Here is a 115343-nt window from a genome sequence, read left to right as displayed (position 1 = left end):
GCAAGAACGCCGACGCAGTGCTGCTGGGAGCAGTGGGTGGCCCGAAATGGGAACCCTTGGCGCACGCGATCCGGCCGGAACGCGGCTTGCTGGGCATCCGCTCGGAGCTGAACCTGTTTTCCAACTTGCGGCCGGCGATTTTGTACCCGCAACTGGTGCACGCCTCGACGCTGAAACCGGAAGTGGTTTCCGGCCTGGATCTGATGATTGTTCGCGAATTGACCGGAGGCATCTACTTCGGCCAACCGCGCGGCATCCATATTGCCGAATCCGGGGAAAAGGTCGGCGCCAATACCGAAATTTACAGCGAATCCGAAATTCGCCGTATTGCCCATTCCGCATTCCGTATCGCTCAAAAACGCCATAAAAGGCTGTGCTCGGTCGACAAAGCCAACGTGCTGGAAGTCACCGAATTGTGGCGCAACGTGATGACCGAAGTCGGCAAGGACTATCCCGACATCGAGCTGAGCCACATGTACGTCGACAATGCGGCAATGCAGTTGGTGCGGGCACCGAAACAGTTCGATGTCATCGTTACGACCAATATGTTCGGCGATATCTTATCCGACGTTGCGGCGATGCTGACCGGTTCGATCGGCATGCTGCCGTCGGCTTCGCTGGACGCCAATGCCAAGGGCATGTACGAACCGATCCACGGTTCGGCGCCGGACATCGCCGGCCAAGGCATCGCCAATCCGCTGGCGACGATTTTGTCGGTGGCGATGATGCTCAGATACACCTTCAACCAACCCGAAGCGGCCGAACGCATCGAAGCGGCGGTCAATGCGGCGCTGGATTCCAACGTGCGCACCGCCGATATTTACTCCGACGGCATGACCCAAGTCACTACGTCCGGCATGGGCGACGCCGTTCTCAAAGCTTTACAAGGATAATCCACGATGTCTAAAACCTACGATGTAGCGGTCGCCGGCGCCACCGGCGCGGTCGGCGAAACCATGATTTCCATTCTGGAAGAGCGCAATTTCCCGGTCGGCAAAGTGTATGCGCTGGCCAGCGAACGTTCGGCGGGCAAACGCATTCCATTTAAAGACGGCTCGCTGGTCGTTGAAGATTTGGCTACATTCGATTTTTCCAAAGTCCAGATCGGCCTGTTCTCGCCCGGTGCCTCGGTATCGGCCGAATACGCGCCGAAAGCCGCGGCGGCCGGCTGCGTCGTGATCGACAACACCTCGCAATTTCGCTACGACGACGACATCCCGCTGGTGGTGCCGGAAGTCAATCCGGAAAAAGTCGCCGACTACAAGAACCGCGGCATCATCGCCAACCCGAATTGCTCCACCATTCAGATGCTGGTGGCCTTGAAACCGATTTACGATGCAGTCGGCATCAGCCGCATCAACGTCGCCACTTATCAGGCCGTATCCGGCACCGGCAAGGAAGCGATCGAAGAACTGGCGACGCAAACCGCCAATTTGTTAAATGCGAAACCGGTTTCGCCCAGCGTTTATCCGAAACAGATCGCCTTCAACGTATTGCCGCAAATCGACGTGTTCATGGACAACGGCTACACCAAGGAAGAAATGAAAATGGTCTGGGAAACTCGAAAAATCCTGGGCGATGCCGATATCCTGGTTAATCCTACCGCAGTGCGGGTGCCGGTATTTTTCGGCCACTCCGAAGCAGTGCATATCGAAACCAAGCAGAAAATATCCGCGGCACGCGTGCGCGAATTGCTGAGCCATGCGCCGGGCGTCACCTTGCTGGACAAACGAGAAAACGGCGGCTATCCGACTGCAGTAACGGAGTCCTCCGGCCACGACGACGTCTTCGTCGGCAGGATCCGCGAAGATATCTCGCATCCAAGCGGAATCGATCTGTGGGTAGTCAGCGATAACGTCAGAAAGGGTGCCGCGCTTAACAGTGTGCAGATTGCCGAACTGCTGGTAAAAAGCCACATCTAGTCTAAGCTTAGCTCTGTTTTTTGTGAGGTCGTCGCACCGAGGTGTCACCAGTGAAGGAAAGCAATGTGAGCAATTTAACTAAAGCTTTAGCGGTTGTCTCGCTACTGGCACCGGTTAACGCCCTGCCGCTCGGCATCGGCGAAATACAATTGCATTCCGCGCTGAATCAACACCTCAATGCCGAAATTAAACTGACCGTCGATCCGAGCGAAAATCCGTCCGACGTGTCGGTTCGCTTGGCGCCGCCGGAGAAGTTCGACCAAGCGGGCGTAGTCTGGAATTATTTTCTGTCGAAAATCAGGTTCGAGCCTGTCGTACAGGCCAATGGCTCCATCCTTGTCAAAATCACTTCGCGGGAAGTGTTGACCGAGCCGTTTCTGGACTTCCTGTTGGAAGTCACCTGGCCGCAAGGCAGCATGACCCGCGAATTCACGCTGCTGATAGACCCGCCCACCGCCTACAACAAAGCCACGATCCCGGTCGTCCAAAGTCCGAGTTATTCCGAGGAACCGCTTGAAGTACCCCCCCGCCCTGCCCGGAAAACCCGCACCGCACCGCGGCGAGCGGTCGCAGCGGAGCCGGGTGATAGCGCCAATCAGCAAATTGCTACCGACGGCGAATACGGTCCCATACAAAAAACAGACACGTTATGGAGTGTCGCCGCTCGACTAGGCCAAGAACGGAATGTGCCGACGTATCAAATGCTGAATGCATTGCATAGAGCCAATCCCGAGGCATTCAATAACGGCAACATCAACTCGCTGAAAGAAGGCGCCCTGTTAAAAATCCCGAACCTGGAGCCGGGCCAACAACCGCTACGGGCAGAGTCCAAACCAGCGGCCAAACAAGCAAAGACCGAACCGGCAGCGGCAGAAAAAGTCGCCAAACCTTTGGAGCTGATCGCCCCGTCGGAAGCCAAACTTGGCACCAATACCGCTATTGGCGAGAAAGCCAAATCCGGCTCGCATTCGACGGCCCCGCATGCCGGCGCGGAAAGCGCGGCAGAAACCTCCGGTGACGGCAAAGATCTCGAACTGCAAGCCCGCATCGAAAAGCTGGAACAACAGCTGAACATGATGCAGCAGTTGCTGGCATTAAAAGACCAGCAACTCGCGTCGCTACAAAACAATAAACAAGCACCGGCGCTAGCCGAAACCGTGCCGTCGCCAGCTCCCGCTCAGACGGCGCCTGCGGTAACGCCACCAGAGAAAGCGGAACCCAGCCAGACGCAAGCGCCAACCCCAGCTCCAGCACCAACAGCGGAACAACCTGCGCCACAGCCGGCTCCGCCACCAGCGCCGAGACCGGTAATAAAAGTGGCGCCGCCGGCTCCGGCTCCGGCTGCCGAAGAGGAAGGGCTATTTTCGTCCGATGCTTACTATTGGATCATCGGCGGCCTGGGCAGCGGCGTGCTCGGATTACTGGGCTGGTTACTCTGGCGCAAGCGGAACATAGACGAACGCATCAACACCGAAAGCATGTTTGCTTCGGCCAGCCAAATCCAAATGCCGGATTCTGAAAGCAGTCTCTCGGTGCCGATCATGGACATCAGCAACACGTCAGAATATGACGTCGGTACTGTCGGGGAAAGTTCGTTTATCAGCGATTTCACGCCGAGCGATTTCGACGCGTTCGACACCGACCAAAACGAAGTCGACCCAATCTCGGAAGCCGACGTTTATCTGGCATACGGCCGCTACCAACAAGCTGAAGAACTGATCCGGCATGCGATTCAGGAACAGCCGAACCGCGACGAATGCAAACTGAAACTACTGGAAATCTTTTACGCCAGCGAAAATAAAGACGCTTTCTGCGCTTACGCCAGAGAGCTGGCCGACGCCGGCAAAAAAGCCGACAAGCCGTTCTGGAAAAAAATCGCGGACATGGCCAAAGAAATTGCGGCGGACTCGCCCCTATTCGCTGCCGAAGCCGACCATTCCAGCGCAGCTGTTGCGGCAGTTGCGGTCAACGAATCATTCGAGCCCACCTTCGTTACAGCCCCCTCGACCGAAGCCGAAACGGCCACTCTGGAAGATGACTCGGTGTTCGCGCTACTGGATAACGAATTGGCGGATCTGGACCTGGATCTCGATAAAAACCTGGAACTGGACGATAACGGCCTGGATTTCGATTTAGGCGAATTCGACAGCGGCGCGAAATCCAAAACGCCGGACCTGAAAAGCGTATCCCTTGACCACGCTGCCCCTGCGGATCGGGACGAACCGACTGTCGACGATAAACATATCGAATCCTTTGATTTCAATTTAGATTTCGCCGCGCCGGGAGTGGACGAGAAACCCCAATCCGCCGCCGTCAGCGACGACCTTGCGCTGGAGACCATAGAATTCTCCAGCATTGCCGACGACGAGCCGCAAACCGCAGACAGCTCGTCCGCAGCAAACGCCAGCATCGATAGCTTCGATTTTAATTTCGAGCTGGAAGCGCCAAAAACAGCTAAGTCCGAGCAGGTTGCCGACAATGGACTGGCATCTGCCGAGGAATCGACGCTGGAGATTGAAGGTTTCGATTTCAGCGACGTGGTTACGGAAGTGACGCAAGCAGAATCAGCAGCAGAGCCGGTTGTAGCCGATATCGAAAGCTTCGATTTTAATTTCGATGCAGACCTAGCGGCTCCCGAGTTGGCAAGCACTGCCCACAAAGCCGATTCGCCGCTGAATCTGGAATCGGAATTAAAACTGGAAACATTCGACTTCTCCGACTTCGACAGTCTGAGTCCGAAACCGGCCGAAACCGGGGACACGACTAAATCCGACGCAATAGACGATTTTAATTTCGAATTCGATTTCGACGCGCCGATTATCAGCTCCGGCAGCGACGACAAATTCGAAGTCGGCGTATCCGATCTGACCGACATGGACGAGTACGAAACCAAAATCGACTTGGCAAAGGCCTATATCGACATGGGCGATTTGGACGCAGCAAAAACGATTGCCGAAGATGTGCTAGCCAAAGGTTCCAAGCAACAACAGCAGGTGGCGCAGGCCTTGTTGGACGAGTTGAAATAACCCGGAACTGTTTCGCCCGCTTATTCCGCCGCCAGAGCTGTAGCAGCCGCCGTTTAACCGGCGGCCAACGATTGCAATACCGCAGCCTGATTATTCAACAACCACACCGATTTTTGCTTCAACACCTCGAAATGCTGGTCGGCCTGTGCCAATTGGTTGGACAGCAAGGCCTGCTCCAGACTTTCGGTCACGGTCCGACAATCGGCAAAATCGAAAAAACAAAAGGTACCGTGCAATTTATGCACAATTTCCCACGCTTGCTGATTAGCCGATTCACCTAAAAGGCGTTCGATATCGGCCAATTGGACCGGCAATTCGGCAAATAACTTGCTGATCAACATTTGGCTGAGCGGCTTGTTATCACGGGTTTTGCCCAACAATTGCCGGGCGTAATAGTCCACACCAACGTCTTCCGCTTGCCACCGTTCCAAGATTTCCTGCAGCCGCGCCAAACGGATCGGCTTGACCAGATAATCGTCGAATCCGACCGCCAATGCCTGTATACGCTGACTTTCCTGCGCATGGGCAGTGACGGCAACGGCCGGCGTCTGGCAGTTCGGACCTGACTGGGAGCGCAACCGGCTGATTAAATCGAAGCCGCTCAGAAACGGCATATTCAAATCCAGAAATAGCAGGCTAAATCGGTGCTGCTCCAATAAACTCCACGCCTGGCGGCCGTCGCCGGCCAACATCACATCCTGAGTCCATTGCGACAATTGCTCGCAAAGCAGCCAAAGATTGGTTTCGTTGTCGTCGGCTATCAATATTTTACAGTCAGCAGCCATGGTTAAATCCGTTATTGCGCCGTCCGGCTCAAGTCGATTGGAAAGCTCAGTTTAATTTCGGCCGATCTGGAATTCAATTCGCCCGCGGACTGCAAACATAAAAAAACCCCGGTTCCTTACGGAGACCGGGGTTTCTGGCCAAAGCCGGGATGAATTACATCATGCCGCCCATGCCGCCCATGCCGCCCATATCAGGCATTGCCGGGCCTTTGTTGTCGCTTGGTGCGTCAGCGATCATCACTTCGGTGGTGATCATCAGACCGGCAACGGAAGCGGCGTTTTGCAGCGCTGAACGAGTCACTTTCGCCGGGTCCAGAATACCCATCGCGATCATGTCGCCGTATTCGCCGGTTGCGGCGTTGTAACCAAAGTTGCCACTGCCTTTTTTGACTTCGTTCAGAACGACCGAGGCTTCATCGCCGGCATTGCTGACGATTTGACGCAAAGGCTCTTCCATCGCGCGGCGCAGGATGCTGATACCGACGTCTTGGTCGTGGTTGATGCCTTTCAGGCCTTCCAGAGCAGACAGGGCACGGATCAGCGCAGTACCGCCGCCGGCAACCACACCTTCTTCAACCGCAGCGCGAGTTGAATGCAGGGCGTCTTCGACGCGGGCTTTTTTCTCTTTCATTTCCACTTCGGTTGCGGCGCCGACTTTGATGACCGCAACACCGCCAGCCAGTTTGGCCAGACGTTCTTGCAGTTTTTCACGGTCGTAATCGGAAGTCGCTTCGTCGGCTTGAGCGCGGATTTGCGCAACACGGCCTTTGATTTGGTCTTCGTTACCAGCGCCATCGATGATGGTGGTGTTTTCTTTGTTGATTTGGACGCGTTTTGCAGTACCCAATTGGCTGATGTCGGCTTTTTCCAGAGACAAACCGACTTCTTCAGAAATCACCACACCGCCGGTCAGCACAGCAATGTCTTCCAGCATGGCTTTACGACGATCGCCGAAGCCTGGGGCTTTAACCGCAGCCACTTTAACGATACCGCGCATGTTGTTGACCACCAGAGTAGCCAAAGCTTCGCCTTCGACGTCTTCAGCGATGATCAACAATGAGCGACCGGATTTGGCCACGCCTTCCAGAATCGGCAACATTTCGCGGATGTTGGAGATTTTTTTGTCGTACAGCAACACGAAAGGATCGTCCAATTCGACGCTCATGCTTTCTTGTTTGTTGATGAAGTATGGTGACAAATAGCCGCGGTCGAATTGCATACCTTCGACGACGTCCAAATCATTATCCAGACCGGTGCCTTCTTCAACGGTGATGACGCCTTCTTTACCGACTTTTTCCATCGCTTCGGCGATGATGTCGCCGACAGATGCATCGGAGTTAGCTGAAATAGTACCAACTTGAGCGATGGCTTTGCTGTCGCTGCACGGAATAGAGGCCTCTTCGATGGCTGCAACCGCTTTAGTTACCGCCAGATCGATACCGCGTTTCAGGTCCATCGGGTTCATGCCCGCTGCGACTGATTTCAGGCCTTCGTTGACGATGGCTTGCGCCAGCACGGTTGCAGTGGTGGTACCGTCACCGGCCACGTCTGAAGTTTTGGACGCCACTTCTTTAACCATTTGCGCGCCCATGTTTTCGAATTTGTCTTTCAATTCGATTTCTTTCGCAACAGACACACCGTCTTTGGTGATGGTCGGTGCGCCGAAACTTTTGTCCAGCACGGCGTTACGGCCTTTAGGGCCCAGGGTTACCTTAACCGCGTTCGCCAGAATGTTGACACCGGCTACCATCAAAGCACGGGCGTCGCCACCGAATTTCACGTCTTTTGCTGCCATTTTTTAATTCCTAAATATTTAAAGAGATTGAAAAAGATAAATGAGGTGAATAGGGCTTAGCCCAAGATGCCCATGATGTCTTCTTCGCGCATGACGATATATTGCTCGCCATCGACTTTAACTTCGGTGCCGGAATATTTACCGAACAATACTTTGTCACCGACTTTGACTGCCATAGGACGTACCTGGCCGTTGTCTAACGGTTTACCTGAGCCAACAGCCAGCACTTCACCTTCGCTCGGTTTTTCGGCGGCAGAACCCGGCAGCACGATACCGCCAGCGGTTTTGGTCTCTTCCTCAACACGTTTTACGACTACACGGTCATGTAACGGACGAATTTTCATCAATGTCTCCTCGATTAATAAAGTTAAAGGTTAAAACTGATAAGCTTTTTAAAAAGCCGGCCGCTCCAGAGCGGACAACGCGTTTTTTAAACAACTTGCAATTTATTAGCACTCTCCAATAACGAGTGCTAATAATATCCGGGTTTTGCACTCTGTCAAGCTCTTTGGCATCATCTGCGGCCCAGCCACCACTATCCGCGTTATGAACGACGAACAACTGCTCCGCTACAGCCGGCAGATCATGCTGCCGCAAATCGACATCACCGGTCAGCAAAAACTGCTGGACGCCAAAATCCTGATCGTCGGTGCCGGCGGCCTGGGTTCGCCGGCCTCGATGTATCTCGCCGCTGCCGGTGTCGGCAGTATTACCTTGTACGACGACGATCAAGTGGACCTGAGTAATTTGCAGCGGCAAATAGCCCACGACACAGCCGATATAGGGTTGGATAAAGTAATTTCAACCCGGCAGACGCTGGAAAAAATTAATCCGGAGGTGGCTGTGATGGCGCACAAGCAAAGGCTAGCCGGCGCCAAATTGCGGCACGAAGTCGAATTAGCCGACGTGGTGCTGGATTGCAGCGACAATTTCGCCACCCGTTTCGCCATCAACCAAGCCTGCGTAGAACAACGGACCCCGTTGGTATCCGGCGCCGCGATCCGTTTCGAGGGCCAAATCAGCGTGTTCACACCCGGCCGTAACCAAAGCCCGTGCTACAACTGCCTGTACCAAAGCGACGGCGAAGAGTTGCAAAATTGCGCCAGGAACGGCGTGGTCGCCCCGATCACCGGCATCGTTGGCAGCATGCAGGCGCTAGAGACGATAAAATTGCTGACCGGAATCGGCGATCCGTTGACCGGACGCTTATTGATGCTGGACGGCCTAAGTATGGAATGGCGCACCATGCGGTTAAAGAAAAACCCGAGTTGCCCAACCTGCGGCGATACGGCCGGCGGACACGCATAAAAAAGCCGGGATAACCCCGGCTTTTACCGATCACTTTGGCGGCTCAGCTTTTGCCAAGTTTGCCTTTGACCGCGTCAATCGCTTTGGCCACCGCGTTCAACACCGGCGATTCGCTGTCGCCGTGCGGCTCAATGTCGCCGAACGGCTCGCCGTTTTTCATCGTGTACATATAAATGAAATACCCTAACGGTGCGAACGCGAAGATGGCAATAATCAGCATCAAAACCACCAGTTCGATAACTCCGCCCATAACTACCTCCAACTATTTGTTTTTATTTTAATTTAGAATAAGGCCACAGGCCTCGGTTACGGACTATAACCCCATAACCAACAAGGAACAAGCAGAAGATGACGATTGTCAATCCGAAGCGCATGCCGGCCCGAATCGGCGCCGAAAAACCGCGCACAACCCCTCTGCCACAACCGTTTTTCTGAGACCATGAAGCAAAATCCGCAACCCCTTTGGCATAACCTGGCGCCGGAGCAGTTACTGTCGCAACTGGACGTGCAACTCGGCGCCGGCCTGTCCAGCCAAACCGCCCAGTCCAGACTGGAAGAAGCCAGCCCCAACCGCCTGACGCCGCCGCGCGGCAAAGGCCCGTTGCGCTTACTGCTCAGCCAATTCCACCAACCGCTGATTTACATCCTGCTGTTTTCAGCCGCCACCACCGCCTTCCTGGAAGAATGGGCCGACAGCAGCGTCATATTCGGCGTAGTGCTGGTCAACGCCATCATCGGCTTCATCCAGGAAGCCAACGCGCTGAAAGCGATCAATGCCCTCGCCCAAACCCTGAACGTCAGCGCCAATGTACTGCGCGACGGCCAACGTCGGACAATAGCGGCCGCCGACTTGGTGCCCGGCGATTTGGTCTATCTGCAATCCGGCGACAAAGTACCGGCCGATTTACGACTGCTGCAAACCCGTGAACTGAAAATAGACGAAGCGGCTTTGACCGGCGAGTCCGTCCCCGCCCAAAAACAGGCCCAGACCTTACCCGCCGCGACCTTACTGGCCGACCGTACCAATATGGCTTATTCGTCGACGCTGGTCAGTTACGGCAGTGCCTTGGCAGTAGTAGTCGGCACCGGCGACGACACCGAAATCGGCCGCATCAACCGTTTGATCGCGGCGGCCGAACCGCTGGAAACGCCATTGACCCGGAAAATGAGCCAATTCAGCCAATTGCTGCTGTGGGCCATCGTCGCGTGCGCGGCGCTGACATTTGCCGTCGGCGTCTGGCGCGGCGAAAGCGCACTGGATATGTTCATGGCCGCCGTGGCATTGGCGGTCGGCGCGATTCCGGAAGGCTTGCCGGCGGCGCTGACCATCACACTGGCGATTGGCGTCTCGCGCATGGCCAAGCGTAACGCGATCATCCGCAAACTGCCCGCAGTGGAAACCTTGGGCAGCACCACGGTGATTTGTTCGGACAAAACCGGCACGCTGACCCAAAACCAGATGACAGTGCAATTCGTCTATGCCGGCGGCGAACAGTTCGCCGTCAGCGGCAGCGGCTACACGCCGGACGGCGAATTTCACGCGGCCGGCCAACCGGTCGATGCCCAACAAAAACCGGCTCTGCTCGAATGTTTGAAAGCCGGGCTGCTGTGCAACGATGCCCGTTTGATCGCCGATGTCGACAGTTGGCGGATCGAAGGCGACCCGACCGAGGCGGCGTTGTTGGTCTCCGCCCACAAAGCCGGTTTGCACCACGCCAGCGTCAGCAACGGCCATCCACGGCTGGACGCCATTCCGTTCGAATCGCAATACCAGTTCATGGCCACGCTGCACCACAATCTGGCGCTGGACGAACGCCACGTTTACTTGAAAGGCTCGCTGGAAAGCTTGCTCGACCGCTGCGACCGCGCGTTTTCCGCCGATTTGCAACCGGTTCCGCTCGACAAAACCCAACTGCAACGCCAAGTCGAAATCCTGGCCGCGCAAGGACTGCGCGTGCTGGCCTTCGCCCGTACCGACCACGGCGACGATGCCGTCGACCACAACGAAGTCCGCAGCGGCCTTACATTTCTCGGCCTGCAAGCGATGATAGACCCGCCGCGGCCGGAAGCGGCCCGGGCGATAGCCGCCTGCTACCGGGCCGGCATCGCCGTAAAAATGATCACCGGTGACCACCCGGTCACGGCTTTGGCAATCGCCAAGCAACTCGGCATGCGCCACAGCGAAAAGGCCATTACCGGCAGCGAACTGGAAAATTACGCCGAAGCCGACTATCTGCAGCAGGTCGAACATTGCAGCGTTTACGCCCGCATCGCCCCGGAGCAAAAACTGCTTCTGGTCCGCGCCCTACAAGCCAAAGGCCACGTCGTGGCGATGACCGGCGACGGCGTCAACGACGCGCCGGCCTTGCGCCAGGCCAACATCGGCGTAGCGATGGGGCTGGGCGGCACCGAAGTCGCTAAGGAAGCGGCAGCCATGGTGCTGACCGACGACCATTTCGCGACGATAGAAGCCGCCGTCGAAGAAGGCCGCGGCGTGTTCGACAATCTGGTGAAGTTCATCGCCTGGACCCTGCCGACCAATCTCGGCGAAGGCCTGGTCATCACCGCAGCGGTATTCGCCAACGTGGCATTGCCGATCACGCCGCTGCAGATTTTGTGGATCAATATGACCACGGCCGTGCTATTGGGATTGATGCTGGCCTTCGAACCCAAGGAACCGGGCTTGATGCAGCGTCAGCCGCGCAATCCGGAGCAGCCGATCCTGACCCGGCACTTGCTGTTTCGGATCTGTCTGGTCGGCGTGCTGTTGCTGGCTGGCGCCTTCGGCTTGTTCGAATGGGAATTGACGCAGCAAGCAACCTTGGCCAAAGCCCGTACGGTCTCGGTAAACGTGTTCGTGTTCGGCGAATTGTTTTATTTGTTCAATTGCCGTTCTTTACGTTATTCGATGTTTAAAGTCGGCGTATTTTCCAATCCCTGGGTCTTGGTCGGCGTCAGCGCCATGATCGCCCTGCAGTTATTGTTCACTTACTGGCCGGTCATGCAGCAATTGTTCGGCAGCGCGGCGATCGGCCAGGACGAATGGCTATTGATTTTGGCGGTCAGCCTGGCGATTTACGCCATCGTCGGCCTGGAAAAGTTACTGCTGCGCCGCTTCGGCCGCCGCCGTTGACGTCGCCTGCAATGCCGACAACAGCAAGGCCAAACTATCCAACGACTGTTTGACCTCCGCGTCCCGGGCTTCGGTCTGGGCGCGGACGATAGCGCCGTCTATCGCGACCGCCGCCGCTTGCGCCAGCACATCGCTCTGAGGCGTATCAACCAGCAACTCCCGAATCACCATCGCCATGTCTTGCTTATGGCTATGGCAAATCTCGACGACATCCGGCAACGCGCCGCCCAGTTCGGCAACGCTATTGATAAATGCGCAGCCCCGGTAAATCGGCTTGCGGAACCATTCCGCCATCACCTCGACCAGCGGCAATAGCCCGCTTCCCGCAAAGCCGCCATGGCGCCGGATCGCGTCGGCAAACCATTCCATCCAGATCCGGTGCCGGTAATCCAGAAACGCCCTAATCAAATCGTTCTTGCTCGGAAAGTGGCGATAGAACGTGACTTTGGTAACGCCCGACTCGGCAATCACTTTATCGACGCCGGTGGCGCGAATACCTTCGCGGTAAAACAAGTCCTGCGCCGCCAGTAAAATTCGCTCGCGCGCGGGTAATTCGGAAGCGGTTTTCGAGGAATCCATAGCCATGGCCCGATTGTAGACAACTCTGTCTACCATTGCTACCATGACCATGTAGACAAGCCTGTCTACACAATCCTCATCTTTCGGGAGCGCACTATGGAAACCAAACCCCCCCTTCCCCCGTTCACCGCCGAAACCGCCGCGCAAAAAGTGCGGATGGCCGAAGACGCCTGGAACAGCCGCGACCCGGATCGGGTCGTGCAGGTCTATACCGAACACAGCCGCTGGCGCAACCGCGCCGAATTTCCGGTGGGCCGGCAACAGATCAAAGAATTTTTGCAACGCAAATGGGCCAAGGAACTGGACTACCGGTTAATCAAGGAATTATGGGCCTTCAGCGATAACCGCATCGCGGTTCGGTTTGCGTACGAATGGCACGACGACGCCGGCAACTGGTTCCGTAGTTACGGCAACGAAAATTGGGAGTTCAACGAATTTGGCCTGATGCAGCGTCGCTTTGCCAGCATCAACGATTTGCCGATCAAAGACAGCGAGCGCCTGTTTCACTGGCCGCTGGGCCGCCGTCCGGACGATCACGCCGGGTTGACCGATTTGGGTTTGTGAATTGTTGGTAGAGGCAACTCTATTCGCCTTTCCCAAACAAAAAGGGGCGGTTAACCCGCCCCTGCCGTTTTTCTAAGGCGAGAACGACTTAGTGGCTAACGTCGACCTTACCGCCTTTGGGCTGGCCGATCTCGGCCAGCATTTTGTTGAACCAGTCAGCATCGATATTGAACGGCTTGCCGCCTTTGATACGCGGGAATTCGATGGCCCGCAACACGTTGCCGTTGTCTTCGTCGTGGCCGATCACGCCGGATTCGCGGCGGAAGGCGCACTCGACCGCCAAGTCGGCGCAGGATTTGATCAAACGCATGTCGTCGACGTTGGATGCCGCAGCGCGGGCGAAGTAACCGGATTTTTGCACCAGGGTTTTTTCGGCGCCGACCATTTGCGAGAATTGCTCGCCGAACCATTTGCCGGGGTTGACCGCATCCAGTTTGATGTGGCCGAAGGCGTCGCGCGGCACTTCCTGGCCTTTGGCCTGCATTTCGGCGACGATGGACTCGACGCCGGCACCTTCGGACACGAAGATGTTGACGCAATCGACTTTGTCCATCACCTCGCGCAGGCGCTTGGCCTCGGCTTCCAGGTCGATCGCCATTTCCGGGACGAATACCGCGTGGACCTCGTAAGACTCACGGCTCAAGCCCAATTCCGGCAGCCAATCGGCTTTATCCAGCAATTTGCGGTATTCCTGGGCGGTGGCGGCGGTCAGCCAGCCGCAGTTGCGGCCCATGACTTCGTGAACGATCAGCATGCGCGGGTTGGCGTTGTTCTCGGCCACCACGTTCATGAAGTAGCGCGCGCCTTGCTCGGCGGCGGTCCAGGCACCCAGCGATTGCTTGATCGGGAACACGTCGTTATCGACGGTTTTCGGCAAACCGATCACGGTCAGACCATAGTTGTTCTTCGCCAAAAATGCCGCCAGATCGGCCGCGGCGGTATTGGTGTCGTCGCCGCCGATGGTGTGCAGAATATCGACGCCGTCTTTGATCAACTGGTCGGCCGCAACTTTTTGCGGGTCTTCGCCTTCTTTAACCAATCCGCGTTTGACGCAGTCTTTGACATTCGTCAGTTTGACCCGGCTATTGCCGATCACGGAACCGCCGAAACGTTGCAGTAAACCGGCTTTTTGACGCACTTCCGCGGTGACAGGGTATGAATCTCCCAGCAACAGGCCTTTGTAGCCGCCGCGGTAGCAGATGATTTCGATACTCGGATCAATTTCCGTGTAACGTTCAATCAAGCTGCCGATAGCAGAGTTCAGACATGGCGCCAAACCGCCAGCGGTAAGAATTGCGACTTTTTTTGGTTTACTCATGAGCGTTTCGAATAAATAGTTATGAAAAGGGATGGCTAGAGTTATGCGCCATCGGCATTGGAGCCGCCTCTGCGCCGGCGTTGCCCGCCTTTGGCGCGCAGTGTCAGCCGAATCGGCGCAAGCCGCGCGATTCTAACACAAGCTTTTCGTTTCTCGGCCACCGAACTGAAATCGCTTAACTCGCCCAATTTAAACGGTTGCGCCACAAACACCAGAGTCTGCCAATCCGGGGTCATGGCGGCCGGCACCAGCGCCGAGTAGGTAACGGGTTCCGGACCGACGGTAGTTATGCTGATTTTGGTAAAGTCGCCTTCGCTGCTAAACGACAGCGACAGATAATCGCTGAGCGCCGCTTCCGTTTGCGACGCGATAAAATCGTCCAGTGAAAGCGCCAGCCGGTGGTGTTTTCGGATTGGCGACTGCTGACAGGAATGGTTGGACATATAGGTACTCCGCAATGCTCTCGCTTCAAGGCTGAGCGGATGATAGCCGCTATCCGGGGAACGGCTAGTGTACCAAGGTTCTAAACCCTAAAAAATCAATCTGTTAGCGCTTGCAAGACAGCCAATCCTCCACCATCCGGCAGAATGTTTCCGGCGCTTCGACATACAGCCAGTGCCCGGTATCCGGGATTGTGCTGATCCTGGCAGCGGGAAATGCCTGGTACACGGCCTGCTCGTCGATGTATTTCGAGCGCTCGCCGCCGATAAACAAGGCCGGCCTGGCGAACGTGGTGGTATCGGCGTCGGGAAAACCGACGATATGGTGGGCGTTGCGCCGCATGATATCCAGGTCGATCCGCCAGTAGTACTGACCATCCTTTAGCAACAGGTTTTGCAGCAAGAACTGGCGGTAAGCCAAATCCGGAATCGCGTCGACCAGAGCTTCCTCCGCTTGTTTGCGGTTGCCGATACTCTCTACCGGCAAGCTGCCCAACGCATCGATCAACGCATCGAAGCTGTGCTGGTAACTGACCGGAGCAATGTCGGCAACGATCAGGTTGGCAACACGCTGAGGATGCTGCAAAGCCAACCACATCACCGCCTTGCCGCCCATGCTGTGACCGAGCAAATCGGCGGCGGCGATGCCGTGCCGATCCAGAAACGCAATCAAATCGCCGGCCATGCTCGGGTAGTCCAGATGCTCGGCCTGGGGCGAACCGCCATGGTTGCGCATATCCAGCACGTAAACATGACGCTTGACGGCCAGACGCTTGGCGACGGTGCGCCAATTTCGCGCCGCCGCCAAGAAGCCGTGGACGATGATCAGCGGAGTCCCGGCCGGTTCGCCGTGGCTTTCGTAAACCAATTCGACGCTGGTCATGCTCAGGCAAACCCGAACAACGCGCCCAGCAGGCCGCCGAATACTCCGCCCCAAACCACCAGCCAGCCCAGGTGCTTTTTGATGATGGATTGCACCATTTCTTTCACCAGCTGCGGCGTCAACTCGGCCAGACGTTTGTCGATCACCGCTTCGATTTTGCCGGTCAGGTCTTGGCCGATTTTGTGGGCGTTGAGGCCGTTTTGCAGCGCTGCCTTGAAAGTATCCGAATCGACCATCTCTCGCAGCGTGTGCTGCATTTTTTCGCAAAACGGTTCCTTCAGCGGCAGTAGGGCCTGCTCGCCGCCCATCATCAGCAACATCCCGCCGAACGACGAAGCCATGATCGAGCTGACCAGGCCTTCGTACACCTTGTCGTAGTCGACCGCCCCCAGCAGCGGTTCCACATTCAGAATGCTGCCGCCCTGCCGTTCTTCGGTTTCGATGAATTGCTCGATATTTTCCACGGTAAAAAATTGCTCCATCATCAAGGCCTTGATCGAGGCTTTAAACTCCTCGAACCGGGCCGGAATGATGCCGGAACCGTACAAAAACGGCACTTTCTCGAACAGCATGTGGATTGCCAGCCAGTTGGTAATCGCGCCGGAAAACGCAAAGAAGCCGATGGCCTTCAAGGTCTCCGCGTAATAAGGGCTGAGGTAGCCGGCAGCGATAATCAACAAAGAGATGAAATTGGTTAAGAAACTTTGATTCAGTAATTTTTTCATGACGATACAAACTGGGTTCGAATTGGGGACAAGTCCCGCTGGCATTTTATCAGGCCGGCATAGGCTCCGGCCCCCACTTAATGGCAGTCGATGCGGAATATTTCAAGCGGCAACCGCACCCGGTTACGGTTTATCGTGCCCGACAATCGATGTTATGCTCGCAACCCGCCCAGCTACAGACCAGTAAACCCGACCGAACATGCCCGATATCGTCATCACCACTCTGAACGCCCGTTACATCCACAGCGCGTTCGGCTTGCGCTACCTTTACGCCAATATGGGCGAATTGCAGGTACGCACGGCGCTACTCGAATTCGGCATTCAGCAACGCCCGCTGGAAATCGTCGAAAAATTGCTGGCGCAGCAGCCGCGAATTATCGGGTTTGGCGTCTATATCTGGAATGTGGCGGAAGTCGGCGCGATTGCGGCGATTTTGAAGCAGGTCGCACCGCAGATCGTTTTGGTAGTGGGCGGTCCGGAAGTCAGCCATCCGCCCGACTTACCGGCCTGGGCGGAGTTGGCGGATTACATCGTCACCGGCTACGGCGAAGTCAGTTTCCCGGACTTATGCCGCCAATTGCTGGCCGGCAACGAGCCGCCGGCCAAAATCATCGCCGGCCAAACCGTGGCCTTGCAAAACCTGGCATCGCCCTACCCTTATTACAGCGATACCGATATCCGCCAGCGCATCGTTTATGTCGAGGCCTCGCGCGGCTGCCCGTTCAAATGCGAGTTCTGCCTGTCCTCGCTCGACCTGACCGCGAAGCCGTTTGCGCTGGAAGCTTTTTTAACCAGCATGGCTGAATTGCATCGCCGCGGCGCCCGCAATTTTAAATTCATCGACCGCACTTTCAATTTGAAGACCGATACCAGCGTGGCGATTCTGGAGTTTTTTCTGGAACGGCTGAGCAGCGACCTTTATTTGCATTTCGAAGTCATCCCGGACAATCTACCGGAGCGCTTGCAGGCCACCATTGCCCGCTTTCCGCCAGGGGTGTTGCAATTCGAAATCGGCGTACAAAGTTTCGATCCGGCCGTGCAACAGTTAATCAGCCGCAGGCAGGATAACGAGAAAACCAAAGCCAATCTGGCTTGGCTCCGGCAGCATTCACACGCCCACATTCACGCCGATCTGATCGCCGGCCTGCCCGGCGACACGCTGGCAAATTTCGGTAACAGCTTCGATGCGTTGGTGGCCTTGCAGCCGCAGGAAATCCAGGTCGGCATTCTGAAACGGCTGCGCGGCGCGCCGATCAACCGCCACACCCAAGCGTTCGATTTACGTTACGATCCGAATCCGCCTTACGCCTTGCTCAGCAGTAGCACATTCAGTTTCGCCGAGATGCAAGGTGTCGGCCGCTTTGCCCGCTTCTGGGATTTGATCGGCAACTCCGGCCGCTTCGCTCACACCTTGCCGCTAATTTTAGGCGACCGGCCGTTTGCCCGGTTCATGCAATTCAGCGAACACCTTTATGCGCTGAGCGGCAGCACCTGGCAAATAGCGTTGAAGCGTTTGTTCGAACTGACCTACCAGGTGATGATTGGCCCTATGCAGCTAGATCGAACTAGCGCGCTGGCTTGCCTGCGCGAAGACTTCAGGCTCAGCGGCGAGAAGGGTGTACCCAACTTTCTCGCCACCGCAACAGTATCGCCGACGGCGAAAACCGTCACTGCCAACAAGCGACAAAGGCAATCGATTCAAGCGGAATACGGCGGCAAATAACCGTCCTTGTAACTCGGATAGAGCCAGCGATAGCCCAAGGCATTGAGCCGGGCATTATTGCAGCGCTTGTTTTGCGGCACGCCTGTCGCCGACGGCAAAGCCTGCGGCGGCGGATAGCCGAATTGCGCCGCGATCCAGGTCATGACGTCCCACAACGGCGCCGGATCGTTGTCGCTGGCCACATAACACGGGTCGAGTTTGGTTCCATCCAGCATTTTGCCAATCAGAAACAACAGCACCGCGACGCAATCGTCCTGATGGATGCGATTGGTGTAGCTGGGCGGATCGCGCTGGATCGCCTCTCCGGCGGCCGCCCGCCTCAACAGCCAGTCGCGACCGGGGCCGTATATGCCGGAAAATCTGACCACACAGTTACGCTCTCCGGCCTGCCACAAGCGCTGCTCGGCTTTTACCAACCACTCAGCAGTTGCGCTGGCCGGTTGCGTCGGACTGGCTTCGTCGACCCATTCCCCGCCGTTTTGGCCGTAAACGCTGGTGGAAGAAACCATAAGAAAGGAAGGCGTCGCACCGACATCGGCAAAATGATGCAAGACATTGTGAAGACCGGTTTCATAAAGCGCTTGATATTGCTCATGCTGCCGACTGTCCGCGGATACGACAAACACGACCAACTCATAGTCGGTAGGAATTGAGGCTGACGATAACGGCCGCGTAATATCGCTTAACCGTAGCGGAAATGGTGGCGGAACCGCCAAGGGCGTGCGTTTTAACCCAGTCACGGAATGACCGCTACAGCTCAATGCTGTAGCCAAACCAAAACCAATCTTACCGCATCCAACAATCAGAACCCTTGCCACCGACTCACCTACAGGAGAATAAAGCTCGGATTATCGCTGATATTGCGCGGTATAAATAAACACCGGGTTAATTAGATCAAAATGCCGGATCAAACAAGACTGTTTGATCCGGAGAAAAATCAAGCGACCAGATTAGATTTATTGCGTCCCACATACAGGAAACCCAGCAACGCACTGGTCATAAACCAGATTGAAGCAGGTAGAGGCACACCAGACACCGGATCTTGGTCAGCGGCCGGTTTGATATCGAAGCCATACAGCAGGCTTAGCGTATTGCTGATACCCGGTTTAGCAAAACTCAGCAAATAAGTGTTACCAGCTAGATTGGAATTAGCACTCTCGCTGACCCAGCCACTGACAGTCAGCAAACCCAATTTGAACGGGCTTGATGTGGCAAAGTTACCGACGCCCGAAAAAGTGTATAACGGTGCCGCACTCGACAAATCGGCAGTAGCCGAGAAGATGCCAAAAGTATCGCCAGTCGGAAACGGTGACGAAAATCCGACGGACAAGAAATTGATATCTCCATCCGTCGATTCCCAGATAATGCCGGCCGAGCTTGCAGTCGACACTGCAAACAGGCAAACGGCAAGCCAAAGCCTAAAATATGAAATCATTTTCATTGATTTTCTCCGTACATTTACGTTAACAAACGGCCGTCCTCGGCCAACTTACTCTAGCCCGCCTGTCTACAACATTGCCGAAGACAGGTGTTCAAAGAGTTCTTGCGCGGAGGCCGATCGGAATTTGGACACTTCCAAATTGTTGAACCGCCTCGCCAAACCTTTGCAGAGCCTAACGCTCAAATTAATCCGACAGGGAATGGTCATACGCCAGTTAGCACCCGTCGTTCTTGAACGTAAAGTACAACCAGACTGCAACGCATACATTGCCGCGAAGCCAACGCATGACTGCTGATCCGCTGAGCGGTGGCCACGACATTCACCCCACAAAAACCATGTAAAAGATTCTATCCCTTATTTCCGGACCATTGATTAGTAACAAATTAAGATTCGATTAAAGTTCATCAACTTACGAATTTCCCCACACTTGCTGTCTATAATTCTGTCCAGACAAAAAGGCCGACAGACGGGTAAAAACACCTGCGAACAACCGCACCAGGAAATGACGTTTACCCTTCGGAGCATGGGGGACAGGAAAGGGACGGCGCCTGTATGGGAGCGACTCGCCCGCCTCCTAACTTATCGATGTGGCAGATCGCACTTTGATGCTTGAACCAGACCCGCTGTTATGAGCGGCTGCACTTTTGTCTGATGCCGGCTAAAGAATGGTTCAGAGGCCTTGGCACAAATTTACTCTCGCGAGAATCGACTATGAAACAAAACAAAATAAGTTATCTTTTGACGGGCTGTCTGGCACTGACCGGCGCGGGCTATTTGCCTGAGGCGGCAGCGTCTACCCTACTTACACCGGCCGCTGCGACGGTGATCGACAATACCGTAGGTGTAGGTCCGTTCAGTAAAATCTACGACTTTGTGATTGACGATGTTTACGATGCCTACAATTTATCAGGGGCAGTAAGTTTTCAAAACGTCCAAACATTGGTTAGTCTGACGACCGATTTCAGCAACGCTACTGTAACCAGCACTAACGGTATCTCTAGCGCCAGCGTGGAATTGCTCGACGCCACTTCGGCAGTCATAGCCACCGGTTCGTTGACGTCGTTTTCGGTTGCATCGACTCCGACCTTGGTTAATTTGCCTTTCCCAAATGTTCCGCCGTTTTACCAGGAACTATTGACCACGTTTAACTTGATTTCGTTGAACAACATACCCGTTTTAGGGGCCGGCAATTACCAGCTTTCTATCAAAGGCTTGTCGAACGGGGGCACCTATACCGGCAGCTTAAGCGTATCGCCAATTATTCCGACCGTGGTACCGTTGCCAACAGCGACATGGCTGTTTCTCAGCGGCGTAGTAGGCGTCCTGGGTTGGAAGCGCAAAAACAGCCCATCCGCCTAACCAAACCTACCGCAAGAAACAAAAAAGCCGGCTGCTTGCCGGCTTTTTTATGTGTGCTCAAACCTGCGACTGACGCCGCGATTTCAATAAAATCAGGATCAGATTCATGGCGTCCCGGATACGATTCGAACGTACGACCTGTCCCTTAGGAGGGGATAAGGACCGGCACAAAATCAGCCATGTAATTGATTGATAAGTCAAAACAACCTAAGAAAGCACCCCCAGGAGTAACCCCTAAAGTTGGCCTTTTGTCCTTTTACTATATTTTTTAGGAGAACAAATGGCTACATTTCGAAAGCGTGAAAGCGGCTCTTGGCAGGCCCGGATACAACGGGTAGGCCACCCAGACTTAACCAAGTCTTTCCGTACCAAAACGGAGGCTAAAGTCTGGGCTCGGCAGATTGAGGCGGAGATTGATCGGGGGAGCTTCTCGGCACCCGCTCCAGTTGAAACCGATAGAGCTACCCTGGGTGAACTGATTGACCGGTACCAAGTTGAAGTCTCACCAACCAAAAAATGCCACCTATCAGAACTTAGGCGCTTAAAGCAGCTCAAGGGTGCTCTCGGTAATTTGGTACTGTCGGATATTCAGAGCCGACACATAGCCGCCTATCGGGATTCAAGACTTAAGGAAGGCAAAGCACCGGGTACGGTTATTCGAGAGCTCAATAATCTATCCCATATCTTCTCGATAATAATCAAGGAGTGGAATTACCCGCTTACCGTTAATCCTGTCCAGTTAATCCGCAAGCCTTCAGCAATGAAAGGGCGGGATCGGCGGCTTAAATCGGGTGAACTGGCCTTACTCCTGTCCAACCTCCAGGACACCCAAGAAGTTCGCCAGATAGTACAGCTTGCCGTCGAAACCGGCATGCGTCGATCTGAGCTCCTGGGTATGACCTGGGAGAACATCGACACCGCCAAGCGTGTTGTATTCCTCCCGGATACCAAGAACGGTGATTCTCGGGAGGTACCGTTATCCTCCAGAGCCTTGGAGGTGCTCAACAGTGTAGGCGTTAAAACTGAAGGGCCGGTATTCACCACCAAGCCCGACTCAGTGTCCCAAGCCTTCAGCCGTGCCTGTAAGCGGGCCAACCTCAAAGACCTACGGTTTCACGACTTACGCCATGAGGCCACCTCAAGATTATTTGAGAAGGGGCTCAACACAATGGAGGTCTCAGCCATTACCGGGCATAAGACCTTATCCATGCTCAAGCGATACACCCACCTTAAGGCCAGTGACTTGGCGCTAAGGCTTGGCTGAGGGGGCATTATGACAACATCTAGGCATTTTCTCGATGATGGTTGGCATTATCTGGGCACTGACTACCGTGACTCTGCCGACGCCAAACTTAAAGACATCCCTCCCCATGCGGCAGTAGTTTATACCGTTGAATGGCGGCGGGATGGTAAGGGGCTGGAGGCTTTCACCACGGTACTAACCAAAGACCTTGGCCCAACTGATACAACGCATTAATCAACTTTCAATATCTCACTAAAGGAAACCTAACTATGTATATCGAAATTACACGTAAATCTATCGCTTTTGGCTTTGGCGCAATCCCTTCGATCAACGACTCTGGGGAGGTGCCTCTTATGCTCGACACTACCACTAAGGTGCTGTTCCTGGGGAATCATGAGTTTTACCTTGAGGTTCACCCTAAGGGGACAGACCTACAGTTACAAAGAACAGTGCATGGCCCCCGAGAGGTTAGCTTCCATTGGCATCGGTTTTCTTTTCACTACACCGACATGGCCGCCCAACGTGCCAGACGGACTGATGTTGTTGGTGAGCTAGCCTAAGCCCCCACCTTGCCGACAATCAGCCCACCCTCTACTGAATTAAAGGTGATGCTCTGGAGTAAGCCCGGTTTGATCTGATCGGCAAGCCACTTCCTCAGGTTGCCCGCTGCAGCCTTCCGGCTCCGATAGGCCCACGCAATGAGGGACTCTTGGTTAACCACCAGAGCCTCCCTCGGGCCTCTCGGGGTATCTATCCATATTAAGGCCTTGTCCATCCCTGCCAATATTGAGTAATGGCTGGGAGGGGTACTGCCAAAAGCCTTGGCAATATCGCCGACCAATAGCCAAGCCTCTTGGCCTTGAAGTATCCCTCTGATCTGGGTACCGCCCAAGTTGAAGGTGAGAAGCTTCACGGTAGTGCGCTTACTCATGAGTGGCCCCGGTACCAGTCATAGGCGTTGATAACCGGGTAATTGTCGGCATGCTGGAGAACTACCCCGCTACCATCGGTGGAGCCTGTGGGCTGGATACCGACTAAGCCCCTATCGGCGGCCTCGCGATACTGGGCCATTATCTCCAGGAGTAATCTGGTTTTTTCATCGTTGGGGTTATTCTTGAAGTCCTGTAGTCGGTTGCTGAGTTCCGACCAGAACCACATCATTCTATCCGCTGGCCTTGTCATGGATTTAACTCAGGCGACTAAATCCGCAGACAAAACGGGGACCGCCAAGGGGTTGCCTAGGGTCGCGAGGGTTTGCTTGAGGGTTTGCTTGGTTTTTGAGGTGATCGGGCGGAAGCTATAGAGTTCACAGGTTGTGACCGTGCAGCCTTCCGTTTGTTGCCTCCAAGTACCGCCCGCTTTCGGGTCGTAAATACAACCCTTGCAATGGTTGGCGATGGCTTGGCGTGGTGAGATTGCCATTGATTGAACTGCTTGTGAGTGGATTAAATGCTGGAAAGAAAAGGGCGAACCCTGAGCCTTGGTGGGGCTCCTACGGGTTCACCCTGGTTTTTAGTTGCCTGAGTTAAATCCTCAGATTAGGCGCATCTTCTGGGCGACACTGGCGAGCGTCCAGGCACCGTTGATGTTGACCAATAGTTCACCATAGTCGTTAACGTGGGTTTGATAGCCAGCGGCTTTGAGGGAGCCCTCATCGGGGCCGAGCGAGTCCTTTGCATGCTGGATAAGCTGGCGGAGCATCCGGGTATCCCGGTTAAACGCCATGTCTCTTTGGGCTCTCTTCATGGCATCCCCTCGGTTAGTGTGCAGCCAGTTCCAGAGCTCTTGGGGTTCCTGTATGCCCATCGACTTGGCAATACTGTCCGCCTGAGCGGTAAAGGCCCCAATCACAGAGGCGGCCCGTTGTTGTACCTCAGCCGCAGACAGGCCGGTTAGGCTGGCGAGCTGGTCATAGTTCAAACTCTCGGGGCCGTGCTCCAGTACATGAACCACAGCCTCGCTAATCATGGGCTGAGGTATGCCGCTGATGGCCTGGGCCACTTGGGCCTCTACTTCAGGAGTGAACGGCTCGACACCTTCCGGCAACTTCTGCTGAGACTCTTCCCGTTGATCGGTCGGCGGCTCCTGGGTGTTCTGTGCTGGGCTTATCTGGGAGCTATCGGGATTTTTTTTAACTTCTGGGTGGCTGCCTGGGCCTATCCACTCGAAACCGTTGGCGGCTTGGCGGACCCAACCCATGTTCATGGCGTTTTCGATGGTTAATTCGGTACCCCCTGCCTTGATAACAGAATCAAGCCTTAAGTCGCCACCGGCAGGAAAGCCGTTATTGCGGGCGGTACTCAAGGGGCTGCCGGTATCCCGTGCAAAGTCAGAGGTATTGAACTGGCTCAAGCCTTGAGAGGAGAACCCTGGATTAGCGCCACCGAATTGGATGGAGTGAACTGTGTCAGTGACTTGAACGGCTGGGCTCGTCAAGGTGCCAGTCGGGGTGCTTTGGCCGTCTGCCATGCTACCGACTTGCACATGATGGACACCGCCGGAGAATCTAACGGAGATATTATCGGTTGATACGGCTGAATTATCGTTGCTCATTTACGTTGATCCTGGTTAGGCTTGGTGAAATTTCTTAGCGTTTAAGTTGCCGGGAGCATTAGCTCCTTGAATGAGTTGCACTAACAAGGCGTTGAACTCGGGATTATCTGCCATCTTCTTGGGCTGGCCGGCGGCATTGGTGAAGCCGATAGCGCCATCGTCATAGATCGTGATGGTTTTGGCGGCGATCAAGCCAGTGCCATTGGATGGGATACCACCGGCAGTAAAGCCGGCAAGTTGTACGGTGTATATTGGGTATGCCATTGGGTGAAATTATTGGGTTGGTGGAAGGGCGGATTTTTCAAGAAGGGTGACGGCTAAAGTGAGCGGTACTTGGTAGACTCGGGCTACTTCCTCTACCGGCATCGTATAGTGAACCTTTCGGTATTCCCTGAGCTGGTGGATGGTGGCTGCTTGCCAATCTAGGGGAATATCCGTCCCTTCTGGTGGGTATTCTGGGGCCGTCATGGGCTTATTTGCCGGCCTTTGCTTTGGCTCGAGCCAGTAGCGAACGAGCCATAGGGCCAGAAACGTTGTATCGAAATGCGACTTCAAAATCAGGCGGCCTATAACCCCCCCTGATGTTGTCCTTTAGTGCGTCAATAATTCCCTCTTGCCGGCTGATGGGTACCTCAGTACCTTCCGAATAGGTGGTTCCTTCTTGTGGGCATTCTCTCGTTGCCATAATTGTTTACTCCGGGTGATTGTGGATCATGATTAAGCGAGCGGCTGAGGCCTGGGAAATACCCCACCTTGAGGCGATTGCCCTGGGGGTGATAATTCCATCGCCGTGCCTTATCTCGATAATCAGTTGATTAAGGTCATTCTTTGTGAGGTCTTTGTGGTAGACCTTGGGTTTGGTACCTGGATGGGTACGCATCATTGCCTAAGCCTCCAGTCGGGGTCTGTGGTGAGTAGCTTGTTGATTCTCCGTTGGCCTGTCTCCTTCAGGTACTCACTGAGAGGCTTGCCGGGTTTCCTGGTGAAATCGGGCTGAGTTCTCCAGGGGATACCCTCTCCGGTTGCTGCGGCTTTCAGTTGGTACCCCTCCAGGCGTAACAACTCGGGATCGGGGAGGAGAGTTTCTAAGTAGCTCTGGTAGTGCGATAAGGCTCGACGGATCATCATGGAGCCCGAACAGGTGAACTCTGGATATTGGGCATTGATCCAGTCCATCTTGGCTTTGGTTAGCGGGTCTACCCTGAAGGTAATAGAGACCGCATTGGTACTATTTACTTTCACGTTTTCATGGGTGCAGTATTGGGTTGATGGAAGAAATTGAGGGCGCAAAGGCGCTCAAGAGGCATCTATCGGCGAAAAAACCATGTGCTGCCTCTTGTCGAAAAAACTCTAGGGGGATCAATAGGGGCAACTATGTGCTGCCTCTTGGGGTGAAACTAAGGTACATCAACAGATGGGGTGAAACCTGGGCCGATGGGAGCCCGCCTAAAAGTTCACTCACAGGCATGAAGGTGCATGAAACCCAGCCTATCCCATCCCGATAAATAACCCCATGAGTGAACTTTTAGGCGGGCTATTGGCAACCCCAAAAGGCTCTCAAGTAGCATACAGCCGATGTTTATCCTTAAAGGCTCCCCCGTCCCCCTCAAGGTTATTCCGTTGGTAAACATACGGTTGGCTTGAGTTGCTCCTATAGTGTCCCCGTATGAACTCCAACGGTGAATCTATAGCTATCATCATCAATAGTTATTACTAAGTTGATAATAATCTTTGGTACCGGCACGTCAGGGCACGTTATGTGATCCTGTGGGTGCTACTGTCGTATCCGCATAACGGGAACTGACGGTATATCCTTGGGCGTGGTCTCTCTCCCTGGAGGTGCCGATTCAGTTTATAGTTAAAATCGTATATCCTTGGCTCAATCGCTCAGTACCCTAGGCGATCCCATTGCCCAGAGTGATTCGCTCCAGGATTCGACCGAGAGAACTATATTCTCAATTCTCCCGTTTAATCCCTGCCTCTTTGGCAAGTCGGTACAGTGATGCACGGCTGAGGCCATGCCGCTTGGCAATCACGGCTGAAGACTCATTGCCAGCCTTGAAGGCTTCCAGAGCCGCTTGGGCAATCTCCGGTGTGATGGTTTCCTTCCTGCCGAACTTAACGCCTGCCGCTTTGGCTTTCTCTCGACCTTCTTGGGTGCGCTCAAGGATTAGGCTACGCTCAGTCTCAGCGACATAGCCGAACATGGTCATAACTAACTTACCTTCTTTGGTGGTGGTATCGATAAGCGGCTGATCGAGAACTTTAAGAGCCGCGCCTTTTTGCTCGATAGCTCTCACGGTTTCCCATAGGTCACTAATCGAACGGGCCAACCTGTCCAGCTTGGTAACAATCAGAACATCGCCCTCTCGGATGTAATCCAGTGCAGCCTGATATTGCTCCCGGTTGCTGGTGCTCTTACCGGATAACTTCTCCTGATAAATCTTGGTACAACCTGCCGCCTGGAGTGCTGCTAACTGTGTCTCCAGGCTTTGGCCTGTGGTGCTTACTCGGGCGTAACCGATCTTGATTGACATATAAACCACCGTCTCACTTGTTCTAAAGATTTGATGGAATCAATTATGAGACGACTTTTTAGACGAGTCAAGAGGCCGGATAGAATATGTCTTTTAAGTTGTAAGATATGAGATACCACTACCCATTTCTGGGTAATGTCAAACGCCAAAAATGGCGGTAGCTCAGAGCCCAGAAATCGGCTCTCAGTCAATCAGGTTGCTACCCCGGCTACCCCATTGCCTCCCACCTGTTCTCCTGAGTATTGAGCCCACTCGATTACAAACGGAGACCCATCGGCCACCCCCACGGGGGGTATCGGCCAGTCATCGTCAGTCAGAACAGGTAAGACATTTTTGTGACAAAAACAAAAGGGGTGCCATCTTACAATCGTTGTAAGACGCCGCCCACCACATGGCATCAATACGGGTGATGTCCTTATCGAGTTCGGTAATTATTACGGGACGTAGCTCAGCAAGCCACATGGTATCGAGGTTTACCTCCAAGGTAAGCCCCCATGCTTCTTTGCGATACTCTCAACGTGCTTCTTTGCGATCTCACTTCCCTCGCCTCCAGCCTTCGCCCGGTTGATTACCTTGGCGATTCGCTCGGCTGATCTTTGGTCTAACTCAATGGATGGGCGGGACTCTATGGTGAGGTCTTGGAGTTCCTCTGGGAGTTGCTGGACCTTGGCGTTCTCGTTGTACCAAGTACGGAGATGTGATGGGTCTGATTGGCTTTCTGGGAAGTCTACTGTCCCCGGCGAGGACAGTATCTGGGCTAACCACATTGCGTCAGCCCGCTCCCTCCTATCCATATCACCGAACCCCTTCTCCTTGATCCACTGGCCGAACAGTTTGTCACTCTTATGTAACCTCCTGCCCACTAGAAGAGCCTCCCCGATGTCCCTCCAGAGTTCCCTCTGTTCCTGTGCTGTTGCCTTGATCTTTCCCCAAGCACGTTGGCCTTTTAGGACCTTGGCGTCTTCGAGGGTTACTACTTGGTTGGTGTGTGCATTGCGGATAATGCACGATTTAGCGCATTAAAAAGGACAGCAAAAAAGATATGGTCAGGTGAGCGGTTTTTGGTGTACCCTGAGAACGGCAAGTAAGAAATTACTTGTCCTAATTTTGTCCTTTTTGAGAAGGACAGAGTGTCAACCTAAGGTTTTCTCTTAGGGTGTTATTTAGGCTAAACACCTGATTTATCTAAAAAAGAGTGGCGTCCCGGATACGATTCGAACGTACGACCTGTCCCTTAGGAGGGGACCGCTCTATCCTACTGAGCTACCGGGACTAAGTGATTAATCAGGCGCATTTTACCATAGCAAGCGGCTCAGGCTTTCTGTTTTCGAATCTCGACCCGTTCGAGCGATGTGATGAAATAGGATAGTTTCGATTGGCTTCTCGCGGAAAGCCCTTCGAAAATTCCGCCGATTTGCACTTTGGGAGACGTCGCGGAAACCGGCTTTACAAAGCGGACGGCAAATTCGAAATCCATCACGTAATCGTCGAAAGTAAGCTGGCAATTTTTGATCACATCGCCGCGCTGCACCCGCGCTCTGTTGACGGGTACGCTGACACCGGCCCCACCTCTCGAAAGATCGAACAGGTAACCGCCGATCGATATCCCGGTACGCTGAACCACACCGCTAAAAGGGATATCTATGGCGCTGATTTCCAGTCGCGGCGAACGTCGGCGTTGCGGATAAAACACTCGATCCGGCAGGGGTGCCTTGTAGTAGTTGATGCCTTTGGAATGGCCGACCTCGATATTGGCCAAATGGAAGGACAAATGTATCCCTTTGTGAAAGGTCGATAACTTCAGCGCCCGGGAACGCAGCAACAAATCGTTGCCGTGCTGGGGCATCAATTCGTCCAAAATGATGGCGTTTTTGTCCAACTTGATGCTCAAGACCGACGAGCTGAAATCTTCTGCAAAACCTTCTATTTGAATCGTACACAACGGCGAACTGCTTTCGATTTCTCCGAGCAGGCGGGCGATTTTATCGGGATCGGTAATGAAATTGGGATTTTCAAAAGCCAATAAATCGTCATCAACTTCAGGCGTGGATGCGCTGGCTTTGGAAAAAAGATGCTTCAACTTACTCAGCATGGCGAGCGGCCCGTAAAGTAATTCGGCGCTCAGTCTACACTGAAATTAAAGTATGCGAAAACAGCTCGTTACGGGTTACGCCATCCGGTCCGTAAGTGGCCGCAAGCGGCGATTTGCCGCGCAGTATTTGCAAAGAACGCTGGGTATGCCGGCTTAGCAACGCGATACTGGCACCGTTTTGCTCGTTCAGCGCTCGGCAATTTTCAGATAACTTGGCGAGATCGCCCCAACTGGTCCAAGTGCCATCGACATGGATACCGGCAGCGCCGGCTTTGGCCAGATATTTTTTGATGCCGTCACTACCGACGGTCAACTGCTCGGTTGCTAAAACTTGGCCCAACTGTTTGGTAAATTGCTCCAACTGCGCCACCAAGTCTCTTTTACCGGCCGCGATGGAGGCTATCGCTTCCGGATCGATTTTCTGCTTGAGTTTATCGGACTCGATGGTTAACAACTCAAACAAATTTTGGGCCGCTCTTAATCCGTTGGCGAGCAGTTTTTCAGTGATCGGGTATGTTTTCTCTATCATAAAGTCATGTACTGTCGGGTAACTGTTGATCGAACTGCAGCATCTTTTCCGCCACGCGCTCTGCGTTGACTTGGTAGCTGCCAGCCTGAATAGCCGCTTTAATCGCCGCTACGCGGTCTTCATTGACCAGTGGCGCCGAAACGCCGGCAGCAGCCGTTTTGATATCTTGGGCGGTGGCGGTGATCTCGACAGTGTCGGTAACGGCGCTGGTCTCGGTCCGTTGTTTAGGCTCGGCCGCATCTTTAACCCCGGCTTTTGCGGGTATTGAAGTGGTGACAGGCTTGCCGCTGATTGATTCGATAGCCATGGCGAAATTCCCAGGTGAGTTTTATCTAAAGCAGTTAGCGGCATCATAGTAAATTCCTTTAGCAACATTTTAAAAATTAACCGAAACCTGGCCGGCATTCACCACGACGGCTTGAATCACGCGATTGGAGGACAGGTTCCGCACGCTGATTTTCTGCCCTTTCGCGCCGTCGCCCAGCGCTGCTCCCATCGCGCTGATCACGACGCCCGCCTTACTGGACTCGATATTGACTCGTTCGCCGCGGCGAACCACTGTAGGGTCCGCTACATGCTGCCGATTCAAAACGCTACCGGCAGGGATGTTGCGGGCTGCCTGCTTATCCAATACATCGCTCATGTCGGCGAGGTATCCCTGCGGTAACATGCCGGCATCGCGGGTCTCCAAAGTCAAATGTTCCGCCCGAATAATGTCGTTTCGCTGCATAGACTTATTCAACACCAGCACGTCTTTAAATGACTTCAACAACACGGTGCTGTATATCGTCCAGCCCTTGTCGCCGTAGCAACGGACGCCGACGGTGTTACGCCCGGGTTTGATTTCGCCGGTTTGAGCAAACACTTGCAATGCTTGTTCGCAGACGGGCAATTGCAGACGCGGATCGAGTGGCGTCAGATTAATCTCGTATTTCCCCCCAGCTTCCAATGTCGACCTGACAAATTGGTTAATTGCATCCTGAATCTGTTGCCCGGACTGGGTCGAGCCTCCCCACGCAGTTGCGGACACCAACATCAAAACCAGGGCTAGCTTTAGCTTGTTCATATTAATCGCCATTTTTTTGACTTACCCGAAGCTTTCTGCATAAAACGTACCAGCAAATTTCAAGTAAACCGTAACAATGCCGCTATACTTAGGCGAACGTTATTCAGGGGGACATATGGCCGGAATCTTAGACGGAGTCGATCAACGAACCAAACTGGCTGGGCATAACCGATTCGAACTGCTTTTATTCAAACTGGTCAGCCGCCAGCGTTTTGGGATAAACGTGTTCAAAGTCCAGGAAGTCATTCAATGCCCCCCTTTGACCCAAATCCCAAACTCGCATTCGGTGATATGCGGCGTAGCCCATTTGCGCGGTAAAACCATACCGGTCTTGGATTTATCCATGGCCATCGGCATGCGCCCACTGCAGCGTGACGCGGGTTGCTACGTGATCGTTACTGAATACAACCGTTCCATCCAAGGCTTCTTGGTCGGCTCGGTAGACCGGATCATTAATATCGGCTGGGAACAAGTCAAAGCCCCACCCACCGGCACCGGCAAAGAAAGCTATCTAACGGCGGTCACCGAAGTCGAAGGCGAGCTGATCGAAGTCATCGACGTGGAAAAAGTCATGAAGGAAGTGATAGGCGGCCGGGAAGAAGCGTCGGCGGAGTCCATAGACCAGAACGTAATGAGCCAAAACGACCACATTCTGGTCGTCGACGATTCCTCGGTAGCCAGAAACCAGGTCAAACGGGTTTGCGAACAGATCGGCGTCGAATGCACCACACTCAAAGACGGGCAGGAAGCCTGGGAACACTTGTGCGCTCTGATTGCCGAAGGCACTAAAATCGAAGACCGATACTCCCTGATTATTTCCGACGTGGAAATGCCGCGAATGGATGGCTACACACTGGCAACCAAAATCAAAGCCGACCCGAACATGAAGCACATCTACGTGATCCTGCACACGTCGTTAAGCGGTGTATTCAATACTGCCATGGTCCAAAAAGTTGGAGCCAACGAGTTTCTAGCCAAGTTCGAGCCGGATTCGCTGATGCAAGCTATTCAAGCCCAACTAAGAGTCAGCCACGCCGAGCATTCCTGAGCAGGACAGCTCGGATTTTCACCCCACATGTTGACCTCGGCGGGCACCGAAAACTCACTGGACTTCGCCGGCAGTATATCGCCGGCCGACTACCAAACCATTCAACAGTTTCTCAGCCAAAACTGCGGTATCGAACTCGGCGACAACAAACAATATCTGGTCAAAAGCCGGTTGCAACCCTTGTTGGCCAAGTTCGAACTGTCCGGCTTCCCCGGCCTGGCGACGGCCCTGCAATCCAACGCATTCTCCGCCCAAAAACTGAGAAGCGCCGTAATCGATGCGATGACCACCAACGAAACCTTCTGGTTTCGCGACGAACGCCAATTCGCCGAATTGCGCGACACCGTACTGCCTCAACTCCTGGCACAAAAAAACGGCAGTATCCGCATCTGGTCGGCAGCCTGTTCGTCCGGCCAGGAACCCTATTCCATCAGCATCTGCGGCTTGGACGCATTGCGCGCAAGCGGCAAAAACCGGACGCTGCAAATTATCGGCACCGACATTTCCGAAGCGATTCTCGAAGACGCCAAGCGCGCCTGTTATTCCGACGCCGCACTGTCCCGGGGCATAGACGAAGCGGCTAAAGCCAGATATTTCCAGAAAAGTTACGACGGTTATCTGTTAAACGACGATGTAACCCGCCAAGTTCGGTTTCAGCAGTTCAATCTCTTGAAATCCTTCACCGCTCTAGGCCGGTTCGACATCATTTTTTGCCGCAACGTACTGATTTATTTTTCCGACACCATCAAGCGCGACATTTTGACGCGAATGGCCGACAGCCTGGAGCCGGGCGGCTATTTGTTTCTGAGCAGCACCGAAGCCATGCCGACCGGGATCGGCACATACGAATTGGTCCGTTCCGGACTTGCCACTTATTTCCGAAAACCGGACTGATACGGCGCCGACTTCTTGACGGCTCCGGCAACCGGCAAGTTTTTGCCGCCCGCAGCCCAACACTGGATTTTGACGCCAAAATAGCCCCTCATCGCCGCCACCCAACTGAAAATTAAATAATTTTTTTTTCAGGCACGCTTACTGCTATTTTATTAAAAAAACCAGCAAGGTGGCAATCATGGCAATCAACTTCAACAACGCTTTGGGTATACACCCGCAAGCCCTGATGCTTCGCGAGAAACGCGGAGAAATACTGGCGTCTAACCTGGCCAATGCCGATACGCCGGACTACAAGGCCCGCGACCTCGATTTCAAAGCCGTATTCCAACAAACGCTTAGCGACGGCGGTGGCGAGCTGAAGCGCAGCCACAGCGGCCATCTGGCCGGACAGCACAATGTCCTCGGCGCCGACCTGTTGTACCGCAACCCGCAGCATGCCTCGCTCGACGGCAATACCGTCGAAACCCATATCGAACAAGCCAAATATGCCGAAAACGCCGTGCAATACGAAGCCAGCCTGCGCTTCATCAACGACGATTTCCTGGGTTTGATGACCGCAATCAAAGGAGAATAGCCATGACTTCCTTACGCATATTCGACGTCGCCGGCAGCGGCATGAATGCCGAGAACCTGCGCCTGAATCTGGTAGCCAGCAACATGTCCAATGCCAACAGCGTCAGCAGCAGCATCGATCAGGTCTACAAATCGCGGCAGCCGGTGTTTGCCGCCGAATTAAAGAACATCATGGATAAAAACAACACCGCCAGCGGCGTCAATGTGTTGGGCGTCGTCGAAAACCAGGCCCCGCCGATCATGGAATACAACCCCAACCACCCCATGGCCGACGCCACCGGCTACATCTACAAACCCAACGTCAACACCGTCGAGGAAATGGCCAACATGATGTCCGCATCGCGCTCGTACCAAAACAACGTCGAGGTATTGAACACCGCGAAAAATCTGATTTTACAAACCCTGAAAATGGGCCGCTGAGGTGAACCATGAGCACAAGCGCTATCGACACATTTAACAACCTCGGCCTGGCCACGACCAACTCGTCCTCGTCGGCCAACAGCCAAAAACAAACGCTGGGCCAAGACCAGTTTCTGAAATTGCTGACCACACAGATGACACACCAGGATCCGTTGAAACCGATGGACAACGGCGAATTCCTGGGCCAGATGGCCCAGTTCAGCACCGTCTCCGGCATCCAGGACCTGCAGGCCTCTTTCAAGGAATTCGCCGGCTCGATCAGTTCCAATCAGGCCTTGCAAGCATCCGGACTGGTCGGCCGTTACGTGTCGGCACCAAGCGAAAGAGCCTTACTCGGCGCCGGCGGCAGCGTCTCCGGCGATTTCGAAATGCCGGCCAGTTCGCCGAATGTCGGCGTCAAAATCATCGACCCGGAAACCGGAGCAACCATCCGCGAAATCGATCTCGGCGCCGAATCCGCCGGCACAACCCGTTTCGAATGGGACGGGAAGGACAAGGCCGGAAATCTGGCCGACCCCGGCGTTTACAAGATTCAGGCATATGCCTACTTGGAGGGCAAAAACACCGTATTGCCAACCAACATCAAGTCCTTGGTGAAAAGCGTAACCATGGCCAACGGCAACACGGCCATGCAAGTCAACCTGGACGGCCTGGGCCCAGTTAAATTCAGCCAAATCAAACAGATACTGTAGGAGAAACGACATGCCATTTACCACAGCCCTCAGCGGCTTGAACGCCGCATCCAACAATCTGGCGGTGACCGGCAACAACATTGCCAACTCCAATACCGTCGGCTTCAAAAAGTCGCGTTCCGAATTCGCCGACGTCTACGCCGCCAGCTTGGGCGGCGTCAGCAGCATTACCCCCGGTGCCGGCGTCAAAGTCGCCAACGTCGCCCAGCAATTCAACCAGGGCAATTTACAATTCACCGACAACAACCTGGATTTGGCGATCAGCGGCGAGGGTTTCTTCACGCTGGCGAAAAGCCCGACCGAAACCAACGACCTGTCGTATACCCGCGCCGGCGAATTCAAATTGAACAAGGAAGGCTATCTGGTCAACAACCAAGGCAAGGCATTACTGGTTTATCGCCCCAATACCACTAAAGTCGAAGACGGTTTCAGTACCGGGGTCACCACGCCGGTACAAATCAATACTCTAACCGGCTTACCGTCAGCGACCGATAAGGTAGCCATCCAGTTAAATTTGGATGCGCAAGACGACTTCACGCCCAGCACACTGCCCTTCGACCCGGACGACAGCAACACCTATAACTCGCAAACCTCGACCACGGTCTACGACACGCTGGGTTCCCCACATATCTTGACCACCTACTTCGTCAAACTCGACCCGTCCACGGCGCCGACCACCGGTACTTCGGAATGGCTGGTCTATCACTACATGAGCGAACCCGCCACCCCAAATACCAAAACCGCGGTACCGGTAACATCTGGCCCGTTAGGCGGCACCACCCCGGAATCGGCTAAATTGACATTCGATTCCGGCGGCAAACTGATCACCCCGTTGGACGGCAAATTCGGCTTGTCCAGCTACGTGATCAATCCGCCAACCGGAGCCGCCGACATAAAAATCGACACTATGAACTTCTTCGGCACCACCCAGGTTCAGCAAAAGTTCAGCGTCAACGGCATGACGCAGAATGGTTTACCGGCGGGGCGTCTGACCGGTATCGACATCGACGACGAAGGCGTGATATTTGCCCGCTTCAGCAACGGCGGCTCGCAAACCATGGGTAAAGTCGCGTTGACGCGTTTCGCCAACAACAACGGGTTGGCGAAACTGGGCGACACCTCCTGGGGCCAAAGCGCCAATTCCGGCGAGCCGATTCCGGGCCAGGCCGGCGCCAACAACTTCGGATCGATTCAAGCCGGCGCCTTGGAAAGCTCCAACGTCGATTTGTCGGCGCAGCTGGTGAACCTGATCGTCGCGCAACAGGCCTACCAAGCCAACGCCCAGACCATCACCACCGAAAACAGCATCATGCAGACCATCTTGCAGATTCGATAATTAAAGGAGGCCACTCATGGACCGTAGCCTTTACATTGCGATGAACGGCGCCAAGCAAACCCTGATGGCGCAATCGGCCAACGCCAATAATCTGGCGAACGCACAAACCACCGGCTTCAAGTCGGACTTCGAGCAATTTCGGGCCATGCCCAGCTTCGGCCCGGGCTATCCGGCCCGGGTGTACTCGATGGCCGAACGCCCGGGCACGGATTTGTCGAACGGTTCGATCTACCATACCGGCCGCGAACTCGATGTCGCAGTGGAAGGCCAGGGCTGGATCGCCGTCACCGGCAAGGACGGCAAAGAAGCCTACACCCGGGCCGGCGACTTGCGGTTGACGCCGGAAGGCCTGCTGCAAACCGGCGCCGGCCTGTCGGTGCTCGGCGAAGCCGGGCAACCGATCGCGGTACCGCCGGCACAGAAGGTCGAGATCGGCAAGGACGGCACCATCAGCATCGTGCCGCAAGGCGTCAATGCCACCAATACCGTGCTGGTAGACCGGATCAAGCTGGTCAATACCGACCTGGCCAACCTGGAAAAACTGGAAGACGGCCTGATGCACCCGAAGCAAGGCGGCGTGCTGCCGGCCGACGCCAACGTCACCCTGGTCCAAGGCGCGCTGGAATCCAGCAACGTCAACGCCATGGCGGCGATGGTGGAGATGATCGAGCTGTCCAGAAGCTTCGACATGCAATCTAAGGTCATGAAAGATATAGACGAAAACGCCGCTGCCGCCGCCAAGTTAATGCAAGTGGCATAAATCCTGCTTTACTCCTGATAAGACAAAAAATCGTCAGATCAGGAGGCTGTCATGACAGAACGAGCACTATGGGTCGCAAAGTCCGGATTGGACGCCCAACAAACCCGCATGGCGGTTATTTCCAATAACCTGGCCAACGTCAACACCACCGGCTTCAAGAAAGCCAGACCGATATTCGCCGATCTGATGTACCAAAACGTACGTCAGGCCGGCGCCCAATCGACCCAGAACACCCAATTACCAACCGGCCTGCAACTCGGCACCGGGGTGCGCACCGTCGCTACCGAGAAAATCCATACCCAAGGCAATATCTTGCAGACCGGCAACTCGCTGGACATTGCCATCAGCGGCCGCGGCTTCATTCAGATTTTGCAACCGAACGGCGACATCAATTACACCCGCGACGGTTCGTTCAAGATGGACTCCACCGGCCAATTGGTGACCTCCAACGGCATGCTGCTGGAACCCGCCATCACCATCCCGCAGGACGCCCTCAGCATCACCATCGGCCAGGACGGCACGGTTTCGGTGACCCAACCCGGCGCCGCCGCGGCCAACCAGATCGGCCAGATCCAGATCGCCGATTTCGTCAATACCGCCGGCCTGGAACCGATCGGCGACAACCTGTTTCGCGAAACCGTCGCCAGCGGCGCACCGATCATCGGCAATCCCGGCGAGAACGAACTGGGCCAGATGATTCAGGGCTCACTGGAGACTTCCAACGTCAACGTGGTCGAAGAACTGGTCAATATGATCGAAACCCAGCGCGCTTACGAAATGAACTCGAAAGCCATTTCCACGACCGACCAGATGCTGTCCTTCGTCACGCAACAACTCTAATTCAGGACCAAGGCCATGAAAAACCGTAACCACATCCAGCGGCAAGCCGGCGGCAAATTTTTGCTGCTGGCGGCAATACTGTCGCTACTGGCCGGCTGCGACACGCTGCCGAAACGCGACCCGGACTTCGCCCCGGTGCAACCCGCCGATCTGCGGCCGCCGCAACAAAACAACGGCGCCATCTATCAGGCCGGTTACGACATGCGTTTGTTCGAAGACCATGCCGCGCGCCGAGTCGGCGATATCCTGACGGTAACCTTCGACGAAAATACCAACGCCACCAAGCAGGCCAATTCCAAAGCCAGCAAGAAAAGCGATATCAAAGCCAGCGGCAGCGCGCCGACCATCTTCGGCCTGGCCAGTTCCGCCCTGCTCGGGCACGATTTGGCAACGTCGCTGGATTACAGCATGGACCGGGCGTCGGAAGGCAAAGGCGACGCACGGCAAAGCAACCGTTTGACTGGCGACATCAGTGTCACTGTTGTCGACTTACTGCCCAACGGCAACCTGCGGGTCCGCGGCGAAAAACGCGTGACCCTGAACGACGGCAGCGAATACGTCCGCCTGTCCGGCATCGTCCGGCCGATCGATATCAACGTTGCCAACACCATTCCGTCCAGCAAAGTGGCCGACGCCACCATCATGTACACCGGCGACGGTGCGCTGGCCGACAGCAGCAAACCCGGCTGGATCACCCGAATTTTGTCCAGCCCGATCTTCCCGTTCTGATCCGGCCAGGAGAACATCATGAAACATTTAATTTTTCTGCTTCTGCTGCTCGGTGCCGGTCAGGCCCAGGCCGAACGCATCAAAGACATCGCCTCCATTGCCGGCGTCCGTACCAACCAGTTGGTGGGCTACGGCCTGGTGACCGGCCTGGACAAAACCGGCGACAAAACCAAGTTTACCGGCCAGAGCTTGCGCAGCATGATGGGCAAACTGGGCATGACCTTACCGCCGGATATCGACCCAAAATCGAAAAACGTGGCCTTGGTCAGCATCCACGCCGATTTGCCGGCCTTTGCCAAACCCGGCCAAAAAATCGACGTTACCGTATCGTCGATGGGCGACGCCAAAAGCCTGCGCGGCGGCTCGTTATTGATGAGTCCGTTACGCGGTGCCGACGGCAACGTCTATGCCATGGCGCAAGGCAATCTGGTCGTCGGCGGCCTCAGCGCCGGCGGCCAGGACGGTTCCAAAGTTACGGTCAACAATCCGCTGGTCGGCCGGATTCCAAGCGGGGCGACGGTGGAACGCATCGTCCCGACTTCGTTCGATCAAAGCCCGGATATGGTGTTCAACCTGAACACCTCCGACTTTACCACCGCCCAGCGCATGGCCGATTCGATCAACAAAACCCTGGGGGCCGATACCGCGCAAGCCATAGACGCTACCTCGATCAGCGTCCGCGCCCCGGTCAATCCGGCGCAACGGGTCGGCTTCGCCTCGGTCATCGAAAACATCGAACTGGCACCGGACGATGCGCCGGCCAAAGTGATCGTCAATTCGCGCACCGGCACCGTCATTATCAACAGCAAGGTGCGGGTGCAACCGGCAGCGGTATCGCACGGCAGCCTGACGGTGACGATCAGCGAGAATCCGCAAGTCAGCCAACCCAATCCGTTGTCGGGCGGCAGCACCGTGGTGACTCCGCAATCCAACGTCGAGGTCAAGGAAGATAAGAACCACATGTTCGTGTTCAATCCCGGCGTGTCTTTGGACGAAATCGTGCAGGCCGTCAACGGCGTCGGCGCCGGCCCCAGCGACTTGGTGGCGATCCTGGAAGCGCTGAAATCGGCCGGCGCGTTACGTGCCGAATTGATCGTGATTTAACGCTAACCGGCACGTTGTTTTAAACCGGTTTGGGGGGATTCCTTATGTTGAATGCAGACAGCGCCGCGGTATACACCGACTTTAACAGCCTGGCGAAATTGAAACAGAGCGCCCGCGAGCAATCGCCCGCCGCCGTCAAGGAAGTCGCCAAGCAATTCGAATCGCTATTTCTGAGCATGATGATGAAGAGCATGCGCGACGCCAAACTGGCCGACGGCATTCTCGACAGCCAGCAAAGCCAGTTTTACCGCGATATGTACGACCAGCAAATGGCCATGCATCTGGCCGGCAAACCGGGGGTAGGCTTCGCTGATTTGATCGCCAAACAACTGTCGCCGAAAGCTGCTGAGGAAGACGAAAAAGATCCGAAACTGGCCACGAACGAAGTGTTGAACCGGGCCGCAGGTACCGGCAGCGCTACGCAACCCGACCGCCCGCAAACGCTTTCCGGCGGCGGCACAAGCGACGGCGAACCCTTGGAAAGCTCCGGCCTGGATAGCTTGGAGCGCAGTCTGGCGATGCTCGAACGTAGCCAGAATGCGATGGCCGACCGCTGGCAACACCTGGAACAGGATTTGCGGGCCGTACAAACCGCCGGCAGCGACGCACTGTCCTCCAAAGACGAGTTTATCGGCCAATTGCGGCCGCACGCCCAGGAAGCCGCCAAAGCGCTGGGCGTCGACCCTAATCTGTTGCTGGCGCAAGCGGCACTGGAAACCGGCTGGGGCCAAGCCGTGATTAAAAACGGCCGCGGCGAGAACAGTTTCAACCTGTTCAACATCAAAGCCGACAAGTCCTGGCAGGGCAAGCAGACCAAAGCCTTGACGCTGGAATTCGATGGTGCCAGCGCCCGAAAAGAAATGGCCGGCTTCCGCGCCTACGGTTCTTACAAACAAAGTTTTGACGACTACGTGAACTTCATCAAAAGCAATCCGCGTTACAGCGAAGCGCTGAAAAAAGCCGGCAATGCCGGCCAATACATCCGCGAACTGCAACAGGCCGGCTATGCCACCGATCCGCGCTATGCGGAAAAAGTGATGAGCATTTACCACAACCAAAGCGCCGCCGGGGTGGCGGCTTTACCCGACGCGGGCTAGGAGGCGATTATGTCGATGGGCATCTTGGGTACGGCTCTTTCGGGTCTGACTGCGTTTCAACGCTCGCTGGAAACCACCAGCAACAACATCGCCAACGCCAATACCGACGGCTATAGCCGGCAGCGGGTGGAACTGGCCACCCGGCCGGAGCAATTCAACGGCGCCGGCTACATGGGTAACGGCGTGGACGTGGCCAATATCACCCGCAGCTACGACCAATTCATCACCAACCAAGTCCGGTCCAGCACGGCAACCTACCACGACCTGAACAGCTTTTACGGCCTGTCGGCGCAAGTCGACAATATCACGGCCGACAACAAGACCGGCTTGGCGCCGGCACTGAAAAGCTTTTTCGACGCGGTAGACGGCGTCGCCAACGATCCGACCTCGATTGCCGCGCGGCAGGTGATGCTGACCCAAACCCAGTCGTTGACGCAACAGTTCAATACCATGAGCGAGCGTTTCGGCAACCTACGTACGCAAGTCAACCAAAACCTGGCCAGTGCGATAGACGAAGTCAACGGTTACGCCAAAACCATTGCCGAGCTCAACGTCAAAATCGTTGCCGACATCGGCCGCTCCACCGGCAAACAACTGCCGAACGAGCTATTGGATCAGCGCGACCAATTGCTGACCAAAATGGCCGAAAAGGTCGACGTCAGTTACGTGCCTCAAGCCGACGGCTCGATCAACGTGTTTATCGGTAAGGGCCAATCGCTGGTATTGGGCAGTTACGCCGCAACCTTGTCCTTACAAGGCGACAGCATGGACGCCGACCACAAACAGCTGATCCTGAACGGCCAAGACATTTCCAAACAAATTTCCGGCGGCAGCATCTACGGCAATCTGCGGTTCCGCGACCAGGTGCTGGACCCGGCTCAGCAACAACTGGGCTTGTTGGCGACCGGCCTGGCCACCGAGTTTAACAACCTCCATCGCGCAGGTTACGATCTAAGCGGTCCACCGGCAGCCACCGGGGTGGATTTATTCGACCTCGGCTCGCCCAGCGTGCAAGTACAAGGGCCTCCGGGCAACAATGCCGGCGCCGTCGCCAGCTTCGTTGCGCCGACTTCCGCCGCCAACCTGGGTGCTTCCTACAAACTGGAAGTCACCAGCACCGCTCCCGATACGTTTACCCTGACCAATCTGAGCGACAACACGGTCTACACACCGCTCAGCGCATCGGATCTGAGCGATCCGGCGCCGGCGGTAGCAGCGGCCAACGGCTTTAACATCAGCTTCAGCGGCACATTGACCATCGGCGACTCCTTTACGATCAGCCCCAACTTCAATGCCGCCGCCAATTTGAAATTGAACAGCGCGATCACGAATCCGAAACAAATCGCCGCTGCCAGCGCTGCCGACTTACCGGGCGATAACAGTAATGCCTTGAAATTGGCCAATCTGGAAACCAAGACCAGCATGCTGAGCGGTAAAGCCAGCTTCGGCCAAGTCTACGGACAACTGGTGGCCGACGTCGGCTCGCAAACCCACGCCGCCTCGGTCGGTCGCGAAGCTCAGGATACCTTGTTGAAACAAGCCACCGGCGCCCAACAAAATATCTCCGGAGTCAATCTGGACGAGGAAGCCGCCAACTTGATCAAATTTCAGAACTCGTACCAAGCCGCTGCTAAAGCGGTATCGGTCGCCAATGCCATGTTCGACACCCTGATTGGGGCCTTTCGTTAGGAGATTAGCATGCGTATTTCAACTTCCTGGAATCATCAGCTCGGCTTGAGTGCGATGCTGGATCAACAATCGAAGCTCAACGAAACCCAGTTGAAACTGTCGTCCGGCAAAAAATATTTGAACCCGGCCGAAAACGCGGTGGCGGCGACCAGCATGCTCAGCCTGGAGCAAAACATAAAGGAAAACCAGCAATACCAAACCAACATCGGAGTGGCGCGGCAACGGCTGGACCTGCAAGAGTCGAATCTGGCAAACGCGACCGACGTCTTGCACCGGATCCGCGAGTTGACGGTACAGGCGCTGAACGACACCAATACTCAAACCAACCGCAAGCAAATCGCGATGGAAATCGACGAGTTGAACAAGCATTTGCTCAGCATCGCCAACACCAAAAACGCCAACGGCGAGTATTTGTTTTCCGGCTACGCCAGCGATAAGCCGGCCTTTACCGACACCCCGGATTACGCTTATCTGGGCGACGGCAACCAACGCCAAATCGGCATCGGCCCCAACCGGGTCGTCACCGACGGCGATCCCGGCGAAGCGGTGTTCGGCACGATCCAGTTGGCACCACTGAGCGCCGGGTCGATCGACAACGTATTGCAAGCGGTCGCGCAGTTATCCAGCGATTTGAAGGCCAACACGCCGAATAAAAGTTCGCTGGACGATATCGACCGGGCGCTGGTTCGTTTCGACAATATCCGCGCCTCGACCGGTGCCCGGCTGAATGCATTGGACGGTCAGGAAAACCTGAACGCCGACTATATTCTGGACAACAAAGCGACTGCATCCGACATCGGCGATTTGGACTACGCCGAAGCCCTGAGCAAATTCAATCAGCAACAGATCTCGCTACAAGCCGCGCAGCATGCGTTCACCAAGGTGCAAAACCTGTCGCTGTTCAACTACATATCCTGAGCCCTCGCCGGCCGGCGCGGCCGGGACTCAACTGAAGAATCCCAGCGCCTTCAGCTTGACGACCAGACGCCGGGTGAATTCGGCCTTGTCGCGCTGGTCCAGATGCGCGCCATCCGGCAACGCGAAATCAAATTCCGGATAATCCCAGCAATTAAAGGCAAGCGCCGGACTATGCCCCGCAAACACGTCCCAGCCTGCCTCTCGCGGAAAACGGTATTCCTCTATGGTTCTGACCAGAGCCGTCGACGGGAAATTGATAAAAGCCAGATTGCTGCCCTTGTTCTTGATTTGCCGGGCAAGGTCGTTGGTATAGGCGAATTGGTCCGCGGACAATTGCACCGCAGCCGACTGCCTTAGTTTGTCGCCGACGGCCTGCTCGAACTTCTGCTGTGTATCGATGCCGGCCATATTGATCGGCTGCCCCAAGCTGCGTAGCACCCGGTTGATGTAAAAACCGGGTTGTTCCACGAGCTCATAGTCGGCGTCGCGTTCGCGGTTGGCATCCGTTTTTAAATAAAGCGGCCTGACTTTACCCGGTGTGGTCAGCCGTTTGAACAATTCCAACGGCGGAATGCCGCCGCCGTATAACGCCAACTGCTGTTGAACCTGGCTTTTCAACAAGGTTTCCAATTTGGCCGACACCAGATCCTTGTATTTTCGGTGATAGAACTCCACCCATTCTTCGGCGCGGTCGCGCGGCCGATTTGCAGTCAGTTTCCAAACGTCGCCCGACACCAACAGTTTGCCGGTGATTGCGGGGTCGCGAGCCAGATCGGCCAATACCGGTAAAAACTCCGAGCCGTCTATCGCCAGTTGCACCGGCATCAGACCGGTCTCGGCCGCCAGCACGTCCAGATCCATGCCCAATTGCATCCGCGAGTCGCCCACCAAAACCAAAGCCCGCTTACCCAATAGCGCCGCCTTACCGCGTTGCGCCGCCCACAACTCTTTACTGTCCTGCACGGTCGGCTGAAAGCCGATTTGCCGCAGCCGGAGTTCGACCACGGCCAATAACAATACGGCCGCCAGCAAGCCGAGGCCAAATGCGCGCTTGACGGCGGGCTTGGGTAACCGATCGCTAGAATTGGAAATAAATGAAGGCACGACTGTCACCGTTGGAAAATATGACGACGGAAGTTGTTAAAACGGCGATCAGCGCGCCGCGAACCATCGGCGAAAACCGTTGGAAGATTTGTTCCAGCCGAATTTCGCGGGCGAGAATATGCCAGAGCAGCATGGCCGCGACGATGCCGGCCACCGCGATGCGGCTGGACTGAGCCAGGACGGCAGCGCCATCGCTCCGGACCAATGCGGCCGCCATCGCTGCCAGGTTTTCGAAGCCCTGAGCCCGAAACGGAATCCAGGTTAACGACACCAACAAAAATGTCGCCAACATCAGCGCCAGTTTCGCGGCAGAACTTTCAAGGCGAAACCCTGCGGCGTGTTTCAAGCCGTGTTCCACCGCCAAAAACGTGCCGTGAATCACGCCCCACAAAGCAAAGGTCCAGGCAGCGCCGTGCCACAAACCGCCCAGAACCATGACCAGCAGTAAGTTAAAACCGGTCCGCAACGGGCGGACGCGGTTACCGCCCAGACTGAAATAAAGGTAATCCCGCAGCCAGCTCGATAGCGAAATATGCCAGCGCCGCCAGAAATCGGAGAAGCCCAACGCGCCGTAAGGACAATGGAAATTATCGGGCAGGCTGAAGCCCAAGGTCATCGCCGCCCCGATCGCGCACAGTGAGTAGCCGGCAAAATCGAAAAAGATCTGCCCGGAAAAGGCCAGCACCGCCAACCAAGCATCCGCCGCACCGAAGGCTGCGGGATCGGCATAGACTTGGTCCACCACCGGCGCCAAGCCGACGTCGGCCAGTATGGCTTTGGCGAACACGCCGAACAAAAACAAGGTCAAACCCCAGACGAACTGGTCGGCACCGGTTTGCCGCGGCGTCTTGCATTGCGGTAAAAATTGCGGCGCCCTGACGATGGGGCCGGCCACCAATTGCGGAAAAAATGTCACGAACAAGGAAAAGTCGAGCAAGCTGGTTTCCGCAGCGATTTTGCGTTGATAGACGTCCAGGGTGTAGGACAGGCTTTGAAAGGTATAAAACGAAATGCCGATCGGCAGGACGATGCCTAAAGGTTGCGGCTGGTAGCCTATGCCGAACCAAGCCAAGATTTCGGCAGCGGTTTGATTCAGGAAATCGGCATATTTGAAAAACCCCAGAAACCCCAGATTGACCAGCAGGCTTACCGCCAATAATGCCTTACGCCGCGACTGATGCTGCGCCGCGCCGATCAGCTTGCCCAAACAAAAATCGACATTGGTCGAAATCCACAGCAACACGACAAACGGCGGGTTCCAGGCCGCGTAAAACAAGTAACTGGCGATCAACAGCATCAATTTGCGGCCGCGCCAATCCCGGATCGAGTAATACAAGGCCAGAACGACCAGCCAAAAAATCAGAAATAAAAACGAGTCGAATTGCATAAAGACGTTGCTGACCGAGGCCGGAACGGACGGCCGCCGAAAAAGTTTCGGCTAAGCGTAGTCCATAGCGGCAAATCCGGCAGCACGCGGGCCGAATAATCCGGCTTGCGCCGGTTATCTGCCCGGCAGATTAGGTCTTGCGCGCAGCGATGGCCTGGCTCAGTTGGTATACCGCCATCGCATAAAGCGGGCTGTGGTTGTAGCGGGTGATGACGTAGAAGTTATGCAATCCAAGCCACAAATCCTCGCCGGCCTGTTGCTGATAACTCAACAGTTTGACCTTTTCGGTACCGGCCAATTGCGGCGGTAACTCAACCTGCAACTGGCGTAGCTCGGCCACGCCGATATCGGGTTTGACGCCTTTGCTCAAGGCCTGCCGATAGGCTTCGCCCTTGGCGGAAACCGGATAGGCTACCGGTGCGCCCGGCTGCCACTGGTTGCGCACGAAATAATGGGCAACGCTGGCGATGGCGTCGGCCGGATTGGTCCAGATATCGCGCTTGCCGTCGCCGTCGAAATCCTTGGCAAAGCTGCGGAAACTGCTGGGCATGAATTGCGGGAATCCCATCGCTCCGGCATAGGAACCCATCGGTTGCAACGGATCCATGTGCTCTTCCCGCGCCAGCACCAGGAATTGCTCGAGTTCCTTCAGAAAGAACTCGCTACGCGGCGGATAGGCGAAACCGAGCGTGGCTAACGCGTCGATCACCCGGTATTTGCCGGTATGGGCACCGTACTTGGTTTCGACGCCGATGATGGCGACGATGATTTCGGCCGGCACGCCGTACTGGCGCTCCACCGCTTGCAAGGCCGCGGCATTGTCTTTCCAGAATTGCACACCGCCGGCGATGCGGGCTTCGGTCATGAAAATTTCCCGGTATTGAAACCAGGGCTTGCCTTCGGCCGGTTTGGACATCGCATCCAGAATCGGCTGCTGGATATTCACGGCTTTGAACAGCGTGCGCAATTCCGTTTCGTTGAACCGGTGCTGCTTGGCCATGTGTCTGACGAAGGCGTTAAACGAATCGGTCGGCGCGATTTCCGCGGCAACCGGGCCGATGCCGATTAACGACAGCAGCAGAACCGTAAATTTGGTTTTCATAGTCATGGCAAAGTTCTATAAAAATGGCCCGGCCGACGACCGGGCGTGCGTTATACCGGCAACAACTTCCGGTGGGTGTGGATGGACATCAAAATACCGAAACCGGCCATCAATGTCACCATCGACGTGCCGCCGTAACTGACCAGCGGCAGCGGCACGCCGACCACCGGCAATATGCCGATCACCATGCCGATATTGACGAACACATAGACAAAAAAGGTAAACGACAGGCTGCCGGCCAGCAATCGGCAATAGGTATCCTGAGCCTGCACCGCGATATAAAAGCAGCGACTGATCACCAGCAAGTACAACAGCAGCAGGCCGACGCAGCCGAACAAACCGAACTCTTCGGCGAAAACCGCGAAGATGAAATCGGTGGAACTCTCCGGCAGAAAATCCAATTCGGCCTGGGTACTGCCCAGCCAACCCTTGCCGTTGATGCCGCCCGAACCGATCGCGATTTTCGATTGAATGATATGGTAACCGGTGCCCATCGGATCGGCCTCCGGATTGAACAGCGTCAACACCCGGTTGCGCTGGTATTCGCGCATGAAGTGCCACAGAATCGGTGTCGACGCCGCCAGCCCGACCACCGCGCTCAACATGAACCACCAGGACAAGCCGGCAAAAAACAGCACCGCCGCCCCCGAGCTGGCCACCAACAACGCCGTCCCCAAATCCGGCTGTTTGGCGATCAACAGCACCGGCACCAGCAACAGGCCGGCCGCGATCATCACGTGTTTGGGTTTGGGCGGCAACGAGTGCTCGGCCAAATACCAAGCCACCATCATCGGCGCGCTGATTTTAGTGAACTCGGACGGCTGAAACCTAAAAAACCCCAAATCCAGCCAACGTTGAGCCCCCATACTGATCTGGCCGATGACCGCCACACCAACCAGCAACAGCACACATACCGAGAACAACACGACGGAAAAACTCTGAAACCGGCGCGGATTGATATGCGCCAACACCGTCATCAAACCGATCGCCAAGCCGGCGCGGCTGGCATGCCGCACCAGCATCGAAACTTGCTGGCCGCCGGCGCTGTACAAAATCACGCAACTCAATGCCAAGATCATCAGCAAACCGATGAATAGCGGTATGTCGATATGCAATTTACGCAGTAGGCTGCCAAGCAACGACGGCGCCTGGAATTGCTCGTTGCGCATTTCGTGTCTCATGGCGCGGCATCCTTGGGCTGATTAAGGTAAGCGTCGATAATTTCGGCCGCAATCGGCGCGGCAACCGAACCGCCGTGGCCGCCATGCTCGGCGATCACCGCAACGGCGATCTGCGGATCGTGCACCGGCGCCAAGGCGATAAACAAGGCATGGTCGCGCATTTTGAAATCGATCGCGTCCTCGTTGTACTTTTCCTCCTGCTTGACCGTGAACACCTGTGCCGTTCCGGTTTTGCCGGCAATCTGGTAATTGATGTTTTTTGCGATCAATTTCGCCGTGCCGCGCGGGCTGTGCACCACATTGGTCATGGCGCGGAGGATGTTGTCCACATTGGCCGGCTTCAACGGAATGTCGGGGACGATACGCAGTTCGGGCGGTGCAGCATAGTCGGGCGTGATAATTTCATGGGCCAGATGCGGGTTGACTACTTTGCCGTAATTGGCCAGCGTCGCGGTAGCGCGCGCCAACTGCAACGGCGTCACCTGGGTATAGCCCTGGCCAATCCCGGTAATCACCGTCTCGCCGGGAAACCAGGCTTGGTTGCGATACCGCCGTTTCCATTCCTTGGACGGCATCAGGCCGTCGACCTCTCCCACCAGATCGATACCGCTCTTTTCGCCGAAACCGAATTTGTTCATGAAACTGGACATTCTGTCGATGCCCAGGGCCATCGCCAAGTCGTAAAAATACACATCGCAGGATTCGGTGATCGCTTCGTTCATATCGACCATGCCGTGCCCCCATTTCTTCCAATCCCGGTATTTATGATCGACGTTGGGCAATTTGTAATAGCCGGGGCAAAACAAACGGTGGCCGTAATCGATCACGCCGTACTCCAGGCCGGCCAGCGCATAGAACGGTTTCATCGTCGATCCGGGCGGGTACAAGCCGCGCAAGGCCCGGTTGTATAGTGGCTGATCCTCGGAATCCTTCAAGGACTTGTAATCCTTGGCCGAGATGCCGGACACGAACGGATTCGGGTCGAAACCGGGCCGGCTGGCGAACACCAGCACCCCACCGGTCTTGATTTCGATTGCCACCGCGGCGCCGTTATATTCCTGTAGCGCGTTGTAAGCGATTCTTTGCAAATCGATATCCAGCGTCAAATAAATATTGGAGCCGGCCACCGGCTCCACGGTCGACACGGTGCGTAAGGCCCTAGACTGGGCGTTGGTTTCGATCTCTTCGTAGCCGGCGGTACCGAGCAAATGGCTTTCGTAATATTTTTCGATGCCGATTTTGCCGATCTGGTCGGTGCCGCGGTATTGCTCCAGCGGCAGCTTTTTCAGCTCATCCTCGCTGATCCGGCCCACGTAACCGACCACGTGCGCCGCCAAGTCGGCGTAGGGGTAATGCCGCACCAGCCGGGCATAAACATCGACGCCGGGGAAATACGGCCGCACCACGGCAAACTTGGCGACATCCTCGTCGGTCAGATTTTGCAGCAACGGCGTCGTGGTAAAGGATTTATTGCGCTTGCGCAGCTTATGGAAGGCGTCGATTTTTTCGTCGGAAATATTCAACAACTGCTGCAACCGCTTCAGGGTATCGTCCAGGTCGCCGATCTGTTCCGGGATCAATTCCAGGCTGTAAGTCGGCACGTTTTCCGCCAACATCCGGCCTTTGCGGTCGTAAATCACGCCCCGGGTCGGCGGCAGCGGCGAAATTTTGATGCGGTTGTCTTTGGAGAGCGTGGCGTAGTGCTCGTGACCGACCACCTGCAGATAAACCAGGCGCACCACCAGTCCGACTATCAGGAACAAGATCAAGATAAAAGCCGTAACGATACGGCTCAGAAACAGGCGGCTTTCCGCCAACGGGTCCTTGATCGCGAATTTTCTATCCATACCCGATCAGACGATGCGCGCCATGACCCGGATATAGCGCAACACCACAAACACCAGCGGCCAGGCCAAAGTTCCGCTCAGCACCGGATACCAGAACTCCAGCGGCAAACGGTTGCCGGCGCGCATGCTTTCCAATCCGAAAGTAACGCATTGCGATGCAAGCAGACAACACAACACCCACAGGCACTGTTGCACGATGGGGAATTGGCGCAGCCGGCGATGTTCGTTGATGCTGAAGTAACAGACCAGCGCATAGATCAATCCATACTGCCCCAATAACCGGCCGGTCAACACGTCGGTCAGCAGCCCCACGCTCCAAGCGGTAAACACTCCAAACCGTTCCGGCAAAGCAATCGACCAGTAAATCAACACCAAAACCACCCAATCCGGATTAAAGATGTCCATTGCCGGAAATAAGGACATCACCCTGAGCACCATCGCCGCAGCAACGGTAACCAGGAAATAGGTAGCCGCCAACAGGTCAAGGCGCGCCATTGGCACTCTCCCGTCCTTCCTGAACATCGGCCGGCGGCTTGCCCGGTTCGCCCAGCACCACCGGCGTCGAATGGCTCCAGACGATCAAGAACTCCCGGCTTTTTTCCAGATCGGCCTTGGGCGTGGCGTAAATATTGGCGAAAGACTTGTCCGGTCTGGCCTCGAACTTATCGACTACGGCGACCGGGTAACCCGCCGGAAACACACCGCCCAAGCCGGAGGTGACCAGCAAGTCGCCCGGCACGACATCGGCGTTATTTGCCAGGAACGGCAAGTGCAGACGGTTGGGTTGGCCGGTACCGAAGGCAATGGTACGCAATCCGTTGCGGTTGACTTGCACCGGAATGGCATGGTCGGGGTCGGTAATCAGCATCACCTCGGAACTGGACGGCAAGGCTCGGACCACCTGGCCGACGATGCCGTTGGCATCAAGCACCGGCTGTTCGGCGTGCACGCCAAAACGGGCGCCTTTATTGACCACCACGGTGTGCTCGTAAGGCGCCAGTTTCACCGAGACCAGCTCGGCTATCAATACCTGCTCGCCGAGTTGAAACGAGTTCTCCAGCAACATGCGCAGGCGGGTGTTTTCCTTTTCCAAGGCGGCCAGTTTCAACAATTTGGCGTCGTTGACGAATTGCTGCTCTTTCAAGCGGCGATTCTCTTTTTGCAACTCAACGAAGGAAATCACCGTGTCGGAGACGGAATGGGACAAGTCCACCGGCAAAGAAGCCAGAGCCTGCAAGGGGTAGGTCAGCACCGACAGCAAGGAACGCAAGCGGCTCAGCCGCTCGCTACGGTAATCGATCACCAGCATCGAAACGGAAACCAGCAACGCTACCAGCAACCGGGTATTTAGCGAAGGACCTTTGGCGAATAAAAGTTTGATGGCAAACCTCTAATGTCTAAACGCAACGTTCAAAATCGCCGCCAACGCGTGCGGAAGACGTCAAGCCCGGCTTGAAACAATACCGGGCCAGATACAAGTATGAATTAAGAAGGACGGGCTTTGGCCTCCGCACCAGCCCCGGCAGAAATGCTGTCGGATATTATTCCAAGGAAAACGCCGAAGCGCCTTTGGCGTCGAGCATTTCCAGCACCATACCGCCGCCGCGGGCGACGCAGGTCAAAGGGTCGTCGGCGATATAAACCGGCAAGCCGGTTTCCTCGGAGATCAAACGGTCGATATCTTTCAACAAAGCCCCACCGCCGGTCAACACAATACCGCGGCTGGCAACGTCGGCGCCGAGTTCCGGCGGAGTCTGCTCCAATGCCACCTTGACCGCGCTGACGATGCCGGACAACGGCTCCTGCAGCGCCTCCAGAATTTCGTTGCTGTTCAACGAAAAGCTGCGCGGCACGCCTTCGGCCAGATTACGGCCGGTGACCTGCATCTCCCGCACTTCGCTGCCGGGGTAGGCCGCGCCGATTTCGTGTTTGATTTTTTCCGCAGTGGCTTCGCCGATCAAGGTGCCGTAATTGCGCCGCACGTAGCTGATGATGGATTCGTCGAAGCGATCGCCGCCGATTCGTACCGAAGCCGAGTAAACGATACCGTTCAACGAGATCACCGCAACTTCGGACGTACCGCCGCCGATATCCAATACCATCGAACCGTGCGCGGCATCGACCGGCAGGCCGGCTCCGACCGCGGCCGACATCGGCTCTTCGATCAGGTAGACTTCGCGGGCGCCGGCCATCGCCGCCGACTCGCGAATCGCCCGCCGTTCGACCTGGGTCGAGCCGCAGGGCACGCAGATCAGGATGCGCGGGCTCGGCCGCAGCAATTTGTTTTCGTGTACTTTTTTGATAAAAAACCGCAGCATGCGCTCGGTGACGGCAAAGTCGGCGATCACGCCGTCTTTTAACGGCCGGATCGCGGTGATGTTACCGGGTGTGCGGCCCAGCATGTTTTTCGCGTCGGCGCCGATCGCGGCGATGGTTTTCTGGCCGCGAATTTTGTCTTCCTTGATTGCAACAACAGACGGTTCATTGAGTACGATGCCCTGGCCCGGAACATAAATCAGCGTATTTGCCGTTCCCAAATCGATTGACAAATCGTTGGAAAACAGGCCACGAATTCTTTTAAACATTTTGAGCAGTACCCTAAGCGCACACGGAAAATCCCGCTACTTTATCAATCAAGCGGGTATTTGAGCAAGATATAAAGTATCATAGTTTTACTAAGAAAACCTGGAGTTAGAAGAATGTCCTTAACGGCGAATGACGTTAAAAAAATCGCTCACCTGGCAAGGTTGGGCATTGCCGAACAAGACGTCGAGCACTATGCAAAAGACCTGTCCGGCATCTTGGATTTGATGACCAAAATGGGCCAACTCGATACCGCCGGCATCGCCCCGATGGCGCATCCCTTGGACCAAACCCAGCGCCTGCGCGCCGACCACGTCACCGAAACCAACCAGCGCGAGCATTTTCAAGCCATCGCCCCGCAAACCGAAGCCGGTCTTTATCTGGTTCCCAAAGTCATCGAGTAAGGACACCCCATGCACAACAAGACTTTAAGCGAGCTGGCGGCCGGCCTGCGCGCCAAACAATTTTCCAGCGTCGAACTAACCCACGCCTTTTTGGCACGGATCAAACAACACCCAGCGCTGAACGCCTTCATCACCATCAGCGAGGAACACGCGTTAGCCCAGGCCGCGGCCGCCGATCAACGCTTGGCCACCGGCGATGCAACCGATTTGACCGGAATTCCGATCGCCCACAAAGACATTTTCTGCACTCTGGGCATTAAAACCAGTTGCGGCTCGAAAATGCTGGACAACTTTGTCGCGCCTTACGATGCCAGCCTCGTCGATAAATTCAACCAGGCCGGGGCAGTGACGCTGGGCAAGTTGAACATGGACGAATTCGCGATGGGCTCGTCCAACGAAACCAGTTTCTACGGCCCGGCGCAAAACCCCTGGAACACCGATTGCGTCGCCGGCGGCTCGTCCGGCGGTTCGGCAGTCGCCGTCGCCGCGCGCTTGGCGCCGGCCGTGACCGGCACCGATACCGGCGGCTCGATTCGTCAGCCGGCGGCGTTTTGCGGCATCACCGGTTTGAAGCCGACTTACGGCCGGGTATCGCGCTACGGCATGATCGCCTACGCCTCCAGTCTGGACCAGGGCGGGCCGATGGCGCGTAGCGCCGAAGACGCCGCGCTATTGCTGCAAACCATGGCCGGTTTCGATAGCAAAGACTCCACCAGCGTCGACCAGTCGGTTCCGAATTACAGCGCCGGCCTGAACGACAGTCTGCAGGGCTTGAAAATCGGCCTGCCCAAACAGTTTTTCAGCAGCCAGCTCGATAACCAAATGGCGGCAACGATTCAGGCCGCGATTGCCGAATACCAAAAACTCGGCGCCACCGTGCAGGAAGTGGATATGCCAAACCTGGAACTGGCGATTCCAGCCTATTACGTGATCGCCTCGGCCGAATGCTCGTCCAACCTGTCGCGTTACGACGGCGTCCGTTTCGGTTACCGCTGCCAAAATCCGGCCGACCTGACCGACCTCTACACTCGCTCGCGCGGCGAAGCCTTCGGTGCCGAAGTCAAACGCCGCATTCTGATGGGCACTTATGCGTTGTCGGCCGGCTATTACGACGCGTATTACCTGAAGGCTCAGCAAGTACGTCGCCTGATTAGCGACGACTTCAAGCGCGCGTTAAGCGAAGTAGACGTGCTAATGGGGCCGGTCACGCCCGGCACCGCCTTCAAAATCGGCGCAAAAACCAGCGACCCGATCCAAATGTATTTGGAAGACATTTACACTATCGCCATCAACCTGGCGGGTTTACCGGCGATGTCGATTCCGGCCGGCTTCATCGGCGGACTGCCGGTCGGTTTACAGGTGATCGGCAATTATTTCAGCGAAGCCAAATTGCTGAACATCGGCCACCGTTACCAGCAAGCGACCGATTGGCATTTGCAAAGTCCCAAAGGCTTCGAATAACCCGGGAGGCTCCATGGCGCCTATCACGCAACTTTCGCAACTGGATTTGAACGGCACGTACAGCTATGCCGATTATATGACTTGGCGGCTGGAGGAAAGCGTCGAGTTGATCAAGGGTAAGATTATGGCGATGTCGCCGGCGCCGAGCAGGAAGCATCAGAGCGTGTCGCTAAATCTATCGGTCAGCTTAGGCAGCTACTTCAAACACAAGCAATGCAATGTCTACGTAGCACCCTTCGACGTCAAACTTTACGACCGGCGTAAATCCCTCCTTCAAGACCGCGACGTATTCAGCGTGGTGCAACCCGATCTGTGCGTGATCTGCGACCGGGAAAAACTGACCGAACAGGGCTGCGACGGCGCCCCGGACTGGATTATCGAAATTTTATCTCCGGGCAACAGCCAACGGGAGTTGCGCCTGAAATACCAGCTGTATCAAGAAAGCGGTGTCACTGAATACTGGATCGTACATCCGTACGAACAAACACTGTACCAGTTCGTCCTCGACGAGCAGGAAAAATACCAGCTGCATGCCATGCACCCCGGCGACGAAATCGCCACGCCGTATTTATTCCCCGACCTGCAAATCGACCTGAACGACGTTTTTGCCGAATAAGTTTTAAAAGGAAAGCACCATGAGCTCAAAATGGGAAGCCGTCATCGGCCTGGAAATCCACACCCAACTCTCTACAAAATCCAAAATCTTTTCCGGCGCCGCCACCGCGTATGGCGCCGAACCCAATACCCAGGCCTGCGCGGTCGATTTGGGTTTGCCCGGCGTTTTGCCGGTGCTGAATGAGGACGCGGTGCGCAAGGCGGTGACCTTCGGTTTGGCCATCGACGCCGAGATTGCCCCGCACTCGATATTCGCCCGCAAAAACTACTTTTATCCTGATTTGCCGAAAGGCTACCAGATCAGCCAGTTCGAACTGCCAATCGTCGGCAACGGCCATCTGGATATCGAAGTCGACGGCGAGACCAAACGCATCGGCATCACCCGCGCCCATTTGGAAGAAGACGCCGGCAAGTCGCTGCACGAAGACTTTCACGGCCTGACCGGCATCGATTTGAACCGCGCCGGCACGCCATTACTGGAAATCGTCTCCGAACCGGACATGCGCTCGGCCAAGGAAGCCGTGGCTTACATGCGCAAACTGCACGAACTGGTGCGCTACCTGGAAATCTGCGACGGCAACATGCAGGAAGGCTCGTTCCGCTGCGACGCCAACGTCTCGGTGCGCCCCAAAGGCCAGAAGGAATTCGGCACCCGCGCTGAAATCAAGAACATCAACTCCTTCCGTTTCGTCGAAAAAGCCATCAATTACGAAATCGAGCGCCATATCGACGTGCTGGAAGGCGGCGGCAAAATCGTGCAGGAAACCCGTCTGTACGACGCCAACAAAGACGAAACCCGTTCGATGCGCAGCAAGGAAGAAGCCAACGACTACCGTTACTTTCCCGATCCCGACTTATTGCCGGTCGTGATCGAAGAATCGTTGAAAGCTGACATTCGCGCCACCTTGCCGGAACTGCCCGACGCAAAAAAACAACGCTTCATTGCCCAATACGGCATGGACGCTGAAAGCGCTGCCACCTTGACCTCGTCGCGCGAACTGGCCGACTTTTACGAACAAGTCGTGGCCGAATCCGGCGAAGCCAAATTGGCGACCAACTGGCTGACCGGCGATGTGCTCGGCGCACTGAACAAGGCCGGCCTGGAAATCGGCGATTGTCCGGTTAGCGCCGAGCGTTTGGCCGGCCTGCTGAAACGTGTCGCCGACAACACCATTTCCGGCAAAACCGCGAAGCAGGTGTTCGACAAACTGTGGAACGGCAGCGAAACCGCCGATGACATCATCGAAAAAGAAGGCTTGAAGCAAATCACCGATACCGGCGCCATCGAAGCCATTGTCGACAGCGTCATCGCCGCCAATCCGGGCCCGGTAGAGCAATATTTGTCCGGCAAAGAAAAAGCGCTGATGGCTCTGGTCGGCCAAATCATGAAGCAGACCCAAGGCAAGGCCAACCCGGCCGAAGTCAACAAAATGTTGATCGCCAAGCTTAAAGGCTAAGCGTAGCGGCCCCCGTTAAGCATGGGGGCCGTAGCACAGTCTCCGCCCTCACTGACCGCTCGCCTAATCCGGCAGCGGTCAGCGGGCCAACCGCTTATTTCGGCGCTTTACCGTACAAGGCGTAGGCGCCGAACCGCATCTGGTGCGCCCTGCCCAGCTTCTCTTTGTTGAAGTCGATCGAGAACTGCTCGGTCAACTTGTCGCCGTCCCAACTATAAGCCTTGAAGTACTGCTCGTTGTCGGCGCCTTTCTTGTCCCAATTCGCCAGCAGCGACGAGGTGTAATACAGACGCTTGCCATCCCAGCTCGACGACACCATGTTGACCTGGGCGCCGATTTTTTGCTCGAACACTTGTTTGGGGTGGAACGGGTCGCTGATGTCGAAGCGGCGGGTCTTGCCGTCCATGAAAGTGTTGACCCACAAGGTCTTGTCGTCGCTGGAGATCGAAATATCCACCGGCAACGGCACCTTGGCCGGTTCGCCGATGTCGGCCACATCCTTGGCTTGCCATTCGCCTTTGTCATCCTGGTAAATCAGCCAGATTTTCGAGGTCAGCGCGGTGCTGGTGAAGCAGTAATTATGCGCTTCGTCCCAGGCGCAACGGATTTCCAGCGGAGCCCCCGGCACGTCGAACACTTTTTTCGGCTGGCGGCTGTGCAAGTCCCATTGCACCACGGTATTGCCGAAACGCTTCATCGCTTCCGGATCGTTCAACATCTTGCCGAAATCCATCATGTAGTTCGACCAGCCGGTAAATGAGGAGGTCAGCATCAAGTTCTTGCGCGGTAAAGCCCTTACGTCGTAGTTGTAGCCGTCGGCGTATTTGCCGGATTTGATCGCACCTTGCAGATTGTCGTCGGTCGGCAGCCAATAGGTGGCGATATAGTCGCCGGCATTGCTGTATTCCACAATCGCGGTGCGGCCGCCGTGGTCTTTGTTATTGGACAGGCCGGTAATGACCATTCGCCCCGGCAAGGCATACAAACTGTGCGGGCCGACCACGCCGCCGCTCTTGGCGACGAAGTCGGTGATGGTTTTGGTCAGCTTAGGCTTGGCAGGATCGGTGGCGACATCGAAGATGAAGATTTTGTTGGTATCCAAGCCGCCGGCCCACAGAAATTTACGGTCGTCGGTAAAGTCGGAATGGTGGGCTTCGTTGCGGCCGCCTACCGACAGACTGGCGACGACTTTGCCGTATTGTTTGGATTTTGGGTTGACGTCGACGGTGACCAGTTTGTCCTGCTCGTCGCCGACGCCTTCCGCACCCAGAGTCCAGATGTAAACGAAATCTTCCTGGCCGGTGATTTTCGCCATGTACGGCGAGGCGCAGGTTTCGTCGGCGCTGACCGACAGACTGGCGCTGCCGAGCAACAGCGCGGCGGTAAAGGTGCTGAGTTTAAAGTTCATGGTGTTCTCTCCCCCGAGAAGGTGTTGTGGTGATATAGGCCGGAATAAGCGTCAACGCTTCCGGCAGAATTTACCTGGGCTGCGCCGAAAGGTTTGCCGGAAACACCTGACGGCTTATTCCGGCCTACCGTTTGAGGCCGCAACATAGGCGATACGCAAGCTGATATCGTTCAATCGGCCGTGGTCGGATCGATCACGGTCTTGATTTCCTCGATCCGATTGGCCGGAAAACCGCCCTGCTCGGCGTGCTCGCGGATCGCCTGCTCGCTGTCGGCGATGTAAATGCAATACACCTTGTCCCCGGTGACATAGCTGTGCAGCCATTGAATGCGCGGCCCCATCTCGCGCAACACGCCGCAGGATTTTTGCGAAATGCCTTGCAGCTCGGCTTGCGTCAACTGGCCGGCGCCGGGAATGTCGCGTTCGATGATGTATTTGGGCATGATGACCTCCTAATAAATGACCGGTCGTCTAATTTGCCGGCGTTAAAAAATGCTGCCGGGTGGGCAGCGGTTGTTTCGATTCGTAGGCTGGGTTGAATGAAATGAAACCCAGCCTACTCACTGTTACATATCATTAAAAAGTTTCTCGGAGATAGTTTTAGCGGAGACACGCCACATTTCATCGATCAACTTCGGATTATCTTCGATCTCTTTTAGAGAAAAACTATTCGACGGATTTCCCAGAGACAACACTTGCTCTCGATCAAGCCATAAAACCTGTCCCGACGAATCGACCAAATTGCATTCAATCGCCAGTATTGGCACCAGCTCTGAACTAAACCCATGAGGCACACTAAAACCATACTGATAAATTCCAATATTTAAGGTTGCGTCATCATGGCTTGCAGTTTCGATAACTTCAAATTTGCCAACTTGCCGTGCAGCTTTAGAGACTTCTTCATAAACGATTTTGTCGATATAAATACCGTTATTTTCAGCAAACCCGAGTAATAAGTCTGCTTCTGATTTATTTGGATTGTTGGCGGCCAATACACCTATAACACCCAAAAAGCCAGCAGAAACCGCCATCTTTGGGCCAAGATAAAACATGTAAGGCGTCTTATTGATGGATTGGTTTACCTTTACTGACCGAATCTTCAGTCTATTTTCAGTTGTAATAGACTGGGTGGAGGCGCAACCAGCAATAACAAAAGTCAGTAGAATCGAAACAATGTAGCGAGACTGATTCATAAAAAATTCCTTTTAAAAAACTAAAAACAAATTGGATCCACCGACATGGCTGTTTTCGGTAAAACAATGTCACTCTCTTCCGCTCCACGCTATTTGAGATGCAGGAAATATTTCATAAAAAGCGCCGTCTTAGCTCCGCCATGACTTGTTCGCCATCCAGCAGCAGCGCCGAATTGGCGTCTATTTCCTTGCAACGCTTTTCAATTTCTTGCCGCCACTCCTCGGAAATCGGAAAGTCGTCTTCACAATCCAGGCTTTCGATCAATATCTCTGCAATATACGCTCTTGCTGCTGGAGCTAGTTTTAGAGTCTCTTCGGTTATCGTCTTCGCATCCATAAATCACTTTCAATTTAGCGCTAGCATGCGATAAGGTAGGAACTCAATCAAGCCCGAAAATAATCATCCAACAAATCCCGACAAACCGCCTGCAGAGGCTCCACCGATTGTTCGACCTTCATCCGCAGCAGCGCCCCCTGCCAGCCGTTCAGCATCAAATCCGCCATACTCTTGGCCGAGCGATCCAGCCGCACCGAACCTTGCTTTTGGCCGCGTTCCAAAGCCGATTGCTGTAAGGCACTGTAACGACCAACGGCATCCAGCAAGGCATCCCGGCACAATGGACTGGTATCGCCGATCTCGCCCATCAAATTACCCAGCAAACAACCGCCCTTGAAACCGGTTTGCGCCACTTCGGCGATCAATCCCAGGTAGTAAGCCTTCAAGGCCGCCAGGCCATCCGTTTCCGGGTTTTGCAAATGGCCGGATAAGCGCAGGATAAACGGCTCGATGTAATGATGTATCGCCTCGGCGGCGAATTGTTCCTTGCTGCCGAAATAGCTGTAAAACGAGCCTTTCGGAATCTGTACCGTGTCCAGGATCTCTTTTAGACCGGTGGCGTGATAGCCTTTTTCCAATAGCAGGCTGACGCCCTGATCGAGCAGCCTGTCTTTTTTGACTTGTTTGGGTGCTGTTTTCGCCATGGGCCGCATTATGCGACCGGTCGTCTAATTTGTAAATCAGTTTTTTCTAATTCTTTAATAAGCCTTATCAGCGCTATCGACTAACGACTCCCGACCAGCCAATTGGCGATTTTTCGGCTTCGTTTTATGTTATGTTGCAGCTTTGTTTCTGCTTACCGATAAACCAGCCACATGAGCATTAAATCAGACCAATGGATTCGCCGCATGTCCGAGCAACACGGCATGATCGAGCCGTTTCAGGCCGGCCAGATTCGCGAATCCGCCCATGGCCGCATTATTTCCTACGGCACCTCCAGCTACGGCTACGACGTCCGCTGCTCCAACGAATTCAAAATCTTCACCAACATCAACTCGACGATCGTCGACCCGAAGGATTTCGACGAAGCCAGCTTCGTTGACGTCAAATCCGACGTCTGCATCATTCCGCCCAATTCGTTCGCGTTGGCGCGCACCGTCGAATATTTCCGGATTCCACGCGACGTGCTGGTGGTGTGTTTGGGTAAATCCACCTATGCCCGCTGCGGCATCATCGTCAACGTGACGCCGCTGGAACCGGAATGGGAAGGCCACGTGACACTGGAATTCTCCAACACTACCCCACTGCCGGCCAAAATCTACGCCAACGAAGGCGTGGCGCAAATGCTGTTTTTCGGCGGCGACGAAATCTGCGAAACCTCGTACAAAGACCGGGGCGGTAAATACCAGGGCCAGACCGGAGTCACCCTACCCAAAGCCTGATCGGCGTCCCGCCGTTTTAACTTCACCTGGGATAACGACATGACGTCTACCAGCACATCTGAAACGCTCGACCGCTACTACCGCCAAGTCAACGACATCATTCTGCAGCGCCAGGACTGGATCAGCGGCCTGCTGCCGGCCAGCACCGCTGTCAATACCCACGGCAATTACACCGATGCCTGGGTCCGCGACAATGTCTATAGCATCCTGGCCGCCTGGGGTTTGGCTTTGGCCTACCGTAAACAGGAAGGCCAACAGGAGCGCACCTATCTGCTGGAACAGAGCGTGGTCAAACTGATGCGCGGCTTGCTGATTGCGATGATGCGTCAGGCGGCCAAGGTCGAAAAATTCAAACATAGCCAAGACCCGCTGGACGCGCTGCACGCCAAGTACAACACCCAAACCGGCGAAGTCGTGGTCGGCGACAGCGAATGGGGCCATCTGCAACTGGACGCCACCTCGCTGTTCTTGTTGATGCTGGCGCAAATGACCGCGTCCGGGCTGCGGATCGTGTTCACCACCGACGAAGTCAACTTCGTGCAGAATCTGGTGCACTACATCAGCCGCGCCTACCGCACGCCGGATTACGGCATTTGGGAGCGCGGCAACAAAATGAACCACGGCATCGCCGAACTCAACGCCAGCTCGATCGGCATGGCCAAAGCGGCGTTGGAGGCCATGTCCGGCTTCAATTTATTCGGCAAGGACGGCGGCCAGACCGCGGTGATCCATGTTATCAGCGACGATATCGCCCGCAGCCGGATCACGCTGGAATCCCTGCTGCCGCGGGAATCGATCTCCAAGGAAGTCGATTCGGCCGTTTTGAGCGTGACCGGTTTCCCCGCCTTTGCCGTCGACAACCCGGAGCTGCGCGCCCGCACCGAGCGCTTGATCGTCGAGAAACTGCAAGGCCGTTACGGCTGCAAACGCTTTCTGCTCGACGGCCACCAAACGGTGATCGAGGACCATCAGCGCCTGCATTACGAACCCAGTGAATTGAAGCAATTCATGGACATCGAATGCGAATGGCCGCTGTTTTTCTGCTACCTGCTACTGAACAAACTGTTTGCCGAAGACAGCGAAGGCGTCGGCGACTACCGGCGTAAACTGGACGATTTGCTGGTGGAACACAACGGCCAGTGGCTGTTGCCGGAGTTGTACATCGTGCCGGAGTCCGCCATCGCCGCCGAAAAACGCCACCCGCACAGCCAAACCCGGATCGCCAACGAGAACGTGCCGCTGGTCTGGGCGCAAAGCCTGTACATCCTCGGTGGCCTGTTGCAGGACGGCTTGATCGGCCTGGACGATATCGACCCGCTGGGCCGTTACAAGACCAACCGGCTGCACGCCGCCGCTACCGTACAGATCGCCTTGTTGGCCGAAGACGACGAGGTGCGCGACGAATTGCGCGCACTGGGCATTCCGGCGCAAACCCTGACCGAAATCGCACCGATTCAGGTCCGCGACGCCAGCGAATTGGCCGCGGCTTACCACCAGGTCGGCCGTAACGACCGGATCGGCCTGACCGGCCGCCCGTTGCGGCAATTGCGCACGCTATCCACCTCCAAATTGTATCTGCTGGCCGGCGAACCTTTGTTGTTCCTGCCGCAATTCATGAACCAGAAAGGGTTCTATCTGGCGATGGACAACCAACTGCTGATCCAGCGCCTGCGCATGGAGCTGACTTACCTAAGTAACCATTGCGACAGCGCCGCGCCGCCGTTGTTGGCGATCAACATTCGCCACAACATGCTGCAAAATGCGGACCGCGAGGTGCTACTGAACTTCATCGCGCAATTGCGCCAAGGCACCCTGGAAGGGGTACGCGCCTCGCTCGGTTTGCTGACCGACTTAGTCGCGTCGGCCGCCCGCGAGCGCATCGGTTACCTGCACGATTTCAAATTCTCCGAGGCCAGTTGGGAAGAAGGCGAGCGGCCGTTCGCCCAGCTCCTGCCCAGCGGCGATGCAACCACACTGCAGGCTGTCGATAACCTGCTGGTGACCGAATGGGAAATCGGCGGCGACGAGCAATTGGTCGATCTTTTGCAGACCAACCCCAACCTGTATGCCCAGTTGGAAGCGTTAAGCCTGTTATGCCAACGCCACGGCCTCGACTTCGACACTGGCCTACGCAATGGCGAAGGTACACCGTGCCGGGTGCGCGACTTGCTGGAGGAAGTCTACGCCCGCGCCGGCGATTGCCATGCCTGGTATCTGGTACGCCGCTGCGCCGGCTTGCTGGAAAAATACGACATCAACCTGGAACAGGCCGCCACCGAGATCCTGGTGCGCCAACACGGCCTGACCGTGGGCCGCGCCTACAGCGGTAAAGCCACCTTGCGGCGGCCGACCGATTCCTGGCAAATCCTGGAAACGATCCGCACCTTCAATCCCGGCGACAGCAGCCAGCAAATCATCATCCAGGAATTGATTCTCTACCTGGGCATGCTGATCAAGCTGAAGCCGGAACTGTTCGCCGACATGCACACCATCCGCGTCGGCCACATCCTGCAATTGATCATCGCCCGCTACAAGCGTTTGCACAGCTCTTCGCTGGATCAGGCCTTCAACGACATACTATCGCTACCGCCGCATCAGGTCGCAACGCTGGTCCGGGAAACGCTGGAAGACTATAACAACAGCGAGAATCAGCTCGGCCAAGTCGAGACCTTGAATTACGAAGGCCCGCAACGCGATCTGGCCGCGGCCCGCTTTCCGGAAGCCATGGACCCGAAAGACCGCGCCGGGGCCGAAGATTGGTATGCCTGGCGCGAACAGCAAGGCAGCGTCGGCCGCGAAAACGAAGCCTTTTTCAGCGGTTTGTGGACTTTGCTGCACCATTGCAAGGGCTTGATGGTCGGCGAGAAATACAACAGCAAGCGCCGTATCGACAGTGAAATGATGCTGGCGCAGATGACCGCCGGGGAACAAACCTTCCGCCTGCATATCAACCATATCCTGAACAAGATTCAGGCGCCGGTGTATCGGCAGTTGAGTGTGGAAGCGTTGCGCGCACTGGCCTCCATCGTCAAGGAGAATCCGGAGCTGTATATCGACGACACGCTGGTCACCGATATTCTGATCGGTCACGCGGTGCGAATCAGTTGGTTGCAACGGCATCCGCAATACCGCGACCACTACGAAGAATGCGTCTCGCTGGCCTGGCAGGCTTTCTACCAATTGCCGCCGCACGCGGTCGCCAACGCGATACTCGACGCCTTGATCCACCTGCTCAACAACGCCAACCCCACTGTGTGAGGACATTATGATTCTAGCCGGCGACATCGGCGGAACCAAAACGGTTCTGGCCTTAATCGAAACCCTGGGCGACGGCTCGTTGAACTGTCTGCGCGAACAAACCTTCGCCAGCGGCGAATTCGCCAGCTTCGACGAGATTCTGGATCTGTTTCTGAACGGTTCCGGCAAGGTGTCAGCCGCCTGTTTCGGCATCGCCGGCCCGGTGTTGAACCAGCGCTGCCAGACCACCAACCTGCCCTGGCTGTTGGACGGCGCCGAGTTGAAGCAACGCCTGGGAACCGAGCGGGTCAAATTGCTCAACGATCTGGAAGCGATGGCGATCGGCATGCTGCATTTGCAGACGCAAGACTTTATCGAACTGAATCCCAACGCCGAAGCCCAAACCGGCAATATCGCCGTGATCGCCGCCGGCACCGGCCTCGGCGAAGCCATTCTGCATTGGGACGGTAACAATTACCACCCGATTGCCACCGAAGGCGGCCATTGCGATTTCGCACCGCAAAACCCGCAACAAGATCGCTTGCTGGCCTATTTGCGGCAAAAGTATCCGGCCCATGTCAGTTGGGAACGGGTCCTGTCCGGTCTCGGCTTCAGCAATATTTACGACTTTCTGGTCGATAGCCGCTACGCCCCACCCTGCCCGGCGATTCCGGCCGCGGCCGATGCCGCCGGCGTCGACCGCAACGCCCTGATTTCGCGGCTGGGCGTGGACGGCGAAGACCCGGTCTGCCGGGAAACCGTGCGCCTATTCGCCGAACTTTACGGCACCGAGGCCGGCAATCTGGCACTGAAAGCCTTCGCCTCGGGCGGCGTGTTCATCGGCGGCGGCATCGGTCCGAAAATCCGCCCGATCCTGGAGTCAGGCGAGTTTCTGCAGGCCTTCGTCGCCAAAGGCCGGTTTCAAGCCATGTTATCCAAAGTGCCGGTCAAACTGGCGTTAAACCCACGCACACCGCTATTGGGAGCCATGCACTACTACGCCGCGGGCTAAGGCCATTGGCGGATGTGACCACTGGTTCCGGCCAAACCCGCCGGTTCGGCCAGGCTTAATCAATTCGTTCATGTTTCAGGTTCACCGGAATTTCGCGCCGCATCCATCCGCCGATATGCCTCCATCAGAGCAGGCCACAAGCCGGCTAATCCAATCGATTGCGGTTCTGCAAGCCGCGCTCGACTCCACAGCCGATGCCATCCTGGTTGTCGATGCCGCCGGGCAGGTCGCGGCGTTTAATCCGCAATTCAAGCGGATTTGGCGGATAGCCGACGACAGCTTGAACGTCGGCGACGCTGCGGAATCGCTGCGTTACATTTTCGGCCAGTTGAAACAAGCCGACGAATTCCTGCGCCGGGTCGACGACATTTACCGCAATTCGAAACAACAGCATTACCAAGAACTGGAACTGAAAGACGGTCGCGTCGTCGAGAGCTATTACCAGCCGCAAATTGCCGACGGCGAAATTCACGGTCGGATATGGAGTTTCCGCGACGTCACCGAGCAAAAAAACTCGCGGCGGCGTCTGGCCCAGCTCAGTTTCGGCATGGACCAGATGCAGGACAGCGCCTACTTGATCGCGGAAGACGCCCACTTTCTGTACGTCAACAACCAGTCTTGCAAAACCCTCGGTTACAGCCACCGCGAATTGTTGCAAATGCGCGTGTTCGACATCGACCCGTTGTTTCCGAAAGCGGTTTGGGGCGAACACTGGCAGGAACTGAAAAGCCGGCGCTCGGTAACGCTGGAGACCTTGCACCAGACCAAACAAGGCGAGATTTTACCGGTGGAAGTGGTCGCCAATTATTTCGAATACGGCAACGTCGGCTACAACCTGGCAATCGTCCGCGACATCCGCGAGCGCAAGCGGGTCGAAGAAGCCTTGCAACAAGCAGCGTTAATTTACCAACACAGCAGCGAGGCCATGCTGCTGGCCGACGCCGAAGACCGCATTCTGACCATCAATCCGGCGTTTTCCGCCATTACCGGCTACGAGTCGGACGAGGTGGTCGGCAAACACATCGGCCTGCTGAACCGCGGCGTTCACAGCGATGCGATGTGGCAAGCAATCCGCAGCGACGGCCATTGGCGCGGTGAATTGTGGGACCAACGCAAAAACGGCGAGACTTTCGCCAAAGCCTTGACCGTAAATACCATATTCGACGCCAACCGCCAGGTCCACCGGCGTATGGCCTTGTTCTCCGATATTACCGAAAAGAAACAGGCCGAAGGCTTGATCTGGCAGCAGGCCAACTTCGACCCACTGACGCAACTGCCCAATCGGCGTATGTTTCACGAGCGCCTGGGCCACGCCATCAAAAAGGCCACGCGTGAACACAGCCGGCTGGCAGTCTTGTTTATCGACCTGGATTTGTTCAAGGAAGTGAACGATACCTTGGGGCACGATATGGGCGACCGTTTGCTGCAAATCGCCGCCCAGCGCATTGTCGCCAGCGTGCGCGAAACCGACACGGTCGCCCGGCTGGGCGGCGACGAATTTACCGTCATCCTCGGCGAGGTCGGCGAACCAAGTAACGTGGAGCGCATCGCGCTGGGCCTGCTGGACCGGATGACCGAATGTTTCGAGCTGGGTAACGAAGTCGCCTACATCTCGACCAGCATAGGCATTGCGTTTTTCCCGGACGACGCCGGCGATCTCAACTCGCTGCTGAAGCATGCCGACCAAGCAATGTACGCGGCCAAACGCCAGGGTCGCAACCAGTACTGTTTTTTCATCCCGGCAATGCAGCAAGCCGCGCAATCCCGGCTGCGTCTGAGCAACGATTTGCGCCATGCCGTGGCCGAGGGCCAATTCTATTTGTGCTACCAACCTATCGTGGAACTCGCCAGCGGCCGGGTCAGCAAAGCGGAAGCCTTGATTCGCTGGCATCATCCGCAACGCGGCGTCGTCAGCCCGTCGGAGTTCATCCCGATTGCCGAGGAAACCGGACTCATCAGCCAAATCGGCAATTGGACCTTTCAACAGGCTGCCAAACAAATTCTCGCCTGGCGGGCTTCGATCGACTCGCGCTTTCAAATCAGCATCAATAAGTCGCCGGTGCAGTTCCGCAACGAGCGCGACAGCCACCGCGACTGGCGGGAACAGTTGCAAGCCTTGAATCTGGCAGGCAACAGCATCGTCGTCGAAATTACCGAGGGCTTGTTGCTGGAAGCCAGCGGCGCCGTCGCCGAACAACTATTAGCCTTTCGCGACGCCGGTATCCAGGTCTCGCTGGACGACTTCGGCACCGGTTATTCGTCCTTGTCGTATTTGAAAAAATTCGATATCGATTACATCAAGATCGACCAAAGCTTCGTTCGCAATCTGGCGGCCGGCTCCGACGATCTGGCGCTGTGCGAGGCCATCATCGTCATGGCCCATAAATTGGGGATCAAGGTGGTCGCGGAAGGTATCGAGACCAGCAACCAACGCGAATTGCTGACAGCCGCCGGTTGCGATTACGGCTAAGGCTATTTGTTTGCCAGACCGCTGCCGGCAGAAGATTTCGAACGTCTGTTAGCCGAGACGCTGGATTGAGAACGACAAATCAGGAGAGGCGTGCGGCAAAACAGCCGCAGCCGGGGATTACCGCCGAACAGACAAGCCCGGCGGCAAAGCGGCTGGCAGCTTAGTGGGCGGCCAGGTAGATTTTCAACATTTCTTTATACAGTTCCAGGGTAGCTTTCAACGATGCGGAACCGTTAGCGTCGCCTTTTTCGATTTCGTCGCGGGCGACTTTCAATTTGTCACCGGCTTTTTGGCGCAAACGCTCGGTTTGCTCGTAACGGAATTCTTTTTGCAACTGGCGCACTTCGCCCAGCGCTTTCAACACTTCGGCTTTGTCGGCGCCCTTGTCCAACAAACCGACCGCTTCCTCGACTTTGGCTACGGTGCCTTCGGCAGCGGCACGCACTTTAGCGTCGCCGGCGCTATTCGCATTGGCGGATGTGGAAACCAACGCAGCGGCAATCACCAAAAATGAAGCCAAGGTTTTTTTAACGATATTCATAAGATTCCTAATCAATTGGTATTTAAGGTGTTTCTAATTACCACACTAAAATTACAATATTATGACTGTATATTTTAATCCGGCTGCTTGTTCAAGCCCTCTCATACTATCATGAATTTTGCAAATATCGGCAAAATCGAAAAACCTTAATACCACAAATATAAAGCGGAATATATTACCCGTCCAATAAACCGCTAATATGTCTGATAAATCCGGTTTCGTTAACGAACGTGATCTCATACATCTTAGTCAAGCCTTGCGCCTGCTCGTCGCTAACGCCCAACACCAGCAACAGGAAGTTTTCCTTGGCAATCTCCAGCCGACGCCGCATCTTGACATATTTGTCGATGAAGGGCCGAAACTCGCCGGATTTGCACTCTATGAACAGCGCAATCCGGCTATTAATTAGAAAAAATATGTCCACTTCATATTTATCTTCATTGGCAAATTGAATATTGAAACTGCGCAGACAGGAAAATAGGCCTTTGCTTTCGTAACAATATTTAAGCAATTTCATAAAAGCGTACCATTCCAACCATTCGCCGTTAAAAAAACCGGCGATTGCCGGAACGGTCTGCAAGGTTAAATACGCCCGCTTTTCATTCTTGTTATAAAAATATTTGGCCAAAAACGAAAATTCGTACAGGTTTCGGCAAAACCCGGTAATGGTTTTAATATCGTTCTGGCTGTGGTTGCTTAAATTCAACACCACCGAGGTATAACTATTACGTTGAGCCTTGCGTATCTTGTCCAGCACCTGCTGTAAAACCGGAAAATTGTCGCCCAGCTCCACCGCAATCTCATCGAAAAACCCTTGGGTATCAAGCGCATCGTGATCGACTTCGACCTGGATATGCTTGCGTTCGAACCATTGGATCACCGGCTTGTACTGCATGCTGTTGGTCATTACCGCAGTGTTATGCAAATCCAGCTCTTCGTCTTTAGGCAAATATTTCGGAGCTTCCGCCGCAGGCGGTATATTCTGCGCCGCCTCCAATTCCCGGTATTTCGCCAATAAGGCGCCGTACTTATCGATTAATTTTTTGATGAATTCGACGCTCTCGTAAATAACCGCCGCCTGTTCGCACACCGGGCATTTCACCGTCTTACCCACGTGTTCCTGAGAAACTTCTCTGAGATAGCCGCAATGGTTGCAGCGCAGAATTGCCATAACTAAACCTTCCTGACGATTTCCATTTATTGCCGGGGCCAAACCGGCATCCAACTAACGCCGCAACTATAGCAACAATGTCGCGAATCGGCCCATTTTCAGAGCAATTGTCGCCTTAACCGCACCGTTTCGCCCAGTCCTGCCAAACCACAAAACCCATCTCATTGATATAAAAAGAAAAACATCGCAACCAAACCTATCAAGCCACCTGGACCGATATTTGCTGCAGTTTCACAAACGGCAGCAAAGCCGGGTTCGGCACATTCCATTACAGGTGATCTATGAGCAAAATCGGCATTTTTTTCGGCACCGACACCGGCAGCACCCGGCTGGTCGCTAAAAAGATATACAGCCTGTTAGGCGAAGAACTGGCGGACAAACCGAAAAACATCAACCGCGCCAGCCCCGAGGACTTGCTGAAATACGACGCGCTGATCCTCGGCACGCCCAGTTACGGCATCGGCGATTTGCCCGGCCTAGCTGCCGGCTGCCAGGAACGCAGCTGGCATGAATTCGTCGGCAATCTGGACGGTCACGGCTTTACCGGCAAACGCGTGGCCCTGTTCGGCCTGGGTCATCAGGAACGCTACGCCTCCCGCTTCGCCAGTTCCTTGATTCAACTGTACCGGGTGTTTTACGGCTACGGCGCCGACATCGTCGGCCGCTGGAGCACCGAAGGTTACCGTTTCGAGCATTCCGACTCCATCATCGACGGCGAGTTTGTCGGGCTGGTACTGGACCAGCGCACCCAAGCCCATTTGACCGACGACCGGCTGCGGCTCTGGCTGGCGCAAATTACACCGCAATTATTGCCGGTCATGGCCGAAGCGGCGTAACGATGGCGATGTACAGTACCGAAGCACAAGACCCGGATTTAACGCCGCTGGCCGACTGCAGCCGTTGCGAATACCGGGACACCTTACTGGCTGACGGCGGCTGCAAACCCGGCGACATCTGCATCCGCGCCCACAGCGGCCGCCAAATCGACCGCTTTCTGAAACGGCACCCCGGTCTGGCCGGCCAGTATATTACCGACGACTTCTGGGAACGCCGCGCCATTGCCGCCCGTTATCTGCCGACCAATATGTTGCGGCCATTATTGAACGATCCTGACGAGGCGGTCCGCCGAGTACTGGCCTACCGGGTACCTTTGGACTGGCTACTGGAGTTGCGCCAGGATAGTGACCGCGAAGTGCGGGTCACGGTCGCCGACCGGCTGCCGGAAACTCAATTGGAATTGATGGCCGACGATCCGGACTATCTGGTGCGGGTTTACGTAGCCAAGCGCTTGCCCAAAGGCCGCCTGTTCCGCTTGGTGGCCGACCCGGACACCGAAGTGCGACGCATCGTCGTCGAACGCATCCCCAGCGTCAGCCTGGGTCTGATGGCCGAAGACAAGGAAACCAACATCCGCCGTATCGTCGCCCAACGTATGGAAATCGAGGACTTGGCCTTGCTCAGCCGCGACCCGGATTGGACCGTCCGTTACGAAGTGGCGTTGCGCGCCGAAGACGACCTGCTCACGCGATTAACGGCAGACCCGGACCCGGAAGTCAGTGAAATCGCCAAAGAACGCATTGCCAGTCAACCCGAACGGCAGACATCCAATGAGCGCTGAATTTCTGGTTGGCCTGACTTACGCCGACCGGCTACGCTTGGCCAGCGAAGCCAGACACGCCGCACTGGGCCGGCTGTTCGAGTCGGACTTGGCGTCGTTGACCTCATTGATGGGACCGATGAGCGACGGCCCGGAATGGCCGGCCGGCGCCGCCTGGCTGGCAGCGCGGCATGGCGCCAATGCCTGCGTGATTTCCGACGGTCTGTCCGACCCGTGGGTGGAACGTTACCGGCCGGAAACCGGCCTGGGCTTGGAAGTCTTCGTCGAAAGCCCAGACTCCGGCATAGGCCACGACAAACCGCTCAACGCCTTGGCGGACAGTTGGCTTTTCCCGCTGACGGCCGAAGTCAGCCATACCCTGGCCGGCCATCCGGTACTTTGCGAAAAGCTGGTGTCCGGCGAACCGCTGTCGCTGGAATTCAATATCGACCATATCAAAGACGGCCGCGGCCGGATCGGTGCGCTGTTGAGTCAGGTTCCCACCGGCACCGCCATCTTGCCCGGCGGCCAAATCAGCTTGATTGCAATCACCTTGCTGACCGGCGCCGAACTGTCCTATTTACGCGGAAAAGGCGCCGCCGCCCGCCGGGAGCTAATGGCCGGCCTGATCGCCGCAGGCAGCGGCCACCTATCGCTGCTACATCGGCCGTCGTTAATCTGAACCGCGAGGTAGTAAAAGTGACTCCATTCGAACAATGGCTGGAACAACGCGGCTTTGCCCCATTTTCCGAGGTAACGGTCAACGGCCGCGGCGAACATGCCCTGATCTTAGCCGCGCGCGAAGGCCGCGGCAACGTGTTGATGCATCTAATCCGTGATCTCGGCGCAGATCTCGGCGTATGCGACGCCTACGGCAACAATGCCCTGTGGGCCGCATGTTTTGCAGAATCCGCCGAGTGCGTCGAGCTACTGCTACAAGCCGGCATCGACATCGACTACCAGAATCCCAGCGGTTCGACCGCGCTGATTTATGCCGCATCCGCCGGCAAACAGCGCATAGTCGCCCAACTGTTGGCTGCCGGCGCCAATTGGCGCTTGACCACCGAGGACGATTTCAGCGCGCTGGATCTGGCCGCCAATCGCCAGTGTTTGCAAATACTGCGCGATATCAGCCGCGGCGGCTTCTCGAACTGATCCGCCGACCGCAATACCCGCTGCAAGCCGGATTATCGAGCCCTCATATCGCGCGGTTCTGCCACCAACTGCAGCGCTCGCCCCCCCCTGCCGCGCTTGTCGTTCCGGCAAACTCGCCCCCTTCACCAGCGGCCGCTCCAATCAGCCTAACCCGGCCTAGAAGGATTTTCCCCAAGCCTTGGCCGGCACTATTTCGGCAAACTAAGGCATATCGCTCATTCTCAGTCAAATCCCACAACAACAGCCAATCGCAACCCAGGATACGTCCTTGCCTTTTATCAGGACAAACACACCAATAAACATAAAAATAATTAAAAATCATACACATAAAACAGACCATATCGGCATTGAGCGCGCCATAACCTAACGGCATAGCTAATGCATAAATTTTTCAGCTACCTGCCTAGGCCTTTAGCAAAGTTCACGCTCCGTTCCTTTATAACCTCTTCAAGAGTTAGCACTATGACTACGATTTTTGCATGTAAGCGGCCGCGAAACCGGGCTTGGCTGGTTTCTCTCAGCGCCTTGGCGGCGTTGACCACAACTTTCAACGCCCATGCTTTGAATGGCGATCTCGGCGGGACCGCCTATCTAAGTTATGACCAAGCAGTCTGGGCGACGCTGAAACCGCTGGAGAGCTTTAAAAATATGGCTTATCGCGAACTCTATGGCGGACAACGCATCCCGACCGCCGACATCGCCGGGCGGCGCTGGGCCTATCCGCAGTTATTTGTCGACAAGAGCGCCCCGGCGCCGTTGCAACCCTGGTGGCAGGCTACCGACGCCGCAATTGCCAACGGCACCTCCAATCCGGCGGCAGTGGCCGAATGGCGAGTACTGGATCCGGCCCAGCAAGTCCCAGCAGCCCAACCCTCCGGCGGCTGGGCCTTGGCGGTCGATTCGCTGGCGGATGGCCTGGACGCCGGTTGGGCGGCAGGGTATCGCCCCAGCGACTTCGACCTAGCCACCGGTACCGGCACCATTGCCCTCGGCGGTTCGTTACGGCTGCATAGCGACTTCAACTCGCCTTCCGGCGTGCTATGGATGCGGGGCCTGACGCTGGAACGTCGCAGCGAAACCGAAAGTTGGTACATCGGCAATAACGCAGGCCCCGCGGCCGGGACTTTTTTCGAGCTGATCGACCCGGTTATCGGCGTAAACCCCGATAACGGCCTGTTGAGCATCGATGCCGATTTCAAATTCGGCGACTCAATGTATTCGCGGATTTTCTTTCAATTAGAAGGCGACACTCGCGTCGTCGGGCATTTTTCGTTGAACCCCCGACTCGATCAAAATCCCGGCGCGCTGGTGCCGGTCCCGGGCGCCGTTTGGTTGTTCTTACCGACGTTGTTGACTCTGTTCGGCATCTCCCGCCGCCAACCCTTGCCTCCGAACGCTGCTTGAATCGCGAAAGCCAGCCTCCCCATACTCAACCATTTCCATCAGGACACCTCGTATGAAATTTTCTTCTGTTAAGCCTGTATTGGCGCTTTGCCTGCTGGCTGTAAGTAGCGGCCCGCAAACGGCCCGCGCGGCGGTCGTTGCCACGGCCACAATCTATTGGGATACCCTCGATGTCCAGCTTATCGATTTATCCGGCGGAATCGATACGCCTCGATTCAATTGGGTCTCGCAAGCCAGCGGCGTCAATACCAGCGCCTTCACCGAACCTGCGGACATCCGTTACGACGACCAATCCGCTACGGATTTCGCCACCCACTTAACCTCCGCCAGCGATAGCGCTAAGGCCAGTAGTCAAGCCGAGCGCACCGCCACGTATCTGCAAGCCCAGTCTCGCAGCGAAGCAATCGGCGGCAATAGCGCGCAAAGTTCCGCCTACGTCCAAGGTGACTTCGAAATGCGCGGCAAAGGTGTCGCAATGATCTCGCTGGATTGGAAAGTCGACATCAGCGGCGTGGATACGATTAATCCCTCGTCCGGCGGCGAGGCTATCATCAATCTGAACGGGTCTTATCTGTCCGACAACTACAACAGCTCAAACGCTACCAATGGCGGTGGTAGCAAGTACGCCACTATCAATGAATACGATGGCACGGGAAGCAAAACCGGGACGTTTCGTTTTACCGTCTCCGGCGACGGCCTGGGTTTGGTAACCGGTAATTTTTCAGCCACGGCATCCGCTCGCACTACGGTTATCAGTTCGGTACCGGTGCCTGCATCGGCATGGTTGTTTGGCAGCGCTTTAATGGCTTCGCTAAGCGCCGTTAAGCGCAAATCGCCGGGCTCGTCGGTGCTCGACGGCACAGCCAATGCTTAACGCCAACTCATCGGCTCGGACGGCCGTTTGCCAGAGGTTCACCCCCATCCGTATTCCAAGGAACAACACTATGAAATTTTTCAGTATCCCCATCATTGCGACGCTATTGTCTCTGAGTCTTGCCGCGACCCCGCATGGCGCGCATGCCGCGGTCGTCGCCAGTTCCACGATAGACTGGAGCAGCTTCAACATTCAGTTGATCGACTTGTCCGACGGCAGCAACGCGCCGGAGTTTCGCTGGACCGCCCAAAACGGTGCCGTCACGTCCTGGGCGTTTGCGTGGACCGATCCGCCTAGCGACGATTACCCGAAACAAAATTTTTCGGCCGCGGATTTTTCCAGCCAGCTCACGACCGATACCGTCACCACGCTCTCGCAAAGCCGCACCACCCGAACTGCCGGCTTGCTCGAAAGCCATTCGCAAAGCGCAACCGACAACTTTACCAACGGCTCCGCGAGCGCCGGTAACGACGGCAGTTTCGAATTGAACGGCAACGGATTGGCTATATTGACTCTGGACTGGCAGCAATCGGTCAGCGGCGGCGGCGAAGGCGATATTTACAACTGGGCGAACGCGACCACCAATATTTATGCCAGCTATAGCGATACGGACGGCGCGGGAGCCAACAAGACCGTCTTTGTGTCGACCAATACCTACGATGCGGTACCGCAAGACCGCAACGGCAGCTTCATCTTTGTCATTTCCGGCGACGGCGAGCATTTGGTCTCCGGCACATTCGGGGCAACCGCCTCCACCCGCACCATGATCAGCCGTCCCGGAGACTCCGGCCCGATCAACCCGGTCCCGCTGCCGGCTTCCGCGTGGCTATTCGGCAGCGCTCTGCTGGGTGGATTGCGCACCAGGCGCTGTCGGCCGGGGAATCGATAAGCGCACTTCGCCGCACATCCCCCTGATTCGGCCCGGTCTGGCCAAGGTTTACCCGACCGGGCTTTGCCAGGTGTCGCTCGCCTCGACGCTGTGCCCAACCCGAGGCGGCAAATCGGTTGCCGCGAACCCTGGTCATCCCAAACAGGTTAACGATTCAAATCAAGATCGGTCACCGAAAGTAGCCACGTTGGCGCATGCGCGACCCCGTGCCGCCCGGCTACGATTGCCTGGTCATTCATGCCGAGATTCCGGCGAAGCCGACCCACAGCGGACTGGCATAAAACTTTCAGGCCGCGCCGCAGTTTACAGCGCAGAAACTTGCGCGGCGCGCGTTCCGTGCCAGACTATCGCCATTGAGACAGCTTTCCGATGGCAGCCCGCTATGAATACGAGTCCCGCTAAGATTTTGATCGTCGACGACGAAGCCAACGTCCTTAAAGCCTTGGTGCGCTTACTCAAGGCCTACGACACGGTCACGGCCGAAACTGCCGATGAAGCGTTGCAGATTGCGCGGCAGCAGCATTTCGATCTGGTGATTTCCGATTACCGGATGCCCGGCGTCAACGGCATCGATTTCCTGATTTTGTTCAAACGTCTGCAGCCGGACGCCGTTAGGGTGGTCCTGACCGGTTTTGCCGATCTGGAAGGTGCACAACATGCCATCAACGAAGCGGAAGTGTTCCGTTTCATCAACAAGCCTTGGAGCAATGTGGAAATCGTCCATGTGGTCGAGAGCGGCTTGGCGCACAAACGCATGCAACTGGAGAACCGCGCGCTGGCGGACCAGGTGCGGGCTCAGCAAAAACTGTTGGACGAGAAGGATGCGCTGATTCGCGCGCTGGAAGCCGAGGAACCGGGGATTACCAAAGTCAACTGGGCTGCGGACGGTTCGATTATCCTGGACGACACCGATCTGGAGTGATCACGGCCGGATTCAGCGCTAGCCGCCCTGCCCCAGTCTAACCCGCAACACCAGATTCTTACCGTGCTTGCGCAGACCGAGGATGTCTTCGACATGTTTCTCGGTCAGGATTTGGTCTTTCAGATACAGCACGTCGTTGCAGAGCACTTCGGCCGCTTCCATGCCGGCTTGCAATTGGGTCCAGGAAATTTCGATGACCGGCCGCTCGTCGTGAGTACTGGTTTCGTCCAATAGCGCCAGAAAAGCGTCGACCACCTGCGGATCGTAATGGCTGCCTTTTTTCGATTGCAAGCGCTGTTTGACTTGGTCGGTGCTCATTGTGCTGCCGGTGATAGTGCCGTCAAGCATCGAGATGTATTCGCGAATCACCGTCAGAATCCGGCTGCCTAGCGGTATCGCCGCGCCGGACAGACCGGCCGGATATCCTGAACCGTCGTAATATTCGTACTGGTGACTGACCAGTTCCGCCGCCTGCTGCAACGGCTCGATGCCGGCCAACAAGTGAGAGCCTTCCAGAGCATGGTTCAAATAGCGTTTGCGCTGCTGGCTGTTCATCGCAAAATGCGACATCGTCAGCAGACTATCCGGCAAGCTCATTTTGCCGATTTGCAGCAGTAGCCCGGCAAACACCACGTTTCTGACCTCTGCCGGCGGCATGCCCAGGCGTTGGGCGACGTCTTTGGCGTGTTCGGCGATGTATTTGGCATGACCGCTCTTGATACCGGGGCGCATTTCGATGATCTTGGCAAACGCTTTAACCGACTCGTGGTATTGCCGTTTCAACGATTCGTTGGCCTGTTCGATCACCTGCAGCGATTTCTTCAGCTGCTCGGTCCGCTTCTCGACTTTTTCCTCCAGGCTGGCATTGAGATCCTTCAGCTCCCGGTTCTGGCGTTCGACGATCGCGAACAGGCGCAGGCGCTCCTCGCGCAAGCGCTTTTGCTCCAAGGCGTTGTTCACCAGGATTTTCAGTTCGTTGTCTTCCCACGGCTTGCTGCAATAGCTATAAATCCTGCCGTTGTTGACCGCAGCGATGGTCGATTCGATATCGGCATAACCGGTCAGCAGAATCCGCACCGTGTCCGGATAGCTTGCGGCGGCCCGGCTCAAAAATTCGGCGCCGTCCATTTGCGGCATGCGCATATCGGAAATGATCAAATCGATCGGCTGCGACTGCAGAGTCTCCAGGCCGGCAGCACCGCTTTCGGCCAAGTGCACGCTGTATTCCGCCGAGCGGAACAACCGCTTCAAGGCTTTCAGCACATTCGGCTCGTCGTCGACGAACAATAGTTGCGCGGCTGTAGCTGGGCTTGTCTCGTTCATGGCAATTTAGGCGCTAAGGTGGCGGGTTGCAGCGGCAGGAAAATCCGGAAAACCGTGCCTTGGCCCTGAACCGAATCGACCTGGATTTCGCCCTGGTGGTCTTTGATAATTTTATAGGACAGCGATAAGCCGAGACCGGTACCTTTCCCGACCGGCTTGGTGGTAAAAAACGGATCGAAGATTTTGGCTTTGACTTCGTCACTCATGCCGCTGCCGGTATCGGCGATTTCGACGAACACCCAATCGGCATCGCGATAACCGGTGCGAATGGTGATTTTGCCGAAATCCGCAATGGCCTGAGCGGCGTTGACCAGCAGATTCATAAACACTTGGTTAAGCTGAGCGCCGACACAGAGAAACGGTTTGACCCCGCCGTAATCTTTAACCACGGCCGCTTTGTATTTCAGTTCGTTGTTGACGATATTCAAGGTAGCGTCCAAACCGGCCTCCAGGTCGAATATGGCCTGATTCTGCCGGTCGATCCGGGAGAAATCGCGTAAATCCTGGACGATGTTTTTAGCACGGGTCGCGCCCTCCAACGATTCTTTAACCAAATCGCCGGCATCGGTTTTGATGAAATCCAGATCGACCCGGCTTTTAAAGGCGCGAAATTCGGCCGCGACCGGATGGTTCTCGGGCAGATTGCCGGCCAAGCGCTCGGCCAGAGTGGCCGCAGACGCCAACTCGTCGATGTAATTTTTCAACGTATTCAGGTTGGAATAAATATAGCCGAGCGGATTGTTGATTTCGTGCGCGACGCCGGCTGCCAATTGGCCTATCGATGCCATTTTTTCGGCTTGGACCAAATGCGACTGCGCTTCCTGCAATTGCAGGTTGAGCTGGATCAGCCGGTTCTTATCCTGCTCCAGGGTTTGGTTGGCGACGGTCAGTTCCAGGGTCCGCTCGGCGACTTGCTCCTCCAGTTGGTGGTTGAGTTTGGCCAGCGCGGCTTCGGCTTTTTTGCGCAGGGTGATATCCATACCGCAACCCATCAAACCGGCAAACTCGCCGTTACGGCGCACGCGGGGGGCGGTAGTCTCCAAAATCCAGCTCACTTTGCCGCCATCACCCAGCAAACGGTATTCGATCTTGAGCTTGGTTTTTTCGCCTGCCGCCTTGCTGTACGCCGCCATGACCTGCTCCCGATCTTCGGGGTGGATCACGTTCATCCATTGTTGTTTCTCTAGCCTGCCGCTGTGCAAACCGAAGGTTTTGAACCAGAAGCGGTTGCAAAATATCGGCATGTGTTTGGCGTTGGTAATCCAAATCAGAGCCGGCAAATTATCGGCCAAATCCTTGAAGCGCTCCTCGCTCTCGCGCAGGGCCGAATACAGATTACTGTGCAGCACGCCGAGATGTTCGTGGCGGTCGATTTCGATCCGGGCGGCATCGACGCCTTTGCTCAAACTGATACCCATCAGTTTATCGGTCTTCAAAATATGATGGCAGAGCCAATCGACCAAAAAGTCCAACAAATCCCCGGAAATCGCCGACCGGTCGCGCTCCGCGTCCAGCTGTACACTCCGGATTTTGTCGACGAACTCGCGATGCTCCTCGCTGTGTTTGGCAAACAGCTCCGGGTTGAAATTGGCGGCCGCCATCAGTTCTTCTTCATGGCGGAAATGATAGGCCGTGTAATCCGCCAGATCGCCGACCGTGGCGACTAAAACATCGCTATCGCCGCCTACCGCCACCAGTTCGTCCAGTTTGTTGATCAACTCCACCAGCTTCTGATGTTGGCGGTCGACGCTGTCCAGGCCGACGAGTAACTGATCGTTCCAAGTCAAAATGCTCATGTGCGCGAGTCCGCATTCGGATAACAGACTCGGATATTACTCGCGCCTATGCTATGGCACAATGCCGCTGCGTAGGAATGTTTAGGGCAATCGCAAAAACCATGAAAATCGAAGCGTTTGAAGGGCTGCAAGCCCTGCTGCAATCGGCTTTTCCGAAACGCTGTCCGAACTGCGGCCGCGTTTTTAGCGGGCCTGAACAATTTTTCCGCGAAACCGGCGACATGCCCGGCGGCCGCTCATCGTTAAAGTCGTTCGTCGACGATCAAGGCATGGCGATAGTAGAAGTTTTTCGCAATTGCCGCTGCGGTTCCACCCTAATGGACGAATTCAGTTGCCGGCGCGATATGTCCGCACCAGGCCACCGCAGCCGCGAGCAATTCCAGTGTTTATTGCAGACTTTAGTCGCCCGCGGGATTGCGGCAGAAACCGCCCGCAACGAAATCCTCAAATTCATGCTGGGAGCTCCCAACCGCTTGCACGAATGGCTCGGAGACGATCAAAACCCGGCCTGACCGTCGCTGACGCTGTTAAAAAACTGCTTGGCGGTACGGCCGTTTTTAGCAGCGCGCGTATGGGCAAAATCCAAAGCCGCCTTGTGCAACACCTCGCGATCGCCGCGGTAATCCGGGAAATAGCTGTCGACAATGTCCAAATATGTCTGGGTCTGCTGTGGATAAAACCCCAAACGCAGACCGAAGCGGTCCGACAACGAAATTTTTTCTTCGACGGCATCGGAATAATGCACCTCGCCGTCCACCAGTAAAGTATCGAGATTGTCCCGCATCTGTTCCGGCAGCAAATGGCGCCGGTTCGAAGTCGCGTAAAACAGCACGTTTTCCGGCGGCAGCTCGATCGAGCCTTCCAGCACGCTTTTCAACGGCTTGTAAAGACTGTCCCCGGCCTCGAACGACAGGTCGTCGCAATAGATAATGAAGCGTTGCCGATGCTCGCGAATGTCGTCGACGATTTCCGGCAAATACAGAAGATCCTGTTTATCGACTTCGATCAAACGCAAACCTTCGTGCATGTATTCGTTGAACAAGGCCTTGACCAGCGACGACTTGCCGGTACCGCGCGCGCCCCACAACAAAACGTTATTCGCCGGCAGACCGGCCAGGAAACGCAAAGTGTTATCGACCAGTTGCCGTTTTTGCGACTCGATGCCAAGCAGTTGCTGCAGCCGGATCGGATCGATATGCCGAACCGGCCGCAAATATTCCTGGCGCTGGCGCCAAATGGCTGCATAGGTGTTGTTCCAATCGATCATGTTCAAATTCAGGTTTGAAGGGATAGTCGGATTGTATAATTTTTAGCCAATTTAACGCCAGTTTAGTTGGGACGGGCACTTAGCTTGGTTTTTAACGGTTTGCCAACAGACTTATCCACAACTTCTGTGACTAGACTCGAATCACCAGTGCATTTCTGTCAGGCTCGACCATAGGACTAAAAATTTTACTGATTTTGTTGGCTTTAGACGGGGAATTTGAGGTGTGGCCAATAACGAACCACCCAACGGAAACCAATTAAAAACAAAAACATAGCAACACAGCCAATATGTTGCCAACAATTTTTTCCACAGTTTCTGTGTATAAATCGGCGATCTCGTGCAGTTTACCCCCCGTACCCGCCCCCAACTCCGGCTTTTTAGCATCTGCGGGGGATAGGATACATGCTACGCAAGCGACAAATGTCTTTGAAAAACAAGCCTGCTTTCCAGCTACCACAAGATATCAACAACAATATGCACAAAACTTCCGATAAACCAGATGGCTGTGCAAATCTTTGCTAACGTAGAACCGATCCAGTTTCGTTGTCACCCGCAAACAGGCATCAAGCGTCAACCAAGCTGCACTGTCTTGACTCATACGATTTTAAACCCCGAAACGACGCGCTCGAGATTTTGCGCCAGACGCGCCAATTCTTGCGCCGAGCGGGACGCGCCTGCCGCAGTACTGCAGTTGTCGGCAGCGCTATCAGCGATCATTTTTATACGTTTCGCCATTTCACGAGTCGCGTTAGCTTGGTCTGCCAAAATGCCGGTGATTTCACCAATTGCACTACTGACATGATGGCTGCTATCGCGAATATCGGTAATCGACGTTGCGGCCTTACCCGCCAACGCCACACCGTCGTTCACTTTTCTGACACCCGATTCGACCTCCTCCGCGGCATGTTTGGTATTGACCTGTATTTTGCCTACCATATCGATAATTTCGTGGGTCGAACTGGCCGTACGTTTGGCTAGCGCGCGCACTTCGTCCGCTACCACCGCAAATCCGCGGCCTTGTTCGCCAGCCCGAGCCGCTTCTATTGCCGCATTCAACGCCAGCAGATTGGTCTGATCGGCGATACTGCCGATGATGCTGACGATCCCGGAAATCTGGCCGGAAAAGTCCTCCAGCTCCTGAATCGTCACGGCGGTGGATTTCACCGCAGCCGCTACATCAGTAATTTTACTGGCCGTCTCTTGGATTATCGTACCGCTGGTGAGCGAAAGATTACCGGAGTGTTCCGCCACTTCGTACACGGTTTTCGCTTGCCGGCCGATCTGATCGATCGCCTGCGACAGCTTTTCTACCGAATTCGCCATCATTTCCGATGTTTCAGCCTCTACTACGCTGGCCCGTTCGCTTTGAGACGATGCCGAGGCCAAAGATTCGGCAGCCCGATTCAACATTGTCACGTTGTCGGCTATACCGCTGATAATATCCAGCAGACGCCGCCGCATAGTATCCAAAGCCAGCAGTAGCTGGGCGATTTCATCCTCACCCAGCGGCGCAACTTTCGCAGTCAAATCTCCGTTCTGAATCTGCTTGGCAATCAGCAAACATTGACTCAGCGGTTGCGTAATCGATTGCGTCGTCAACCGACCGAGCAAGAGCGCGCTAATCAAAGCGGCACCGATCAAAGCCGACAGTATCAATTTGCTTTCTTCCGTGGTGTCGTGCAATTTTTTTAGCGAATCCTTAACGTCGATCTGGATTGCAGTTTCCAACTGGTCAACTTCATCGATAAACGCCTCGAAATCCGCGTCGAACTGCGCATCCAGCTTATGAAATTGGTCTTCGCCGATATTTTGACCCAGTGTGGCATAACGTCTGGCCAACATGGTGCGCACGGCCTGAAGTTTCTGTCGTGACGCATCGACTCGCGCCAGAGTAGCCGGATTTTCGACCGCTATAAACTTGCCTTCTTCGCTTTCGCCGCCGTGGGCTATTGCTTCCAGGAACCAGCTAGATTTGTCCATCAACAGATTCACACTGTCTATAGACTCAGCGTTATCGCCACCCATAATTTCCTCGAATTTCAAATGGGCTTCAGTCGCGAGCAGTTTCGATTCCATGACTGCATCAACCAGCGGCGCCGCAGCCTCTCCGACATAGACTCCGGTATGTCCGACCACATCGATAAAATAAATACCGCTTATGCCGGTTAGTAATGTAATAAAACTGGCGCTAAAAAACGCTGCGCTCAGGCGTTTGCCGATTTCGACACGGTTAAGCATACAACTCTCCTGACCGACTTTTTGAAAAAGCAGTATTACCGAAATTTCAGATTTTCCAACCGCCGTAGCCAATATGTTGCTAGCGGTCTAACAGAGTAGACCGGACCTTTGCGCAAAACGCCGAAAAAACCGTCCGCTCAGCAGTACTGAACAATAATTTCCAGTCATTTAGAATAGGTGGTGTAAGAGTATTGGCAGCGCGGACAAACGGGTAACACTTACCACGTGCAGCTGGGACGATGCGCAATAATCGAAACATGGAGAAAACGTGAATTTACGGGATTTGCACTATTTGATTGCCGTGGCCGATTTGCGTAGTTTCGTGCAGGCGGCCGACCGCTGCTGCATCAGCCAGCCGACGTTGAGTACCCAGATCAAGAAACTGGAGGACGAGCTGGGGATACAGTTGTTCGAGCGCACCAATAAAAAAGTGCTGCCGACCGAGTTGGGCGAGCGCATCATCGCCTCGGCCAGACGAATTCTGAAAGAACAGGCGATTATCAAGGAACTGGCCGCCACGGCGCAGGACCCTCTAGCCGGCAATCTGCGCTTAGGCGCGTTCCCCACCATGGCTTCCTACCTGTTTCCGCAATTGGTGCCGCTGATCAAACAGGCCTTGCCGCGAATTCGGCTGATCCTGGTGGAGGAGAAAACCGAGCAACTAATTCAGCAACTCAAAAGCGGGCAGATGGACTGCGCGCTGTTGGCGCTACCGGTTTACGAAGATTTTCTGGAGAGCAAGGCTGTGTTCGACGACGAATTTTTGTTGGCGGTGGCCGATAGCCATCCGCTGGCCTTCAACAGCGTGGTCGAACAATCCGATTTGCAAGGCGAGCATTTGCTGTTGTTGGACGAGGGGCATTGCCTGCGCGGCCATGCCTTGCAAGTTTGCCAAACCGTCGGCGCCGACGAAGAGCAGGACGTCCGCGCTACCAGCCTGGAAACGCTGCGGCAAATGGTACATGCCGGCACCGGCGTGACCTTCATCCCGCAGATTGCGGTGCGCCACGAGCCGGGCATCCGTTACATCCGGTTTGCGGCACCGGCGCCCAGCCGCACCATCGGCCTGGTGTGGCGCAAAACCAGTGCCCGCGGCGAGTTGATTCGACAACTGAGCGGGCTGGTCGAGAAGGCTGCGATAGTCGACCGCGCCGACCAGATCGACGCGACCGCGGCGACCTGACTTCGGCCGGTGGTGCTAACCGCTTACCACTGCGACTCGCCGGTCTCCGGATCGTACATTTCGTGGAAGATTTTGTGGCGGTTGGCGATCAGCTCGTCGATGCTGGGCGAGTTGCTCATCGCTCTGGAGATCGCCAATTTCATCGCTTCGTAGTTGGTGCGGTACAGGTCCTTGCGGTCTAGATTCGGGTTGTCGGCGCAAGACGGATCGATCCAGATCATCGCGATGATGCACAATTCATTGGCTTGCAGCCGCGGAATCACGCCGTCGGCGACGCTGTCGATCACCGCGTCGGCGACGGCCGATTGTACCGGGCCGCCCAACAGGTTGACGTAGGCCGAGGATTTGATCGTGACTTTCGGCACCATGATCGTGGCCGGGCGCACTTGCTGGTTGGTGGCGCGAATCGCGAACATCCGGGTGTGGCCCGCGGTTTGGCCCATCAGATTGGCGAAGGCGTGGCCGGCCGGACCTTTAACGTCGCCGATCAGGATTTCCGGCATCGCGTCGGTGCCTTGACCCTCGCTGGAAAATACGGTGGCTTCGCCGGTTCTAAACCAATATGAATCTGACATGGGGGCTCCTCGGAATCAGTTAACAGAGCCGGCATTCTATGTCTCCGCCTCCCCCGCGGCAATAGGCAGGCGGAGGCGCGGGCCGCATCCCTCCGGCCGACGTTACTTGCGCAGGCTATCGCACGACTGGTCGATGCCGTGGTTATCGATATCGCATACCGATTCCAGCCACATGGCGTTGATGATGCCGAACGCGGCGGCGAAGCCGACGCCTAAAATCCAAGCGAAATACCACATGGTCTGTTCTCCTCAATATAGGGTGTGTGAATCTTGCAAAACGGTCTGTTCGGTGACGCTGCCCCAGATCACCCGGTACACGAAACGGGTATAGAGCAGCACGATCGGCAGGAACACCACGGTGATCCAGAATGCCAACAGCAGCGTGGTATGGCTGGAACTGGCATCCCACAAGGTCAGGCTGGAGCGCGGATCGGTTTTGGAGATCAGCAAAAACGGGAACAAACCGAAGCCGACCGTCAAACCGATACCGGCAATACCCAGCGCGCTGGACCAGAACGCCGCCATCCGCGCTGTGCCGGCGCCGAGTTTCCACGCCGAAAAGATGCCGCCGAAACCGGCGGCCGGCGCCAGCCACATCCAGGCGTGGGTTTTAAAATGCTGCAGCCAACCGGCGCCGCGAGCGATAACGGTTTTGTTCATCGGATTGGAAGGCGCATCGGCCGCGGCCATTTGCGTGATTTCCGGCCGGTCTATCGCCAAAAACACCCAGGCGGTGATCACGACCAATGCCGTTAGCAGCAGAGGACCCAACGCCGCAACGGTGGCCGTCGCCCGTTGGTGGATCGCGCCTTCGCTACGCCATTTCAGAAACAACGCGCCATGGAACAGCGTCAACAGTAAGCCGGCAAAACCGCACAACAAGGCAAACGGATTCAGCAACGCAAAAAACGAACCGTCGTAAAACGGCCGCAGATCTTGATCCAGATGAAACGGCAAGCCCAGCAACAAATTGCCGACTAGCACGCCGAGCAGAATCGGCGGCAGCGCACCGCCCAGAAACAGGCACCAATCCCAGGCATTGCGCCAGCGCGGATCTTCGATCTTGCTGCGGTAATCGAACCCGGCCGGGCGAAAGAACAACGCGAACAACACCAGCAGCATCGCCACGTACAGGCCGGAAAACAGCGTGGCGTAGACCGCCGGCCAGATCGCGAACACGGCGCCGCCGAGCAGCACCAGCCAGACTTGGTTGCCTTCCCAGGTGGCGCCGACGGTATTGATCACCACTCGCCGCTCTAGGTCGGTTTTGCCGGTGAACGGCAACAGCGCGCTGACGCCGAAATCGAAGCCTTCGGTCACCGCAAAGGCGATGGCAACAACGCCGATGAACACCCACCAGATCAGACGAATCGTTTCATAATCGAACATGGTTTACTCCCGAAATTATTAGCGCGGATGGTCGTGATGCGGGACATGGCCGCCCGGCATGGCATGGCGGGCGTGGTCGCTGAGCTGGGCCTCGAAATACGCATGTATCGCCTCGACCAGGGCCGGTTCGGCGGTTTGGAATTCAATTTCGGCGCCGTTGGGCAATTCGCGGTATTGATAAACCACCTTCCCCGCCGCAGCGCTCAAGGCCTGCACGCCGGGCATGTCGTCGCCGTGAATTCGGCGCGGCCCGGAAAAATCGCCGCGGCCGAAACCCGCCGCCAAATGGATCAAATGCTGGCGGATCAGTCCGATTTGCTCGGCATCGCCGGCATTTTTCGCCAGCACTTGCTGCACGCCGCCGCTCGGCGATGGGGTAAACACGTGCAGGGTTTTGTCCAACGCAAACGGCATCACTTGGCTGCCGCGTTGCTCCACTTGATCCAGCCGGGCCGGATCGACCGGCGGAATGGCCAGGGCGACGTTAGCCAACGCCGCCAGCACTATGATCGATACGATGTTTTTCACGACTTCCTCCTTAATGGGCCAGGGCCGCAGATTGTTCGAAATAATAGCGGCCGGTGTGCAAACTGCTAGGCCCCAAGCGAACATACTTCAGCATCAAATACATCTCGATGATGAGCAGCACGGTATAGAACAAGGCAAAGCCGCCGATACTGAACCAAAGCTGATCCGCACTCAGACTCGACACGCTCATGTGGGTCGGCAACACGCCGGAGATAGTCCAGGGTTGGCGGCCGTATTCGGCGACGAACCAGCCGGTTTCGGCGGCGATCCAAGGCAACGGGATACACCAGACCGCCATCCGCATCAGCCAGCGCTTCTGGTCCGCAACGCGGGTGGCGCAGTAGTAGAAGCTCATGGCAAAGATGAACAGCAGCGTGAAGCCGCAGGCGACCATGATGCGGAAGGTCCAGAACAGCGGCGCCACCTGGGGAATCGTGTCGTTGGCGGCTTGTTGGATCATCGCCGCGTCGGCATCGATCACCTTTTCCGTGTACTTTTTCAACAGTAAGCCGTAACCCAGATCGGCTTTATGCGCCTCGAAAGCCGGTTTGGCGCTCAAATCGCCGGCGCGCAGTTTCTGCAACTCGCCGTAGGCAATCATGCCGCTTTTGATGCGCTCGGCGCTTTCCTGGCGCAAATCCTTCAAGCCTTTGACATCCTCGTCGATCGAGCGAGTCGCGATCAGGCCCAGAACATACGGGATTTTGATCGCAAAATCGGTGCGCTCGTTTTCCTGATCCGGAAAGCCGAATACGGTGAAGCTGGCCGGCGCCGGATGGGTTTCCCATTCCGATTCGATCGCCGCCAACTTGATTTTTTGGGTTTCGCCGGAGGTATAACCGCTCTCGTCGCCGAGTACGATCACCGACAACACCGACGCCAGCCCAAAGGCCGAGGCAATCGAAAACGAGCGGCGGGCGAAGCCGATGTCGCGCTGGTTCAGCAGATACCAGGAACTGATGCCGAGTACGAACATCGAGCCGGTGACGTAACCGGCGGCGACGGTATGCACGAATTTGACCTGCGCCACCGGGTTGAAGAACACGTCGGCGAAGCTGGCCATCTCCATGCGTAAGGTTTCGTAATTGAATTCGGCGCCGACCGGGTGCTGCATCCAGCCGTTGGCGATCAGAATCCACAGCGCCGACAGGCTGGTGCCGACCGCCAGTAACCAGGTCACCATCAAATGCTGCACCTTGCTCAACCTGTCCCAGCCGAAGAAGAACAAACCGACGAAGGTCGATTCCAGAAAGAACGCCATCCAGCCTTCTGCAGCCAGTAGGGGTCCGAAGATGTCGCCGACGTAGTGCGAGTAATAAGCCCAGTTGGTACCGAACTGAAATTCCAGCGTCAGGCCGGTGGTAACCCCCATCGCGAAATTGATGCCGAACAGTTTGCCCCAGAATTTGACCATGTCCTTATAGACTGCTTTACCGGTCATCACGTAAACCGATTCCATGATGCCGAGAATAAAGGTCATGCCCAGCGTCAGCGGCACGAACAGAAAGTGGTACAGCGCGGTCAGGCCGAACTGCATCCGCGAGAGCATGACAATATCGTCACCGAACATGATCGGACTCCTTTACGGGTTGAGAAGAAAATGGCTGAGCCGCTGCAGGTAAAGCCAGATGCGCGGCGATATCGGGTTTAGCGGCCGGACGTTCCTGCCAGCGGAAAATCAAAAACCACAAGCCGACCAACAAAAGCAATTTGATGCCGATTGCGGCACCGATTTCCCAGCGCAACGCGCTTGTTTTCGGCAAAAGCGGACGGTCTGGGCTAGCGTCGTTCATGACGACCTCCTGAGGATCGATTGGTCGCGGATAGGCGGCAGAAACCAGCCGGGCCGGATCGCTACCGCCAAACGGGGTTGCCGCTACTCGACTGAAAAGTCGCGCATCATGCCCATGTCTTCGTGTTCCAGATTATGGCAGTGGTACATGAACAAGCCTTTGAAATCCTGGAACGGCTTGATGATGCGTACCCGCTCGCCGGGCATGACCAACACGGTATCCTTCCAGCCGCCTTCGATGAAACCGTCTTTGACCGTGGCGTAACCGTCGCCTTCGCCCATACCGACAGTACGGCTTAATATCTGAAAATATTGGCCGTGCAGATGAATAGGATGCGCCATCGACATCATCATGCCCATGTTGCCGCCCATTCCGCCCATGCCCATTTTATGGCCGCCCTCGTCCTGGCCGCCGCCGTGGTTCATGCCGCCCATGCCCATCCCCCCCATGCGCCGGCCGCCTGCTTCGCCCTGGTTGCCGTGGCGCATGCCTTGCGGTTTGCCCGAATCGGCGCCGTGTTCGCCGCCGGCTTTGTCGCCATGCCCGCCGTTACCACCGTGGGCGTGGAATATTTCCATCAGTTGCACGGTATTGAACGGAATCCGTTCGCTGGGCAGGATGTCGTTATAGGCGTAGGGCCGGCCGTTCAACACCATTCGCATCGGCCCTTCGGAGATGCCGATCGGCACCGGTTTAGCGGGATTGGCGGTGTCGTGCAATGAGTAACGTTTGATTTGCGCCAGACTGTCGGGCAATTTCGGGCTGTCGCCGACTGGGCGCGTTACCTTGATTTTAAAAATCGGGTAGTCGCTGCCCATCGGCACGGCATTGGCGTGCATACCCATGCCGCGGCCGCCGCCGTGTTCGCCGCCGCCCATACTGCCCATCATCCGCTCGGCCATTTTCGGCAACGCCCCGGAAAAAGAACGGCTGCGCAGTACCAGTTGCGAGCCGACTTTACGCCCGCTGAAATCCGCCCAGATATCCAAACGTTCGCCGGGGGCCAGCATCACGTAAGGTTTGTTGACGGGCACTTCCAGCAAGCCGCCATCGGTGCCGATGACGGTCAGCGGGGTATTGTCGTCCCAGGCCAGCTTGTAAATGCGCGCCGTTGAGCCGTTGAGGACGCGGAAACGGTAAGCCCGACAGGCAACGTCGAGCTGAAAATCGGCTTTGCCGTTGACCAGGATGCGGTCGCCGTAGAATCCCATCATCCGGTCGTGCATGCCGTGCACGTATTGCAATTGGTTGCTGGCGTCGAAGCTGCGGTCCTGGATCACGATCGGCACTTCGTATTCGCCGCTCGGCAACTCCAGCCGCCGCTCTTCGGCGTCATTGACCAGTATCGCCCCGGCCAGACCGTGGTAAACCTGCTTGGCCGTCGTGTTATGCGGATGCGGGTGGTAGATGTTCATACTGGCCCGGTTCAGCATCTCGAATTCGTAGACGAAGCTCTGGCCTTGGTCGATCGCGTACAGCGGATGGCCGTCCATTGCCGCCGGCACGTGCAAGCCGTGCCAATGGGTGATGGTCGGCTCGTCGAGCTGATTGTGCAGATTGATGCGGATTTTCTGACCGGTTTCGAAGCGCATCACCGGCCCGAGGTAAGAACCGGGGATCTCGGCCAGAGTATCGGCCGGACCTTTCACCAGTTTGGCGAAGTAGCGTTGCACCCGGGTGGTTTGGCCTGGCAGAATCGCGACATCAGACGGCCGGCAGAACAAGTCCAGCTCGACATCCGGATGAAAGTTCGGTGATGCCTTGAACGGCGCCATTTTCGGCATCTCGCCCATGTTCTCCATCGCCCGCAACCAGCCGGGCATGCTGGCGTAAGCCAACAAACCCACTCCGCTTTGGGCAAAGAATTGCCGGCGCGATTTATTGAATTTATTTAACATGTCCCCCTCCTGTTACGTTTTTCTAGTTATTGCCACCCTGAGCGGATAGCGCTTAATCAGTCAGACTTAACAAATATTAGACTACTCTAATTTTTGAGCCGGTTTGGCGCTTCTCCTCGTCGGCGTCCGGCCGAAGACGATGAATGCGCCGGCCTATCCATGCCAGTAACGCCGCCGCAGCCAGCCCGCCCCAGAGCCGCTTTTCGGCGATGATCTCGTCCAATTGCACCGCGGATACCGCGGACCACACTTCGCCGGTTAAAGCCTGCGACAGCACGTAAATCGCCACCAACACCACAAACCAGCCGAAGCCGCGACGCAAAACGGCCGCGCTGAGAAAATTCGACAGCCAGGCGCCCACGCCGCTACCGGCCACGGCGCCGACCGTCACCACCGCCGTCAACGCCAAATCCAGTTCGGCGTGGTTGATATAACCGCTGAAACCGGCCACCGCATTCATTACGATCACCAACAGCGAGGTACCGATCGCCGCCGGCATCGGCAAGCCGACCCAGAGCGTCAAGGCCGGTACGATCAGAAAGCCGCCGCCGACCCCGACCAAACCGGTCAAGCCGCCGACCAGAGCGCCGTCGAACAGCAGCCGCGACACCGGCGTCCGCAACGGGCACATCGGCAACGGCTGCACGCCGGGGGCCGGCTCCGCCGCCGCTTTTTTGAAGATCATGGCCAGACCGGTGGTCAGCGTGACCAGGCCGAACAACACCATCAGCCAGTCTCCCGAGATATGGCCGGCCAGACGGCCGCCGCCAAAGGCGCCGCCCATGCCGGCGATGCCGAACACGACGGCGCTTTTCCAGCAGACGTGGCCGCGCCGGGCATGCGGTATCAATGCCATCAGGCTGGAGACGCCGACCACGACGAACGACGTGGCGATTGCCGTCTTCGGCGCCACCTGCAACACATACACCAACATCGGCACGGTCAGGATCGAGCCGCCGCCGCCCAACAAGCCGAGCAGCAAGCCGATTCCGATCGCCAAACCCAGAGCGGTCAGCATCTCAGCGCTCCTAGCTCAACAGGCCGCACGCCTGGTTGGCTGGCAAGGCCTGGTCGATGAATTTCGGATAGGCCAGTTTCAGTTCGCTCATGATGGCGATGAACTCGTCGCGGCTCTTGCCGCCGCCCAAGCGCGGATTTTTCGCCATCTCCTGTTTAATGGTGGAAACGGTATTGCCTTGGTAGTCGTGGCCGGGATAAACCAGAGTATCGGGCGGCAAGGTAAACAGTTTGCCGGTGATGCTGTCGTAGAGTTGGCCGGCATCGCCTTGTTGAAAATCGGTCCGGCCGCTGCCGCCGATCAGCAAGGCGTCGCCGGTGAAGACCCGGTCCGCCATCACGTAACTGACGCAGCCGTTGGTATGGCCGGGCGTATGCCGGACTCCCAGTTGCAAATCGCCGACCTGCAAGGGCACGCCGTCCGTCACCAGCAAGTCGGCGCACATCGCGCCGGCATCGCGGTGTACCACGCTTTTGCTGCCGACCTTTTCCCGCAGCAAGCCGGAACCGGTAATGTGGTCGGCGTGAACGTGGGTTTCCAGGGTATAAACCAGTTTCAAATCCAGGCTTTGCAACAGTTCCAGGTACCGCGGCAATTCCGACGCCACCGGATCGATCAGGCAGGCGCGACGGGTGCGCTCGCAACCGAGCAAATAGCTGTAAGTGGCGGTTTCGGTTTCGAAGAGTTGTCTGAAAATCATGACCTGCTCCGTTTATCGCAAAATAAGAATAAGTTAATGTTTCTATATCAAGACTCATGCCAGTTTCACCAGGCAGGTTCGCAAACCGCCAGCGCGAGGTTCAGGCCGCAGCGGCAGGAGCCGCCAGAGCTAGACATTTGTTTTGACTAAAAATCTCGCGTGGTTGTCTCCGACTGCCGGTAACCGATCCAATCGGGCGCCGGCTGGCCGCTGGCGCTGTGTTTCAAAATGAAACACTGAAACAGCAGTGATACACTTGAAACAAAACTTGAAACATCGCGGAGTAAACACATGGCCTTTTCCTCACCGCAGCTGAAACGCTGGCTTGGGCAAATCGGCGCCGATCAAGTGCTGGAGGTGATGACCGACTTATTCGAAACCGGTGCGGTGTTTGTCGTCGACGCCAACAGCGACATCCTGCTGTGGAGCAAGGGCGCCGAACAACTGCTCGGCTTGAGCGCCGCCAGCGCGGTAGGCAAACCCTGCAAAACCGCTTTGAATTGCGACAACGCTAACGACCCGTGCAATCTGGCCCAACTTGGCATCGTCAAAGCCCAGGCAATCCGTATCCAACACCCGGACGGGCGGACGCTGGATTGCTACCGTACCGCCAAAGCCTTTTACGACAATGCCGGCAACTTTGCCGGCGCAATCGAATATCTGCAGCCGCAACATCAAACCGCGGGATTGCCGCAGCCGACGGGGGAAACCTTCCATGGCATTCTGACCCGCGATCCGAAAATGCTGGAAGCGATCCAGATCATCCGCAACGTCGCCGCGACCGAAGCCACGGTATTGATCCGCGGCGAATCCGGCACCGGCAAGGAAATGGTGGCACACGCGCTGCACTTGGAAAGCCCGCGCCACTACCAGCCGTTTCTGGCGATCAATTGCGCGGCGCTGACCCCGAGCCTGCTGGAAAGCGAATTGTTCGGCCACGTCAAGGGCGCCTTTACCGGGGCGGTACGCAACCACGCCGGGCTGTTTCAGCGCGCCAACGGCGGCACCCTGTTTCTGGACGAAATTGCCGAGCTGCCGCTGGAGTTGCAAGCCAAGTTGCTGCGGGTGTTGCAGGAACGCAATTTCATTCCGGTCGGCGGCGACCACCCGGTCAGCGTCGATGTCCGCATCATCGCTGCCACCCACCGCTCGTTGCGGGAAGAAGTCAAGGCCGGCCGTTTCCGCGAGGATTTAATGTATCGGCTGCGGGTGGTGCCGATCTTTCTGCCGCCGTTGCGGGAACGCCGGCTCGATATCGGCCTGCTGTTACAACACCTGATCAATCGGCACAATCTGCAGGGCCATCGCTTCGTAGACCGCATCGCGCCGGAAGCGATGCGCTTGTTGCTGGATTATGATTGGCCCGGCAATGTCAGAGAATTGAATAACGTAGTCGAATACGCCTATGCGGTCGGTCGCGGCGGCGAGTTGGGTATCGCCGATCTGCCGCCGGAATTCCGCGAGCCGGTCCGTCCGCCGATGCCGCAACCGGCCCAACCGCTATCGCGACCGAAACCGGCCGCCGAAGCGGCGCTGATCCGCGAAGCCTTGGAAATCGGCGCCGGCAATCTGGAACAAGCGGCGCGCTATGCCGGCATGAGCCGCGCCACATTCTGGCGTAAACGCAAAAAACACGGACTTTGAGGTCTTGCCCGCCGTCGCCGCGACGCCAGGCGAATGTTTGGCGCGTCGCCGCGCTGTGGTATAGTCGGTCGACCGAATTGCCCATATGGGCAATATTGCCTAGTCGATTGGGTGGGTATAGTGCGAAACAGCTTGAATTTGTTGGCATTCCGAGCCGACGGGAGCTGCGGCGCCGCGAATGCGGCGCATGGCGCAAATGCAGGGAGATTCGGCCGGATGGGCGATCAAGCACTTGCAATGTATACGGTAGCTGGAAGCTTGGAGGATGACGTTTCATCCTTTTCCGGCCGGGCTTGCACAAAGCCTTGTCACAGCAATACAGAACGAGATTTTTATGAACTTGAAACGCCACGCCCTAACGGCACTCTTGTTGGTTCTGGCTAACGCCCCAGCCGGCGCCGACCAGGCAAACCCCGTCAATCTGGCCCAAATCCGCCAAACCGCAGCCGATTTCGAACACGGCCGCCTCGTCAAACAAGACTACCGCCAAGCCTTCGACATGTACTGCCAAGCGGCGCTGCAAGGCGACGCCGAGTCGGCTTACAGCATCGGCTTCATGTATTTCAACGGCCGCGGCGTCGCCCGCAGCCTGCCGCTGGCCAGCCACTGGTTCAAACAGGCCGCCGACCGCGGCGACGCCCATGCCAAAAAGATGCTGGCCCGTTTCGGCGATGCGATCCCGACCAACGATCCGGCCTGCCAACCGCCGCCGGTAGCACCCGAGATCAAACTGGTTGCGGCGCCGAATCCGAACCGCGAGCTGGTGGAAAGCTGGGTCAAGCAAATCGCCCCGGTCTACAGCATCGATCCGGCCTTGGTCATGGCGGTGATTCAAGCCGAATCGGCTTTCAACCCCAGCGCCTTATCCAATAAAAACGCCCAAGGCCTGATGCAACTGATTCCGGCCACCGCCGAACGTTTCGGCGTCAAAGACAGCTTCAATCCGATTCAAAACATCAAGGGCGGCACGGCTTATCTGCACTGGCTGTTGCGCCATTTCGAAGGCAAGGTCGATCTGGTCCTGGCCGCCTACAACGCCGGCGAAGGCGCCGTCGAGCGTTACCAAGGCATCCCGCCGTACCAGGAAACCCGCAATTATGTGAAGCATATTCTGGCTTCCTACCAGAAACCGACCCACCCGGTACCGCCGGAACAACTGCAAACCAAACTCACCATCGAACAAAAAACCTAGCCCGGCAATCTGCGCGATGGTTGCCGGAGCGGCCGCTCAGCCGCGGCTGCTATGCGACTGTTTATAGCGGGCCACGCTGGCCATGATCTCCTGCCTAGCATCTTCCACCCCGCCCCAACCTTCCACACTGACCCATTTGCCTTCTTCCAAATCTTTGTAATGCTGGAAGAAATGGGTGATTTTGGCCAATTTGTCGGGCTGTAAATCGCGGTAGTCGGTGACGTGGTTGTAAAACGGCGTCAGACGCGGCATCGGTACCGCCAGCAATTTCGGGTCCGGGCCGGCCTCGTCTATCATCTTCAGAATCCCGACCGGACGGCAGTTGATTACGCAGCCGCTCAACAACGGCGCCGGGGTAATGATCATCACGTCCACCGGGTCGCCGTCCTCGGATAAAGTCTGCGGGATGTAACCGTAATTGCACGGATACTGCATCGCGGTGCCCATGAACCGGTCCACCGTCAAGGCGCCGGTGTGTTTGTCCACTTCGTATTTGACCGGATCGCTGAACGCCGGAATTTCGACGACGACGTTAATTTCGTAAGGAATATTGCCGCCCGCGGCCACTTGCATGAATGACATCAAATCCTCTTTGAGTAAGCTGGAAACGCTGTCATTATAGCCGCCGTTACCGCTGAAACAGGATTAATCGAGTGATAGGCAGTCTGGAAAAAATGCGCAGCGAACTGGCCAGCCCGGTGCAATACAGCTTGCCGGTGGGCGAGCAACAACTCCCGTTAAATCCGCTGCTGGGCAAGCCGTTGACGCTGCGCCACACCGGCAAAATCTTTTGCGTGCATTGCGCGAAAAAGACCAACAAAAGCTTCAACCAAGGCTATTGCTACCCCTGCTTCATCAAACTGGCGCAATGCGACATGTGCATCATGAAGCCGGAAACCTGCCACTACGCCGCCGGCACCTGCCGCGAACCGAGCTGGGGCGAGGAGTTTTGTTTCCAGCCGCATATCGTCTATCTGGCCAACTCGTCCGGCATCAAAGTCGGCATCACCCGCCGCTCGCAAATCCCGACCCGCTGGATCGACCAGGGCGCCGTGCAAGCCATCCCGGTATTCGAAGTCGCCTCCCGCCACTTGTCCGGCCTGATCGAAGTCGCTCTGGCCGCCCACGTCAGCGACAAGACCAGTTGGCAGCAAATGTTGAAAAACAACACCGTCGAACTCGATCTGCCCGCCTTACGCGACGAACTGCTTAGCAAGTGCCAATCCGAACTGGCTTCGATAGCCGAAGGTTTCCCCGATCAACCGCCGACCTTGCTCGCGGATGCCGAAGCGATGCAACTGCATTATCCAGTGCTGGAATACCCGACCAAGGTCAAATCCTTCAACATCGACAAAGACCCGACCGTCTCCGGCACCTTGCTCGGCATCAAAGGCCAATACCTAATTTTCGACAGCGGCGTGATCAACATCCGCAAATACGCCGGCTACGAAATCGAAGCCGAAGTTTGACCTCGACCCGCCACGACATTTTTTGACCCACTGAATCGGCAACGCATTTACTGATACAAAACGACAGGTCCGGCCGGTGCGTCCCCTGAATCCGTCATAAATCGAATGCATGGCCCTCGATTAATTAATGTCATTTAACACTGATTTCGCGATCTCGTATGTTATGGCCCACCCCATTAACTTACGGAGACGCCGATGAACCGGTTAACCCTGTCCTGCGCCGTTCTGCTGATTCTTGCTTTTGAGGCCTCGGCGGACAGCCGTGCCAATTTCGATGTATTAGCCAACCTCGATACCGGACCGGGCAATGTCACGGCCACCGCCAACGGCCGGATCATCATGAGCCAACACCAGTTTTATCAACCGCAATACACGGTGGTGGAGTACCAGGATCAAGCCTTGCTGCCTTTTCCGAACAGGGAAATGTCCGCGGCCGATTCGACTGCGTCGATCAAGCTCGACTCGGTCTTGGGTATCCGCTCCGACGCCAACGGTATTGTCTGGATGCTGGACAACGGCATGCGTAGCGGCGTGACACCCAAATTGGTCGGTTGGAATAGCAAAACCAACAAACTCCAACGCTTGATTTATTTACCCGCGCCTATCGCGCCGAAAGATGCCTTCGTTAACGACTTTGCCTTGGATGCCCAGCACAACCATGCCTTCATCAGCGATCCGGCCGGTGGCGCGAATGCCGCCCTGATCGTGGTCAATTTGTCGACCGGCGCTGCCAGGCGCGTGCTGGAAGGTCATAAAAGTGTGGTGCCGGAAAACGTCGATTTGGTCATCGACAATGTGCCGATTCAGGTGAAAACCCCATCCGGCGAATTGGTGAAACCGCATATTGGCGTAAATCCGATTACCGAGGATTTAGCCAACGAATGGGTGTATTTCGGGCCGATGCATGGCCTCGGCCTTTACCGGATTAAAGCCGCCGACTTGATCAATGAGTCGTTAACGGCTCAAGAACTCGCTCAGCATGTTGAACGCTATAGCGACAAACCGATCTCGGACGGCATCAGCATTGATGAAAATAACAATATCTATCTGGGGGACTTGGCCAATAATGCGATTGGCGTGATAGAGCCCAACCGCCAATACCGGCAATTGGCACAATGCCCACGGTTGTCATGGGTAGACTCATTCAGCTTCGGCGCCAATGGACAACTGTATGCCGTGGTTAACCGCTTGCATCGTTCGGCCACTCTGAACGGCGGCGATAATCAATCCAAATCGCCTTACTTTTTGCTGAAGGTCAAAGCCTTAGCCGCCGGCCTACCCGGACGTTAAAGTTTGATTTGGGATGCGCTTATTTTCCGGCCTATAGCGTTGATTTGCTCGCGCAACCAAGCGTGGGCCGGATCTTTTTCCCATAGCGGATGCCAGATCATCGCCAAATCGTAGTCCGGCAAACTGACCGGCACCGGCAATACTTGCAGTGGCACCAGTTTTTGAAAGGCGATGGCCAAGCGATAGGGTAAGGACAAAATCATATTGGACTGGGCAACGATCAAGGGCGCCGACAAAAAATGCGGCACGATGAAATTGATGCGCCGTTCCAAACCCAACTCCAGCAATTTCTCGTCAATTACCCCCAATTTATCGCCGGTTCTGGAGATCAGCATATGCGTGGCCGCCAAATAGTCCTCCAACGAAGGTGCCGCTTTGATCTTTGGGTGGTCCTGCCTGACGACGCAAGCCATGCGATCCATGAATAAGTGTTCGCAGTGCAAATGCGCGGGTGGATTCAGTACCGAGGCAAAACCCAAAACCACATCCAGGTTGCCGTTTTCCAACTGCGTCAGAGGAAAGGCGGACTCCGTCCGTTTGACATGGATATCCACGCCAGGAGCGGACTGTTCGATTAATTCCGATAATTCGGGCAAGATTAAAAGCTCCATGTAATCGGTGGCGGCAATAGTGAAACGGCGCTGACTGGATGCCGGATCGAAGGCTTGGGGCGCCTCCAGCAAGCGTTCCATCTCCTGTAGCAGACTGCGCACCGGCTCCACCAAGGCCAGCGCCAGCGCGCTTGGCTGCATGCCGACGGGCGATTTGACCAGTACCGGGTCGTTGAGATGCTGACGCAAGCGATGCAGAGTGTGGCTCATGGCCGACTGGGTAACGAACATGGATTCCGCCGCGCGGGTGACATTGCGTTCCCGCATCAATACGTCGAAAGCCAGCAACAGGTTCAGGTCGAAGGTGCGTAGATTGGCCATCGGCAAATGTCCTCAATGATTTGCCCCCGCATCCTAAACAAATTCGCGGCCGGGCGGTATGAACAGTCTTCATCGATCCGAATGAAATTTCACCATTTCACAGCGCGTCGAAACATCCCTACCTTATACCGCGAGCGCGGCTATCGACCAATCCGGTTTAACTCCCCAAGGGTGGCTTTTAGGCCGGTGGCGCGCTCAAACCATCACATCGACAGTCGTTTGCGACGGCACCATTCGGGGGTATCACTTTATGTCCGCACACATTCCTATTTCCACATTCAAACCTTACCGGGGCGAGAAAGCCCGGCTGGTCAGAGCTTACGATTATCTGATCCTGGTCCTGGCCCTATTCTTGTTCATCGGCTCGTTTCATCTGCATTTTGCCCTGACCGTCGGCGACTGGGATTTCTGGGTCGACTGGAAGGACCGGCAATGGTGGCCGTTGGTGACGCCGCTAATCGGCATTACTTTTCCTGCCGCCGTACAGGCGGTGTTGTGGGATAAATTCCGTCTACCGTTGGGCGCCACCCTCTGTGTCGCGGCCTTATTACTCGGTACCTGGGTCACCCGCGTGTTTGCCTATCATTACTGGAATTATTTCCCCATCAACATGGTGTTACCGGCCACCATGGTGCCGGGCGCTTTGGTATTGGATACTTTGTTGATGCTGACCAACAGCCTGACCATCACCTCCATCTTCGGCGGCGCGGCGTTTGCCTTGTTGTTCTATCCCACCAATTGGCCGATCTTCGGCATGTTCCACCAAGCGGTCGAATACCACAACAGCCAGTTGACTGTCGCCGATTTATTCGGCTTCCAATATATCCGCACCGGCATGCCGGAATACCTGCGCATTATCGAGCGCGGCACCCTGCGAACCTACGGCCAGTACGCTACACCGTTGGCGGCCTTTTGTTCGGCGCTGTTATGTTCGTTGATGTATCCGCTCTGGTGGTATATCGGTAAATGGTTCGCCGATACCCGTTATCTGAAAAGCATTTAAGGAGACCAGCCATGAAAGTACTTTTTAAACCTTGGCTGTTGGCATTGCTTTGCTTGAATGTGTTGTCGGTGTTGACAGTACCCACCGCTCAGGCCCATGGCGAAAAAGCCTTGGAGCCGTTCATTCGGATGCGCACCATCCAGTGGTACGACGTGCAGTGGTCCACGCAAAAATTCAACGTCAACGATGAAGTCAGTGTCAGCGGCAAGTTTCATGTTGCCGAAGACTGGCCGATCAGTGTGCCAAAGCCGGAAGCCAGTTTCTTGAATATCTCCACGCCGGGACCCGTGCTGATTCGTACCGAGCGCTACCTAAACGGTAAACCTTGGACCAATTCAGTGTCCCTGGAGCCTGGTGGTGACTACGAGTTCAAAGTGGTCTTGAAAGGCCGTTTGCCTGGGCGTTATCACATTCACCCGTTTTTTAATTTAAAAGACGCGGGACAGGTGATGGGCCCAGGGGTGTGGTTGGACATTGGCGGCGATCCCGGCGACTTCCGCAATACGCTTAAAACCATTAACGGCGAAGTGATCGACATGGAGAACTTCGGCTTTGCCAACGGCGTATTCTGGCACCTGTTCTGGGGGGTGTTGGCTGCCGGTTGGTTGTTGTGGTGGGTGCGTCGTCCCTTGTTCATCAGCCGTTACCGCATGCTGGATGCCGGTTTGGAACAGGAGTTGATCACCGCTCAGGACAAACTCATCGCTAAAGCCGTGTTAGTGGGGGTGCCGGTATTGGTATTGGCGCTGAATGCCGTCACTGCCAACCGTTACCCGGACGCTATTCCGTTACAAGCGGGATTGGATCGGATTTTGCCTTTGCCGGCTCAAGTCAATGCCGGAACGGTCAATGTGGACGCCATCAAAGCGGAATACAACGTGGCGCAACGTGCCATGCTGTTGCAGGTGAGTGTCGACAATCGCAGCCAAGGGGCGGTCAGAATCGGCGAGTTTTCCAGCTCCAACGTGCATTTCATGAACGCTGAATTAGCCGATGTGGGCCACATGCCCGGCAAGGATGACGTCAGCAATAACGGCCTGAACCTGGATAACAACACGCCTATAGCACCCGGCGAACAACGCACCGTCACGATTGAAGTGCGCGATGCGGCCTGGGAGTCGGAAAAGCTGGATGGACTGATCAAAGACGCGGATAGCCGTGTCGGCGGTTTGCTGTTCCTTTACGACGACGTGATGGGAAAACGCTATATCTCCAGTATTTCCGCGGCCGTCATTCCCAAATTCAATTAATTCAGGAGCAACCATCATGGCTACCACGACAGAACACGTTAGCTTAAGCAGCGAAAACCCTAAATCATTGCCTTGGTATTTGATCGACTTACCCAAATATTTAAAGGGCTTTGGCATATTGACCGTGATCTATGTCGGTTTACGACTGTATCAGGGTGCTTTTGCCATAGAACACGGTTTGGATTCCACGGAACCTGCGTTCGAGCAATACTGGATGCGGCTGTTTTATATCGAACTAGCGATTATCGCTGCCGTCGCCAGCGGTTTTTGGGGGTATTTATGGACCACGCGCGACCGGAATCTGGAGCAACTGGCACCCAAGGAAGAAATTCGCCGCTATTTCACCTTGACGATGTGGATCAGCATTTACACCTTTGCGGTGTATTGGGCCGGCAGTTATTTTGCCGAACAGGACAACTCCTGGCACCAGGTGGCAATTCGCGATACGCCGTTTACTGCCAATCACATCATCGAGTTTTATTTCAACTTCCCGCTGTACGTGATCTTGGGCGGCTGCGCCTGGCTATACGCCAGAACCCGCTTGCCCTTGTATGCCAAAGGCATCTCGCTGCCCTTGACCTTGGCGGTGTTCGGGCCGTTCATGATTTTGGTCAGCGTCGGTTTCAACGAGTGGGGACATACCTTCTGGTTTAGAGAAGAATTCTTCGCCGCGCCGATTCATTGGGGGTTTGTGATCGGTGTCTGGTTCGCCTTGGGGGTCGGCGGCATCCTGCTGCAAGGGGTGACCCGGCTGATCGAACTGCTGGACAAAATCGAAGAGGCTGAATAAGTCTGTTTTCAACTAAACCTTTACGAAAATGGTTAAGTCCTTAGCAACAATGCCAAAGAGTCGCGCCTATTCAGTTCATTATGCCTGGATAGTCCTCGCGGTCACGTTTCTGTGCTTGTTTGTGGCTTCGGCACTGCGCTCAGTGCCGGGGATCATGATGATGGCCCTGGAACAGGAGTTTGCTTGGAACAGGGAAACCATTAGCGGGGCGATTTCGCTCAATCTGCTGTTATTCGGCCTTGCAGGTCCATTTCTAGGTAGGTTGATGGATTTATACGGCGCCAAACGCATCAGCGTTATCACCTTGATTTTATCGGTGGCAGGCGCCGGTGGCAGCGTTTTTATGCAGGAAACCTGGCAACTGTATTTGTTTTGGGGATTACTGATCGGCGCGGGTTCCGGCGGCACTTCCATGATTATGGGATCGGCGTTGATCAATCGCTGGTTCCATCAACATCGGGGGCTCGCGTTAGGGATATTGGGCGCCGCCTTCTCCTCCGGCCAGTTAGTCTTCACCCCGGTCCTGATGCAGATCAATGTTCATGAAGGCTGGCGCGCGGCGACGCTGTTTATCGCCGTCGCGTTAGGCTTGCTGGCTTTACCTTTGGTCCTGAAATTTTTAAGAGACAATCCCGAATCCAAAGGCCTGTTGCCCTACGGCGGCAATGGCGCACACGCAACAATACTCACGCCCGATAGCAATCCCATGCGCTCGGCCATGAGCAGCCCGCAATTCTGGCTGTTGGCTTCGAGTTTTGGCATTTGCGGTTTAACCACCTCCGGGCTTTTTCAAACCCATTTGATTCCGCACGGCATCGAACACGGCTTCAGCGACATGACCATGGCGATGTCGCTGGGGGTAATGGGCGCGGCCGATGTGTTCGGCACGATTTTCTCCGGCTGGCTGTGCGACCGCTACGGCAAGCGCTGGCCGCTGGCGTTGTATTACACCCTCAGAGGCGCGACGCTGATAATGCTGCCCGGCATCGACACTACCGGACAATTGATGATGTTCTCGATTATTTACGGCATGAATTGGTTGTCCACCATTCCGGCCACCTCGGCTTTGACCGCGGACTTATTCGGCAAACAAAACGTCGGCGTGGTGTTCGGCTGGATTTGCTTCGCGCATCAAATCGGGGCGGCCATTGCCGCCTACAGTGCCGGGTACGTCCATAGTTTGATGGGTGACTACAACCTGGCGTTTGTTGCGTCAGGCCTGTTCGCGTTTGTCGCAACCGGCATTGTAGTGTTAATCAAAGAGCCCAAAGCAGTTGGCACGGTAGTGAATCCCTAGCGGCGCTTTTGCTTAATCGAAGTCGAGGGATTCCTGATCAATCGTCAATCGAACAACCAACCGCTCAGTCCCGTCCGGCCAACATTGCCTTGCTGACCAACGGAATCGGCGGCGAGCCGTAGCTTAAAAACGTGTCGTGAAATTCGCGCCAGGCGGCGCGGCCGCCGCGCTTGGCGCACCAGTCGTCGCGCAATTGCCGAATCAGCAATTTACCCAAGGTGTAATTCAGATAGGCTGGATCGAAAGTGCCGCGCGCGGCCTGCTGGCGGGCGTTGCCTGGGTCGCGAAAGGCTTGCTCCCGAAACATTTGCTCAGCCTGCTCGACGCTCCAGCCCTGGGTGTGCAAACCCAACGCCGCCAGAAAACGCACGTCGCGCAGCAAGGCGTTCACCAACTGGCCGATGTGGGTTTCCGGGTCGCCATTATTCAGGCCGGCTTCCCAGACCAATTCCTCGGCGTAATGCGCCCAGCCCTCGGAAAAGGCATAGCTGCCGAACAACTGCGCAAACTTGGAACCGGCCCGATGCGCGTGTAAAAACTGCAGAAAATGGCCGGGCCAGACTTCGTGCGCCGACACGAACAGCAAATTGGCCTGACCGGGCAAATAGGCGGCCTGCTCGGCCGCGGTCCAGGCCGGGTCGGGCGGCGCCACGTAATACACCGACGGCAAGCCGTGCTCGTAAGACCCCGGAATATCGATGTAAGCCAAATTCCAGCGGGCATAAGGCGGCGACGGCGCCACAGTTGCTTCGTCGTCGCTGGGAATCGTCAGCAATTGCCGCTCGGCGACGAAGGCTTTCAAGTGTTTGAGTTGCTCGGTGGCGGCCGCCACCGGACCGGCCGGCGGCTTGTGTGCCTCGGCTTGGGCCACGCATTCGGCGGTGGTCGACGAGGGTGCGAAGCGGCGGCAGGCTTGCGCCAATGCTTGCAGATTACGTTGTAAATCGGCGCGGCCCATCTGCTCCAATTGCGGCAACGGTATCTCGACGGCCTCGGTGTCGGCCAGCATCCGGCTGAATTTTTCCGGACCCAACGCGAAATACTCGGTCGCGGCCGGCCTTTGCTGCTCCAGCCAATCCACCAACTCGCGTAGCGCCTGCGCCGCCGGCCCGACCTGCTCGGCGAATTCGCGTTGCAGCGCCGGATCGGCGACATCGGCAAAGGCTGCCTTGGCCTCCGCTTCGTAAAATTTGGCTAGGCCGCCGAACACAGTTTTGCCGATGTCGATATAAGTGCGCGGTAGCGGCAGTTCCAGATTGGCGCGAATCTGCGCCGCGGCCCGCGGCACGTTGCCGGCATAGGCGATGAACGCCCGCATCCGCTCGGGCAACGGCGCATAGGGCCGGCTGATGTAAAGGTTAGGGTCCAGCGCGCCGGCATAAAACTGCGGACTCTTGAACGGCCGCCGCGCGACTTGGCGCCAGAACAATTCCTTGGCGACGGTCGCCAACAAATAGTCGCGCTCGAAACGTTGCGCCGGCGTCAGCGCCTGGTCCGGATACGCTAGCGCTTGCAGCCGCTGCGTTTCCAGCCAGCGTTCGGTGCGGCGCAAACCTGCCGGGCTCCAGTCCGGCAAGCGGCCGTCGAACTCGTGCCGGCCGGCGTCGGCGGCGAAGGTGGGCTGTTGTTCGAAATAGCCGGCGATGAATTCTTCAACGAAGGTCGGCCAGGCGGGTGGTTTGCTATCTGCAATAGAAAGAGGGGTAAACAGCATCAGCCAGCAACTTAGCCAAAACGATCCGGTCCGGCTGCAACGGTTAGACTCGGTCATCGTGCCTCCCACATAAAGCAATCAAATAGAACGGGATGATAACCGGGTTACCGAATCAACGACAGCAATCCCTGCGGCAACGAACAAACGGCGCTGCGGGCACGATCGATCCTTTCCTAACAGCTTGCTGGCGTTATCCTCAGCCTGAAGCCATCCCAAAGTAAACCAAGAACTCAGCTGCCTTCGCCTGACATCACCTGCACCCGCTGCGTAATCCCGCAGAGCAAGGTGTAGGGTATCGTGTCGGCGTGGTGGGCGATTTCTTCGACCGGGAGGCTCTCGCCCCATAGCGTGACCGGGTCGCCGGGTTGGGCGTCGGGCAGCTCGTTCAAGTTGACGGTTATCATGTCCATCGACACCCGACCGACCAGCGGTACCCGCCGACCGTTGACCAACACCGGGGCGCCGCTGCGGGTGGCGCGGTGGTAGCCGTCGCCGTAGCCGATGGACGCCACGCCCAGGCGGGTGGCGCTGCGGCAAGTCCAGGTGCCGCTATAACCGACGCTTTCGCCGGCGGCAATGTCTTTGACTGCGATCAGCCGCGAATGCAGGCTCATGACCGGCTTCAAGCCGAAATCGGCGCCGGTTTTGCCGGCGAACGGCGAGCAGCCGTAAAGCATCAAGCCCGGCCTGACCCAATCGCTGGCCCGGTCCTGAACCGAGCCGAGGCGGACGCTGGGCCAGCCGATGATGCCGGCCGAATTGGCGATGCTGCGCTGGCCCGGATAATCTTTGACGGCGTCGTTGAATAGATCGATCTGGCGCCGGGTTTTGTCGTCCAATAAATCATCGGCATTGGCGAAATGGGTGATCAGATTGATCGGCTGTTCGACCGCCGCACAGGCCAGCAAAGCCTGATAGGCGGCGGCGAAATCGTTGGCCTTGAAACCGAGTCGGTTCATGCCGGTATCCAGCTTCAGCCATACCGCCAGCTTGGCGGCGGCGGCCGGTTGCTGTTGCAGAATGGCGATTTGTTGCGGTGCGTGGATCACCGCCGCCAGCCGGTATTTCAATAATTGCTGCAATTCGTCGGCGCAGACGAAGCCTTGCAGCACGGTGATCGGCTGTTCGAAGCCGGCCTGGCGCAAGCGGGCGCCCTCGTCCACCCTGGCGACGGCAAAGCCGTCGGCCCGTGCCAGCGCCGCCGCGACCCGGTCCATGCCGTGGCCGTATGCGTTGGCTTTGATCACCGCCATGATTTTGTTGTCCGGCGCGTAGCGTTTTACCTGTTCCAGGTTGTGGCGCACCGCATCCAGATCCAGACGTACGTAAGCCGGCGGGATCATTCGTAATCCTCGGGGCCGTTGTATACCCCGGCAAAATTTTCGAAGCGGGTGTATTGGCCCAGGAAAGTCAGCCGCACCGTGCCCAAGGGGCCGTTCCGCTGCTTGCCGATGATGACTTCGGCGATGCCTTTGTCCGGACTGTCTTCGTGGTAGACCTCGTCGCGGTAAACGAAAATGATCAAGTCGGCGTCCTGCTCGATCGCACCGGACTCCCGTAAGTCCGACATCACCGGCCGTTTGTTGGGGCGTTGTTCCAGGTTGCGGTTGAGCTGGGACAGGGCGATCACCGGCACGTTGAGTTCCTTCGCCAGCGCCTTCAAGCCGCGCGAGATATCGGAAATCTGTTGTACCCGGTTATCGCCGCTGGACGGCGACTGCATCAGCTGTAAGTAATCCAGCACGATCAAGCCCAGCTGGCCGTGTTCGCGGGTCAGACGGCGGGCGCGGGAACGCACCTCGGTCGGCGTCAGCGCCGGGGTGTCGTCGATGAACATTTTGGTCTCGGCCAGCAAATTGATCGCCGAGGTCAACCTGGGCCAATCGTCGTCGTCCAATTTGCCGGTGCGGACCTTGTGCTGGTCGATCCGGCCCAGCGACGACATCATCCGCATCGCCAGCGCCTCGCCCGGCATCTCCATACTAAACACGGCGACCGGCATGCCGCTTTTGAGCGCGACGTTTTCGGCCATGTTCATCGCGATCGTGGTTTTCCCCATCGACGGCCGGCCGGCGACGATGATCAAATCGGACGGTTGCAAGCCGGAGGTTTTCTCGTCCAGATCGGTGAAGCCGGTACTGGCGCCGGTGATGTCCCCGTCCAATTCGTATAGGGTTTCGATTTTGTCGACCGCCTTGGCCAGCAGCGATTTGATCGAATTGAAACCGCCCTGCCCCTTCTGCCGCTGTTCGGCGATTTCGAACACCTTGCGCTCGGCGTTTTCCAGCAATTCGGCGGTTTCCCGGCCTTCGGTACTGAAGGCCGAATCGGAGATTTCGGTGCCGACGTGGATCAGTTGCCGCAACACCGAACGGTCGCGAACGATGTTGGCATAGGCGACGATATTCGCGGCACTGGGCGTGTCCCGCGCCAGCATACTCAGATAAGCCAGGCCACCGACATCCTGCAACTCGCCGGTGGTTTCCAGTACCTCGGAGATGGTCACCACGTCGAACGGGTCCTGCCGCTCGGCCAATTCGGCGATCGCGCGGAAAATCAAGCGGTGGTCGCGACGATAAAAATCGTTCTCGCCGACCTTGTCGGCGACGGAATCCCAGGTCTGGTTATCCAGCAATAAACCGCCCAACACCGATTGCTCGGCTTGAATCGAATGCGGCGGAACTTTCAGAGATTCTACGGTTTGATCGGGCAGGAAATAGTGGTCTTCGGACATAGCGGGAAGGGTTTACAAAACTGAAAGGGAATTATACTCGGCTATTGCTTAACGACATTGCCGGCAGCAAAAGATCAGTAGCGAACAATCAAGCAGCGTATTTAATTTGCTAGCCGAAGGCCATTGAATTACCATACTTTCCGTAATATAAATATTGGGTGTCGACATGGCCTTCATCGGCGGATTGCCGACCATGACACTCCGCTTCATACCGATCCCTTCACAATAATTCCAATATCCGCCGGCTCGTGCGCCAAGCTGTAGCGGCGCACTGATCCATCGCATTACTCCAAGCCCTACAGGAGGTTTGTATGCACGGAATTAAACCTATAACGTGTTTTTTCACCATTACCGCCGCAGTTTTAGCCTGCCTGCCGGCAACTGCCGCTCAAGCCGAAACCGGCAACGTGGTGTTGTGGAACAAGCTAGGCTCGGCGACTGAAATTGCCACCAGCGAAATCGGTCCCGGTTTTCAACAGTTACATTATCTAATCGGCGATTGGGACCAGGCCCAGCTCGCTCCAGGCGTGTTCGGCGACGGTTTATACGTCAATCATGATACCTGCGAGGGCTGGTGTAACGATGGTGCTAACTTTTTTGTTACCGATCTGTCGCAAACCGGATTGTCCCCGGCTCGCGGCAGCATTGAGTTCTGGTTTGAATTCAAATACGGCGCGGATACGTTCAATCACGCCTATTTTTTCGATACCAGAAGTAAGGTGATGAATCATTATCCCGATCAAAACTGGCAAACCGACGGCGTACTCACCGCTGGCTGGAACGGTTGGGATTACGGCTCGTTCGGCAAGCGCTTTTTCTTTTGCATGGGCAAATACGACCGCGCAACATGCATATACACGCCCGATTTCTCGGCTGCACCGGGTGGAGAACTGGCGTTCAGCAACGGTACGCTGATGCATTTCGGGTTCGTGTGGGACAAATCCGGGATCGACAATACGGCCGATACGGCCCGGATTTACGTAAACGGCGAAGTAAAAGGCGCCACTCAAGCAGCCTGGAATCTGCCCAACGCCATCGATCCCTTCCTTTTCTTGGGCGCCACGCCAAACTGTTGTGACTGGGATCACCATTACAATGCCGTCAAAGGAATTACCGATAACTTAGTGATAAGAGATTACGCCAATACCGACTTTACCAATCGCTTCGAAGAAAATCCCGGCCTATCCTGCGAAGCAACCTTACCGAAACTTACCGCAAAGATCACGCAAAAATCCGGCCTCAAAAATGCCCGGAATTGGACAATCAACCTGAATAACCAAAGTCATTGCCTCGCCGAGAGCGCACAGATCGATAAAGTAGAGCTTTCGCAAAGCTTCGGCGCCCGCTGCGTGCCGATCATTACCACACCGTCTGCATTTCCATTGGTATTAGGCGATATCCCGGATCACAGCCAAGGAACCGGCAATGTCGGCATCAATTTCAGCAATTGCCCGAACAACGCCCGTTTCAGTGCAACGATAACGTTTAGCAGCAACGGCGGCGCTGTGTCCGGCAGCAAAACCTTCAACAATCAATTTCGGTAACCGACAAGAGGATCATTGATATGCGCAAACTAATTTTTGTACTTTTGTGGATGGTATGTTGTTTTAATCCGACGCTCGCCGCTACGTCATTGCAACTGGAACCGGCAAACGGTTCAATCGTTGGCAAAGCCGGTGATACCGTTGGCTGGGGCTTCGTACTCGTCAACACCCAAAATTACCTGGTGGTAACCGGCGCTGAATTTCAAACCTCAGCCCACTCCGGCGAATTTACCGACTTTATCAGCGCCCCAGATAACTTTTTTGTCGTCGGCTCCGGATTCGGCGGCAGCACTGTCTGGGCTCAGTCATTCGATGCCGCAACGAAATCCGGAATCGGCAGCTTTACAATCGCTACCGACGCGAGTCCTGGCTCGATTTTTGGCCGGCTTGTGCTGAGTTACGATTTATTTTCCCGAAGCCCGGCGGATCCGTTATTCGATCCCGACCTCGACACCCTCGCTAACGGCGAATTATTGACGGCAAGTGCTACGGTAACTGTTAACGCGGTTCCTCTGCCTGGCGGCGCTTGGTTATTCGGCGCGGCATCGGCTGTTTGGGGCGCGAATCGACGCCGGCTTTTAACGCTAAAGGCGTGATACCTCGTTCAATCGGCCGTTGGCCGCTGGATATCCGCGTGATTCAGCGGCCAATCGCCCTGGGCCAAATCGTAGTAGTCTGCGGCATCGGCTTTCAGTTTCTCGACCACACCGGGGTCCAGCACGCCGTCGCTAACCCGGTGTTCCAGGTAAGTCAAAATCTCGGCTAACGGCATGCCGGCCCGATACGGACGCGACTGGGCCAAGGCCTGAAAAATATCGGCGACGCTGATAATCCTGCACTCCAGCGGCAACGCCGTTGCCGCGGTTTTGAACGGATAACCTTCGCCGCGCAGATTTTCGTGGTGCAGTCCGGCCCACTCCGGAATCTTCGAGTCGACGAACACCCGCTGCAGAATCCGGTAGGTGTCGTAGCTGTGGCGCTGCATGCAGGCCCGCTCCTCCGGGGTCAAACTGCCGGGTTTGTCGATAATGTCTTCCGACACCCGCAACTTGCCGATGTCGTGCAACAAGCCGGCAATCTCGACTTGCTCCAGGTCGGCGCCGTCGATACCAAAGGATCGCGCCAGCCGGCGGGCAATTTGCGCCACCCGCTCGGAATGCAATTCGGTGTAAGGGCTCTTCGCATCGACCACCCGCGAGAACAGCCGGGCAACCTCGCGCAAATCGGGATAGGGCAACCACACCATCGGCAAATGGTCGCCCAGATTGCGTAAATCCTCGTCCAGATAATCCGGGTCCATTGCCAGCCAAAACGCCTGGCTTTGCGCCAGATCGGCAAAAGCGTCCACCAACGCCGGACAGAACAGCGTGCCGGAATAACTTTGCAGGCGCCCGACGATCTTCGGCGCCGCAATCAGAATTTGCTCGCTGGCCAGATAAGGCGCTTGCAGCACGTCGATCCGGTCCGCCAGAAACAGCAGATTGGCGCGCAGCCGCGTTCTGTCGGACAGCGGCAATTGCACCAGATTCTCCCAGCGGGTGTGGTGATAGCGGATTTCTTCGGCCAGATGGCTGAGCGGCGGACAGGCGCGCAGATATTCCTCGCCGCGCTCGCAATGGGCTTCGGCACCGTCCCATTCCAACGACTCGGTCAGATGCCGATGTTCGCGGATCTTGGCCACCCCGCAATCGTGCAACATACCGGCATGCAGAATCTTGAGCCTATCCTCCGCCGACCAGGCCAATTTCCCGGCAATGTGCCACGCCATCATCGCCACCCGCTTGCCGTGTTTGACTTCGTCGATACCGACCAAGTCCAGCGCGCAGGTCAACGAAATGATCGCACTGTGTAGATCGATGCGTTGGCTATCCATCAGTGAAAACTCCCCCGATTCAGGTTAAACGCGATGTTAATGCAGTTTGGCCGAGCCGGCAAAGCCTATCGGCGGCGATGGACCGCGGCCGGCCGACAAGGCACAATAACCGGCTTAGTTTAATCTCGCCCACCGTCATGCTCGCTCTTCTGGTCCGATTTTCGATTCGTTATTCCGGCATCGTCGTCACGCTGGCGCTGCTGCTGTTCGTTTACGGCGGCTACCGCTTCGCCAACGCCGGCCTCGACATTTTTCCGGAATTCGCGCCGAAACAGGTCATCATCCAAACCGAAGCCCCCGGCCTGGCCGCCGAGCAAGTGGAAGTGCTGGTCACCCAGCAAATCGAAAACTCGATCAGCGGTCTGATCGGCCTGCAAACCCTGCGTTCGCAATCGATTCAGGGTTTATCGATCGTCACGGCGACCTTCTCCGAGCATAGCGACGTTTATCGCAACCGGCAACTGGTCAGCGAACGCCTGAACAGCCTGGGCCAGCGCTTGCCGGCCGGCGTCGGCACGCCGGTAGCGATACCGCTGTCGTCGTCGTCGGCCACGGTGTTGACGCTAGGCGTCAACTCTGAGAGCAAATCGCTGATGGAACTGCGCAGCTTAGTGGACTGGAGCCTGGTGCCGCGGCTGCTGGCGGTGCCCGGCGTGGCCGACGTCAATGTGTTCGGCGGCGACATCCAGCAATTGCAAGTGCAACTACAACCGGCGGCGCTACAGCGCTTCAACCTGGCCATCGAGGATATCGTCGCAGCAGCGGCCGGGGCGGCGGAGATGAACGGCGCCGGCTTCATCGAAAACGCCAACCAGCGTTTTACTTTGCAAATCAGCGGCCAACCGGCCGATCCGGAGCAGTTCAAGCAGTTGGTGGTCAAACGCCAGGACGGCATGAACGTAACTCTGGCCGACGTCGCCGACATCCGTTACGGCGCGGAACCGCCGATCGGCGCGGCCCAGATCATGGGCAAACCGGGCATCGTGCTGATGTTGATCGGCCAATACGGCGCCAATACCCTGTCGGTCTCGCGCCAGGTGGAATCGGTACTGCAGGACTTCCAGCCGATCTTCCAACAGCAAAACATCGCGTTTTACCCGCATCTGTTCCGCCCGGCGGACTACATCGAAACCTCGCTGCATAACCTGTCCGGACACTTGTTGCTCGGCGGACTGTTCGTGCTGGTGGTGCTTTACCTGTTCTTGTTCAACTTACGCAGCGCCTTCATCGCCGCCACCGCGATTCCGCTGTCGCTGCTCAGCGCCGCGCTGGTATTGCTGGAATGCGGCGTGAATCTGAACATCATGGTGCTGGGCGGCCTGGCAATCGCGCTGGGCGAAGTGGTGGACGACGCCATCATCGATACCGAGAACATCTTCCGCCGCCTGCGGGAAAACCGCCTGAAAATCTTTCCGGACCCGACCGAACACGTGGTCTACCAAGCCTCGCTGGAAGTGCGCAGTTCGGTAGTCTACGCCAGCTTTATCGTGGCGCTGGTGTTCGTGCCGCTGTTGACTCTGGACGGTGTCAGCGGCCGGCTGTTCGCCCCGCTCGGCGCGTCCTATATCCTGGCGATTCTGATGTCGCTGTTGGTGGCGCTGACGCTGACGCCGGCGCTATGCCATCTGTTGTTCAAAGCCAAATTGCCGGACGACAGCGATCCGCCGCTGTTGCGTTGGCTGAAACCGCTATATGCCAAACAGTTGCTGTGGGCGATCCGCCATTTCAAAACCGTAGCCCTGGCCGGGGCGCTAGCCTGCCTGATCGGCATCGCCGCCTTCCTGCAACTGGACCACAAATTTCTGCCGGAACTGCGCGAAGGCCATTTCATCGTCCACACCGCCAGCGTACCCGGCACCTCGTTGCCGGAATCGATCCGGCTCGGCAGTCTGGTGACCGAACGGCTGATGGCGGTGGCCGGCGTCGAATCGGTATCACAATGGGCCGGGCGCGCCGAACGCGGCGCCGATACCTACGGCAGCCATTACAGCGAATACGAAGTACGGTTGCATCCCCTATCCGGTGGCGAACAGCAACGGGTGCTGGACGAAATCCGCGCCATTCTGGACAGTTTCCCCGGCATCCATTACGAGGCCAACACCTTCCTGACCGAGCGGGTGGACGAAACCATTTCCGGTTACACCGCGCCGGTGGTAGTCAACATCTACGGCAACGATCTGGCGGAGTTGGACGCCAGGGCCCAACAACTGGCCGCACTGATCGAGACCCTGCCCGGCGCCGAAGACGTGCAATTGCGTTCGCCGCCGGCCACCAGTTTGCTGCAAGTGCAACTCGATCTGGAACGCCTGAAATTCCGCGGCATCAGCCCGGCGCAAGTGATGGCGGCCTTGCAAACCGCTTACGAGGGCCGCATCGTCGGCAAGAACTTACAGGGCAATCGCATCTTCAACGTCGCGGTGTCGCTGCCGCCGGAATGGCGCAGCCAACCGGATTACCTGGGGCAACTGCCCTTAAAAAACGGCGAAGGCCAGCGGGTTTTGCTCGGCGAAGTGGCCGACATCCGCCACGGCGAGGGCCGCTACAACATCCTGCACCAGGGCGCGCAGCGGATTCAGACCGTGACCTGCAAGGTGGCAGGCCGCGATATGGATGGTTTCATGGCCGAATTGAAGCAACGGGTACAAACCGAATTGAGCTGGCGCGACGGCAGCTATCCGGAATTCATCGGCGCCGCGCTGGAACAGGCCAAGGCCCGGCAGACCTTGGTGATTCATGCCTTGTTGGCCGGCGCCGGCGTGCTGATTTTCGTGTTTATCGCATTCGGCAGCCTGCGCCATATGCTGCTGACCTTATTGAATCTGCCGTTTGCGCTGTTGGGCGGCGTCGCCGCGGTCGTCGTTACCGACGCCACGTTGTCGGTCGGCTCGTTTGTCGGCTTCGTCACCTTGTTCGGCATCACCGTGCGCAACTGCATCATGCTGATTTCGCATTACCGGCATCTGATCGAATTCGAAGGCCAGGAATGGTCCACCGCGACGCTGATCCGCGGCGCTCAGGAACGCCTGCCGGCGATCCTGATGACGGCCCTGGTCACCGCGCTGGCGATGTTGCCGATCGCGATCGGCAGCGACAACCCCGGCCGCGAGATCATGGGGCCGATGGCGGCCATCATCATCGGCGGCCTGGCATCGTCCACGGCACTGAACCTGTTGCTGTTGCCGGCAATCTTGCAGCGCTACGGCCGCTTTCACGTCGAACTGGCCGACAGCAACGCCGCTAACTGATGCCGGCCGCGGCGGCAATCACGGCCTGGCCCAAGGCCAGACCGCCGTCGTTGGCCGGGTAGCGCTGCGGCAGCAGCACGGTTTTGCCCTGGCGGCGCAAGCCTTCCGCCACACCTTCCAGCAACAACCGGTTTTGAAATACGCCGCCGCTCAATACGACCGTATCTACCGCGGTTTCCCGGCCAAGCCGGCATAAGCTTTCCACGCTGGCCGCGATCAGGCTATGGTGGATACGGGCGGCAATCGCCGCCTTATCGTCGCCGCCGGCCAGATCGCCCAACACCGCCTGCCATAAACCGAGCCAAGTCAGCGCTTGCTTTCCTTCCATTTGGTTTAGCTGCCAAGCCTGCGGATAGGCGGTTTCGCCGGCGAACGCCGACGCCGCCAAGTTTTCCAAGGCAATCGCCGCCTGGCCTTCGTAATCGGCTCGGTCGGCGTGCAAATCCAGCACGGCGGCGAACGCGTCGAACCAGCGACCTACCGAACTACAGCGGGGTGCGTTCAGGTTTTTGGCCATCATCGTATCCAAGGTCGCCAGCGGCTTGTTCGCCAAATCTTGCAAGAACGGCAGACTGCCGAATTCCGCCAACAGTTCGTCCCAAACCAAATAATGCCTGAGCTGGGCATAAGCATTGCGCCAGGGCTCGCGCATGGCTTGGCTGCCGCCGGGCAATGCAATCGGCTGAAAATGGCCCAACCGACTAAAGCCGCGGTAATCGCCCAGCAAGAACTCGCCGCCCCACAACTCACCGTTCTCGCCCATGCCCAGCCCGTCGAATATCGCCGCCAAGACCGGCGGCGCATCCAGCGCCACGCCGTGTTCGGCCAGGCAGGCAGCCAAATGGGCGTGATGATGCTGGACGGTCAAGCAGGGCAAGCCTTGCGCTGCCGCCAAGCTTTGGCCGTATTGGCTGGACAGATAGCCGGGGTGTAGGTCTATCGCAACCCGTTCGGGCCGGAAGCCGTGCAACTGTCGGTACAGCTCGATAGCGAGACGGTAATCGGTTTGTACCGCAGCATTTTCCAGGTCGCCGATATGTTGGCTGACCACGGCCTGGCCGGGTCTGAGCAGGCAGAAGCTGTTTTTCAGCTCGGCGCCCATCGCCAGCGCAGGCGCGGCCTGCTCGAAACCGGGCGGCAACGGCAGCGCCTGCGGCGCATAACCGCGCGCGCGCCGTAGCAGACGGATCTCGCCGTCCATCAGCCGCGCCACCGAATCGTCCAGCCGGTTGACGATGTCGCGCTGATGCAGCAGAAAATAGTCGGCGATGCCAGCCAGTTTTTGCCGCGCATCGTCGTTGACTATGCATTGCGGTTCGTCGCTAACATTGCCGGAGGTCAGCACGATGGGGTTGTCCAATTCCTGCATCAACAAAGTATGCAACGGGGTGTAAGGCAGCATGAAGCCGAGTTTGGCGTCGCCCGGCGCCACTCCGGCGGCCAGCGCTTCGCCGCGGGCGCGCAGCAGCACGATGGGCGCAGCCCTGTCTTGCAGGGCAAGGATTTCGGCCGCGTCGGCTGCGGCAAAACGATGCACCATGGCTAAATCGCGAGCCATCAACGCGAACGGTTTGGCGTAACGGCGCTTGCGCTGGCGGAGGGAGTCGACCGCCGCGGCATTGGTCGCGTCGCAGGCCAGATGAAAGCCGCCCAGGCCTTTGATGGCGACGATGCGGCCTTGGCGGAGCAATTCGGCAGTTTGCTGGATCACATCTTCCATGCAGCTCACGTCCGGCGCCAATGCCTTTGCGTCAGGCCGTTGGTGCTGAGCTGGTCGAAGCATGAGCGGCTTGACTTGGGCCCG

The 115343-nt window shown here is 56.3% G+C and carries 108 protein-coding genes and 1 tRNA gene (2 of these 109 only partly in view); 53 read left to right on the top strand and 56 right to left on the bottom strand.

All coding sequences use genetic code 11. The annotated features are described in order from the left end of the window. The 3 genes from leuB to PL263_RS18000 form a co-directional block, all read left to right on the top strand. Positions 1-893 carry the 3' portion of a 3-isopropylmalate dehydrogenase gene (gene leuB, locus PL263_RS18010; protein WP_140912442.1) on the top strand. It extends 187 nt beyond the left edge of the window, so the window shows 893 of its 1080 coding nt (coding positions 188-1080); the start codon falls outside the window, past its left edge; its stop codon occupies positions 891-893. 6 nt (positions 894-899) lie between these two features. Continuing rightward, positions 900-1922: an aspartate-semialdehyde dehydrogenase gene (locus PL263_RS18005; protein WP_278210664.1), complete on the top strand. Its 1023-nt coding sequence runs from the start codon at positions 900-902 to the stop codon at positions 1920-1922. A gap of 65 nt (positions 1923-1987) precedes the next feature. Then, complete coding sequence (locus PL263_RS18000; RefSeq protein WP_278210663.1) at positions 1988-4948, top strand: FimV/HubP family polar landmark protein; 2961 nt, start codon at positions 1988-1990, stop codon at positions 4946-4948. Between the two features lie 53 nt (positions 4949-5001). Here the strand turns inward: PL263_RS18000 and PL263_RS17995 are convergent, their stop codons facing one another. The 3 genes from PL263_RS17995 to groES form a co-directional block, all read right to left on the bottom strand. After that, positions 5002-5733 (bottom strand): response regulator, encoded by a 732-nt coding sequence (locus PL263_RS17995; protein WP_278210662.1) that lies wholly within the window; start codon positions 5731-5733, stop codon positions 5002-5004. A 154-nt stretch (positions 5734-5887) separates the two neighbouring features. After that, the gene (gene groL, locus PL263_RS17990) at positions 5888-7528 is read right to left on the bottom strand and encodes a chaperonin GroEL (RefSeq protein WP_140912446.1); all 1641 of its coding nucleotides are present in this window, start codon (positions 7526-7528) and stop codon (positions 5888-5890) included. A 56-nt stretch (positions 7529-7584) separates the two neighbouring features. Further along, positions 7585-7872, bottom strand: a complete 288-nt coding sequence (gene groES / locus PL263_RS17985; RefSeq protein WP_054760220.1) for a co-chaperone GroES — start codon at positions 7870-7872, stop codon at positions 7585-7587. 202 nt (positions 7873-8074) lie between these two features. Here groES and PL263_RS17980 point away from each other — a divergent pair, with 202 nt between their 5' ends. Next, a complete protein-coding gene (locus PL263_RS17980) occupies positions 8075-8836 on the top strand; it encodes a molybdopterin-synthase adenylyltransferase MoeB (RefSeq protein WP_278210660.1) in 762 nt (253 codons plus the stop codon). Positions 8837-8879: 43 nt separating this feature from the next. On the opposite strand, the gene PL263_RS17975 is transcribed toward PL263_RS17980, so the two are convergent. Beyond that, complete coding sequence (locus PL263_RS17975) at positions 8880-9086, bottom strand: hypothetical protein (RefSeq protein ID WP_278210659.1); 207 nt, start codon at positions 9084-9086, stop codon at positions 8880-8882. A 189-nt stretch (positions 9087-9275) separates the two neighbouring features. Here PL263_RS17975 and PL263_RS17970 point away from each other — a divergent pair, with 189 nt between their 5' ends. Further along, positions 9276-11969 (top strand): cation-transporting P-type ATPase, encoded by a 2694-nt coding sequence (locus PL263_RS17970; protein ID WP_278210658.1) that lies wholly within the window; start codon positions 9276-9278, stop codon positions 11967-11969. Here the strand turns inward: PL263_RS17970 and PL263_RS17965 are convergent. Beyond that, positions 11937-12548, bottom strand: a complete 612-nt coding sequence (locus tag PL263_RS17965) for a TetR/AcrR family transcriptional regulator (RefSeq protein WP_278210656.1) — start codon at positions 12546-12548, stop codon at positions 11937-11939. The genes PL263_RS17970 and PL263_RS17965 overlap by 33 nt on opposite strands. 96 nt (positions 12549-12644) lie before the next feature. Between PL263_RS17965 and PL263_RS17960 the strand changes: the two genes are divergently transcribed. Further along, positions 12645-13112 carry a nuclear transport factor 2 family protein gene (locus PL263_RS17960; RefSeq protein ID WP_278210655.1) on the top strand — a complete coding sequence of 156 codons (468 nt, stop codon included), beginning with the start codon at positions 12645-12647 and terminating at the stop codon, positions 13110-13112. Between the two features lie 88 nt (positions 13113-13200). On the opposite strand, the gene PL263_RS17955 is transcribed toward PL263_RS17960, so the two are convergent. The 4 genes from PL263_RS17955 to PL263_RS17940 form a co-directional block, all read right to left on the bottom strand. Further along, positions 13201-14430 (bottom strand): pyrophosphate--fructose-6-phosphate 1-phosphotransferase, encoded by a 1230-nt coding sequence (locus PL263_RS17955; RefSeq protein ID WP_278210654.1) that lies wholly within the window; start codon positions 14428-14430, stop codon positions 13201-13203. A 41-nt stretch (positions 14431-14471) separates the two neighbouring features. Then, complete coding sequence (locus PL263_RS17950) at positions 14472-14873, bottom strand: hypothetical protein (protein WP_278210653.1); 402 nt, start codon at positions 14871-14873, stop codon at positions 14472-14474. 103 nt (positions 14874-14976) lie between these two features. Next, positions 14977-15753, bottom strand: coding sequence for an alpha/beta fold hydrolase (locus PL263_RS17945; protein WP_278210652.1), 777 nt, complete (start codon positions 15751-15753; stop codon positions 14977-14979). 2 nt (positions 15754-15755) lie between these two features. Beyond that, positions 15756-16478: a DUF445 domain-containing protein gene (locus PL263_RS17940; RefSeq protein ID WP_278210651.1), complete on the bottom strand. Its 723-nt coding sequence runs from the start codon at positions 16476-16478 to the stop codon at positions 15756-15758. A 199-nt stretch (positions 16479-16677) separates the two neighbouring features. On the opposite strand from PL263_RS17940, the gene PL263_RS17935 reads away from it, so the two are divergent. Continuing rightward, positions 16678-18201, top strand: coding sequence for a DUF4080 domain-containing protein (locus PL263_RS17935; RefSeq protein WP_278210650.1), 1524 nt, complete (start codon positions 16678-16680; stop codon positions 18199-18201). Here PL263_RS17935 and PL263_RS17930 read toward each other — a convergent pair. Both PL263_RS17930 and PL263_RS17925 read right to left on the bottom strand, forming a co-directional pair. Then, positions 18177-19019 carry an NAD-dependent epimerase/dehydratase family protein gene (locus tag PL263_RS17930; RefSeq protein ID WP_278210649.1) on the bottom strand — a complete coding sequence of 281 codons (843 nt, stop codon included), beginning with the start codon at positions 19017-19019 and terminating at the stop codon, positions 18177-18179. The genes PL263_RS17935 and PL263_RS17930 overlap by 25 nt on opposite strands. A gap of 119 nt (positions 19020-19138) precedes the next feature. After that, complete coding sequence (locus PL263_RS17925) at positions 19139-19642, bottom strand: hypothetical protein (protein WP_140912458.1); 504 nt, start codon at positions 19640-19642, stop codon at positions 19139-19141. Between the two features lie 711 nt (positions 19643-20353). Between PL263_RS17925 and PL263_RS17920 the strand changes: the two genes are divergently transcribed. The 4 genes from PL263_RS17920 to PL263_RS17905 all read left to right on the top strand — a co-directional run bounded on the left by PL263_RS17920 (position 20354) and on the right by PL263_RS17905 (position 22804). Next, on the top strand, positions 20354-21001 hold the full coding sequence (locus PL263_RS17920; protein ID WP_278210648.1) for a hypothetical protein: 648 nt from the start codon (positions 20354-20356) through the stop codon (positions 20999-21001). Positions 21002-21281: 280 nt separating this feature from the next. Further along, positions 21282-22265 carry a site-specific integrase gene (locus PL263_RS17915; protein WP_278210647.1) on the top strand — a complete coding sequence of 328 codons (984 nt, stop codon included), beginning with the start codon at positions 21282-21284 and terminating at the stop codon, positions 22263-22265. Positions 22266-22274: 9 nt separating this feature from the next. Then, entirely contained in the window at positions 22275-22478 is a 204-nt protein-coding gene (locus PL263_RS17910; protein WP_278209334.1) for a hypothetical protein, read from the top strand. Positions 22479-22513: 35 nt separating this feature from the next. After that, on the top strand, positions 22514-22804 hold the full coding sequence (locus tag PL263_RS17905; RefSeq protein WP_278209333.1) for a hypothetical protein: 291 nt from the start codon (positions 22514-22516) through the stop codon (positions 22802-22804). On the opposite strand, the gene PL263_RS17900 is transcribed toward PL263_RS17905, so the two are convergent. From PL263_RS17900 to flgA, 10 genes are all read right to left on the bottom strand, one after another. After that, on the bottom strand, positions 22801-23175 hold the full coding sequence (locus tag PL263_RS17900) for a hypothetical protein (RefSeq protein ID WP_278209332.1): 375 nt from the start codon (positions 23173-23175) through the stop codon (positions 22801-22803). The two genes, PL263_RS17905 and PL263_RS17900, sit on opposite strands and share 4 nt — an antisense overlap. Before the next feature lie 602 nt (positions 23176-23777). Continuing rightward, a complete protein-coding gene (locus PL263_RS17895) occupies positions 23778-24797 on the bottom strand; it encodes a hypothetical protein (RefSeq protein ID WP_278210646.1) in 1020 nt (339 codons plus the stop codon). 15 nt (positions 24798-24812) lie between these two features. Next, the gene (locus PL263_RS17890; protein WP_278210645.1) at positions 24813-25061 is read right to left on the bottom strand and encodes a hypothetical protein; all 249 of its coding nucleotides are present in this window, start codon (positions 25059-25061) and stop codon (positions 24813-24815) included. Positions 25062-26752: 1691 nt separating this feature from the next. Then, complete coding sequence (locus tag PL263_RS17885; RefSeq protein ID WP_278210643.1) at positions 26753-27334, bottom strand: recombinase family protein; 582 nt, start codon at positions 27332-27334, stop codon at positions 26753-26755. Positions 27335-27807: 473 nt separating this feature from the next. Beyond that, entirely contained in the window at positions 27808-28197 is a 390-nt protein-coding gene (locus PL263_RS17880; RefSeq protein ID WP_278210642.1) for a hypothetical protein, read from the bottom strand. Positions 28198-28530: 333 nt separating this feature from the next. Beyond that, positions 28531-28607 (bottom strand) — tRNA-Arg (locus PL263_RS17875). Between the two features lie 39 nt (positions 28608-28646). Further along, positions 28647-29426 (bottom strand): flagellar brake protein, encoded by a 780-nt coding sequence (locus tag PL263_RS17870; RefSeq protein WP_278210641.1) that lies wholly within the window; start codon positions 29424-29426, stop codon positions 28647-28649. 34 nt (positions 29427-29460) lie between these two features. Further along, positions 29461-29955, bottom strand: a complete 495-nt coding sequence (locus PL263_RS17865; RefSeq protein WP_278210639.1) for a flagellar protein FlgN — start codon at positions 29953-29955, stop codon at positions 29461-29463. Between the two features lie 4 nt (positions 29956-29959). Beyond that, positions 29960-30262, bottom strand: coding sequence for a flagellar biosynthesis anti-sigma factor FlgM (gene flgM / locus PL263_RS17860; RefSeq protein ID WP_278210638.1), 303 nt, complete (start codon positions 30260-30262; stop codon positions 29960-29962). A gap of 69 nt (positions 30263-30331) precedes the next feature. After that, positions 30332-31021 (bottom strand): flagellar basal body P-ring formation chaperone FlgA, encoded by a 690-nt coding sequence (flgA, locus tag PL263_RS17855; RefSeq protein WP_278210636.1) that lies wholly within the window; start codon positions 31019-31021, stop codon positions 30332-30334. Between the two features lie 115 nt (positions 31022-31136). Here flgA and PL263_RS17850 point away from each other — a divergent pair, with 115 nt between their 5' ends. The 13 genes from PL263_RS17850 to flgL all read left to right on the top strand — a co-directional run bounded on the left by PL263_RS17850 (position 31137) and on the right by flgL (position 43121). Continuing rightward, positions 31137-32069, top strand: a complete 933-nt coding sequence (locus tag PL263_RS17850; RefSeq protein WP_140912464.1) for a chemotaxis protein CheV — start codon at positions 31137-31139, stop codon at positions 32067-32069. A 27-nt stretch (positions 32070-32096) separates the two neighbouring features. Further along, positions 32097-32963, top strand: coding sequence for a protein-glutamate O-methyltransferase CheR (locus PL263_RS17845; RefSeq protein ID WP_278210633.1), 867 nt, complete (start codon positions 32097-32099; stop codon positions 32961-32963). Positions 32964-33141: 178 nt separating this feature from the next. Then, entirely contained in the window at positions 33142-33537 is a 396-nt protein-coding gene (gene flgB, locus PL263_RS17840; protein WP_140912466.1) for a flagellar basal body rod protein FlgB, read from the top strand. Between the two features lie 2 nt (positions 33538-33539). Beyond that, entirely contained in the window at positions 33540-33956 is a 417-nt protein-coding gene (flgC, locus tag PL263_RS17835) for a flagellar basal body rod protein FlgC (protein WP_140912467.1), read from the top strand. 8 nt (positions 33957-33964) lie between these two features. Continuing rightward, a complete protein-coding gene (locus tag PL263_RS17830) occupies positions 33965-34648 on the top strand; it encodes a flagellar hook assembly protein FlgD (RefSeq protein WP_278210630.1) in 684 nt (227 codons plus the stop codon). 10 nt (positions 34649-34658) lie between these two features. After that, the gene (gene flgE, locus PL263_RS17825; protein WP_140912469.1) at positions 34659-35984 is read left to right on the top strand and encodes a flagellar hook protein FlgE; all 1326 of its coding nucleotides are present in this window, start codon (positions 34659-34661) and stop codon (positions 35982-35984) included. Between the two features lie 16 nt (positions 35985-36000). Beyond that, the gene (gene flgF / locus PL263_RS17820; RefSeq protein WP_140912470.1) at positions 36001-36744 is read left to right on the top strand and encodes a flagellar basal-body rod protein FlgF; all 744 of its coding nucleotides are present in this window, start codon (positions 36001-36003) and stop codon (positions 36742-36744) included. Between the two features lie 51 nt (positions 36745-36795). Next, on the top strand, positions 36796-37584 hold the full coding sequence (gene flgG, locus PL263_RS17815) for a flagellar basal-body rod protein FlgG (protein WP_140912471.1): 789 nt from the start codon (positions 36796-36798) through the stop codon (positions 37582-37584). Between the two features lie 15 nt (positions 37585-37599). Then, on the top strand, positions 37600-38313 hold the full coding sequence (gene flgH / locus PL263_RS17810; RefSeq protein WP_278210627.1) for a flagellar basal body L-ring protein FlgH: 714 nt from the start codon (positions 37600-37602) through the stop codon (positions 38311-38313). 18 nt (positions 38314-38331) lie between these two features. Continuing rightward, positions 38332-39417, top strand: coding sequence for a flagellar basal body P-ring protein FlgI (locus PL263_RS17805; RefSeq protein ID WP_140912473.1), 1086 nt, complete (start codon positions 38332-38334; stop codon positions 39415-39417). Between the two features lie 44 nt (positions 39418-39461). After that, complete coding sequence (flgJ, locus tag PL263_RS17800) at positions 39462-40514, top strand: flagellar assembly peptidoglycan hydrolase FlgJ (RefSeq protein ID WP_278210626.1); 1053 nt, start codon at positions 39462-39464, stop codon at positions 40512-40514. 9 nt (positions 40515-40523) lie between these two features. Further along, positions 40524-42203 carry a flagellar hook-associated protein FlgK gene (flgK, locus tag PL263_RS17795; protein ID WP_278210625.1) on the top strand — a complete coding sequence of 560 codons (1680 nt, stop codon included), beginning with the start codon at positions 40524-40526 and terminating at the stop codon, positions 42201-42203. Between the two features lie 9 nt (positions 42204-42212). Continuing rightward, the gene (flgL, locus tag PL263_RS17790) at positions 42213-43121 is read left to right on the top strand and encodes a flagellar hook-associated protein FlgL (protein WP_278210624.1); all 909 of its coding nucleotides are present in this window, start codon (positions 42213-42215) and stop codon (positions 43119-43121) included. Between the two features lie 27 nt (positions 43122-43148). On the opposite strand, the gene PL263_RS17785 is transcribed toward flgL, so the two are convergent. The 8 genes from PL263_RS17785 to PL263_RS17750 all read right to left on the bottom strand — a co-directional run bounded on the left by PL263_RS17785 (position 43149) and on the right by PL263_RS17750 (position 52327). After that, positions 43149-44225 carry a hypothetical protein gene (locus PL263_RS17785; RefSeq protein WP_278210622.1) on the bottom strand — a complete coding sequence of 359 codons (1077 nt, stop codon included), beginning with the start codon at positions 44223-44225 and terminating at the stop codon, positions 43149-43151. After that, on the bottom strand, positions 44200-45612 hold the full coding sequence (locus PL263_RS17780; protein ID WP_278210621.1) for an MBOAT family O-acyltransferase: 1413 nt from the start codon (positions 45610-45612) through the stop codon (positions 44200-44202). The genes PL263_RS17785 and PL263_RS17780 overlap by 26 nt, the downstream gene beginning before the upstream one ends. Positions 45613-45742: 130 nt before the next feature. Continuing rightward, positions 45743-46720 (bottom strand): lytic murein transglycosylase B, encoded by a 978-nt coding sequence (gene mltB, locus PL263_RS17775; RefSeq protein ID WP_278210619.1) that lies wholly within the window; start codon positions 46718-46720, stop codon positions 45743-45745. A gap of 44 nt (positions 46721-46764) precedes the next feature. Then, on the bottom strand, positions 46765-47895 hold the full coding sequence (rodA, locus tag PL263_RS17770; protein WP_140912479.1) for a rod shape-determining protein RodA: 1131 nt from the start codon (positions 47893-47895) through the stop codon (positions 46765-46767). Then, a complete protein-coding gene (gene mrdA, locus PL263_RS17765) occupies positions 47892-49742 on the bottom strand; it encodes a penicillin-binding protein 2 (protein WP_140912480.1) in 1851 nt (616 codons plus the stop codon). The genes rodA and mrdA overlap by 4 nt, the downstream gene beginning before the upstream one ends. A gap of 6 nt (positions 49743-49748) precedes the next feature. Then, positions 49749-50237 carry a rod shape-determining protein MreD gene (gene mreD / locus PL263_RS17760; RefSeq protein WP_140912481.1) on the bottom strand — a complete coding sequence of 163 codons (489 nt, stop codon included), beginning with the start codon at positions 50235-50237 and terminating at the stop codon, positions 49749-49751. Then, complete coding sequence (gene mreC, locus PL263_RS17755) at positions 50224-51051, bottom strand: rod shape-determining protein MreC (protein WP_278212892.1); 828 nt, start codon at positions 51049-51051, stop codon at positions 50224-50226. The genes mreD and mreC overlap by 14 nt, the downstream gene beginning before the upstream one ends. Before the next feature lie 232 nt (positions 51052-51283). Continuing rightward, positions 51284-52327: a rod shape-determining protein gene (locus PL263_RS17750; protein ID WP_054760567.1), complete on the bottom strand. Its 1044-nt coding sequence runs from the start codon at positions 52325-52327 to the stop codon at positions 51284-51286. Between the two features lie 114 nt (positions 52328-52441). On the opposite strand from PL263_RS17750, the gene gatC reads away from it, so the two are divergent. Genes gatC through gatB form a run of 4 tightly spaced genes read left to right on the top strand, consistent with a single transcriptional unit; the run spans position 52442 to position 56262 of the window. Then, the gene (gene gatC, locus PL263_RS17745; protein WP_140912483.1) at positions 52442-52729 is read left to right on the top strand and encodes an Asp-tRNA(Asn)/Glu-tRNA(Gln) amidotransferase subunit GatC; all 288 of its coding nucleotides are present in this window, start codon (positions 52442-52444) and stop codon (positions 52727-52729) included. A gap of 9 nt (positions 52730-52738) precedes the next feature. Beyond that, positions 52739-54190 carry an Asp-tRNA(Asn)/Glu-tRNA(Gln) amidotransferase subunit GatA gene (gatA, locus tag PL263_RS17740; RefSeq protein WP_278210613.1) on the top strand — a complete coding sequence of 484 codons (1452 nt, stop codon included), beginning with the start codon at positions 52739-52741 and terminating at the stop codon, positions 54188-54190. Positions 54191-54203: 13 nt separating this feature from the next. Further along, positions 54204-54806 carry a Uma2 family endonuclease gene (locus PL263_RS17735; protein WP_278210611.1) on the top strand — a complete coding sequence of 201 codons (603 nt, stop codon included), beginning with the start codon at positions 54204-54206 and terminating at the stop codon, positions 54804-54806. A 19-nt stretch (positions 54807-54825) separates the two neighbouring features. Continuing rightward, entirely contained in the window at positions 54826-56262 is a 1437-nt protein-coding gene (gatB, locus tag PL263_RS17730) for an Asp-tRNA(Asn)/Glu-tRNA(Gln) amidotransferase subunit GatB (RefSeq protein ID WP_278210609.1), read from the top strand. A 94-nt stretch (positions 56263-56356) separates the two neighbouring features. Here gatB and PL263_RS17725 read toward each other — a convergent pair whose 3' ends face one another. From PL263_RS17725 to PL263_RS17705, 5 genes are all read right to left on the bottom strand, one after another. Further along, positions 56357-57670 carry a selenium-binding protein SBP56-related protein gene (locus PL263_RS17725; protein ID WP_278210608.1) on the bottom strand — a complete coding sequence of 438 codons (1314 nt, stop codon included), beginning with the start codon at positions 57668-57670 and terminating at the stop codon, positions 56357-56359. 170 nt (positions 57671-57840) lie between these two features. Then, positions 57841-58113, bottom strand: a complete 273-nt coding sequence (locus PL263_RS17720) for a DUF4242 domain-containing protein (RefSeq protein ID WP_278210606.1) — start codon at positions 58111-58113, stop codon at positions 57841-57843. 123 nt (positions 58114-58236) lie between these two features. After that, positions 58237-58863, bottom strand: a complete 627-nt coding sequence (locus PL263_RS17715; protein ID WP_278210604.1) for a hypothetical protein — start codon at positions 58861-58863, stop codon at positions 58237-58239. Between the two features lie 112 nt (positions 58864-58975). Then, entirely contained in the window at positions 58976-59200 is a 225-nt protein-coding gene (locus PL263_RS17710; RefSeq protein WP_278210603.1) for an addiction module protein, read from the bottom strand. Positions 59201-59247: 47 nt separating this feature from the next. Then, positions 59248-59844, bottom strand: a complete 597-nt coding sequence (locus PL263_RS17705; protein WP_278210601.1) for a TetR/AcrR family transcriptional regulator — start codon at positions 59842-59844, stop codon at positions 59248-59250. 171 nt (positions 59845-60015) lie between these two features. Between PL263_RS17705 and dcd the strand changes: the two genes are divergently transcribed. From dcd to PL263_RS17685, 4 genes are all read left to right on the top strand, one after another. Beyond that, complete coding sequence (gene dcd / locus PL263_RS17700) at positions 60016-60582, top strand: dCTP deaminase (protein ID WP_278210600.1); 567 nt, start codon at positions 60016-60018, stop codon at positions 60580-60582. A gap of 39 nt (positions 60583-60621) precedes the next feature. Next, positions 60622-63840: a glycoside hydrolase family 15 protein gene (locus PL263_RS17695; RefSeq protein WP_278210598.1), complete on the top strand. Its 3219-nt coding sequence runs from the start codon at positions 60622-60624 to the stop codon at positions 63838-63840. 7 nt (positions 63841-63847) lie between these two features. Further along, positions 63848-64831 carry a glucokinase gene (gene glk, locus PL263_RS17690; protein WP_278210597.1) on the top strand — a complete coding sequence of 328 codons (984 nt, stop codon included), beginning with the start codon at positions 63848-63850 and terminating at the stop codon, positions 64829-64831. Between the two features lie 115 nt (positions 64832-64946). Next, positions 64947-67301 carry an EAL domain-containing protein gene (locus tag PL263_RS17685; protein ID WP_278210596.1) on the top strand — a complete coding sequence of 785 codons (2355 nt, stop codon included), beginning with the start codon at positions 64947-64949 and terminating at the stop codon, positions 67299-67301. Positions 67302-67461: 160 nt separating this feature from the next. Here PL263_RS17685 and PL263_RS17680 read toward each other — a convergent pair whose 3' ends face one another. Together PL263_RS17680 and PL263_RS17675 are read right to left on the bottom strand one after the other, a co-directional pair. Then, on the bottom strand, positions 67462-67842 hold the full coding sequence (locus PL263_RS17680) for a hypothetical protein (protein ID WP_140912496.1): 381 nt from the start codon (positions 67840-67842) through the stop codon (positions 67462-67464). Between the two features lie 175 nt (positions 67843-68017). Beyond that, entirely contained in the window at positions 68018-69013 is a 996-nt protein-coding gene (locus PL263_RS17675) for a hypothetical protein (RefSeq protein ID WP_278210595.1), read from the bottom strand. 281 nt (positions 69014-69294) lie between these two features. On the opposite strand from PL263_RS17675, the gene PL263_RS17670 reads away from it, so the two are divergent. The 8 genes from PL263_RS17670 (at position 69295) to PL263_RS17635 (ending at position 75854) form a co-directional block, all read left to right on the top strand. Beyond that, positions 69295-69849, top strand: coding sequence for a flavodoxin (locus PL263_RS17670; protein WP_278210594.1), 555 nt, complete (start codon positions 69295-69297; stop codon positions 69847-69849). Between the two features lie 8 nt (positions 69850-69857). Further along, positions 69858-70631 carry a 4Fe4S-binding leucine-rich repeat protein gene (locus PL263_RS17665; protein ID WP_347568954.1) on the top strand — a complete coding sequence of 258 codons (774 nt, stop codon included), beginning with the start codon at positions 69858-69860 and terminating at the stop codon, positions 70629-70631. Continuing rightward, the gene (locus tag PL263_RS17660; RefSeq protein WP_278210592.1) at positions 70621-71292 is read left to right on the top strand and encodes a hypothetical protein; all 672 of its coding nucleotides are present in this window, start codon (positions 70621-70623) and stop codon (positions 71290-71292) included. The genes PL263_RS17665 and PL263_RS17660 overlap by 11 nt, the downstream gene beginning before the upstream one ends. A 17-nt stretch (positions 71293-71309) precedes the next feature. Then, positions 71310-71765 carry an ankyrin repeat domain-containing protein gene (locus PL263_RS17655; RefSeq protein ID WP_278210591.1) on the top strand — a complete coding sequence of 152 codons (456 nt, stop codon included), beginning with the start codon at positions 71310-71312 and terminating at the stop codon, positions 71763-71765. A 462-nt stretch (positions 71766-72227) separates the two neighbouring features. After that, positions 72228-73169, top strand: coding sequence for a hypothetical protein (locus PL263_RS17650; RefSeq protein ID WP_278210590.1), 942 nt, complete (start codon positions 72228-72230; stop codon positions 73167-73169). 52 nt (positions 73170-73221) lie between these two features. Continuing rightward, complete coding sequence (locus PL263_RS17645) at positions 73222-74043, top strand: hypothetical protein (RefSeq protein ID WP_278210589.1); 822 nt, start codon at positions 73222-73224, stop codon at positions 74041-74043. Positions 74044-74113: 70 nt separating this feature from the next. After that, complete coding sequence (locus PL263_RS17640; RefSeq protein ID WP_278210588.1) at positions 74114-74932, top strand: VPLPA-CTERM sorting domain-containing protein; 819 nt, start codon at positions 74114-74116, stop codon at positions 74930-74932. A 382-nt stretch (positions 74933-75314) separates the two neighbouring features. Beyond that, a complete protein-coding gene (locus PL263_RS17635; RefSeq protein WP_278210587.1) occupies positions 75315-75854 on the top strand; it encodes a response regulator in 540 nt (179 codons plus the stop codon). An 18-nt stretch (positions 75855-75872) separates the two neighbouring features. On the opposite strand, the gene PL263_RS17630 is transcribed toward PL263_RS17635, so the two are convergent. Continuing rightward, complete coding sequence (locus PL263_RS17630) at positions 75873-77177, bottom strand: HD domain-containing phosphohydrolase (protein ID WP_278210586.1); 1305 nt, start codon at positions 77175-77177, stop codon at positions 75873-75875. Further along, positions 77174-78973 carry a bacteriohemerythrin gene (locus PL263_RS17625; RefSeq protein ID WP_278210585.1) on the bottom strand — a complete coding sequence of 600 codons (1800 nt, stop codon included), beginning with the start codon at positions 78971-78973 and terminating at the stop codon, positions 77174-77176. Before PL263_RS17625 ends, PL263_RS17630 begins: the two co-directional genes overlap by 4 nt. 101 nt (positions 78974-79074) lie before the next feature. Between PL263_RS17625 and PL263_RS17620 the strand changes: the two genes are divergently transcribed. Then, entirely contained in the window at positions 79075-79485 is a 411-nt protein-coding gene (locus PL263_RS17620; protein WP_186289579.1) for an oxidoreductase, read from the top strand. Here the strand turns inward: PL263_RS17620 and PL263_RS17615 are convergent. Together PL263_RS17615 and PL263_RS17610 are read right to left on the bottom strand one after the other, a co-directional pair. After that, positions 79470-80240: an ATP-binding protein gene (locus tag PL263_RS17615; RefSeq protein WP_140912507.1), complete on the bottom strand. Its 771-nt coding sequence runs from the start codon at positions 80238-80240 to the stop codon at positions 79470-79472. The genes PL263_RS17620 and PL263_RS17615 overlap by 16 nt on opposite strands. Positions 80241-80834: 594 nt before the next feature. Beyond that, the gene (locus PL263_RS17610) at positions 80835-82478 is read right to left on the bottom strand and encodes a methyl-accepting chemotaxis protein (protein WP_278210584.1); all 1644 of its coding nucleotides are present in this window, start codon (positions 82476-82478) and stop codon (positions 80835-80837) included. Between the two features lie 268 nt (positions 82479-82746). Here PL263_RS17610 and PL263_RS17605 point away from each other — a divergent pair, with 268 nt between their 5' ends. After that, entirely contained in the window at positions 82747-83661 is a 915-nt protein-coding gene (locus PL263_RS17605) for a LysR substrate-binding domain-containing protein (protein ID WP_278210583.1), read from the top strand. A gap of 23 nt (positions 83662-83684) precedes the next feature. On the opposite strand, the gene fae is transcribed toward PL263_RS17605, so the two are convergent. From fae to PL263_RS17560, 9 genes are all read right to left on the bottom strand, one after another. Further along, complete coding sequence (fae, locus tag PL263_RS17600; protein ID WP_140912510.1) at positions 83685-84236, bottom strand: formaldehyde-activating enzyme; 552 nt, start codon at positions 84234-84236, stop codon at positions 83685-83687. 102 nt (positions 84237-84338) lie between these two features. Beyond that, positions 84339-84473, bottom strand: coding sequence for a cytochrome bd-I oxidase subunit CydX (cydX, locus tag PL263_RS17595; protein ID WP_140912511.1), 135 nt, complete (start codon positions 84471-84473; stop codon positions 84339-84341). 12 nt (positions 84474-84485) lie between these two features. After that, complete coding sequence (cydB, locus tag PL263_RS17590; protein WP_278210582.1) at positions 84486-85625, bottom strand: cytochrome d ubiquinol oxidase subunit II; 1140 nt, start codon at positions 85623-85625, stop codon at positions 84486-84488. Positions 85626-85643: 18 nt separating this feature from the next. Beyond that, positions 85644-86153: an aspartate carbamoyltransferase gene (locus PL263_RS17585; RefSeq protein WP_278210581.1), complete on the bottom strand. Its 510-nt coding sequence runs from the start codon at positions 86151-86153 to the stop codon at positions 85644-85646. A gap of 10 nt (positions 86154-86163) precedes the next feature. Beyond that, a complete protein-coding gene (locus tag PL263_RS17580; RefSeq protein ID WP_278210580.1) occupies positions 86164-87723 on the bottom strand; it encodes a cytochrome ubiquinol oxidase subunit I in 1560 nt (519 codons plus the stop codon). Then, positions 87713-87898 (bottom strand): hypothetical protein, encoded by a 186-nt coding sequence (locus tag PL263_RS17575; RefSeq protein ID WP_278210579.1) that lies wholly within the window; start codon positions 87896-87898, stop codon positions 87713-87715. The genes PL263_RS17580 and PL263_RS17575 overlap by 11 nt, the downstream gene beginning before the upstream one ends. Positions 87899-88029: 131 nt before the next feature. Further along, positions 88030-89844 (bottom strand): multicopper oxidase domain-containing protein, encoded by a 1815-nt coding sequence (locus PL263_RS17570; RefSeq protein ID WP_278210578.1) that lies wholly within the window; start codon positions 89842-89844, stop codon positions 88030-88032. Between the two features lie 76 nt (positions 89845-89920). Next, positions 89921-90862 carry a sulfite exporter TauE/SafE family protein gene (locus tag PL263_RS17565; RefSeq protein WP_278210577.1) on the bottom strand — a complete coding sequence of 314 codons (942 nt, stop codon included), beginning with the start codon at positions 90860-90862 and terminating at the stop codon, positions 89921-89923. Between the two features lie 10 nt (positions 90863-90872). Further along, positions 90873-91562, bottom strand: a complete 690-nt coding sequence (locus tag PL263_RS17560) for an MBL fold metallo-hydrolase (RefSeq protein WP_278210576.1) — start codon at positions 91560-91562, stop codon at positions 90873-90875. 291 nt (positions 91563-91853) lie between these two features. On the opposite strand from PL263_RS17560, the gene PL263_RS17555 reads away from it, so the two are divergent. Then, on the top strand, positions 91854-93206 hold the full coding sequence (locus PL263_RS17555) for a sigma 54-interacting transcriptional regulator (protein WP_278210575.1): 1353 nt from the start codon (positions 91854-91856) through the stop codon (positions 93204-93206). Between the two features lie 334 nt (positions 93207-93540). Further along, entirely contained in the window at positions 93541-94398 is an 858-nt protein-coding gene (locus PL263_RS17550) for a transglycosylase SLT domain-containing protein (protein WP_278210574.1), read from the top strand. 36 nt (positions 94399-94434) lie between these two features. Here the strand turns inward: PL263_RS17550 and ppa are convergent, their stop codons facing one another. Continuing rightward, positions 94435-94980, bottom strand: coding sequence for an inorganic diphosphatase (gene ppa / locus PL263_RS17545; RefSeq protein WP_140912521.1), 546 nt, complete (start codon positions 94978-94980; stop codon positions 94435-94437). Between the two features lie 71 nt (positions 94981-95051). On the opposite strand from ppa, the gene PL263_RS17540 reads away from it, so the two are divergent. After that, a complete protein-coding gene (locus PL263_RS17540) occupies positions 95052-95867 on the top strand; it encodes a DUF2797 domain-containing protein (RefSeq protein WP_278210573.1) in 816 nt (271 codons plus the stop codon). Between the two features lie 195 nt (positions 95868-96062). Then, positions 96063-97157, top strand: coding sequence for an L-dopachrome tautomerase-related protein (locus tag PL263_RS17535; protein ID WP_278210572.1), 1095 nt, complete (start codon positions 96063-96065; stop codon positions 97155-97157). Here the strand turns inward: PL263_RS17535 and PL263_RS17530 are convergent. Then, complete coding sequence (locus PL263_RS17530) at positions 97154-98089, bottom strand: LysR family transcriptional regulator (protein ID WP_278210571.1); 936 nt, start codon at positions 98087-98089, stop codon at positions 97154-97156. The two genes, PL263_RS17535 and PL263_RS17530, sit on opposite strands and share 4 nt — an antisense overlap. A gap of 250 nt (positions 98090-98339) precedes the next feature. On the opposite strand from PL263_RS17530, the gene amoA reads away from it, so the two are divergent. The 4 genes from amoA to PL263_RS17510 all read left to right on the top strand — a co-directional run bounded on the left by amoA (position 98340) and on the right by PL263_RS17510 (position 102429). Further along, positions 98340-99092, top strand: coding sequence for a bacterial ammonia monooxygenase, subunit AmoA (gene amoA, locus PL263_RS17525; RefSeq protein ID WP_150047785.1), 753 nt, complete (start codon positions 98340-98342; stop codon positions 99090-99092). An 11-nt stretch (positions 99093-99103) separates the two neighbouring features. Beyond that, complete coding sequence (gene amoB, locus PL263_RS17520; protein ID WP_278210570.1) at positions 99104-100342, top strand: bacterial ammonia monooxygenase, subunit AmoB; 1239 nt, start codon at positions 99104-99106, stop codon at positions 100340-100342. Between the two features lie 16 nt (positions 100343-100358). After that, positions 100359-101132 carry a bacterial ammonia monooxygenase, subunit AmoC gene (gene amoC / locus PL263_RS17515; RefSeq protein ID WP_278210569.1) on the top strand — a complete coding sequence of 258 codons (774 nt, stop codon included), beginning with the start codon at positions 100359-100361 and terminating at the stop codon, positions 101130-101132. Between the two features lie 154 nt (positions 101133-101286). Further along, entirely contained in the window at positions 101287-102429 is a 1143-nt protein-coding gene (locus PL263_RS17510) for an MFS transporter (RefSeq protein ID WP_278210568.1), read from the top strand. Between the two features lie 64 nt (positions 102430-102493). Here PL263_RS17510 and PL263_RS17505 read toward each other — a convergent pair whose 3' ends face one another. The 3 genes from PL263_RS17505 to dnaB form a co-directional block, all read right to left on the bottom strand. Further along, positions 102494-104200, bottom strand: coding sequence for a DUF885 domain-containing protein (locus tag PL263_RS17505; protein WP_278210567.1), 1707 nt, complete (start codon positions 104198-104200; stop codon positions 102494-102496). A gap of 173 nt (positions 104201-104373) precedes the next feature. Next, a complete protein-coding gene (gene alr / locus PL263_RS17500; RefSeq protein WP_278210566.1) occupies positions 104374-105486 on the bottom strand; it encodes an alanine racemase in 1113 nt (370 codons plus the stop codon). After that, the gene (gene dnaB, locus PL263_RS17495; protein WP_278210565.1) at positions 105483-106877 is read right to left on the bottom strand and encodes a replicative DNA helicase; all 1395 of its coding nucleotides are present in this window, start codon (positions 106875-106877) and stop codon (positions 105483-105485) included. The genes alr and dnaB overlap by 4 nt, the downstream gene beginning before the upstream one ends. 311 nt (positions 106878-107188) lie before the next feature. On the opposite strand from dnaB, the gene PL263_RS17490 reads away from it, so the two are divergent. Further along, positions 107189-108421, top strand: coding sequence for a hypothetical protein (locus PL263_RS17490; RefSeq protein ID WP_278210564.1), 1233 nt, complete (start codon positions 107189-107191; stop codon positions 108419-108421). Positions 108422-108441: 20 nt separating this feature from the next. Next, positions 108442-109017 carry a hypothetical protein gene (locus tag PL263_RS17485; protein WP_278210563.1) on the top strand — a complete coding sequence of 192 codons (576 nt, stop codon included), beginning with the start codon at positions 108442-108444 and terminating at the stop codon, positions 109015-109017. Between the two features lie 8 nt (positions 109018-109025). On the opposite strand, the gene PL263_RS17480 is transcribed toward PL263_RS17485, so the two are convergent. Continuing rightward, on the bottom strand, positions 109026-110294 hold the full coding sequence (locus PL263_RS17480) for an HD domain-containing phosphohydrolase (RefSeq protein WP_278210562.1): 1269 nt from the start codon (positions 110292-110294) through the stop codon (positions 109026-109028). Positions 110295-110431: 137 nt separating this feature from the next. On the opposite strand from PL263_RS17480, the gene PL263_RS17475 reads away from it, so the two are divergent. Beyond that, complete coding sequence (locus PL263_RS17475) at positions 110432-113539, top strand: efflux RND transporter permease subunit (protein WP_278210561.1); 3108 nt, start codon at positions 110432-110434, stop codon at positions 113537-113539. Here the strand turns inward: PL263_RS17475 and hypF are convergent. Next, on the bottom strand, positions 113532-115343 hold the 3' portion of the coding sequence (gene hypF, locus PL263_RS17470; protein WP_278210560.1) for a carbamoyltransferase HypF. 666 nt of this gene lie beyond the right edge of the window; only the last 1812 of its 2478 coding nucleotides appear in the window; its start codon lies beyond the right edge, outside the window; the stop codon is at positions 113532-113534. The genes PL263_RS17475 and hypF overlap by 8 nt on opposite strands.

The organism is Methylomonas sp. EFPC3 (genome assembly GCF_029643245.1).
GTDB classification, from domain to species: domain Bacteria; phylum Pseudomonadota; class Gammaproteobacteria; order Methylococcales; family Methylomonadaceae; genus Methylomonas; species Methylomonas koyamae_B.
This window is presented reverse-complemented; position numbering and strand designations above follow the sequence as displayed.

Excerpts from the sequence above, each read along its gene's own strand:
- PL263_RS18005 (WP_278210664.1), top strand. The coding sequence starts at position 900 with ATGTCTAAAACCTACGATGTAGCGGTCGCCGGCGCCACCGGCGCGGTC.
- PL263_RS17995 (WP_278210662.1), bottom strand. The coding sequence starts at position 5,733 with ATGGCTGCTGACTGTAAAATATTGATAGCCGACGACAACGAAACCAAT.
- groL (WP_140912446.1), bottom strand. The coding sequence starts at position 7,528 with ATGGCAGCAAAAGACGTGAAATTCGGTGGCGACGCCCGTGCTTTGATG.
- groES (WP_054760220.1), bottom strand. The coding sequence starts at position 7,872 with ATGAAAATTCGTCCGTTACATGACCGTGTAGTCGTAAAACGTGTTGAG.
- PL263_RS17980 (WP_278210660.1), top strand. The coding sequence starts at position 8,075 with ATGAACGACGAACAACTGCTCCGCTACAGCCGGCAGATCATGCTGCCG.
- PL263_RS17975 (WP_278210659.1), bottom strand. The coding sequence starts at position 9,086 with ATGGGCGGAGTTATCGAACTGGTGGTTTTGATGCTGATTATTGCCATC.
- PL263_RS17970 (WP_278210658.1), top strand. The coding sequence starts at position 9,276 with ATGAAGCAAAATCCGCAACCCCTTTGGCATAACCTGGCGCCGGAGCAG.
- PL263_RS17965 (WP_278210656.1), bottom strand. The coding sequence starts at position 12,548 with ATGGATTCCTCGAAAACCGCTTCCGAATTACCCGCGCGCGAGCGAATT.
- PL263_RS17960 (WP_278210655.1), top strand. The coding sequence starts at position 12,645 with ATGGAAACCAAACCCCCCCTTCCCCCGTTCACCGCCGAAACCGCCGCG.
- PL263_RS17955 (WP_278210654.1), bottom strand. The coding sequence starts at position 14,430 with ATGAGTAAACCAAAAAAAGTCGCAATTCTTACCGCTGGCGGTTTGGCG.
- PL263_RS17950 (WP_278210653.1), bottom strand. The coding sequence starts at position 14,873 with ATGTCCAACCATTCCTGTCAGCAGTCGCCAATCCGAAAACACCACCGG.
- PL263_RS17945 (WP_278210652.1), bottom strand. The coding sequence starts at position 15,753 with ATGACCAGCGTCGAATTGGTTTACGAAAGCCACGGCGAACCGGCCGGG.
- PL263_RS17940 (WP_278210651.1), bottom strand. The coding sequence starts at position 16,478 with ATGAAAAAATTACTGAATCAAAGTTTCTTAACCAATTTCATCTCTTTG.
- PL263_RS17935 (WP_278210650.1), top strand. The coding sequence starts at position 16,678 with ATGCCCGATATCGTCATCACCACTCTGAACGCCCGTTACATCCACAGC.
- PL263_RS17925 (WP_140912458.1), bottom strand. The coding sequence starts at position 19,642 with ATGAAAATGATTTCATATTTTAGGCTTTGGCTTGCCGTTTGCCTGTTT.
- PL263_RS17920 (WP_278210648.1), top strand. The coding sequence starts at position 20,354 with ATGAAACAAAACAAAATAAGTTATCTTTTGACGGGCTGTCTGGCACTG.
- PL263_RS17915 (WP_278210647.1), top strand. The coding sequence starts at position 21,282 with ATGGCTACATTTCGAAAGCGTGAAAGCGGCTCTTGGCAGGCCCGGATA.
- PL263_RS17910 (WP_278209334.1), top strand. The coding sequence starts at position 22,275 with ATGACAACATCTAGGCATTTTCTCGATGATGGTTGGCATTATCTGGGC.
- PL263_RS17905 (WP_278209333.1), top strand. The coding sequence starts at position 22,514 with ATGTATATCGAAATTACACGTAAATCTATCGCTTTTGGCTTTGGCGCA.
- PL263_RS17900 (WP_278209332.1), bottom strand. The coding sequence starts at position 23,175 with ATGAGTAAGCGCACTACCGTGAAGCTTCTCACCTTCAACTTGGGCGGT.
- PL263_RS17895 (WP_278210646.1), bottom strand. The coding sequence starts at position 24,797 with ATGAGCAACGATAATTCAGCCGTATCAACCGATAATATCTCCGTTAGA.
- PL263_RS17890 (WP_278210645.1), bottom strand. The coding sequence starts at position 25,061 with ATGGCATACCCAATATACACCGTACAACTTGCCGGCTTTACTGCCGGT.
- PL263_RS17885 (WP_278210643.1), bottom strand. The coding sequence starts at position 27,334 with ATGTCAATCAAGATCGGTTACGCCCGAGTAAGCACCACAGGCCAAAGC.
- PL263_RS17870 (WP_278210641.1), bottom strand. The coding sequence starts at position 29,426 with ATGCTGAGTAAGTTGAAGCATCTTTTTTCCAAAGCCAGCGCATCCACG.
- PL263_RS17865 (WP_278210639.1), bottom strand. The coding sequence starts at position 29,955 with ATGATAGAGAAAACATACCCGATCACTGAAAAACTGCTCGCCAACGGA.
- flgM (WP_278210638.1), bottom strand. The coding sequence starts at position 30,262 with ATGGCTATCGAATCAATCAGCGGCAAGCCTGTCACCACTTCAATACCC.
- flgA (WP_278210636.1), bottom strand. The coding sequence starts at position 31,021 with ATGAACAAGCTAAAGCTAGCCCTGGTTTTGATGTTGGTGTCCGCAACT.
- PL263_RS17850 (WP_140912464.1), top strand. The coding sequence starts at position 31,137 with ATGGCCGGAATCTTAGACGGAGTCGATCAACGAACCAAACTGGCTGGG.
- PL263_RS17845 (WP_278210633.1), top strand. The coding sequence starts at position 32,097 with ATGTTGACCTCGGCGGGCACCGAAAACTCACTGGACTTCGCCGGCAGT.
- flgB (WP_140912466.1), top strand. The coding sequence starts at position 33,142 with ATGGCAATCAACTTCAACAACGCTTTGGGTATACACCCGCAAGCCCTG.
- flgC (WP_140912467.1), top strand. The coding sequence starts at position 33,540 with ATGACTTCCTTACGCATATTCGACGTCGCCGGCAGCGGCATGAATGCC.
- PL263_RS17830 (WP_278210630.1), top strand. The coding sequence starts at position 33,965 with ATGAGCACAAGCGCTATCGACACATTTAACAACCTCGGCCTGGCCACG.
- flgE (WP_140912469.1), top strand. The coding sequence starts at position 34,659 with ATGCCATTTACCACAGCCCTCAGCGGCTTGAACGCCGCATCCAACAAT.
- flgF (WP_140912470.1), top strand. The coding sequence starts at position 36,001 with ATGGACCGTAGCCTTTACATTGCGATGAACGGCGCCAAGCAAACCCTG.
- flgG (WP_140912471.1), top strand. The coding sequence starts at position 36,796 with ATGACAGAACGAGCACTATGGGTCGCAAAGTCCGGATTGGACGCCCAA.
- flgH (WP_278210627.1), top strand. The coding sequence starts at position 37,600 with ATGAAAAACCGTAACCACATCCAGCGGCAAGCCGGCGGCAAATTTTTG.
- PL263_RS17805 (WP_140912473.1), top strand. The coding sequence starts at position 38,332 with ATGAAACATTTAATTTTTCTGCTTCTGCTGCTCGGTGCCGGTCAGGCC.
- flgJ (WP_278210626.1), top strand. The coding sequence starts at position 39,462 with ATGTTGAATGCAGACAGCGCCGCGGTATACACCGACTTTAACAGCCTG.
- flgK (WP_278210625.1), top strand. The coding sequence starts at position 40,524 with ATGTCGATGGGCATCTTGGGTACGGCTCTTTCGGGTCTGACTGCGTTT.
- flgL (WP_278210624.1), top strand. The coding sequence starts at position 42,213 with ATGCGTATTTCAACTTCCTGGAATCATCAGCTCGGCTTGAGTGCGATG.
- PL263_RS17780 (WP_278210621.1), bottom strand. The coding sequence starts at position 45,612 with ATGCAATTCGACTCGTTTTTATTTCTGATTTTTTGGCTGGTCGTTCTG.
- mltB (WP_278210619.1), bottom strand. The coding sequence starts at position 46,720 with ATGACTATGAAAACCAAATTTACGGTTCTGCTGCTGTCGTTAATCGGC.
- rodA (WP_140912479.1), bottom strand. The coding sequence starts at position 47,895 with ATGAGACACGAAATGCGCAACGAGCAATTCCAGGCGCCGTCGTTGCTT.
- mrdA (WP_140912480.1), bottom strand. The coding sequence starts at position 49,742 with ATGGATAGAAAATTCGCGATCAAGGACCCGTTGGCGGAAAGCCGCCTG.
- mreD (WP_140912481.1), bottom strand. The coding sequence starts at position 50,237 with ATGGCGCGCCTTGACCTGTTGGCGGCTACCTATTTCCTGGTTACCGTT.
- mreC (WP_278212892.1), bottom strand. The coding sequence starts at position 51,051 with ATGCTGGTGATCGATTACCGTAGCGAGCGGCTGAGCCGCTTGCGTTCC.
- PL263_RS17750 (WP_054760567.1), bottom strand. The coding sequence starts at position 52,327 with ATGTTTAAAAGAATTCGTGGCCTGTTTTCCAACGATTTGTCAATCGAT.
- gatC (WP_140912483.1), top strand. The coding sequence starts at position 52,442 with ATGTCCTTAACGGCGAATGACGTTAAAAAAATCGCTCACCTGGCAAGG.
- gatA (WP_278210613.1), top strand. The coding sequence starts at position 52,739 with ATGCACAACAAGACTTTAAGCGAGCTGGCGGCCGGCCTGCGCGCCAAA.
- PL263_RS17735 (WP_278210611.1), top strand. The coding sequence starts at position 54,204 with ATGGCGCCTATCACGCAACTTTCGCAACTGGATTTGAACGGCACGTAC.
- gatB (WP_278210609.1), top strand. The coding sequence starts at position 54,826 with ATGAGCTCAAAATGGGAAGCCGTCATCGGCCTGGAAATCCACACCCAA.
- PL263_RS17725 (WP_278210608.1), bottom strand. The coding sequence starts at position 57,670 with ATGAACTTTAAACTCAGCACCTTTACCGCCGCGCTGTTGCTCGGCAGC.
- PL263_RS17720 (WP_278210606.1), bottom strand. The coding sequence starts at position 58,113 with ATGCCCAAATACATCATCGAACGCGACATTCCCGGCGCCGGCCAGTTG.
- PL263_RS17715 (WP_278210604.1), bottom strand. The coding sequence starts at position 58,863 with ATGAATCAGTCTCGCTACATTGTTTCGATTCTACTGACTTTTGTTATT.
- PL263_RS17710 (WP_278210603.1), bottom strand. The coding sequence starts at position 59,200 with ATGGATGCGAAGACGATAACCGAAGAGACTCTAAAACTAGCTCCAGCA.
- PL263_RS17705 (WP_278210601.1), bottom strand. The coding sequence starts at position 59,844 with ATGGCGAAAACAGCACCCAAACAAGTCAAAAAAGACAGGCTGCTCGAT.
- dcd (WP_278210600.1), top strand. The coding sequence starts at position 60,016 with ATGAGCATTAAATCAGACCAATGGATTCGCCGCATGTCCGAGCAACAC.
- PL263_RS17695 (WP_278210598.1), top strand. The coding sequence starts at position 60,622 with ATGACGTCTACCAGCACATCTGAAACGCTCGACCGCTACTACCGCCAA.
- glk (WP_278210597.1), top strand. The coding sequence starts at position 63,848 with ATGATTCTAGCCGGCGACATCGGCGGAACCAAAACGGTTCTGGCCTTA.
- PL263_RS17685 (WP_278210596.1), top strand. The coding sequence starts at position 64,947 with ATGCCTCCATCAGAGCAGGCCACAAGCCGGCTAATCCAATCGATTGCG.
- PL263_RS17680 (WP_140912496.1), bottom strand. The coding sequence starts at position 67,842 with ATGAATATCGTTAAAAAAACCTTGGCTTCATTTTTGGTGATTGCCGCT.
- PL263_RS17675 (WP_278210595.1), bottom strand. The coding sequence starts at position 69,013 with ATGGCAATTCTGCGCTGCAACCATTGCGGCTATCTCAGAGAAGTTTCT.
- PL263_RS17670 (WP_278210594.1), top strand. The coding sequence starts at position 69,295 with ATGAGCAAAATCGGCATTTTTTTCGGCACCGACACCGGCAGCACCCGG.
- PL263_RS17665 (WP_347568954.1), top strand. The coding sequence starts at position 69,858 with ATGTACAGTACCGAAGCACAAGACCCGGATTTAACGCCGCTGGCCGAC.
- PL263_RS17660 (WP_278210592.1), top strand. The coding sequence starts at position 70,621 with ATGAGCGCTGAATTTCTGGTTGGCCTGACTTACGCCGACCGGCTACGC.
- PL263_RS17650 (WP_278210590.1), top strand. The coding sequence starts at position 72,228 with ATGACTACGATTTTTGCATGTAAGCGGCCGCGAAACCGGGCTTGGCTG.
- PL263_RS17645 (WP_278210589.1), top strand. The coding sequence starts at position 73,222 with ATGAAATTTTCTTCTGTTAAGCCTGTATTGGCGCTTTGCCTGCTGGCT.
- PL263_RS17640 (WP_278210588.1), top strand. The coding sequence starts at position 74,114 with ATGAAATTTTTCAGTATCCCCATCATTGCGACGCTATTGTCTCTGAGT.
- PL263_RS17635 (WP_278210587.1), top strand. The coding sequence starts at position 75,315 with ATGAATACGAGTCCCGCTAAGATTTTGATCGTCGACGACGAAGCCAAC.
- PL263_RS17630 (WP_278210586.1), bottom strand. The coding sequence starts at position 77,177 with ATGAACGAGACAAGCCCAGCTACAGCCGCGCAACTATTGTTCGTCGAC.
- PL263_RS17625 (WP_278210585.1), bottom strand. The coding sequence starts at position 78,973 with ATGAGCATTTTGACTTGGAACGATCAGTTACTCGTCGGCCTGGACAGC.
- PL263_RS17620 (WP_186289579.1), top strand. The coding sequence starts at position 79,075 with ATGAAAATCGAAGCGTTTGAAGGGCTGCAAGCCCTGCTGCAATCGGCT.
- PL263_RS17615 (WP_140912507.1), bottom strand. The coding sequence starts at position 80,240 with ATGATCGATTGGAACAACACCTATGCAGCCATTTGGCGCCAGCGCCAG.
- PL263_RS17610 (WP_278210584.1), bottom strand. The coding sequence starts at position 82,478 with ATGCTTAACCGTGTCGAAATCGGCAAACGCCTGAGCGCAGCGTTTTTT.
- fae (WP_140912510.1), bottom strand. The coding sequence starts at position 84,236 with ATGTCAGATTCATATTGGTTTAGAACCGGCGAAGCCACCGTATTTTCC.
- cydX (WP_140912511.1), bottom strand. The coding sequence starts at position 84,473 with ATGTGGTATTTCGCTTGGATTTTAGGCGTCGGCTTCGCCGCCGCGTTC.
- cydB (WP_278210582.1), bottom strand. The coding sequence starts at position 85,625 with ATGTTCGATTATGAAACGATTCGTCTGATCTGGTGGGTGTTCATCGGC.
- PL263_RS17580 (WP_278210580.1), bottom strand. The coding sequence starts at position 87,723 with ATGTTCGGTGACGATATTGTCATGCTCTCGCGGATGCAGTTCGGCCTG.
- PL263_RS17570 (WP_278210578.1), bottom strand. The coding sequence starts at position 89,844 with ATGTTAAATAAATTCAATAAATCGCGCCGGCAATTCTTTGCCCAAAGC.
- PL263_RS17565 (WP_278210577.1), bottom strand. The coding sequence starts at position 90,862 with ATGCTGACCGCTCTGGGTTTGGCGATCGGAATCGGCTTGCTGCTCGGC.
- PL263_RS17560 (WP_278210576.1), bottom strand. The coding sequence starts at position 91,562 with ATGATTTTCAGACAACTCTTCGAAACCGAAACCGCCACTTACAGCTAT.
- PL263_RS17555 (WP_278210575.1), top strand. The coding sequence starts at position 91,854 with ATGGCCTTTTCCTCACCGCAGCTGAAACGCTGGCTTGGGCAAATCGGC.
- PL263_RS17550 (WP_278210574.1), top strand. The coding sequence starts at position 93,541 with ATGAACTTGAAACGCCACGCCCTAACGGCACTCTTGTTGGTTCTGGCT.
- ppa (WP_140912521.1), bottom strand. The coding sequence starts at position 94,980 with ATGTCATTCATGCAAGTGGCCGCGGGCGGCAATATTCCTTACGAAATT.
- PL263_RS17535 (WP_278210572.1), top strand. The coding sequence starts at position 96,063 with ATGAACCGGTTAACCCTGTCCTGCGCCGTTCTGCTGATTCTTGCTTTT.
- PL263_RS17530 (WP_278210571.1), bottom strand. The coding sequence starts at position 98,089 with ATGGCCAATCTACGCACCTTCGACCTGAACCTGTTGCTGGCTTTCGAC.
- amoA (WP_150047785.1), top strand. The coding sequence starts at position 98,340 with ATGTCCGCACACATTCCTATTTCCACATTCAAACCTTACCGGGGCGAG.
- amoB (WP_278210570.1), top strand. The coding sequence starts at position 99,104 with ATGAAAGTACTTTTTAAACCTTGGCTGTTGGCATTGCTTTGCTTGAAT.
- amoC (WP_278210569.1), top strand. The coding sequence starts at position 100,359 with ATGGCTACCACGACAGAACACGTTAGCTTAAGCAGCGAAAACCCTAAA.
- PL263_RS17510 (WP_278210568.1), top strand. The coding sequence starts at position 101,287 with ATGATGATGGCCCTGGAACAGGAGTTTGCTTGGAACAGGGAAACCATT.
- PL263_RS17505 (WP_278210567.1), bottom strand. The coding sequence starts at position 104,200 with ATGACCGAGTCTAACCGTTGCAGCCGGACCGGATCGTTTTGGCTAAGT.
- alr (WP_278210566.1), bottom strand. The coding sequence starts at position 105,486 with ATGATCCCGCCGGCTTACGTACGTCTGGATCTGGATGCGGTGCGCCAC.
- dnaB (WP_278210565.1), bottom strand. The coding sequence starts at position 106,877 with ATGTCCGAAGACCACTATTTCCTGCCCGATCAAACCGTAGAATCTCTG.
- PL263_RS17490 (WP_278210564.1), top strand. The coding sequence starts at position 107,189 with ATGCACGGAATTAAACCTATAACGTGTTTTTTCACCATTACCGCCGCA.
- PL263_RS17485 (WP_278210563.1), top strand. The coding sequence starts at position 108,442 with ATGCGCAAACTAATTTTTGTACTTTTGTGGATGGTATGTTGTTTTAAT.
- PL263_RS17480 (WP_278210562.1), bottom strand. The coding sequence starts at position 110,294 with ATGGATAGCCAACGCATCGATCTACACAGTGCGATCATTTCGTTGACC.
- PL263_RS17475 (WP_278210561.1), top strand. The coding sequence starts at position 110,432 with ATGCTCGCTCTTCTGGTCCGATTTTCGATTCGTTATTCCGGCATCGTC.